Origin of the sequence: Janthinobacterium sp. GMG1, from assembly GCF_034427795.1 — a bacterium.
In the GTDB taxonomy this organism is placed as follows: domain Bacteria; phylum Pseudomonadota; class Gammaproteobacteria; order Burkholderiales; family Burkholderiaceae_D; genus Janthinobacterium.
In genome coordinates this window covers 111,426-223,867 of record NZ_JAXQNT010000006.1, presented here as the reverse complement: position 1 = coordinate 223,867, position 112,442 = coordinate 111,426, and the positions used below count along the sequence as shown (strand labels likewise).

The 112,442-nt window shown below is 63.0% G+C and carries 105 protein-coding genes and 2 tRNA genes (2 of these 107 cut by a window edge); 37 read left to right on the top strand and 70 right to left on the bottom strand.

From position 1 onward, the window contains the following. Nucleotides 1-542: the 5' portion of an RNA ligase family protein gene (locus tag SJI03_RS17665; RefSeq protein ID WP_322428057.1), read on the bottom strand. The gene continues 346 nt to the left of window position 1, outside the view; only the first 542 of its 888 coding nucleotides appear in the window; the start codon lies at nt 540-542; its stop codon lies off the left edge, out of view. 437 nt (nt 543-979) lie between these two features. Between SJI03_RS17665 and SJI03_RS17660 the strand changes: the two genes are divergently transcribed. After that, the gene (locus SJI03_RS17660) at nt 980-2,377 is read left to right on the top strand and encodes an RtcB family protein (RefSeq protein WP_322428056.1); all 1,398 of its coding nucleotides are present in this window, start codon (nt 980-982) and stop codon (nt 2,375-2,377) included. Here the strand turns inward: SJI03_RS17660 and SJI03_RS17655 are convergent. The 10 genes from SJI03_RS17655 to hisC all read right to left on the bottom strand — a co-directional run bounded on the left by SJI03_RS17655 (nt 2,374) and on the right by hisC (nt 13,210). Next, nucleotides 2,374-3,147, bottom strand: coding sequence for a sulfite exporter TauE/SafE family protein (locus SJI03_RS17655; RefSeq protein WP_322428055.1), 774 nt, complete (start codon nt 3,145-3,147; stop codon nt 2,374-2,376). The two genes, SJI03_RS17660 and SJI03_RS17655, sit on opposite strands and share 4 nt — an antisense overlap. Further along, nucleotides 3,137-4,138, bottom strand: coding sequence for a phosphate acetyltransferase (gene pta / locus SJI03_RS17650; protein WP_099380825.1), 1,002 nt, complete (start codon nt 4,136-4,138; stop codon nt 3,137-3,139). Before pta ends, SJI03_RS17655 begins: the two co-directional genes overlap by 11 nt. Nucleotides 4,139-4,255: 117 nt before the next feature. Next, nucleotides 4,256-6,070: a sulfoacetaldehyde acetyltransferase gene (gene xsc / locus SJI03_RS17645; RefSeq protein ID WP_322428054.1), complete on the bottom strand. Its 1,815-nt coding sequence runs from the start codon at nt 6,068-6,070 to the stop codon at nt 4,256-4,258. 225 nt (nt 6,071-6,295) lie between these two features. Beyond that, entirely contained in the window at nt 6,296-7,306 is a 1,011-nt protein-coding gene (locus SJI03_RS17640) for a porin (protein ID WP_322428053.1), read from the bottom strand. A gap of 70 nt (nt 7,307-7,376) precedes the next feature. Beyond that, a complete protein-coding gene (locus SJI03_RS17635) occupies nt 7,377-8,192 on the bottom strand; it encodes a thiazole synthase (protein ID WP_322428052.1) in 816 nt (271 codons plus the stop codon). Then, complete coding sequence (locus tag SJI03_RS17630) at nt 8,189-9,493, bottom strand: D-amino acid dehydrogenase (protein ID WP_322428051.1); 1,305 nt, start codon at nt 9,491-9,493, stop codon at nt 8,189-8,191. Before SJI03_RS17630 ends, SJI03_RS17635 begins: the two co-directional genes overlap by 4 nt. A 16-nt stretch (nt 9,494-9,509) precedes the next feature. Then, nucleotides 9,510-10,574 carry a YeiH family protein gene (locus SJI03_RS17625; protein ID WP_081922749.1) on the bottom strand — a complete coding sequence of 355 codons (1,065 nt, stop codon included), beginning with the start codon at nt 10,572-10,574 and terminating at the stop codon, nt 9,510-9,512. 205 nt (nt 10,575-10,779) lie between these two features. After that, nucleotides 10,780-11,649, bottom strand: a complete 870-nt coding sequence (locus SJI03_RS17620; RefSeq protein WP_099380829.1) for an NAD(P)-dependent oxidoreductase — start codon at nt 11,647-11,649, stop codon at nt 10,780-10,782. Between the two features lie 63 nt (nt 11,650-11,712). Next, nucleotides 11,713-12,150, bottom strand: a complete 438-nt coding sequence (locus SJI03_RS17615; RefSeq protein ID WP_322428050.1) for a GNAT family N-acetyltransferase — start codon at nt 12,148-12,150, stop codon at nt 11,713-11,715. A 4-nt stretch (nt 12,151-12,154) separates the two neighbouring features. Continuing rightward, entirely contained in the window at nt 12,155-13,210 is a 1,056-nt protein-coding gene (gene hisC / locus SJI03_RS17610) for a histidinol-phosphate transaminase (protein WP_322428049.1), read from the bottom strand. A gap of 134 nt (nt 13,211-13,344) precedes the next feature. Between hisC and SJI03_RS17605 the strand changes: the two genes are divergently transcribed. After that, nucleotides 13,345-13,881, top strand: a complete 537-nt coding sequence (locus SJI03_RS17605; protein ID WP_322428048.1) for a hypothetical protein — start codon at nt 13,345-13,347, stop codon at nt 13,879-13,881. Nucleotides 13,882-14,046: 165 nt separating this feature from the next. Here SJI03_RS17605 and SJI03_RS17600 read toward each other — a convergent pair. From SJI03_RS17600 to SJI03_RS17580, 5 genes are all read right to left on the bottom strand, one after another. Then, nucleotides 14,047-14,136, bottom strand: a tRNA-Ser gene (locus SJI03_RS17600). A gap of 335 nt (nt 14,137-14,471) precedes the next feature. Further along, nucleotides 14,472-14,561, bottom strand: a tRNA-Ser gene (locus SJI03_RS17595). A 76-nt stretch (nt 14,562-14,637) separates the two neighbouring features. Further along, nucleotides 14,638-15,927 (bottom strand): serine--tRNA ligase, encoded by a 1,290-nt coding sequence (gene serS / locus SJI03_RS17590; protein WP_322428047.1) that lies wholly within the window; start codon nt 15,925-15,927, stop codon nt 14,638-14,640. Nucleotides 15,928-16,061: 134 nt separating this feature from the next. Continuing rightward, on the bottom strand, nt 16,062-16,265 hold the full coding sequence (locus SJI03_RS17585) for a hypothetical protein (protein WP_099380546.1): 204 nt from the start codon (nt 16,263-16,265) through the stop codon (nt 16,062-16,064). Between the two features lie 149 nt (nt 16,266-16,414). Beyond that, nucleotides 16,415-17,836, bottom strand: coding sequence for a PLP-dependent aminotransferase family protein (locus SJI03_RS17580; RefSeq protein WP_322428046.1), 1,422 nt, complete (start codon nt 17,834-17,836; stop codon nt 16,415-16,417). 180 nt (nt 17,837-18,016) lie between these two features. On the opposite strand from SJI03_RS17580, the gene SJI03_RS17575 reads away from it, so the two are divergent. Next, entirely contained in the window at nt 18,017-18,307 is a 291-nt protein-coding gene (locus SJI03_RS17575; protein WP_322428045.1) for a DUF2917 domain-containing protein, read from the top strand. Beyond that, on the top strand, nt 18,304-19,041 hold the full coding sequence (locus tag SJI03_RS17570) for an NAD(P)-dependent oxidoreductase (RefSeq protein WP_322428044.1): 738 nt from the start codon (nt 18,304-18,306) through the stop codon (nt 19,039-19,041). Before SJI03_RS17575 ends, SJI03_RS17570 begins: the two co-directional genes overlap by 4 nt. A gap of 2 nt (nt 19,042-19,043) precedes the next feature. Here the strand turns inward: SJI03_RS17570 and SJI03_RS17565 are convergent, their stop codons facing one another. The 3 genes from SJI03_RS17565 to SJI03_RS17555 all read right to left on the bottom strand — a co-directional run bounded on the left by SJI03_RS17565 (nt 19,044) and on the right by SJI03_RS17555 (nt 23,445). Continuing rightward, nucleotides 19,044-20,351: a replication-associated recombination protein A gene (locus SJI03_RS17565; RefSeq protein ID WP_322428043.1), complete on the bottom strand. Its 1,308-nt coding sequence runs from the start codon at nt 20,349-20,351 to the stop codon at nt 19,044-19,046. A 73-nt stretch (nt 20,352-20,424) separates the two neighbouring features. Continuing rightward, a complete protein-coding gene (gene lolA, locus SJI03_RS17560) occupies nt 20,425-21,054 on the bottom strand; it encodes an outer membrane lipoprotein chaperone LolA (protein ID WP_233516360.1) in 630 nt (209 codons plus the stop codon). A 30-nt stretch (nt 21,055-21,084) separates the two neighbouring features. Then, the gene (locus SJI03_RS17555; protein ID WP_176389470.1) at nt 21,085-23,445 is read right to left on the bottom strand and encodes a DNA translocase FtsK; all 2,361 of its coding nucleotides are present in this window, start codon (nt 23,443-23,445) and stop codon (nt 21,085-21,087) included. A gap of 215 nt (nt 23,446-23,660) precedes the next feature. On the opposite strand from SJI03_RS17555, the gene trxB reads away from it, so the two are divergent. The 3 genes from trxB (at nt 23,661) to SJI03_RS17540 (ending at nt 26,047) form a co-directional block, all read left to right on the top strand. After that, on the top strand, nt 23,661-24,614 hold the full coding sequence (gene trxB, locus SJI03_RS17550) for a thioredoxin-disulfide reductase (protein WP_034786153.1): 954 nt from the start codon (nt 23,661-23,663) through the stop codon (nt 24,612-24,614). 7 nt (nt 24,615-24,621) lie between these two features. After that, nucleotides 24,622-25,296 carry a Smr/MutS family protein gene (locus SJI03_RS17545; RefSeq protein WP_099380552.1) on the top strand — a complete coding sequence of 225 codons (675 nt, stop codon included), beginning with the start codon at nt 24,622-24,624 and terminating at the stop codon, nt 25,294-25,296. 121 nt (nt 25,297-25,417) lie between these two features. Further along, nucleotides 25,418-26,047 carry a trimeric intracellular cation channel family protein gene (locus SJI03_RS17540; RefSeq protein WP_034786156.1) on the top strand — a complete coding sequence of 210 codons (630 nt, stop codon included), beginning with the start codon at nt 25,418-25,420 and terminating at the stop codon, nt 26,045-26,047. A gap of 25 nt (nt 26,048-26,072) precedes the next feature. Here the strand turns inward: SJI03_RS17540 and SJI03_RS17535 are convergent, their stop codons facing one another. After that, nucleotides 26,073-26,411, bottom strand: a complete 339-nt coding sequence (locus tag SJI03_RS17535; RefSeq protein ID WP_034758685.1) for a P-II family nitrogen regulator — start codon at nt 26,409-26,411, stop codon at nt 26,073-26,075. Between the two features lie 173 nt (nt 26,412-26,584). After that, on the bottom strand, nt 26,585-28,201 hold the full coding sequence (locus SJI03_RS17530) for an NAD+ synthase (RefSeq protein WP_099380553.1): 1,617 nt from the start codon (nt 28,199-28,201) through the stop codon (nt 26,585-26,587). Between the two features lie 91 nt (nt 28,202-28,292). Between SJI03_RS17530 and SJI03_RS17525 the strand changes: the two genes are divergently transcribed. Then, nucleotides 28,293-29,426, top strand: coding sequence for a GNAT family N-acetyltransferase (locus SJI03_RS17525; protein ID WP_322428154.1), 1,134 nt, complete (start codon nt 28,293-28,295; stop codon nt 29,424-29,426). 56 nt (nt 29,427-29,482) lie between these two features. Here SJI03_RS17525 and ppa read toward each other — a convergent pair whose 3' ends face one another. Beyond that, complete coding sequence (gene ppa, locus SJI03_RS17520; protein ID WP_322428042.1) at nt 29,483-30,025, bottom strand: inorganic diphosphatase; 543 nt, start codon at nt 30,023-30,025, stop codon at nt 29,483-29,485. Between the two features lie 623 nt (nt 30,026-30,648). Here ppa and SJI03_RS17515 point away from each other — a divergent pair. Then, entirely contained in the window at nt 30,649-33,084 is a 2,436-nt protein-coding gene (locus tag SJI03_RS17515) for a membrane-bound PQQ-dependent dehydrogenase, glucose/quinate/shikimate family (RefSeq protein WP_322428041.1), read from the top strand. 78 nt (nt 33,085-33,162) lie between these two features. On the opposite strand, the gene SJI03_RS17510 is transcribed toward SJI03_RS17515, so the two are convergent. Genes SJI03_RS17510 through hemC form a run of 4 tightly spaced genes read right to left on the bottom strand, consistent with a single transcriptional unit; the run spans nt 33,163 to nt 37,300 of the window. Beyond that, nucleotides 33,163-34,359 (bottom strand): heme biosynthesis protein HemY, encoded by a 1,197-nt coding sequence (locus SJI03_RS17510; RefSeq protein WP_071653290.1) that lies wholly within the window; start codon nt 34,357-34,359, stop codon nt 33,163-33,165. A gap of 4 nt (nt 34,360-34,363) precedes the next feature. Continuing rightward, entirely contained in the window at nt 34,364-35,524 is a 1,161-nt protein-coding gene (locus tag SJI03_RS17505) for a uroporphyrinogen-III C-methyltransferase (protein WP_322428040.1), read from the bottom strand. Then, nucleotides 35,521-36,303, bottom strand: coding sequence for a uroporphyrinogen-III synthase (locus SJI03_RS17500; protein WP_322428039.1), 783 nt, complete (start codon nt 36,301-36,303; stop codon nt 35,521-35,523). The genes SJI03_RS17505 and SJI03_RS17500 overlap by 4 nt, the downstream gene beginning before the upstream one ends. Beyond that, nucleotides 36,296-37,300, bottom strand: coding sequence for a hydroxymethylbilane synthase (gene hemC / locus SJI03_RS17495; RefSeq protein WP_322428038.1), 1,005 nt, complete (start codon nt 37,298-37,300; stop codon nt 36,296-36,298). The genes SJI03_RS17500 and hemC overlap by 8 nt, the downstream gene beginning before the upstream one ends. A gap of 243 nt (nt 37,301-37,543) precedes the next feature. Between hemC and ppc the strand changes: the two genes are divergently transcribed. Both ppc and SJI03_RS17485 read left to right on the top strand, forming a co-directional pair. Continuing rightward, a complete protein-coding gene (ppc, locus tag SJI03_RS17490; protein ID WP_322428037.1) occupies nt 37,544-40,384 on the top strand; it encodes a phosphoenolpyruvate carboxylase in 2,841 nt (946 codons plus the stop codon). Between the two features lie 176 nt (nt 40,385-40,560). Then, the gene (locus tag SJI03_RS17485) at nt 40,561-42,318 is read left to right on the top strand and encodes a PAS domain S-box protein (protein ID WP_322428036.1); all 1,758 of its coding nucleotides are present in this window, start codon (nt 40,561-40,563) and stop codon (nt 42,316-42,318) included. Nucleotides 42,319-42,508: 190 nt separating this feature from the next. On the opposite strand, the gene rpoD is transcribed toward SJI03_RS17485, so the two are convergent. Next, a complete protein-coding gene (gene rpoD, locus SJI03_RS17480; protein ID WP_099380560.1) occupies nt 42,509-45,067 on the bottom strand; it encodes an RNA polymerase sigma factor RpoD in 2,559 nt (852 codons plus the stop codon). Nucleotides 45,068-45,634: 567 nt separating this feature from the next. On the opposite strand from rpoD, the gene SJI03_RS17475 reads away from it, so the two are divergent. From SJI03_RS17475 to SJI03_RS17465, 3 genes are read left to right on the top strand one after another with little or no spacing between them, the layout of a single operon-like run. Next, entirely contained in the window at nt 45,635-46,144 is a 510-nt protein-coding gene (locus SJI03_RS17475; protein WP_034758713.1) for a ProQ/FINO family protein, read from the top strand. Between the two features lie 9 nt (nt 46,145-46,153). Continuing rightward, entirely contained in the window at nt 46,154-46,813 is a 660-nt protein-coding gene (locus tag SJI03_RS17470) for a 3'-5' exonuclease (protein ID WP_322428035.1), read from the top strand. Between the two features lie 21 nt (nt 46,814-46,834). Continuing rightward, entirely contained in the window at nt 46,835-47,260 is a 426-nt protein-coding gene (locus SJI03_RS17465) for an SMI1/KNR4 family protein (RefSeq protein WP_322428034.1), read from the top strand. Nucleotides 47,261-47,281: 21 nt separating this feature from the next. Here the strand turns inward: SJI03_RS17465 and SJI03_RS17460 are convergent, their stop codons facing one another. Both SJI03_RS17460 and SJI03_RS17455 read right to left on the bottom strand, forming a co-directional pair. Further along, complete coding sequence (locus SJI03_RS17460; RefSeq protein WP_034786172.1) at nt 47,282-47,629, bottom strand: DUF4870 domain-containing protein; 348 nt, start codon at nt 47,627-47,629, stop codon at nt 47,282-47,284. 99 nt (nt 47,630-47,728) lie between these two features. Beyond that, entirely contained in the window at nt 47,729-49,141 is a 1,413-nt protein-coding gene (locus SJI03_RS17455) for a PLP-dependent aminotransferase family protein (protein ID WP_099380564.1), read from the bottom strand. 153 nt (nt 49,142-49,294) lie between these two features. On the opposite strand from SJI03_RS17455, the gene SJI03_RS17450 reads away from it, so the two are divergent. Both SJI03_RS17450 and SJI03_RS17445 read left to right on the top strand, forming a co-directional pair. Beyond that, nucleotides 49,295-50,020: a c-type cytochrome gene (locus SJI03_RS17450; protein ID WP_322428033.1), complete on the top strand. Its 726-nt coding sequence runs from the start codon at nt 49,295-49,297 to the stop codon at nt 50,018-50,020. Continuing rightward, nucleotides 50,017-51,291 (top strand): cytochrome c, encoded by a 1,275-nt coding sequence (locus tag SJI03_RS17445; protein WP_322428032.1) that lies wholly within the window; start codon nt 50,017-50,019, stop codon nt 51,289-51,291. The genes SJI03_RS17450 and SJI03_RS17445 overlap by 4 nt, the downstream gene beginning before the upstream one ends. A gap of 52 nt (nt 51,292-51,343) precedes the next feature. Here SJI03_RS17445 and SJI03_RS17440 read toward each other — a convergent pair whose 3' ends face one another. Beyond that, on the bottom strand, nt 51,344-51,979 hold the full coding sequence (locus SJI03_RS17440) for an SAM-dependent methyltransferase (protein WP_034758744.1): 636 nt from the start codon (nt 51,977-51,979) through the stop codon (nt 51,344-51,346). 188 nt (nt 51,980-52,167) lie between these two features. Between SJI03_RS17440 and SJI03_RS17435 the strand changes: the two genes are divergently transcribed. Beyond that, nucleotides 52,168-52,953: a head GIN domain-containing protein gene (locus SJI03_RS17435; RefSeq protein ID WP_099380567.1), complete on the top strand. Its 786-nt coding sequence runs from the start codon at nt 52,168-52,170 to the stop codon at nt 52,951-52,953. 60 nt (nt 52,954-53,013) lie between these two features. On the opposite strand, the gene SJI03_RS17430 is transcribed toward SJI03_RS17435, so the two are convergent. Continuing rightward, nucleotides 53,014-53,556: a YaeQ family protein gene (locus tag SJI03_RS17430; RefSeq protein WP_034786185.1), complete on the bottom strand. Its 543-nt coding sequence runs from the start codon at nt 53,554-53,556 to the stop codon at nt 53,014-53,016. 39 nt (nt 53,557-53,595) lie between these two features. Then, complete coding sequence (gene purU, locus SJI03_RS17425) at nt 53,596-54,477, bottom strand: formyltetrahydrofolate deformylase (RefSeq protein WP_322428031.1); 882 nt, start codon at nt 54,475-54,477, stop codon at nt 53,596-53,598. Between the two features lie 345 nt (nt 54,478-54,822). Between purU and SJI03_RS17420 the strand changes: the two genes are divergently transcribed. From SJI03_RS17420 to SJI03_RS17410, 3 genes are all read left to right on the top strand, one after another. Beyond that, on the top strand, nt 54,823-55,335 hold the full coding sequence (locus SJI03_RS17420; RefSeq protein WP_099380569.1) for a phasin family protein: 513 nt from the start codon (nt 54,823-54,825) through the stop codon (nt 55,333-55,335). A gap of 48 nt (nt 55,336-55,383) precedes the next feature. Beyond that, nucleotides 55,384-55,767, top strand: coding sequence for a KGG domain-containing protein (locus SJI03_RS17415; protein WP_099380570.1), 384 nt, complete (start codon nt 55,384-55,386; stop codon nt 55,765-55,767). Between the two features lie 158 nt (nt 55,768-55,925). After that, nucleotides 55,926-56,438 carry a YgjP-like metallopeptidase domain-containing protein gene (locus tag SJI03_RS17410; protein ID WP_034758768.1) on the top strand — a complete coding sequence of 171 codons (513 nt, stop codon included), beginning with the start codon at nt 55,926-55,928 and terminating at the stop codon, nt 56,436-56,438. Between the two features lie 109 nt (nt 56,439-56,547). Here SJI03_RS17410 and SJI03_RS17405 read toward each other — a convergent pair whose 3' ends face one another. The 12 genes from SJI03_RS17405 to SJI03_RS17350 all read right to left on the bottom strand — a co-directional run bounded on the left by SJI03_RS17405 (nt 56,548) and on the right by SJI03_RS17350 (nt 70,479). Beyond that, entirely contained in the window at nt 56,548-57,150 is a 603-nt protein-coding gene (locus SJI03_RS17405) for a PEP-CTERM sorting domain-containing protein (RefSeq protein ID WP_416208760.1), read from the bottom strand. A gap of 303 nt (nt 57,151-57,453) precedes the next feature. Next, on the bottom strand, nt 57,454-57,999 hold the full coding sequence (locus tag SJI03_RS17400; protein ID WP_199534519.1) for a TIGR00730 family Rossman fold protein: 546 nt from the start codon (nt 57,997-57,999) through the stop codon (nt 57,454-57,456). An 11-nt stretch (nt 58,000-58,010) separates the two neighbouring features. Next, the gene (locus SJI03_RS17395; protein WP_099380573.1) at nt 58,011-58,784 is read right to left on the bottom strand and encodes a hypothetical protein; all 774 of its coding nucleotides are present in this window, start codon (nt 58,782-58,784) and stop codon (nt 58,011-58,013) included. A gap of 41 nt (nt 58,785-58,825) precedes the next feature. Beyond that, nucleotides 58,826-59,497, bottom strand: a complete 672-nt coding sequence (locus SJI03_RS17390) for a TetR/AcrR family transcriptional regulator (protein ID WP_034758777.1) — start codon at nt 59,495-59,497, stop codon at nt 58,826-58,828. Nucleotides 59,498-59,635: 138 nt separating this feature from the next. Beyond that, nucleotides 59,636-60,241 carry a phasin family protein gene (locus SJI03_RS17385; protein WP_322428030.1) on the bottom strand — a complete coding sequence of 202 codons (606 nt, stop codon included), beginning with the start codon at nt 60,239-60,241 and terminating at the stop codon, nt 59,636-59,638. A gap of 136 nt (nt 60,242-60,377) precedes the next feature. Then, complete coding sequence (locus SJI03_RS17380) at nt 60,378-64,016, bottom strand: EAL domain-containing protein (protein ID WP_322428029.1); 3,639 nt, start codon at nt 64,014-64,016, stop codon at nt 60,378-60,380. Nucleotides 64,017-64,318: 302 nt separating this feature from the next. Then, on the bottom strand, nt 64,319-65,275 hold the full coding sequence (locus SJI03_RS17375) for an esterase/lipase family protein (protein ID WP_099380576.1): 957 nt from the start codon (nt 65,273-65,275) through the stop codon (nt 64,319-64,321). Continuing rightward, nucleotides 65,272-66,912 (bottom strand): GMC family oxidoreductase, encoded by a 1,641-nt coding sequence (locus SJI03_RS17370; RefSeq protein WP_322428028.1) that lies wholly within the window; start codon nt 66,910-66,912, stop codon nt 65,272-65,274. The genes SJI03_RS17375 and SJI03_RS17370 overlap by 4 nt, the downstream gene beginning before the upstream one ends. A gap of 7 nt (nt 66,913-66,919) precedes the next feature. Then, nucleotides 66,920-67,441, bottom strand: coding sequence for a hypothetical protein (locus SJI03_RS17365; protein WP_322428027.1), 522 nt, complete (start codon nt 67,439-67,441; stop codon nt 66,920-66,922). A 77-nt stretch (nt 67,442-67,518) separates the two neighbouring features. Continuing rightward, on the bottom strand, nt 67,519-68,724 hold the full coding sequence (locus SJI03_RS17360) for an MFS transporter (RefSeq protein WP_322428026.1): 1,206 nt from the start codon (nt 68,722-68,724) through the stop codon (nt 67,519-67,521). A 91-nt stretch (nt 68,725-68,815) separates the two neighbouring features. Further along, the gene (locus SJI03_RS17355; RefSeq protein WP_322428025.1) at nt 68,816-69,718 is read right to left on the bottom strand and encodes a LysR substrate-binding domain-containing protein; all 903 of its coding nucleotides are present in this window, start codon (nt 69,716-69,718) and stop codon (nt 68,816-68,818) included. Continuing rightward, nucleotides 69,715-70,479, bottom strand: coding sequence for an RNA methyltransferase (locus SJI03_RS17350; protein WP_322428024.1), 765 nt, complete (start codon nt 70,477-70,479; stop codon nt 69,715-69,717). The genes SJI03_RS17355 and SJI03_RS17350 overlap by 4 nt, the downstream gene beginning before the upstream one ends. A gap of 195 nt (nt 70,480-70,674) precedes the next feature. Between SJI03_RS17350 and SJI03_RS17345 the strand changes: the two genes are divergently transcribed. Beyond that, a complete protein-coding gene (locus SJI03_RS17345) occupies nt 70,675-71,457 on the top strand; it encodes an inositol monophosphatase family protein (RefSeq protein WP_035826389.1) in 783 nt (260 codons plus the stop codon). A 78-nt stretch (nt 71,458-71,535) separates the two neighbouring features. On the opposite strand, the gene SJI03_RS17340 is transcribed toward SJI03_RS17345, so the two are convergent. The 14 genes from SJI03_RS17340 to SJI03_RS17275 form a co-directional block, all read right to left on the bottom strand. After that, entirely contained in the window at nt 71,536-73,764 is a 2,229-nt protein-coding gene (locus SJI03_RS17340; RefSeq protein WP_322428023.1) for an Ig-like domain-containing protein, read from the bottom strand. Between the two features lie 62 nt (nt 73,765-73,826). Next, nucleotides 73,827-74,612 carry a DUF6584 family protein gene (locus tag SJI03_RS17335; RefSeq protein ID WP_322428022.1) on the bottom strand — a complete coding sequence of 262 codons (786 nt, stop codon included), beginning with the start codon at nt 74,610-74,612 and terminating at the stop codon, nt 73,827-73,829. A 23-nt stretch (nt 74,613-74,635) separates the two neighbouring features. Beyond that, the gene (locus SJI03_RS17330; RefSeq protein ID WP_099380406.1) at nt 74,636-75,568 is read right to left on the bottom strand and encodes a type II secretion system F family protein; all 933 of its coding nucleotides are present in this window, start codon (nt 75,566-75,568) and stop codon (nt 74,636-74,638) included. 41 nt (nt 75,569-75,609) lie between these two features. Next, nucleotides 75,610-76,584: a type II secretion system F family protein gene (locus SJI03_RS17325; RefSeq protein ID WP_322428021.1), complete on the bottom strand. Its 975-nt coding sequence runs from the start codon at nt 76,582-76,584 to the stop codon at nt 75,610-75,612. A 6-nt stretch (nt 76,585-76,590) separates the two neighbouring features. After that, complete coding sequence (locus tag SJI03_RS17320; protein ID WP_416208766.1) at nt 76,591-77,937, bottom strand: CpaF family protein; 1,347 nt, start codon at nt 77,935-77,937, stop codon at nt 76,591-76,593. Between the two features lie 46 nt (nt 77,938-77,983). Next, nucleotides 77,984-79,144, bottom strand: coding sequence for an AAA family ATPase (locus SJI03_RS17315; RefSeq protein ID WP_099380408.1), 1,161 nt, complete (start codon nt 79,142-79,144; stop codon nt 77,984-77,986). 37 nt (nt 79,145-79,181) lie between these two features. Then, nucleotides 79,182-79,463 carry a pilus assembly protein gene (locus SJI03_RS17310; protein ID WP_322428019.1) on the bottom strand — a complete coding sequence of 94 codons (282 nt, stop codon included), beginning with the start codon at nt 79,461-79,463 and terminating at the stop codon, nt 79,182-79,184. 10 nt (nt 79,464-79,473) lie between these two features. Then, nucleotides 79,474-80,997, bottom strand: coding sequence for a type II and III secretion system protein family protein (locus SJI03_RS17305; RefSeq protein WP_322428018.1), 1,524 nt, complete (start codon nt 80,995-80,997; stop codon nt 79,474-79,476). A 24-nt stretch (nt 80,998-81,021) separates the two neighbouring features. Then, nucleotides 81,022-81,858 carry a Flp pilus assembly protein CpaB gene (cpaB, locus tag SJI03_RS17300; RefSeq protein ID WP_099380411.1) on the bottom strand — a complete coding sequence of 279 codons (837 nt, stop codon included), beginning with the start codon at nt 81,856-81,858 and terminating at the stop codon, nt 81,022-81,024. Nucleotides 81,859-81,874: 16 nt separating this feature from the next. Then, nucleotides 81,875-83,230 carry an ATP-binding protein gene (locus SJI03_RS17295; protein WP_322428017.1) on the bottom strand — a complete coding sequence of 452 codons (1,356 nt, stop codon included), beginning with the start codon at nt 83,228-83,230 and terminating at the stop codon, nt 81,875-81,877. A gap of 27 nt (nt 83,231-83,257) precedes the next feature. Next, complete coding sequence (locus tag SJI03_RS17290) at nt 83,258-83,851, bottom strand: A24 family peptidase (protein ID WP_322428016.1); 594 nt, start codon at nt 83,849-83,851, stop codon at nt 83,258-83,260. Between the two features lie 127 nt (nt 83,852-83,978). Beyond that, nucleotides 83,979-84,146 (bottom strand): Flp family type IVb pilin, encoded by a 168-nt coding sequence (locus tag SJI03_RS17285; RefSeq protein WP_099380413.1) that lies wholly within the window; start codon nt 84,144-84,146, stop codon nt 83,979-83,981. Nucleotides 84,147-84,537: 391 nt separating this feature from the next. Next, nucleotides 84,538-85,227 (bottom strand): response regulator transcription factor, encoded by a 690-nt coding sequence (locus SJI03_RS17280; protein ID WP_233516342.1) that lies wholly within the window; start codon nt 85,225-85,227, stop codon nt 84,538-84,540. Between the two features lie 43 nt (nt 85,228-85,270). Further along, nucleotides 85,271-86,971 carry a sensor histidine kinase gene (locus SJI03_RS17275; protein ID WP_099380415.1) on the bottom strand — a complete coding sequence of 567 codons (1,701 nt, stop codon included), beginning with the start codon at nt 86,969-86,971 and terminating at the stop codon, nt 85,271-85,273. Between the two features lie 273 nt (nt 86,972-87,244). Here SJI03_RS17275 and SJI03_RS17270 point away from each other — a divergent pair, with 273 nt between their 5' ends. The 3 genes from SJI03_RS17270 to SJI03_RS17260 are packed head-to-tail and all read left to right on the top strand — an operon-like array spanning nt 87,245 to nt 89,711. Next, nucleotides 87,245-87,742, top strand: coding sequence for a TadE/TadG family type IV pilus assembly protein (locus SJI03_RS17270; RefSeq protein ID WP_322428015.1), 498 nt, complete (start codon nt 87,245-87,247; stop codon nt 87,740-87,742). After that, nucleotides 87,739-88,347, top strand: coding sequence for a TadE/TadG family type IV pilus assembly protein (locus SJI03_RS17265; RefSeq protein WP_322428014.1), 609 nt, complete (start codon nt 87,739-87,741; stop codon nt 88,345-88,347). Before SJI03_RS17270 ends, SJI03_RS17265 begins: the two co-directional genes overlap by 4 nt. After that, on the top strand, nt 88,347-89,711 hold the full coding sequence (locus SJI03_RS17260) for a vWA domain-containing protein (RefSeq protein ID WP_322428013.1): 1,365 nt from the start codon (nt 88,347-88,349) through the stop codon (nt 89,709-89,711). The genes SJI03_RS17265 and SJI03_RS17260 overlap by 1 nt, the downstream gene beginning before the upstream one ends. Nucleotides 89,712-89,725: 14 nt before the next feature. Here the strand turns inward: SJI03_RS17260 and SJI03_RS17255 are convergent, their stop codons facing one another. Then, nucleotides 89,726-91,582: an amidohydrolase gene (locus tag SJI03_RS17255; protein WP_322428012.1), complete on the bottom strand. Its 1,857-nt coding sequence runs from the start codon at nt 91,580-91,582 to the stop codon at nt 89,726-89,728. Nucleotides 91,583-91,649: 67 nt separating this feature from the next. Then, complete coding sequence (locus tag SJI03_RS17250) at nt 91,650-92,303, bottom strand: hydrolase (RefSeq protein WP_322428011.1); 654 nt, start codon at nt 92,301-92,303, stop codon at nt 91,650-91,652. Between the two features lie 219 nt (nt 92,304-92,522). Between SJI03_RS17250 and SJI03_RS17245 the strand changes: the two genes are divergently transcribed. The 7 genes from SJI03_RS17245 to SJI03_RS17215 all read left to right on the top strand — a co-directional run bounded on the left by SJI03_RS17245 (nt 92,523) and on the right by SJI03_RS17215 (nt 97,574). After that, entirely contained in the window at nt 92,523-92,765 is a 243-nt protein-coding gene (locus tag SJI03_RS17245; RefSeq protein WP_322428010.1) for a hypothetical protein, read from the top strand. 188 nt (nt 92,766-92,953) lie between these two features. Further along, nucleotides 92,954-94,324: a DEAD/DEAH box helicase gene (locus SJI03_RS17240; protein WP_035826342.1), complete on the top strand. Its 1,371-nt coding sequence runs from the start codon at nt 92,954-92,956 to the stop codon at nt 94,322-94,324. A gap of 131 nt (nt 94,325-94,455) precedes the next feature. Beyond that, the gene (gene otnI, locus SJI03_RS17235) at nt 94,456-95,247 is read left to right on the top strand and encodes a 2-oxo-tetronate isomerase (protein WP_322428009.1); all 792 of its coding nucleotides are present in this window, start codon (nt 94,456-94,458) and stop codon (nt 95,245-95,247) included. An 88-nt stretch (nt 95,248-95,335) separates the two neighbouring features. Next, nucleotides 95,336-96,142: a hypothetical protein gene (locus tag SJI03_RS17230; RefSeq protein WP_322428008.1), complete on the top strand. Its 807-nt coding sequence runs from the start codon at nt 95,336-95,338 to the stop codon at nt 96,140-96,142. Continuing rightward, nucleotides 96,127-96,594, top strand: coding sequence for a hypothetical protein (locus SJI03_RS17225; RefSeq protein WP_322428007.1), 468 nt, complete (start codon nt 96,127-96,129; stop codon nt 96,592-96,594). The genes SJI03_RS17230 and SJI03_RS17225 overlap by 16 nt, the downstream gene beginning before the upstream one ends. A gap of 80 nt (nt 96,595-96,674) precedes the next feature. Beyond that, entirely contained in the window at nt 96,675-97,094 is a 420-nt protein-coding gene (locus SJI03_RS17220; protein ID WP_035826338.1) for a VOC family protein, read from the top strand. 108 nt (nt 97,095-97,202) lie between these two features. Then, complete coding sequence (locus SJI03_RS17215) at nt 97,203-97,574, top strand: TraR/DksA family transcriptional regulator (protein WP_322428006.1); 372 nt, start codon at nt 97,203-97,205, stop codon at nt 97,572-97,574. Nucleotides 97,575-97,748: 174 nt separating this feature from the next. Here SJI03_RS17215 and phbB read toward each other — a convergent pair whose 3' ends face one another. Next, nucleotides 97,749-98,495, bottom strand: a complete 747-nt coding sequence (phbB, locus tag SJI03_RS17210; RefSeq protein ID WP_322428005.1) for an acetoacetyl-CoA reductase — start codon at nt 98,493-98,495, stop codon at nt 97,749-97,751. Nucleotides 98,496-98,671: 176 nt separating this feature from the next. Between phbB and SJI03_RS17205 the strand changes: the two genes are divergently transcribed. After that, nucleotides 98,672-99,538 (top strand): universal stress protein, encoded by an 867-nt coding sequence (locus tag SJI03_RS17205; protein WP_322428004.1) that lies wholly within the window; start codon nt 98,672-98,674, stop codon nt 99,536-99,538. 19 nt (nt 99,539-99,557) lie between these two features. On the opposite strand, the gene SJI03_RS17200 is transcribed toward SJI03_RS17205, so the two are convergent. From SJI03_RS17200 to SJI03_RS17170, 7 genes are all read right to left on the bottom strand, one after another. Continuing rightward, complete coding sequence (locus tag SJI03_RS17200; protein WP_099380428.1) at nt 99,558-99,914, bottom strand: hypothetical protein; 357 nt, start codon at nt 99,912-99,914, stop codon at nt 99,558-99,560. A 174-nt stretch (nt 99,915-100,088) separates the two neighbouring features. Beyond that, a complete protein-coding gene (locus SJI03_RS17195; protein WP_099380429.1) occupies nt 100,089-100,655 on the bottom strand; it encodes a glycine zipper domain-containing protein in 567 nt (188 codons plus the stop codon). A gap of 114 nt (nt 100,656-100,769) precedes the next feature. Next, entirely contained in the window at nt 100,770-101,513 is a 744-nt protein-coding gene (locus tag SJI03_RS17190; protein ID WP_322428003.1) for an amino acid ABC transporter ATP-binding protein, read from the bottom strand. Beyond that, nucleotides 101,510-102,202, bottom strand: coding sequence for an amino acid ABC transporter permease (locus SJI03_RS17185; RefSeq protein ID WP_099380431.1), 693 nt, complete (start codon nt 102,200-102,202; stop codon nt 101,510-101,512). The genes SJI03_RS17190 and SJI03_RS17185 overlap by 4 nt, the downstream gene beginning before the upstream one ends. Next, nucleotides 102,202-102,885 (bottom strand): amino acid ABC transporter permease, encoded by a 684-nt coding sequence (locus tag SJI03_RS17180; protein WP_099380432.1) that lies wholly within the window; start codon nt 102,883-102,885, stop codon nt 102,202-102,204. The genes SJI03_RS17185 and SJI03_RS17180 overlap by 1 nt, the downstream gene beginning before the upstream one ends. 126 nt (nt 102,886-103,011) lie before the next feature. After that, the gene (locus SJI03_RS17175) at nt 103,012-103,842 is read right to left on the bottom strand and encodes a transporter substrate-binding domain-containing protein (RefSeq protein ID WP_322428002.1); all 831 of its coding nucleotides are present in this window, start codon (nt 103,840-103,842) and stop codon (nt 103,012-103,014) included. A gap of 95 nt (nt 103,843-103,937) precedes the next feature. Next, on the bottom strand, nt 103,938-106,052 hold the full coding sequence (locus tag SJI03_RS17170) for a serine hydrolase (RefSeq protein WP_322428001.1): 2,115 nt from the start codon (nt 106,050-106,052) through the stop codon (nt 103,938-103,940). A 164-nt stretch (nt 106,053-106,216) separates the two neighbouring features. Between SJI03_RS17170 and SJI03_RS17165 the strand changes: the two genes are divergently transcribed. Next, complete coding sequence (locus SJI03_RS17165; RefSeq protein ID WP_322428000.1) at nt 106,217-107,866, top strand: histidine kinase; 1,650 nt, start codon at nt 106,217-106,219, stop codon at nt 107,864-107,866. Beyond that, complete coding sequence (locus tag SJI03_RS17160) at nt 107,863-108,564, top strand: LytR/AlgR family response regulator transcription factor (protein WP_099380436.1); 702 nt, start codon at nt 107,863-107,865, stop codon at nt 108,562-108,564. The genes SJI03_RS17165 and SJI03_RS17160 overlap by 4 nt, the downstream gene beginning before the upstream one ends. 9 nt (nt 108,565-108,573) lie before the next feature. Here SJI03_RS17160 and SJI03_RS17155 read toward each other — a convergent pair whose 3' ends face one another. Together SJI03_RS17155 and SJI03_RS17150 are read right to left on the bottom strand one after the other, a co-directional pair. Next, nucleotides 108,574-109,446, bottom strand: a complete 873-nt coding sequence (locus tag SJI03_RS17155) for a M90 family metallopeptidase (protein ID WP_322427999.1) — start codon at nt 109,444-109,446, stop codon at nt 108,574-108,576. A 338-nt stretch (nt 109,447-109,784) separates the two neighbouring features. Beyond that, nucleotides 109,785-110,321 carry a winged helix-turn-helix domain-containing protein gene (locus tag SJI03_RS17150; RefSeq protein WP_077401602.1) on the bottom strand — a complete coding sequence of 179 codons (537 nt, stop codon included), beginning with the start codon at nt 110,319-110,321 and terminating at the stop codon, nt 109,785-109,787. Nucleotides 110,322-110,764: 443 nt separating this feature from the next. Here SJI03_RS17150 and SJI03_RS17145 point away from each other — a divergent pair, with 443 nt between their 5' ends. The 3 genes from SJI03_RS17145 to SJI03_RS17135 form a co-directional block, all read left to right on the top strand. Next, entirely contained in the window at nt 110,765-111,001 is a 237-nt protein-coding gene (locus SJI03_RS17145; RefSeq protein WP_099380438.1) for a hypothetical protein, read from the top strand. Between the two features lie 396 nt (nt 111,002-111,397). Further along, a complete protein-coding gene (locus tag SJI03_RS17140) occupies nt 111,398-112,399 on the top strand; it encodes an ABC transporter substrate-binding protein (protein ID WP_099380439.1) in 1,002 nt (333 codons plus the stop codon). Nucleotides 112,400-112,426: 27 nt separating this feature from the next. Continuing rightward, nucleotides 112,427-112,442, top strand: the 5' end (the start) of a protein-coding gene (locus SJI03_RS17135; RefSeq protein ID WP_369812242.1) for an ABC transporter permease. The gene runs 794 nt beyond the window's last position; the window shows 16 of its 810 coding nt (coding positions 1-16); it begins with the start codon at nt 112,427-112,429; its stop codon lies off the right edge, out of view.

Sequence of the window (112,442 nt, the reverse complement as noted above, 5' to 3'; positions counted from 1 at the left end):
TTGGCCAGCGAATGGCGCAGCAGCAGCCACAGCTGTTTCGGCGAAGTCGGCATCAATCCCGCATACAACACGGGAACCGACAGCACGGGTGAGCCGGCCAGCATGGCGTGGCGGCGCGCCGTCGACAAGAACATCTGGCTGCGGCGGCAGTACACGTCGAACTCGTTGAAGTAATGGGGCAGCCGGTCGTAAAACACGGAATGCTTGCTGTACGACCATTCGCCAAACAGCACAAACTGGTCTTCCAGCAGATGCAGCAAGGCGTGTTCGTGCGCATGCGCCCACGGTTTCAACAGGTTGAACTGGCGTTCGCTGCCGCCGCCCGCCAGGTAATGGCCGCGCGACTGCAGCAGCACCTCGCCCGCATCGCTGAACGACACGGCGGAGTTGGCACCATCGATTTTTTCCTCGATGACGACGTACTGGCCGGCCAGCTTTTTCAAAGGCATCTGGTCGGAACCGTCGTCGCCGTCCTGCAGGCGCGAACCTTCCAGGTGCGGCGTGCGCGGGTATTTGAATAAGGGTAAAGATTGTAAAAACATAGCGTCCCACGCCGCGTTCACCGGGGCGTGTCCATACAGGGTCAGAGGTGCTGACGACGTGTTCGGGCGTGGACGATCAAGAGCAGAGTCTTGGATACGTGTGCGGATGGAACAAAAACAGTGCCGCAGCAATCGGGGGCGTCAACGCGCCGAACGATGCTGCAAAGAGCATTTCGTCAGCGTTAGCAGGTGATGGCGAAGTAGCGAGGCACTTTTGGCTCCAATAAGGAAGAGGTTCGAGAAAGAACCGCGAATATAAAGGCTGTTTGATTATTTTGCAAGTGGCTACGCGTATTGTAGCGCCCCCTTGCGCGCCCCCCCGCTTTGCAATCCGCACGAAGTTTGCTAAGCTGGCGGCACTTCCTGTCGCTGCTGCGTGGAAAACAAACATGGCCCTTGCAAAAGGGCCGTGCATTCGTTATTTCCGGAGCAGAATCGTGTTTCCCATATCCAGATTACAAAAAGCCCTGCGCCGCCAGGGCATCGCCGTCGCCTATGCCGACGGCATTTATACACTCAGCAATCCACACGCGCAGGCGTCCGTGCTGCTGCCCCACAACTTTCCCCTCGAGGAAAAAGCCGTGCGCCAGTTGATGGCGTTTGCCGCCGTCGCCGTACCGGGCCAGGATGGCCATGTGTGCAAGGCCTGTGCCACGCCCGACTTTCACCCTGGCAGCATTGCGCCCGTGGGCAGCATCGTCGCCACCAGTCCCGACATGGTGATCCCCGCCATTCCCGGCACGGACATCGCCTGCGGCATGCGCCTGATCACGACCGGCTTGACCGTGGCGCAGTTCGAAGCGCGCAAGCCGCAGCTATTGAGCAAGCTCAAACATGTGCTGCTGGAAGATGGCCGCAACGTGCCGCTGCGCTCGAGGGCGTTTGCCGCCCTGTTCGACGTGGGGCCGGAAGCGTTCATCGACAGCTTGCACAATGAGGGCTTGTGGCCCCGCGTCAACAAGGAACGCCTGTTGCGCGAGCTCGACGATTGCATCGCCCTGCGCGAACTGGGCGGCGGCTTGCGCCATGCGCCCGAAGCGCTGGTGGGCACGCGCGAAGTGATACGCGACCCCAGCCTGGGCACCACGGGATCGGGCAACCATTTCGTGGAAATCCAGCTGGTCGATGCCGTCATGGACCGTCACGCCGCGTACCGGCACGGGCTGGTGCCGGGCGAAGTGGTCGTCATGATCCACAGCGGCAGCCGCGACGTGGGCTTTTTTGTCGGCAGCCGCTGGATGGATCGCGCCAAAGAGGCGTGGCCGGCAGGCGTGCGCCACCCGCAGTCCGGCCTGTACGGCTTGACGGGCGAACTGGCCGGCGAATACATGGACGCCATGGGCGTGGCGTCGCGCTACGCCTGGGTCAACCGCATGGTATTGGCCGAACTGGTGCGCGACAGCCTGTCGCAGGTGTTTGCGCAGGATCAATCCCGCCTGGTGGTGGACGTGCCGCACAACGTCATCCTGCGCGAGCACGGCATGAACATTCACCGCAAGGGCGCCACGCCCGCGCGCGCAGGCGACTTGGCGCTGATCCCCGGTTCCATGGGCGACTATTCCTACGTGGCAACGGGGATGGGCAATCCCGACTGGCTGTGGTCATGCTCGCATGGCGCCGGGCGCAACATCCGCCGCCAAGCCATGCGCGCCATGCGGCCCACGGTGGGCGGCGACGAGATGGCATTCCAGTGCGTGACCCTGCGCGAAGAGCGTCGCGTCGAGGAAGCGCCGATGGCGTATAAAAAGATCGGTCCCGTCATCGCCGCGCAGGAGGAAGCGGGCTTGCTGCAATCGGTGGCGCGCTTGAAACCTTTATTGACGTTCAAGGCTTAGCGCAGCAATTGCGGCACGGCCGCCGCCATCAGCGAAATGCCGATCACAGTCAGCACGGCAAACGCGATGCGGCGCATGCCGCGCTGGGCGATGGGCGGCGGGTAGCGCTTGCCGGCCATCGTGGCCAGCACGCCCACAGGCAGGGCCAGCATGCATAAAAGTAGCACTTTCGCATCGAGCTGGCCCTGGCTGCCCGCCATCAGCGAGCGCCCGCCCGCGCTGATGGCGAACAGGAAAATCAGGCTGTAACGGATGGTCTTTAAACTCATTTCCTGGCGGTAGAACTGGTACACGAGCGGTGGCCCGGCCAGCGAAAACAGGCCCGAGAACAGGCCGCCGCACACGCCACTGATGAAGAAACTGCGCTTGTCCGCCGCGCCCGGTCCCGGCGGCGCCTGCAGCAGGATGCTGACGCCGCCATACACGATGGCCGCGCCCAATAACAGTTTCAGGACAGGCGCATACGCCTGGTCCAGGTATCCCAACAGCAAGACGCCGGCCGCCATGGCTGGCAGCAAGCCGATGCTGGCCGCGCGGATGGCGCGCCAGTCCAGGTGGTGCAAGGCGCCCGGCAAGGCCACGAGGCAATTGGCCAAGGACAACAAACTGACGAGGGCCGCCAGCGCGGGCACGGGCGCCAGGCCCAGGCCGCTTGCCACTCCCATGACGATCATGCCCAGGCCAAAGCCCGTGACGGTCTGGAAATACGTGCCCGCCGCCACCACGCCCAGCAGCGCCAGCACGGGCAGGCTGAACAATTCAGCGGCCACCCTGGGCCTGCACGGACGTGACCGCAATCACGTTATACACATCAATCGCGCTGCAGCCGCGCGACAAATCGTTGGCGGGCTTGTTCAAGCCTTGCAGCAAGGGGCCGATGGCCACGGCGCCGCCCATGCGCTCGGCCAGTTTATAGCCGATATTGCCCGCGTCCAGGTTCGGGAACACCAGCACATTCGCGCGGCCATTGACGACGGAATCCTTGACTTTTCTCTGCGAAATCTCGGCCACGATGGCCGCGTCGAGCTGCACGTCGCCATCGATGGCCAGCAACGGACGCTGGGCCTTGACCCGGTCTGTTGCCGCATGCACCTTGTCGACGGCCGCGTGGTGGGCGCTGCCGCTGGTGGAAAACGACAGCATGGCCACGCGCGGCTCTTCCATCAGCAAGGCTTGCGCGCTATCGGCGGCGGCCATGGCGATGTCGGCCAGTTCCTCGGCTTTCGGGTCGACCACGAGGGCGCAGTCGGAAAAGATAAAGCCGCCCTTGAGGCTATGAAAAGGCTCGCACAGCATCATCAGGAAAAAGCTGGACACGAGCTTGAAGGCCGGATCGACGCCGATGATCTGGATGGCGCTGCGCACCACGTCGGCCGTCGTGTGCACGGCCCCCGCCACGCAACCGTCCGCATCGCCCAGGCGCACCATCAGGTTGGCATAGCACAGCGGGTCTTGCACGGCGATTCTGGCCTGCTCCACCGTCATGCCCTTGGCTTGACGCAGCACAAACAATTGCTGGGCGTAGTGTTCCGACTCGTCGGAAATTTCCGGGTCAACCAGGCGCACGGCGTCCAGGTCCAGCGCGTGTTCGCGCGCCAGCGCCAGGATGGCGGCCGGCTTGCCGACGATGGTGATGTGCGCCAGGCCTTCGCTTGCCGCCCGCGCGGCCGCCTGCAGCACGCGCACGTCGTCGCCCTCGCACAAGACGATGTTTTTCGGCACGGCGCGGGCTTGCGCGATGATGCGGTGCAGGGCTTTCATGGCGACTCCAATTCGGTAAAAAAATGCCGGAACCACGGAAGCATGAAGATGGTTCCGGCACATAAAACCCGGCGCAATTGCCGGGGTCATACAAGGATCGGGCAGACTGCTGACTGATTACACGTAGTCTTTGTACTTGTCCAGGTGACGGATCGGCTTGCTCAGCGCATCGCGGCGGAACGGGTCGCCCAGTTCGCGCGTGCACATGATTTCGATGATGGTCGTCTTGCCTTCATTCATCTGCATGTCGATGGCCTTTTTCAGGGCCGGACCCACGTCTTCCAGCTTGTCGACCGTGATACCTTCGGCGCCCATGGCCCGCGCAATTTCCGCGAAACTCTGGTTGTCGAGTTCACCGGCGACGAAGCGGCGGTTGTAGAAATCGACCTGGTTTTTCTTTTCCGCCCCCCACTGGCGGTTGTGGAACACCACGGCCGTCACGGGAATGTTGTGGCGCACGCAAGTCATCGTTTCCATCAAGCTCATGCCCCAGGCACCGTCACCCGCATACGACACGGCCGGACGGTGCGGTGCTGCAACCTTGGCGCCGATGATGGTCGGGAAGGCGTAGCCGCAGTTGCCAAAGCTCATCGCCGCAAAGAAGCTGCGCGGCTTTTCAAAGCGCAGGTAACTATTGGCCACCGAATTGATGTTACCGATATCGGTCGACACCATCACGTCTTCCGGCATGGCTTTTTCCAGCTCGCGCAGGACCTGGCGCGGGTGCAGATAGCTGCCCGGCTCTTTCTTTTGCTCTTCGATCATGTCCAGGCTGTACGCATCTTTTTCGTGCGTCCAGTTGGTCAACTCCTCTTCCCATGCGGCTTTTTCGGCTTGCACGGCGGCATAGCGCTCGTCGCGCGTGGCGTCGCAGTCGAGGGGCTTGCCATCCAGGCGGGACAGGATGGCTTTCGCCGCCGCCTTGGCGTCGCCGCAAATGCCCACCGAAATCTTTTTCACCAAACCGAGCATCTTGTTGTCGGCATCGATCTGGATGATCTTGGCATTCTTCGGCCAGTAATCCATGCCATGCTGCGGCAAGGTGCCGAACGGGCCCAGGCGCGAGCCTAAAGCGACGACGACGTCGGCCTTGGCGATCAGTTTCATGGCCGCCTTGGAACCCTGGTAGCCGAGCGGACCGCACCACAGCGGATGGCTGGCGGGAAACGAGTCGTTATGCAGGTAGCTGTTGACGACGGGTGCGCCGAGGCGCTCGGCCAGCGCCTTGCATTCCTCGATCGCTTCACCCATGACGACGCCGCCGCCCGAGATGATCACGGGGAACTTGGCCTTGGCCAGCAATTCGGCCGCATCGTTGAGGCTTTGCTCGCCGCCGGCGCCGCGGTCCAGACGGTTCGGCTTTGGAATCTCGGCCTTGATTTCGCCATAGAAATAGTCGCGCGGGATATTCAGTTGCGTCGGGCCCATTTCGGACATGGCGCGGTCAAAACAGCGGCCCGTGTATTCGGCCATGCGGGCAGGATGGGTGACGTGGCCTTGATATTTCGTAAATTCTTCGAACATCGGCAGCTGGTTCGCTTCCTGGAAGCCGCCCAGGCCCATGCTCATCGTGCCCGTTTCCGGCGTGATGATCACGACGGGCGTGTGCGCCCAGTAGGCGGCGGCAATGGCCGTGACGCAATTGCTGATGCCGGGGCCGTTCTGGCCGATGACGACGCCATGGCGGCCCGAGACGCGGGCATAGCCATCGGCCATGTGGCCGGCGCCCTGCTCGTGCACGACGGGAATCAAACGGATGCCGGCCGGCGCAAAGATATCCATCGGGTCCATGAAGGCCGAGCCCATGATGCCGAACATGTCGGTCACGCCATTGGCGGCCAGGGTTTCCACGAACGCTTCGGAAGGCGTCATCTTTTGCGGGCCCACAGGTATTGCTGCGGCGGCGGCTTTTTGGTCGGACAAATCGGTCATGGCTCAGTCTCCTTACAGTTTTATGAAAAATCGGCATATTTTGTTCCGATATTTGAAATACGTGTTCAATTTAACGGTTGCGAAATGCGCTGTCAATGAAAATTCATGAAAAATCGGACTGTTTCATTCCTGAATCCGGAATCCGTGACTTAGGTCCGCTCCTGAAACAACAATGGCGGCTTATCCGCAACAGACAAGCCGCCATCTCTTTCTGCGCCGCCGTGCTTAGAACTTCAAGCGCATGCCGGCCGTAAAGGCGCTCGAGTTATGCCCAGGCAAGGGCACGCTGCCGCCGCTGGAAGCGTCGCCAACAAAATTGCTGCCCGCGCCATCGTTGTTGATGCGGCCGTACGAGGTGTACAGATTCGTGCGCTTGGACAAGGCATAGGTGTAGCCGATGGCCAGCTGGCGCCCGCCGCGGCGCGCATTCGTGCGGTCATCCTTCTTGATGTAGGACGCCATCACGCTGCCCGCCGCGCCCACGGGGGCCGAGGCGCCCAGCATATAGTTGCGGAAATCCGTGCCCGCATCATCCTTGTCCGTTTCATACGCGGCGTGCAGCTTGGCGGGGCCGAAGTCGTAGGTGCCGCCCAGCAAGGTGACCTTGGCCGTGTTCAGCGGCGTATCCTTGCGGTTGTCATGGGCCAGGGTCAGCACCAGCGGGCCGTTGGCGTAATCGATGGAAAAGTCGATGGTGCGGCCCAGGGTGTTGCTGTCCGGCTTTTCGCCCAAGCCATACATGATGGCAGCCGACAAGCCGTTTACCTTCGGCGTCTCGTACATGATGGAGTTTTTCGTGCGCAGGCTGGCCACGCTCATCAGGTTGATCGAGGCGCCCGTCATGCCCGTCTCGAAGGGGTCGATATTGTCCAGCGCGGTGAACAGCGGGTTGTGCTGCAAACCCAGGTTCACGGCGCCGAAACCGCCCGACAGGCCGACGTAAGCCTTGCGTCCGAACAAGGCGCCCTGGCGGTTGGCGCCCGTATCCACGTCAAGGCCATTTTCCAGCAAGAAATTGGCTTTCAAATTGTTGCCCAGGTCTTCCGTGCCCTTGAAGCCGATGCGGCTGCCCGACTGCACGCCGGTGGCCAGCTTGGTGACGGAACCGTCCGCGCCGCCGTGTTCGGACGTCAGGCCCGCGTCGAGCAAGCCGTACACGGTGACGGACGATTGGGCGCTGGCGTTGCCGGCAAAGAAGGAGGCCAGGACGGCTGCCGCTACGAGTGTGTGTTTCATGTCATCTCCAGGTATTGTGGTTTTTATAAACGCTTGAAACGATAATCAACTGCCTTGCTACAAATCGGACTCAGGCGATCAGCCCGGCCATCGGCGACGACGGCGTAGCGCTCATGACGCCTGCCCTCCGGGGCATGCGTCCGGCCAGATAGGCCTCGCGTCCGCCCTGCACTGCCAGTTTCATGGCGCGCGCCATGCGTATCGGTTCGCGCGCCGCCGCGATGGCGGTATTCATCAGGATGCCGTCGCAACCGAGTTCCATGGCGATGGCCGCGTCCGACGCCGTGCCGACACCGGCGTCGACCAGCACGGGCACACGGGCTTGCTCGATGATCAGCGACAGATTCCACGGATTCAAAATGCCCATGCCCGAGCCGATCAATGACGCCAGCGGCATGACGGCGATGCAGCCGAGGTCTTCCAGCATGCGTGCCTGGATGGGGTCGTCGCTGCAATACACCATCACCTGGAAGCCGTCGCGTACCAGCTCCCCGGCCGCCTTTAACGTTTCCGGCATGTTCGGAAACAAAGTCTTTTCATCGCCCAATACTTCCAGCTTGCACAGCGGGTGGCCGCCCAGCAGCTCGCGCGCCAGTTGCAGGGTGTAGACGGCGTCGCGCGCGTTGTAGCAGCCGCCCGTGTTGGGCAGGATCGTGTATTTCGACGGCGGAATGAAGTCGAGCAAGTTTGGCTCGCCCTTCTCCTGGCCAATGTTGACCCTGCGGATCGTGACGGTGACGATCTCGGCGCCGCTCTCTTCGATGGCCAGGCGCGTTTCCTCGAAATCCTTGTATTTACCGGTGCCCACCAGCAGGCGCGACTGGTAAGTGGTGCCTGCCAGGGTCAGGCCGGTCGGTGGTTGGCTGGGGGTGGCGACGTCTCTCATCGTGGTGCTCTCCTAAGTTGAACCAAAGCGGCCTCATGCCGGGGGGCTTCGCCGCAAAACGCAAAATCGACTTCAGGCCGCCGCCCGGATACGAGCTCGGCGATCGCCTTGCCCGCGCCGCAGCCCATGGTCCAGCCCAGGGTGCCGTGGCCCGTGTTGAGGAAGAGCTGGCGGTAGCGCGTGGCGCCGATGTAGGGCACGTTCGACGGCGTCAGGGGGCGCAGGCCGGCCCAGTAGACGGGATCGCTGTAATCGCAGGCGTAGGGAAACAGCGCTTGCACTCTGCGCGTGATGGCGGCGCAGCGCACGGGGTTCAGCTCCCGCGTATAGCCGTTCAACTCGCACGTGCCCGCCACGCGCAGGCGCTCGCCCAGGCGCGAAAACACCAGCTTGTGGCCGTCGTCCGTCAGTGAGACGGTCGGTGCGGCGGATGGGTCAAGAATCGGATAGGTGGCCGAATAACCCTTGCCCGGATACAGCATCAGGCGGATGCCCAGCGGCTGCAGCAGGGGCGCGGAAAAGCTGCCCATGGCCACCACCACGGCGTCCGCGTATTCACTGCGGTGGCGGCCATGCGCATTGATGCATTCCACGCCCGTGATGCGCGCGCCATCCGCCAGCAAACGCGTCACGGTGCTGCCGTACTGAAAATCCACGCCGGCAGCGGCGGCGCGGGCCGCCAAGGCCGTGGTAAACAAATGCACGTCGCCCGACTCGTCGCTGGCCGTAAAGTCGCCGCCGACGATGTGCGGGCGGGCGTGGGCCAGGGCCGGTTCCAGCCTTATCACTTCGTCGGCGCTGACGGTATTGCGCGGGCAGCCCAGCTCGCGCAAGAGGGCGGCGCCCGACTGCGATTTATCGAACTCCTGCTGGTCCGTATAGAAATGCAGAATGCCACGCTCCAGGTGGTCATATTCGATACCCGTTTCGCGGCGCAGGGCTTGCAAACTCTGCCGGCTGTACTCGGCCAGGGCGACGATCTGCCGCATATTGCGCGACACCCGCGACGGCAAGCACTCGCGCAGGTAATGCAGCGCCCACTGCCATTGCAGCGTATCAAGACGGGGCCGGAACAGCAGCGGCGCGTCGTCCTTGCCCAGCCAGCGCACGACCTTGCGCAGGGTGGCGGGATTGGCCCACGGTTCCGCATGCGAGACGGAAATCTGCCCGCCGTTAGCAAAACTGGTTTCCTGCGCCGCGCCCGCCTGACGTTCAAGCACGCGCACATCGTGGCCCGCCTGGCGCAAATACCAGGCCGATGCCGTGCCGACCACGCCGGCGCCGAGGACAAGGATCTTCATGGCGGGCCCGGCTCGCTTAGCGCGTCAGCAGGACGGCGATGGCGACAAAGGCGGCGATCCACACGGTTTCCATCACCAGCATGATCACGGGACGCCAGCCCAGCGAGGCCAGCGACTGGAACGATGTTTTCACGCCCAGGGCGGCAATGGCGATGACGAGGCAGGCGCGCGAGGCATTGTTGATCCAGCCATTCACTTCCTGCGGAATCAGGCCCAGGCTGTTCGTGATGACGAGCCAGACAAAGCCGATCAGGAAGAACGGCACCAGCGGTGGCGCATCGACTTCGCTCTTGCCATCCTTGCGCTTGAACATGATCGACAGGCCCAGCACGACGGGCACGAGGCAAGCGACGCGCGTCAGTTTCACGAAGGTGGCCACGTCACCCGTATGGTTGCTGACCAGGTAGCCGGCGCCCACCACTTGCGCCACGTCATGGATGGTGCCGCCGATGAACACGCCCGCTTCCGTCGGATCAAAGCCCAGCAGCTTGACCAGCAGCGGATAGACGATCATGGCCAGGGTCGACAGCGACGTCACGCCCACCACCGTCAGCAGGGTGAACTTTTCGTTTTCCTTGGTTTGCGGCAGCACGGCCGAAATGGCCAGCGCGGCCGACGCGCCGCAGATGGCGACGGAACCGCCCGACAAAATGCCTTCCGTAATGGGACGCTTGAGCCACCTGGCCAGCAGGTAGCCGAAGCCCAAGGTCGCCACCAGGCCGCCGACGACGATCAATAACGGCGTCACGCCCACGGAAGCGATCTGGTTGAAAGTGATGCGCGCGCCCAGCAGGGCCACGCCCGTGCGCAACAACACCTTGCTGCAAAACTCGATGCCGGGCTTGCAGGTGGGATCGGACGCGAGGAAGTGGAAAGCCAGGCCGAAGAACAGCGCATACAGCAGTTGCGGGCCGCCGTAATTGCTGGAAATAAAGGTGGCCGACAGGGCGATCACCAGCGCGATGGCCACGCCGGGCCAGCTGCGCAGCACGGCGCGGGGGCGCCAGATGGCAACGGCGGAAGACAGGTAGGGAATGTTCTTGTCGACAACGCGTGTTATCGCTGAGGAGTTGGTTTTCATGCGGGTCCGCTCATAATGTTTTAAAAATTGGGACATTTCATCTCGTTTTTTAATAATACACGATGAACTAGCGAAGTCCATGCTTTTCCATGAAAATCGAAACCGGATGTTCCGGAAACTGACGTTTTTTACTTTTTACTCCCGTAAACGACGAGCGGCGCGGCCCTTCGCAGGGACGCGCCGCTCGCTACTGACGAGTTAAAATTTACTTTTTGTTCAAACGGGTGATCAGGCTGGACGTATCAAAACGGTTGCCGCCCGCTTGCTGCACTTCGCCATAGAACTGGTCCGTCAAGGTCGTCACGGGCAGGTCGCTGCCGTTGCGTTTGGCTTCGGCGAGACAGATACCGAGGTCCTTGCGCATCAGGTCGACGGCGAAACCGAAGTCGAACTTGCGCTCTATCATCGTCTTGCCGCGGTTTTCCAACTGCCACGACTGCGCCGCGCCCTTCGAGATCACGTCGACCACCAGGGCCGCGTCGAGGCCAGCGTTTTCCGCAAAGGCGATGCCTTCGCTCAAGGCTTGCACGAGGCCCGCGATGCAGATCTGGTTGACCATTTTTGTGAGCTGGCCGGAACCGGAGGCGCCCATATAGGTGACAGCGCGCGAGAACAGGGCGATGACGGGCTCGGCGCGCGCATACGCTTCCGCATCGCCACCCACCATCACGGTCAGCTTGCCGTTTTCCGCGCCCGCCTGGCCGCCGGACACGGGCGCGTCGAGGAAGAACACGCCCTTTTCTTTTGCCGCCGCGTGGATGGTGCGCGCCGCTTCGGCCGAAGCCGTCGTATGGTCGATCAGGATGCTGCCTGGCGCCATGGCGGACAGCAAGCCGCCCTCTTCCAGGATGACTTGATACAGATCATTATCGTTGCCGATGCAGGTGAAGACGAACTCGGCGCCGGCTGCTGCTGCGGCCGGCGTGGCGGCGCTGCGGCCCTTGTGCTGCTCCAGCCAGGCGGCCGCGCGGGCCGGGTTGCGGTTGTACACGGTGACGTCGTGCCCGCCCGCCGCCAAGTGACCTGCCATGGGGAAACCCATGACGCCCAAACCGATGAATGCCACTTTTGCCATATTGTCCGTCCTGTCGATGAATGAATCCGATTATTGTTGCACAAAGAGTCGCCGCTGGCAGCATCAAGGTTCGGGGGCGCGCCGATAATACAGGTCGAACTCTTCCTCGCCATCGGGCACGAAGCCGTGACGCACATAGAAGTGGTTCGCCTCGCTGCCGCGCAAGGCGCCCACGCGCACGCTCTTGCGGGCCGCATCGGCCTCGGCAAACACGCGCGCCAGTACGGCCGCACCCAAGCCTTGCCGCTGGCACCCTGGCGCCAGGTAGAGGTGATCGAGCAGCAAATAGTCCGCTTGCGGGCGCAACACATAGAAGCCGGCCAGCGCGTCGCCATGGCGCAACTGCCAGGTGCAATCGGGATCGTACGTGGCCAGGAAACGCTGACGCGCCCGCTGCGGGTCATAGCGGCCGATACGCTCCAGGCTTTCACGCATGGCAGCCACGCGCAGGCTGGCCAGCGCCTCGCCATCGGCCGGGCTGGCAGGAACGAAGGTCAGCATGGCGTCACAGCACTTCGCGCAAGGCTGCCATCAGGGCTGCACACTCGGCCGGGGTGCCGATGCTGATGCGCAAATACTGGCTGATGCGGTGGGCATTGAAATGGCGCACGATCACGGAACGGGCGCGCAAGCGGGCCGCCAGTTGCGCCGCATCATGCTGCGGGTGGCGGGCAAAGACGAAATTGGCCACCGACGGCAGCACCTCGAAGCCCAGCGCCGCCAGGTCCGCCGTCAGCTGTTCGCGGCTGGCGATGACGGCCTGGCGCGTCTGCTGGAAATACGCTTCGTCGTGCAGCGAGGCCACGGCGCCGGCCAGCGCCAGCCGGTCCAGCGGATACGAATTGAAACTGTTCTTCACTCTTTCCAGCGCCTCGATCAGGTCAGGATGCCCGAAGGCACAGCCCACGCGCAAACCGGCCAGCGAGCGCGATTTCGAGAACGTCTGCACCACCAGCAAGTTCGGATAGCGCTCGACCAGGGCCACGGCGCTTTCTCCGCCGAAATCCACATACGCTTCATCGACCACCACCACGGCGTCGGGATGGGCGCGCAGCAGCGCTTCCACGCCGGCCAGCGGCAAGTCGACGCCTGTCGGCGCATTGGGATTGGGGAAGATGATGGCGCCGCACGGGCCCTGGTAGTCTTGCGGGCGGATGCGCATGGATTCGTCGAGCGCTACCGTGCGGTAATCGATGCCGTACAGCTTGCAATACACGGGATAGAAGCTGTAGCTGATGTCCGGAAACAGCAGCGGCGCATCGTGCTTGAGCAAGGCCATGAAAGCCAGCGCCAGCACTTCGTCGGAGCCGTTGCCGACGAACACTTGCCCGCTGTTCAGTCCGTGGTAGTCGGCCAGGGTTTGCTTCAGTTCGCTGGCGGACGGATCCGGATAGAGGCGCAGGCTGTCGTTGGTGGCGTCGCGCAGCGCGGCCAGCACTTGGGGCGATGGACCGTAGGGATTTTCGTTGGTGTTGAGTTTGACCAGGCTGGGCAGCTTGGGTTGCTCGCCAGGGATATAGGGGGTCAGCTCGCTGACGATGTTGCTCCAGAATCGGCTCATTGCTTTGCTTTGGTATGGGGGCAGGATGGGGATACGGTAGATTACCATAGGCTGAGCGGGGTCAAGGTGGGCGGCGATGGCGAGGGGTAGCGTGGACAACATCGGTACCACCCCGAAGTTGAAGAGGACGCGGCATGAACAGCATGCACAAGCTGAACGATACACAGGCGCGGCCTGATGCGCTGGAGCGACAGGCACGCCAGCGCAAAATCGATGCATGGCTGCAGGTTGCAGCCAGCCTCAGTGAACAGATCGCCGTCGAATTGCAGACTGCCACGGACCAGCTTCAGGGCAAAGGAATGGCAGACCTGCAGCGCGCGACGGTACTGGCGCAACGCTTGGCAAGGAATAGCAGGGCCATGCACGATACTCTCGGGACACTGTTTGACAGGGGTGAAAAAAGCGAGGAGCATGGAATGAAACGCACGGAGGATTGCACCATGGACGAGCAGCTCAACGCACTCGCAAAAGACATGGCTGGTGTAAAAGCGGATATTGCCGTTCTCAAGACGGATGTCGGCAACTTGAAACTGGACTTGGCAGTGGTGCGCTCCAATTATGCGACCAAATCCGATGTGGCTGAGGCGAAGTCGGCTGTCATTCTGTCGTGTGTGGGAACGATAATTGCTATGTCGGGCGTGGCGTTTGCTGTGGCTAGGCTGGTGCACTAGCTTGTTGCGTTAGTGGCGGCGCTAGTTATTAGAACTTGAATGGAGGAAAAAACGCCTTGCGCTGCGCGCTTTGGGCGATTTTTTCTACCTGGACTTTGAGCTGGTGGCTTTTTGACCTTGCGGGAATAAAAAAAGCTCCCTTGCGGGAGCTTCTCTTATGTATTCTGGCGGAGAGGGTGGGATTCGAACCCACGGTACGATTTAACGTACGCTTGATTTCGAGTCAAGTACATTCGACCACTCTGCCACCTCTCCGTTTACTGCGGTCTATTCATTCAAACTGGCGCGCCGGTTTGAACGAGGCGCTATTTTAGCATGGGTGTTGTTGGGTTGGGTAGGGGGTTTATTGCTAATCTTGCTTTTGAAAAGCAAAAACCATTTGGGCGATTCGGGGAGGCTCGCGCGCGTGGATTCCCGTCTTTGAATTTGCTGCCTTGGCGCACGCGTAAAAACCAATTTGGCAATTCGGAGAGCCCCGCGCAAATATGCGCGGGGCTTCGAATCCCACGCGCAAGGCGCGCAGGCGCCTTGCTCCTTTCCGCCGCCACAAATAAAAAAAGCTCCCTTGCGGGAGCTTTCTCTATTTGTTCTGGCGGAGAGGGTGGGATTCGAACCCACGGTACGATTTAACGTACGCTTGATTTCGAGTCAAGTACATTCGACCACTCTGCCACCTCTCCATTTGCTGCGGTCTCTCCCGCATTGCTGCGAGAAGGCAAGATTATAGCAGCCCGCAGCGAAAAGAAAAGGACTATTTTAAGCCGTCAGATGCGTCAGGCCACCCATGTAAGGGCGCAGCACTGGCGGGATCTCGACGCTGCCGTCTGCCTGCTGGTAGTTTTCCAGCACGGCGACCAAGGTGCGGCCCACTGCCAGGCCGGAGCCGTTCAGGGTGTGCGCCAGTTCCGGCTTGCCGGCGGCGTTGCGGAAACGCGCCTGCATGCGGCGGGCCTGGAAGGCTTCGCAGTTCGACAGGGACGAGATTTCGCGGTAAGTATTTTGCGCCGGCAACCACACTTCCAGGTCGAAGGTCTTGGTGGCGCCGAAACCCATGTCGCCCGTGCACAGCGACATCACGCGGTATGGCAGGCCCAGGCGTTGCAGGATGGCTTCCGCATGGCCGACCATGTCATCGAGCACCTGGTACGACGTGTCCGGATGCACCACTTGCACCATTTCCACCTTGTCGAACTGGTGCTGGCGGATCATGCCGCGCGTGTCGCGGCCATAGCTGCCCGCTTCCGAACGGAAGCATGGCGTGTGGGCCGTCATCTTCAGGGGCAATTGGTCGAGCGCCAGGATTTCGTCGCGCGCGATATTCGTCAGCGACACTTCCGAGGTCGGGATCAGGTAGAAGGTCTCGCCCTCGCCTTCCGCGCCGCCTTTTTTCACCGAGAACAGATCGGCTTCAAATTTCGGCAGCTGGCCCGTGCCGCGCAACGAATCGGCATTGACCATGTACGGCGTATAGCATTCCGTGTAGCCGTGCTCGTCCACGTGGGTGTTGAGCATGAATTGCGCCAGTGCGCGGTGCAGGCGGGCGATGCCGCCTTTCATGACGGAGAAGCGCGAACCGGTCAGCTTGGTGGCCACTTCGAAATCGAGGCCCAGCGGGGCGCCCACGTCGACGTGATCCTTGACTTCAAAGTCAAACGTGCGTGGCGTGCCGACCTTGCGCACTTCCACGTTGCCCGACTCGTCCGTACCCAGGGGCGACGATTCATGCGGCAAGTTCGGCACGGCCATGATGAAATCGCTCAGCTTGGCTTGCACGACGCTCAGGGCCGCTTCATCGGCTTTCAGCTCATCGCCCAGGCCGGCCACTTGTGTCATCACGGCCGAGGTGTCTTCCCCCTTGCCTTTCAACATGCCGATTTGCTTGGACAGCGCATTGCGCTTGCCCTGCAGCTCTTCGGTGCGCGTCTGGATCGCCTTGCGTTCGGCTTCGAGGGCGGTAAAACCTGCCACGTCGAGCTGGAATTTGCGCGTCGCCAGGCGTTCTGCGACGTTGGCGATGTCTTTACGGAGAAGTTGGATATCTATCATGGGTGGATGGCGGTGCCGATGTATCGAAAGCACTCATTGTACCAAGACCCTGTTCACTTCGATGAGTTTTGCGCAAGGTCAACCATCGTCATGGCAGCCTGGCTGGGCACTCGCGCCCGCTTTACAACCAGTGTTCAGATAAAGGCGGCTTTTTCGGCAGCGGTCAGGCGGCGGGCGCTGACGGTAACGACAGGCATCGTGCTGTCGGCAGCCTGGGCGACGACGGTGCTGCTGGCGCTCACTTCCACGGTATTCGCGCCGGCGGTGGCGAAGCTGGCGCCGATGGCGATGATGGCGGCGGCGACAAAGGTGATTTCCATGTTTTTCAGTGCGTTCATGATGTTACTCCTGGTTAGTTTGTTTCGTTGACTGCTGCTGGTATGGTGGTACTTTAGCCAACGGCCACGAACAACGCCACCGGCTTGCGACCAGCAGCGAAAATCAGGGAGCGAACGGTGAAAAACGGGGACTGAAGCGCAAAGAATAGTTACAAGGCGTCCTTGACGAGACGACCGAGGCGGCCAATCGCCTGCTCGATGCACGGCGTCCACGCATTGCCGCAATTGAGGCGCAGATAATTGCTGAACTTGCCCGAGGCCGAGAACAGCTGTCCCGGCATGTACGCCACGCCGTCCGCGATGGCCTTGCCATGCAGGGCCATCGCATCGACTTGCGGCGGCATCTGCACCCACAGCACGAAACCGCCCTGCGGCTCGGACAGCATGCACTCAAGCGGAAAACTGGCCGCCACGGCATCGGACATGCGCGCGATGCGCTGCACCAGGGTGCGCCGCATCTTGCGCAATTGCTGGTCGTAGCTGCTGCCTTCCAGAAAATCGGCCAGCACGGCCTGGAAGAAATGGCTGGTGGCGCCGCTCGACACGGTTTTCAGCAAGGCCACTTCCTGCGCGAAACGCCCGGCCAGCACGTAGCCGACGCGCGAGGCGGGCGTGATGGCCTTGGAAAACGAGGAGCAAAGCAGCACATTGCCGCTCGTGTCGTAGGCCTTCACGGGCCACGGCCGCTGCGGCGCAAAGCACAGGTCGCCATATACATCGTCTTCCACCAGCGGGATATTGAATTCCGACAGCAATCCCGCCAGCCGCTTCTTGTTTTCTTCCGGCATGACACAACCGAGCGGGTTGTTGGCGTTCGGCACGAACAGACACGCCTGCACGAGACCGGCGCGCAAGGCCAGTTCCAGCGCGTCGAGCGACGGCCCCGTCTTCGGGTCGGTGGGGATTTCCAGCGCCTTCATGCCCAGGCTTTCGATCATCTGCAGCAGCACGAAATATGTGGCCGACTCGATGGCGATGGTGTCGCCCGGCCTGGCGACGGCGCGCAAACACAGGCTGATCGCTTCCGTGCAGGAATTCGTCACGACGATCTCGTGCGGGTCCAGCTTGCCCCAGTCCAGCGCGCGGCGCGTGACCTGGCGCAGGAAATTGCCTTCGCTGACGTCGTAGCAGCTGACCTTGCTCAATAACGCGGGCTCGCGCCGCGCCACGGCGCTGATGGTGCGCTGCATGCGCTTGATCGGCAGGATCTCGTCGGGCGGCCAGGCCGTGCCCAGCTGCACGATATTCTCCGTTTCATTGTCCTTCAGCACGCGCATCAGCAAATTGTTGATGCCGACAAAGGCCGGCTCCTTCAAATGCTGGGCGTCCGCGCTGCACGGGCGGCGCGGCGCGCGGTGGCGCACGAAATAGCCGGACTGGGGCCGCGCATCGACTTGCCCCCGGTCTTCCATCAGGCGCAAGGCTTGCATCACGGTGCTGATGGAGATGCGCTTTTGCTGCGCCAGGTGGCGGATCGACGGCAAGCGGTCGCCGGGCGCAAACACGCGCGAGTCGATCAGGGCACCCAGCTCGTTGGCCAGGTGCTCGTACAGATTCAAATGCGCGCTCATGTTCATCCCTTCAGTATGCGGCTGCCGCGCGCGGCACGCACAGATACAGTTGCCGAGTTTTTTGATAAGCACAGTCTACGACGAAATGTACTGTATTCATCACAATTTCGTTTTCCTGCATCTGTCATGGTTCGTCGCAAGCGCCTAAGCTGTTCCTGTCAGCACAACAGGAGCGATGCCATGCATACCGACCACGAATTACGCAGCGAACGGCCCTTACGCCTGGAAAAAGCGCACGCCAGGGTCATCGAATGCCTGTCCGGCACGGCGTGGATCACGGCCTACGCCCAGTTCGAGGATTGCGTGCTGCGCAGCGGCGAACGCTACACGATACCGAATGACGGCCTGGTCCTGGTCGAAGCCGTGGGCAGCGGACACATCCGCGTACATGGCACAGCCACACCCCGGTCCGCCCTGCTGCGCTGGCTGCACCTGGCACTGCCTCACACACTGAATACAAGGAATACATGATTCAAGAACCACTGCGCGTCCTCATCACGGGCGCCGCCGGCGTTATCGGCACCGCTTTCTGGAAGCGCCGGCACGGGGAATTCTCCCTGCGCCTGGCCGACCTGCACACAGGGAAGCTGGCCGAAGCGCCCTGCCCGTCCATGCAGCTCGATGTCAGCGACTATGCCGCCTGCCTGGCCGCCTGTGCCGATATCGATGTAGTGCTGCACCTGGCCGGCGTGCCGCACGCCAGCGCCGATTTCGATGCGCAGCTGCTGCAGCCGAATATCGTCGGCACGCACAACATCTTCCGCGCGGCGCAGGCGCAAGGCGTGAAAAGAGTCGTGTTTGCCAGCAGCGCGCAAGCCGTCGAGGGCTATCCGCTGGACGTGCAAGTGCAGGAAAACATGCCGGCCCGGCCCGCCAATATGTATGGTGCCAGCAAGGCTTTCGGCGAAGGCGTGGCGTCGGCCTTCGCCCACCAGCATGGCATGACGGCGATTGCCGTGCGCATCGCCAACGTGGCCAACTTTGCGCCAGGTCAACAGCACAGCGCGCGCGACATCGCCGCCTTCAGCAGCGAGCGGGACGTGGTGCAATTGCTGGCCCGCTGCGTGAGCGCGGACGTGCCGGCCGGCTACCACGTCGTGCATGGCGTGTCGGACAACCGCTACAAGCGGCTAGCCATCGAAGCGACGCGCCAGGTGGTGGGCTACGCGCCGCAGGATGACGGTTTTAGCTTGCTGGGACTGTAGCCTCAGCCCTTCCCTGCTTTCCTGTCCAGCTCGCGCAGCCAGGCCAGCTTGTCGGCAATTTTACTTTCCAGGCCGCGCGGCACGGGCTGGTACCAGCCCGGTTCGGCCATGCCGTCCGGGAAGTAGGTTTCACCGGCCGCATACGCATCGGGTTCGTCGTGCGCGTAGCGGTAGGCGTGGCCGTAGCCCAGTTCCTTCATCAGCTTCGTCGGCGCATTGCGCAAGTGCACGGGCACTTCCTTCGACTTGTCCTTCTTGACAAACGCCATGGCCGTATTGAACGCGTTATAGCCGGCATTGCTTTTCGCGGCGATCGCCAGGTAGATGACGGCCTGGCCCAGCGCCAGCTCGCCTTCGGGCGAACCGAGCCGTTCATACGTTTCCGCCGCATCATTGACCATGGTCAAGGCACGGGGGTCGGCCAGGCCGATGTCTTCCCAGGCCATGCGCACGATGCGCCGCGACAAATAACGGGGGTCGGCGCCGCCGTCGATCATGCGGCAAAACCAGTACAGGGCCGCGTCCGGGTTCGAGCCGCGCACGGATTTATGCAGGGCGGAAATCTGGTCATAGAAATTGTCGCCGCCCTTGTCGAAGCGGCGCGAATTCAAGGTGAGCGCATTGTCGACGAAGGCCGCGTCGATTTTGGTCGTGCCCGTCGAGCTGGCGGCCGTCTCGGCCTGTTCCAGCGAATTCAGGAAGCGGCGCGCATCGCCGTCCGCGTAGCCGATCAGGGTATCGGCGGCCGCCTCGTCAAAGGTCAGGTGCGTCAGGGCCGTGGACTGCGCCTTGGCCAGCAACTGCTTCATCTCGTCTTCGTTGAGCGACTTTAATACATACACTTGCGCGCGCGACAGCAGCGCCGAGTTCACTTCGAAACTGGGGTTTTCCGTCGTCGCGCCGATGAAGGTCACCAGGCCCGATTCGACGAAGGGCAGCAAGGCGTCCTGCTGCGATTTATTAAACCTGTGGATCTCGTCGACGAACAATAAAGTGTGCTTGCCGAACTGGTCCAGGCTGTGGCGGGCCTGGTCCATGGCTGCGCGGATATCTTTTACACCCGCAAACACGGCGGACAAGGCGATGAATTCGCTGTCGAACGCGTTCGCCATCAGGCGCGCCAGAGTCGTCTTGCCCACGCCGGGCGGCCCCCACAAGATCATCGAGTGGGCCTTGCCCGCCTCGAACGCGAGGCGCAGCGGCTTGCCCACGCCCAGCAGATGCGTCTGGCCGATGACTTCGTTTAGGGTGGCTGGCCGCAAGGCTTCGGCCAGCGGCTGGCGTGGTGCGGTGGAAAAGAGATCCGCCATAATGAGTTACCTAATAAGAATGCAAAAGCCCCGCATTGCTGCGAGGCCGGCTCATACGCAAGGCGCGACAGTCTTAATTATTAATGACGTCGGCACCCTTGGGCATGACAAATTTAAAGTGATTAGCCGAAAGCGCCGGATTTTTCTGGAAATTCTTGAACGCCAGCACCGAGGTCTGCCCGAACGAATCGCGCAATTCCATCGCTTCCGGCACGCCATTGCGCAGGCCGATGGTGATTTCGTCAAACGTTGTGTCCTTGGCTTTCGGCGTCGCTTTCAGCCATTCCAGGCCATCGCGCGTGCCCGCTTCAGCCAGGGTGAAATTCTTTTCCAGGTCGTTGCTGCCGAACAAGATGGCCGCTGGCGAGGAACCGAGCGCGTCGCCCAGTTTCTTGACCGTTACCTGGCTCAAGTCCTTGTCATAGATATACAGCTTGTCGCCATCGGCTTGCAGCAGCTGCTCGTACGGTTTCAGATACGTCCAGATAAACTTGCCTGGACGGGCAAACTCGAACGTGCCACTGGCCGGTGTCGACACTTTCGACTTGCCGCTGGCGTCCGCCTTCTTGACCTGGCGCTGCACGAACTCGCCCTTGGCCGACTTGGTGCCGGCCGCAAAGCTCTTGAACTGTTCCAACGCGCTGGCCGAGGCACTGGCCGCGAACAGCAGGCCGCAGGCAACGCTGGCCGCGCCGATCATCATTTTTGCTGCGAAAGTATTGCTTTTCATTCTTTACCCTTGTTCGGCACTTGCCGCCGGCACCAGGATTTCCCGGTTGCCATTGGATTGCATGGTTGATACCACCCCGCTCTGCTCCATCTGCTCGAGCAGACGGGCGGCGCGGTTGTAGCCGATGCGCAAATGGCGCTGCACCAGCGAAATCGAGGCGCGGCGGTTTTTCAGCACCACCGCCACCGCCTGGTCATACAGGGCATCGGCCTCGCCGCCGCCCTCGCCCGGCGCGCCGCCTTCGGCGCCGTCGCCTTCCAGGGTGCCGCCTTCGAGGATGCCCTCGATGTAATTCGGTTCGCCCTGCAGCTTCAGATGGCTGACAACGCGGTGGACTTCTTCATCGGACACGAACGCGCCGTGCACGCGCATCGGCAAACCGGTGCCGGGCGGCATGTACAGCATGTCGCCCATGCCCAGCAGGGTTTCCGCGCCCATCTGGTCGAGAATGGTGCGCGAGTCGATCTTCGACGATACCTGGAAAGCGATACGCGTCGGGATGTTCGCCTTGATCAAGCCCGTGATCACGTCTACAGATGGGCGCTGCGTGGCCAGAATCAAGTGCAAGCCGGCGGCGCGCGCCTTTTGCGCGATACGCGCGATCAATTCCTCGACTTTTTTGCCCACTACCATCATCAAATCGGCCAGTTCGTCGATGATGATGACGATGGTCGGCAGTTTTTCCAGCGGCTCCGGCGAGTCCGGTGTCAGGCTGAACGGATTCGGGATGTGTTCTTCGCGCTTTTTCGCGTCGGCAATCTTCGCGTTGTAGCCGGCCAGGTTACGCACGCCCATCTTGCTCATCAGCTTGTAGCGGCGTTCCATCTCGTTCACGGCCCAGTTCAGCGCATGGCCGGCCTGGCGCATGTCGGTGACGACGGGCGCCAGCAAGTGCGGAATGCCTTCGTAGACAGACATTTCCAGCATCTTCGGATCGATCAGGATCAAACGCACATCGAGCGGGTCGGATTTGTACAGCAGCGACAGAATCGTCGCATTGATGCCGACCGATTTACCGGAACCGGTAGTACCGGCCACCAGCAAGTGGGGCATCTTGGCCAGATCCGCCACGACGGGCTTGCCGGCGATATCCTTGCCCAGCGCAATCGTCAGGCTCGATACGCCATCGTTGTAGACCTTGGAGCCAAGGATTTCCGTCAGGCGCACGATCTGGCGCTTGCTATTCGGCAATTCCAGCGCCATGTAATTCTTGCCGGGAATGGTTTCCACTACACGGATGGAAGTAAGCGACAGCGAACGGGCCAGGTCGCGCGCCAGGCCGACGATCTGGCTGCCCTTGACGCCCGTGGCCGGCTCGATTTCATAGCGCGTCACCACAGGGCCGGGGTAAGCGGCCACTACCTTGGCATCCACGCCAAAGTCCGACAATTTCTTTTCGATCAGGCGGCTCGTGAATTCCAGGGTTTCCACGGAAACCGTTTCCACCACGGGTGGCGCTTCATCGAGCAAGGACAGCGGCGGCAGCTTGCCGTCGCCGGGGGTTTCAAACAGATGCGCCTGGCGTTCCTTCTCCACGCGCTCCGATTTCACCACGGTCACCACCTGCGGCTCGATCTTCACGGGCGGCGCGGCCACATGTTTCTCCACGTGCTTGGCCCGTTCGATGACCACCACTTCGTCGCGGCGCACGGCAGCCACTTCGCCCTGGCGGCGGTCTTCGCGGTCCTGGTAGCGCAGCACGAACCAGTTGAAGGCATCTTCGATGGCGCCGCCGATGCGTTCGGCCACTTGCAGCCACGATACGTGGAAGAACAGGGAAAAGCCCAGGCCGAACAGCAGCAACAGTAATAAAGTCGCGCCCGTGAAACCAAAGGCCACGTGGGCCGAGTGCCCCACCAGCTGGCCCAGCACGCCACCGGGATCGCGCGGCAGCTGCACGTGCAGGCTTTTCGCCATGCGCAGGTATTCGAGTCCCATGCTGCCGATCAGCATGATGGAGAAGCCGACGATGCGGATCAGCATCTCGACGTGGTGCTCGCGCTCCACCTCTTCCTCTTCCAGCAGGAAGCGGCGGCTCAGGCGGCGATAGCCATGCCACACCGTGCGCAGCAGCCACACGCACCACCACCAGGCGGAAAAGCCGAAGATATACAGCAACAGATCGGAGAAGGTCGCACCGAGCTTGCCGCCCAGGTTGGCGACCTTGTCGACGTTGGTGGCATGCGACCAGCCCGGGTCGAGCTTGTTGAAGCTGGCCAGTATCAGCACGAAATACAGGGCAAACGCGGCCAGCGCGAACCAGCGCGCCTCGGACAGCAGCCGCACCAGCCGGTTGGGCAGGGGCCGGCGTTCGACCGGTTTTCGGGTGTAGCTATTTTGATTGGCCTGGGCTGGTTTAGTCATTCTGGGAAGCGCTGCAAGGTGAAAAATGTTTCTGAAAGGGAATTTCCCATAATAAGGAAGTATTCTAAGCCATATATGCCCCGGACGGCCCCACGATTCGTCGCTACAGGCGGCTTGGTCTATAATCGTGGATTGCTTGCGCAAGCGCAATACGCCCTTGTTCTTCGCGCGTATGCCCCCAATTCGGATAGACCCCACTCATAGAGAAGCTTCCCATGACCACTACCAAACACGCCCGCGTTTTGATCCTCGGCTCCGGCCCAGCCGGCTACAGCGCCGCCGTCTACGCCGCCCGCGCCAACCTGAACCCGATGCTGGTCACCGGCGTGGAACAAGGCGGCCAGTTGATGACCACCACCGACGTGGAAAACTGGCCTGGCGACCCGATGGGCGTGCAAGGCCCGGACCTGATGCAGCGCTTGCTGCAACACGCCGAGCGTTTCAATACGGAAATCGTGTTTGACCACATCCACACCACCTTCCTGAATGAAAAACCGATCCGCCTGAAGGGCGACAGCCACGAATACACGTGCGACACCTTGATCATCGCCACGGGCGCGTCCGCGCAATACCTGGGTCTGCCATCGGAAGCGGAATTCATGGGCAAGGGCGTGTCCGCCTGCGCCACCTGCGATGGCTTCTTCTACCGCAACCAGGAAGTGGCCGTTGTCGGCGGCGGCAACACGGCCGTCGAAGAAGCGCTGTACCTGTCGAACATCGCCAATAAAGTCACGCTGATCCACCGCCGCGACAAGTTCCGCGCGGAAGCGATCCTGATCGACCGCCTGAACGCCAAGGTTGCCGAAGGCAAGATTGTGTTGAAATATAACCACACTCTGGATGAAGTGACAGGCAACGAAGGCGGCGTGACGGGTCTGAACATCAAGTCCACCATCGACGGCAAGGTTGAAGCGCTCTCCGTGCACGGCGTGTTCATCGCCATCGGCCACAAGCCGAACACGGGCATCTTCGAAGGCCAGCTGGAAATGCACAACGGCTACATCAAGACCAAAACTGGCCTGGAAGGCATGGCCACGGCCACCAGCGCACCGGGCGTGTTTGCCGCCGGCGACGTGCAAGACCATATCTACCGCCAGGCCATCACCAGCGCCGGCACGGGTTGCATGGCAGCACTGGACGCCCAGCGCTACCTGGAAGGCCAGGAGTAAGCGTCGCATGGCGTCGATGAAAGACTTTGCCGACCTGAAAGCGGTCAGCAAGCAGCTCAAGGAGCAGGCGGATGCGCGCGCGCAAGCCGCGGCTGAGCGCGCGCAGCAGGTCAAGGTGCAAGCCGTGGAGAGCAATCTGTTCAAGGCCAGCATCGGCGGCGTCAAGCGCCTGCCCGAGTCGGACCGCTACGTGCCCAGCCTGCCCAAGGCGGGCGCCATGGCGGCCCAGCAGCCGGCGCGCAAGTTGTCTCCGGAAGAGGACGATGCTGCCGTGTTGCGCGAATCGCTGTCGGACTTGTTTGAAGTCGACCATTACCTGGAAAACGATCCGGCCCTGAACTACGCCCGTCCCGGCGTGGGACCGGACGTGGTCAAGAAGATGCGCAAGGGCCACTGGCCTATCCAGGATGAGCTGGACTTGCACGGCTTGCGCCGTGACGAGGCGCGCGACGGTATCGGCGCCTTTTTGAACCAGGCGACGCGGCGCAAGCTGCGCTGCGTGCGCGTGATCCACGGCAAGGGTTTTGGCTCGAAAGGCCAGGAACCGGTCTTGAAATCGATGGTGCACAGCTGGCTCGTGCAAAAGGATGAAGTCATCGCCTTTTGCCAGGCGCGCCGCTCCGAAGGAGGCGATGGCGCCCTCGTCGTTTTACTTTCCGCAGCGCTGCAGCCCATCCGTTAGCCTTGACAGCAAGATCACAATTCAATAACAAGTTCCGCACTGCACACGGCCCCGTTTGTCACCATTCGGGGCCGTGTCATGTTAACCTGTGACAATTATTTCCTGCTCAAGCGCTCCGCCCATGATGCCACCCCAATTGCCGCCTGGCTCGCTGATCAAGATCATTGAGGTCATCGCCATCCTGGTGGGCGCGTTTTCCGGCTTCATCGAAGCGCGCCGCAAGCGCATGGACCTGGTCGGCGTGTTCGTCGTGGCGTTCATCACGGCATTCGGCGGCGGCACCCTGCGCGACATCCTGCTCGACAAGCGCCCCCTGTTCTGGGTTTCGCACCAGGAATACGCGATCCTCATCTTCGTGCTGGCCCTGACGGCCGCGCCCTTGATCCAGCATTTGCGGCAAATCGTCTCGGAACGCCTGATCGTCATCGCGGACGCCATCGGCCTGGGCATGTTCGCCATCGCGGGCGTGGCTGAAGCCATGCGCGCCGGCATGCCGATCTTCATCGCCTCGATGATGGGGGTGATTACGGGGATTTTTGGCGGCGTGATGCGCGACATCGTCTGCAACGAAGTGCCGATGGTGTTTCGCGACGGCAAACCATATGCGATCTGCGCCTTCTTCGGCTGCTGGGCTTATTTATTGCAGATGCACTTCGGCGCCGAGCACGACTTCGCGCTGTGGACCAGCGCCAGCGGCATCACGATTCTGCGCCTGATCTGCTGGAAATTCGACATGCGCCTGGGACGCTGAAGGTCAGCGGCCCAGGCTGAAACACTTACACGGCGTCGGGGCCAGTCTCGCCCGTGCGGATGCGGATGACTTGCTCCACATCGCGCACGAAGATCTTGCCGTCGCCGATCTTGCCCGTGCGGGCCGCCTTGATGATGGCGTCGACCACCAGTTCCGACACGCTGTCGTCCACCACCACTTCGACTTTGACTTTCGGCAAGAAGTCGACCACGTACTCGGCGCCACGGTACAGCTCGGTATGGCCCTTCTGGCGGCCAAAGCCCTTCACTTCCGTCACGGTCAAGCCCGTCACGTTCACGTCGGCCAGGGCTTCGCGTACTTCGTCGAGCTTGAATGGTTTGATGATGGCGGTAATCTGTTTCATGGCTTTCTCCTTATTGGTAATCGTCAGTTCTTCATTGGCTGGCTTAACGGGACCCCGCAAAACCGTAGCGAGCAAGTTCAATACCGGGTTGAGTAGCGGAGCCGTACTTTAGTACGGTGAGCAACGGATGCCCGGTAGTGAGCTGCGCAGTAGGTTTGGCGGGGTTCCCCACGTTATTCGTAGAATTTCGACGTAATCGGGTAGCGCCAGTCGCGGCCGAAGCCACGGTGTGTGACGCGGATGCCCACCGGCGACTGACGCCGCTTGTATTCATTGATCTTGATCAGGCGCGTGACCCGGGCCACATCGGCCGGCGGGTAGCCAGCCTCGATAATCTCGGCGATCGGCCGGTTTTCTTCCATGTACAGCTGCATGATGCCGTCGAGTACGTCATATGGCGGCAAGGAATCCTGATCCAGCTGGTCGGCGCGCAATTCGGCCGACGGTCCGCGCGTCAGGATGCGCTCGGGAATCACGTCCGACACGCTGTTGCGCCATGTGCACAAGCGGTACACGAGGGTCTTGGCGATATCCTTGATCACGGCAAAGCCGCCCGCCATGTCGCCGTACAGGGTGCAATAGCCGACCGCCATCTCGCTCTTGTTGCCCGTCGTCAAGACGATACTGCCATGCTTGTTCGACAGGGCCATCAGCAGGGTGCCGCGGATGCGCGCCTGGATATTCTCTTCCGTCGCGTCTTCCGCCAGTCCGGCGAACTCGTCAGCCAAGGTGGCACGGAAAGCGTCAAAGGTTTGCTTGATCGGAATTTCATCGTAGCGCACATTGAGGCGTTTTACCATGTCGCGTGAATCGATCCATGAGATATCGGCCGTAAATTGCGATGGCATCATCACGGCGCGCACCTTGTCGGCGCCCAGCGCATCGACGGCGATGGCCAGGGTCAGGGCGGAATCGACGCCGCCGGACATGCCGATCAGCACGCCAGGGAAGCCGTTCTTGCCGATATAGTCGCGCACGCCCAGCACCAGCGCCTGGTACACCTGCGCTTCGGTGGTCAATGGCGTGGCCAGCGGCTGCGGCACGGGCGAGGCGCCGTCGAAGTCGACCAGTTGCAAGTCTTCCTCGAAGTGACGCAACTGGGCGCAAATCGTGCCGGCCGCATCCATGACGAACGAGTCGCCATCGAAAATCAGTTCATCCTGGCCACCGACCAGGTTGGCATACACGAGCGCCATGCCTTGCGCGCTGACATTCTTGCGCATAGTTTCATAGCGCAGATGCTGCTTGTTCATGTGGTACGGCGAGCCGTTCGGCACCAGCAGCACTTGCGCGCCGGCCGCGCGGGCGCGCATGGGCGCATGCTCGAACCACGTGTCTTCGCAGATATTGATGCCGAAACGCACGCCCTTCACGCCAAACACGAAAGCCTGGTCGGACGACGTGAAGTAACGCTTTTCATCGAACACGGTCGTGTTCGGCAAGTCGTGCTTGCGGTAGGTACCCAGCACTTCACCGTTGAGCAGCACGGAGGCGGCGTTGTGGCGCACTCCCTTCTCGTCTTGCAGGGGCAAGCCCACCACCACGTGCAAATCCTTGAACTGGGCCAGGTCGGCAGCCAGTCCCGCAAACGCTTCCTGCGTTTTTGCGTAGAATGCATTGCGCAGCAATAAGTCCTCGGGTGGATAGCCGACCAGCGACAGTTCCGGCGTGAGCACGATATCGGCGCCCGCCTCGAACGCGCGGCGGGAAAGGTCGAAGATCTTGGCACGGTTGCCGGCCAGATCGCCGACCGTACTATTCATTTGAGCAATTGCGACTTTGACTGTCATGATGATGATGGATATTTTCGTTCTATTAAACAAGACAGGGGCGCACAGGCCGATGGTGGCGCCCCGAGAGTGATGAATGCACACTACAACAATGAATTATCGCACGGCTATCGTCACTACCCTGGCTGAAATTGGCGAAGCGGCCTGGTCTGAACTGCTGGCAAGCCAGGCGGACGCCACTCCCTTCCTTTCCTACGCCTTTTTGCACGCGCTGCACGAGTCCGGCTGCGCCAGCGCGGACACGGGCTGGCAGCCGAATTACCTGGTGCTGTGGCAAGGCGAGGTGCTGGCCGCCGCCCTGCCCCTGTACCTGAAAATGCACTCGTATGGCGAGTACGTGTTCGACTGGGCCTGGGCCGATGCATATCAGCAACATGGTCTCGAATATTACCCGAAACTGCTGTCTGCGATACCGTTTACGCCTGTGAGCGGCACGCGCTTGCTGGCCCGCGATGGCGAGGCGCGCGCCGCCCTGCTGGCCTTCCTGCAGGCCCAGCAACAAGCCAGCGACGTATCCTCCTGCCACATCCTGTTCCCACCGGAAAGCGAAGCGCACCAGCTGGCGCAAGCCGGCTACCTGATGCGTAGTGGCGTGCAGTTTCACTGGCTCAATCCCGGCTACACGGATTTCGAGCAATTCCTCGCCACCCTGGAACACAAGAAGCGCAAGAATATCCGCGCCGAGCGGCGCAAGGTGCGGGAAGCAGGCATCACCCTGCGCCAGGTACGCGGCATCGACGCCCTGGACGCCGACTGGCAGCTGTTCCACCGCTGCTACAGCAATACCTATGCGGAACACCGCTCCTCGCCCTATCTGTCGCTGGACTTCTTCCGGCGCATCGGCGCCAGCATGCCTGAAAACATTCTCCTGGTGATCGCCGAGCGCGAAGGCCTGGCCATTGCCGCCTCGCTGGTGATCCACACGGCAGACACTTTATATGGCCGCTACTGGGGCGCGCTCGAGCACGTGCCCTGCCTGCATTTCGAGACGGCCTACTACCAGCCGCTGGAATTCTGCATCGCCAACGGCATCGCCACCTTCGAGGGCGGCGCCCAAGGCGAACACAAGATGGCGCGCGGCTTCCTGCCGCAAAAGACGTGGTCGGCCCACTGGCTGGCGCACCCGGCCTTTGCGGACGCCGTGCAGCGCTTCCTCGAGCGCGAACGGGGCGGCATCGATGCCTACCTCGATGAATTGAACGAGCACAGTCCGTTTCGCGCATAAAAAAACGCTCCCGACCATGACTGGCAGGGGAGCGTTTTCTATTTTACTGCGTGTACTTAGGCTTTGGCGGCATCGGCCTTGAACGCGGCGACGCCGCTCAGGATTTCTTCCTTGGCGATTTCCGGACCATACCAGCCGTCGATCTTGACCCATTTGCCTTTTTCCAGATCCTTGTAGTGCTCAAAGAAATGCTGGATTTGGCGCAAACGCAGTTCGTTCAGATCTTCCGGCTTTTGCCAGTGGCTGTAGATCGACAGGACCTTGTCGACTGGCACGGCCAGCACTTTCGCGTCTTCGCCCGACTCGTCGGTCATTTTCAGCACGCCGATAGGACGGCAGCGCACGACCACGCCAGGGATCAGCGGGAACGGGGTGATGACCAGCACGTCAACCGGGTCGCCGTCCGGCGATAGGGTGTTCGGCACGTAGCCGTAGTTGCACGGGTAATGCATGGCGGTACCCATGAAGCGATCAACGAAGATCGCGCCGCTTTCCTTGTCGACTTCGTACTTGATCGGATCGGCATTCATCGGGATTTCGATGACGACGTTGAAATCGTTCGGCAGGTCGCGGCCGGAAGAGACGTTATTCAAACTCATGGGGTTCCTCATTAGCGGATGGTGTTTTAACCGCGCAATTATAGCGAAGTACAGGCAGCTTGTGCGATGCAGCAGCGGCCCGCCGGTGTTTTGCGCGTCCTGCCAGCAACAGTGCCATGCACGGCCTGCGGGCACGCGCAGCCTGCCCGCGAAAGAATAAACAGACCACTCAAAATAATAAGTAAAAACACTTAAGTAATACTACGCTTACGCCTGAATTAATACCTGGAATATCTTCGTATTTTCATTTCAATATCACCATGCGGCAGGCATGGTTATTATAAGCGGCATTGCATTTATTGCAGCCACTTATAACAACAATTCGACCATCATTCATCCGGTGATACCTGCACATAATGACGCTGGCGTTTCAACATGCTGCGCCGAACGCCGGCCAGCCCGGCAATCTCCGCTTCCAGCATAATATTTGCTCTTATTTGAAGAGTTTATTTGATTCAAATGGCGACCTCGCCAAAAAATGGCACGACCAGAAGACAATCATCAATTCTGATAAACTATAACATTCTTGTGATTCCAAACTTTGTATATTCTGCAATCGACGCCTTCCCTGAATTCAATATGGCGCATCCACGCGCCACCGATAAATCCTTGCAAAAAGGAATATGATGATTCCCTCTTTCCGGCCCGGTCCTTTATTAAAGGTCACCGGCGTTATTTTCATTCTGTTTGGCCTCGCCCTGCTTGGCGGCGGCATCTGGCTGGCCAGTCTCGGCGGCTCCTGGTACTACCTGCTGGCCGGCATCGGCATGCTGGTCGCAGGCGTGCTCGTCTTCAAAGGCAAGCGCAGCGCGCAACCGTTCATGGCCTTCCTGCTGCTCGCCACCCTCATCTGGTCCGTCATTGAAGTGAAATTTGACTGGTGGCAATTGCTGCCGCGCCTCGACATCTGGTTTGCCGCCGCCGTCTGGCTGCTGCTGCCCTTCGTCAGCCGCCGCCTGGCCCCGCCCGCCGCTGGCGCAGCGAAACAGCCGCAAGCGGGCAAGACGGCCCTCTCTGCCGCCGTCGCGCTGACCGTCATTGCCGGCGTCATCGCCCTGCTCCAGGACTACCATGACTTGCATGGCGACGTGCCGGCCGAAAACATGGCAGCCACCGCCACCGGCGATTTCGCGCCTGGCGTCGAACACAACGACTGGTCCGCGTATGGCCGCTCCGGCTATGGCGACCGCTATGCGCCGGCCGCGCAGATCACGCCGGCCAATATTTCCGGTCTGAAGGAAGCCTGGACCTACCACACGGGTGACTTCAAGGGTCCGAACGACCCGGGCGAGATCGCCAACGAAGTCACGCCGCTGAAGGTCAATGACATGCTGTATTTGTGCACGCCACACAATATCGTCATCGCCCTGAACCCGGACACGGGCAAGGAAATCTGGCGCCACGATCCGAAGATCAACCGCGATGCGGCCAGCTACCAGCACATGATCTGCCGTGGCGTGGCGTACTGGGACGTGAACGCGGGCCGCGCCAAAAATAATCCTGCCCCTGAAGCTGCCAGTATGGAATGCCCGCGCCGCATCCTGGCGCCAACCATGGACGGCACCATGATCGCCGTCAATGCCGATACAGGCGAGTCGTGCAAGAGTTTTGGCAAAAATGGCGTCGTTAACCTGTACAAGAACATGGCCATGATCAAGCGCGGTTTCCTGATGCCGACCTCGCCGCCAGCCGTGTCGCAGAAAATGGCCGTGATCGCCGCCAGCGTGACGGACAACCATTCGACGGAAGAGCCATCGGGCGTGATCCGCGGCTACGACCCTGTCACGGGCAAGCTGATGTGGAACTGGGACCCGGCCACGCCGGAAGATACGCAGCCTTTCCCTGAAGGCAAGAACTACACCAACAACTCGCCCAATTCCTGGGGCGTGGCCAGCATCGATGAAAAGCTGGGCATGGTCTACATTCCGATGGGCAATGAAACCCCCGACACCTGGGGCGGCAACCGCAACAAGAACGGCGAGAAATTCAACAGCGCCATCGTCGCGCTGGACCTGGCGACGGGTAAAGTGCGCTGGGTCTACCAGACCGTGCACCACGATATCTGGGACATGGATATCGGCGGCCAGCCATCCCTGGTCGACATCGACACGCCGAAAGGCAAAGTGCCATCCGTGGTGGCCACAACAAAACGGGGCGACATCTATGTGATCGACCGCCGCGACGGCAGCCTGGTCGTGCCGGCGCCGGAAAAACCCGTGCCAACGAGCAATCCTGCCGCTGGCGACACCCTGTCGCCCACGCAGCCGTTCTCGGCCCTGACCTTCTTGCCTGAACGCAATATCAGCGAAGCGGACATGTGGGGCACGACGCCATTCGACCAGCTCGCTTGCCGCATCATCTTCAAGGAACGCCGCTATGAAGGCCCGTTCACGCCGCAAACGGCCGGCAAGGGCGCCGTCATCTCGCCTGGCCCGCTGGGCATCTTCGAATGGGGTGGCGCGGCCATCGACCCCGTGCGCCAGTTGTTGATCGTCAACCCTGACTACATGGGCTTCCTGGAAAAACTCGTGCCGCGCGCAGAAACGACGGCCAAGGGCGGCACGGGCGGCGAAATGGGCTTGCAGCCGCAGACGGGCGTCCCGTTCGCCGTGGAAATCAAGGCCTTCCTGTCGCCGCTGGGCTTCCCATGCCAGGCACCGCCGTGGGGCTATGTGGCCGCCGTCGACCTGCGCACCATGAAAAAAGTGTGGATGCACAAGAACGGCACCACGCGCGACAGCGGTCCCGTGCCGATTCCATTGCCACTGGGCGTGCCCAGCCTGGGCGGCATGGTGACCACCGGCGGTGGCGTGACCTTCCTCAGCAGCACGCTCGACTACTACATCCGCGGCTACGACGTCAGCAATGGTAAAGTCATCTGGAAAGCCCGCTTGCCAGCCGGCGGCCAGGCTACGCCGATGAGCTATGTGTCGAACAAGTCGGGACGCCAGTTCGTCGTCGTCATGGCCGGCGGCCACGGTTCGCTGGGCACGAAGATGAGCGACACCCTGGTCGCGTATGCCTTGCCGGAAGGCACTGCAGCAGTACCGAAGAAATAAAGTAGCAAAGTAGCAGCGCAAAAAAAAGCCGTTCAGTCTGCACTGAACGGCTTTTTTACGTCTGAAGAAACAAGTGGCTTACAGGATGGTAGCCAGTGCGCACTGCCGGTAATGCGCGGCAGCCTGTTCCGTCTGCTGCAAGGCGTCGTGCATCTGCGCCAGCTTCAGGTGGGCGTCGCGCACCATCTGCGGCTCGTTCGCGTCCGACAAAGCCTGCTCCAGGTGGCGCTGGGCCTTGCCCCACAGTTTTTGCTTGAGGCACAGGGTACCCAGGGTCAGCGCCAGTTCCGCGTCCAGCGGACGCTGCTTCATCCATTGCTCGCAATGCTCGATCTGCAGCAGCAGGGCCGGCGTGCCGCTCGGGGCCGCCGCTTCGCGGTAGGCGCGCACGACGCGCTCGTCCCAGTCGGCGGCCAGCGACTCTTCGCACACGAGGCGCGCTTCGTCATGCAGGCCGCGCGCATTCAGGGCCGTGGCGGCGCGGCAGGCGATGTACGGCTTGACCCGGTCCGCGCTTGGCACGGTCGACCACACGCGCATCAGGGATTCCGCGTCATGCGACGGGTCGGACAGCAAATGGTCGTAAGCCAGTTCGCGCAGGCGCGACGACAGGGCCGGATGCAGGGCGCGGTGCTTGTCGAGCGAACGCACGAGGCGCAGCACTTCCGGCCAGTTCTTCGCCTGCTGCTCGGCTTTCAGCGACCATTGCAGCGCGTGGATATGGCGCGTGCCGCTGGCATTGAGTTCGCGCACGGCGGCCAGGGCCGCTTCCGGCTGGTGGTCGTCGACCAGCAATTCCGTCACCGTCATCAAACGGGCCGTCTTCAGGCTGGCATCGCCTTCGACACGCGACAACCAGCTGTCGCGGCGTTCGGACTGGCGCATGCGGTGCGCGGCGCGCGCGCCGATCAGCGCGGCCAGGCCGGCGTTTTCTTCCAGCTCGGCGGCGCGCAAGGCGGCCTTCTCGGCATGGCCGAAACGGCCTTCGAACAGGGCTTTCAAGGCTTCGCGCAAGCCCTTGTTGCCGTCGCGCTCACGCTTGCGCTGGCGGTAGGCCGCCACTTGCGCCGGCATGCGCACGGTGGCGCGCACGGCGCGCACCAGCAGGTACAGCAACACGAACAGCACGACCTGCAGCAGCAGGAAGAAGTTCAGCGACAAATCGATGCGGTACGGCGGGTAGAACAGCACCACATTGCCGGGGTTGAAACGGGCCGTCACGGCGATACCGATCGCCGCGGCCATCAGGGCGAGTAACCAGAGAAATAGACGCATGGGCTCAGGACTTCGCTTTGTAGTTGCGCACAGCCGTCAGGCTGTCGGACAATGTTGGCATTTCGATGGCCAGGTTGCTGCCCTGCACCTGACGCAGCAGGGCTTGCGCCGTCTGCGTGCTCTTGGCGCGGGTGTCGAAATACTTGGCCAGCGCATCCTGGGCAGCGATCAAGTCGTTGCGGAACGCCGTTTCATTGCGCGACAACAAGGCCATGCGGGCATTGAGCAGGCGCAACTTGACGTTTTCACGCAAGAAATACGCTTGCGTCGGCGACAGCATCAGCGCTTCCGGCGTATCGACACGGCGGATGCGGATCAATTGACGCACGTCGGCCCACATGTCGCCGCTCCAGGTATTGAAGCCGTCGCGCACTTTTTGCAGCAGCGGTTCCGGCGCGGGCGGTCCCACCAGCTTGCCGCTGGCATCGCGCACGGGCTTGGCCCCAGCCTTGGCCTTGCCCGGCTTTTCCGGCGCGGCCGGCAAGGCAGGCGTTTCATCGGACAGCATCGGCAGCGAGTCGACCTGGGCGATCACGGCATCGAGGCGCAGGGCCACGCCCGTCGAATCGACGCTGGGCAGGGCCTTGAGTTTTTCCATGTCGCGGCCGATGGCGCGGCGGATGGTGATGAATTGCGGCTTGTCGGAGCGCGACAGGCTGCGGTCCGCGTTTTGCAGGGCGATCAGCGCGCCGGGCACGTTGCCGGCCAGTTGCAGCTGCTGGCTGGCCGTCGACAGCACTTGCTCGATTTCCGTCAGCGCCCACTCGTCGCGGTTCTTCGACAAGTCGTTATACAGTTGTTCCAGCGCAAGCTGCTGGCTTTGCGTTTCGCTCTGGCGGTTTTCCAGCGCGCCCACCTTGATTTGCAGCTCTTTCGTGCCTTCTTGCACGTTGCGCGCCAGCACGCCCATTTCGGCATTGCTGACATCGCCTTTTTGCAGGCGCTTGGCCACTTCTTCGCGCAGGTTGCGGATCTGCTTGCTGGTCGACCAGCTTTGCGCAGCCAGCAGCACGGCCAGCACGATGACGGCGATGCTCATGGGCTTTTGCAGCTGTTCGAGCAGGCTCGGCGCGCGGCCAGCGGGTTGGTCGGCCGCCTGCGGCGCCGTCTTCACGGCGCTGCCAGGCGTTGCATTCGGTTCGGAGAGTGTAGGCATTTCGTTCATGGTCGTGATTGTAACGCGGCGAGCACTCCTGCGTCGCCTGATCCTGTCAGGGTGACACGGGCAAAACCCAGGGCCGCCGCCGTTTGTGCAATGCGGGCGTGCGGCACGATCAGATGCTGCTGTTGCATTTTCACAACAGCCGCCTTTTTACCATCCATTTCGTCCAGCAGCGCCAGCAAGCCGCGCAGCGCTTCCGAGCTGGTGATGATCCAGTCATTATTATGCTGCAACAGGTTTTCCAGGGTCGCCCGCAAGGCCGGCGTCAGCGTCGGCACCTTGCGGCGGTAAGCCGTGACGAACTCGACTTCGGCGCCGGCCGCGCGCAAGCCGTCGGCCAGGTAATCGCGTCCGCCATCGCCGCGCACGATCAGCACGCGCTTGCCGTGCAGGGCCGGCAAGTCCAGCGCCAGCAATAAATGTTCGGAATCGCTGCGCGCCGTATCGAGCGGACTGGTAATGCTGGCGTTGGCATCCGTGACGCCATGCGCGGCCAAGGCCGTCTTGCTGCCCTCGCCCACCACGGCCAGCGGCAAGCCGGATGGCCAGGCGGGCAGGTGCGCAAAGACGCAGTCGATGGCGTTGGGCGAGACGAACGCCACCAGGTCGTATTCCATCAGGCGCGCCAGCACGGCTTGCAGCTGCGCGCATTCCTGCTCGCCGTCAAGCGCGTGGATTTCCAGCAGCGGCAGCAGTTGCACGGGCAGCCCCAGCGCCGCGATGTTGGCGGCCAGCGGCCCCGCTTGTTGCGCGGGCCGCGTGATCACCACGGTGTCAGGCATGCGGCGCCAGGCCTTCATGGTTGTCGGGGGTGACGGCACACGAGGCGAGGATGCCGGCGGCATCTTGCCCGCGCAGCAATTCGGCCACCTGCTCACCCAGCTGTTCCGGCGCGCTGGCCGGGCCTTCAAGCTCGGCGCTGGCCATGCGCGCGCCGTCCGGCGTGGCGACCATGGCGCGCAAACGCATCTGTTCGCCCTCGACGGTGGCGAACGCGGCCAGCGGAATCTGGCAGCTGCCGCCGAAAATCTTCGATACCTTGCGCTCGGCCGTGACGGCTTGCGCCGTATCAATATGGTTCAGCGGCGCCAGCAAGCGCACCAGATCGGCGCCGTCCGCGCGTCCGCTGCGGATCTCGATCGCCATGGCGCCCTGGCCGGCGGCCGGCAGGCTGTCTTCCGGCGCCAGCACGGCGCGGATGCGCGACGCCAGGCCCAGGCGTTTCAAGCCGGCGGCGGCCAGGATGATGGCCGCGTAGTCGCCACGGTCCAGCTTGCCCAAACGCGTATCGAGGTTGCCGCGCAGCGGTAAAATCGTCAGGTGCGGATAGCGCGCGGCGATCAGCGACTGGCGACGCAGGCTGCTGGTGCCGACGACGGCGCCATGCGGCAGCTCGGCCAGGCTGGCGTAGTCGTTCGAGACGAACGCATCGCGCGGGTCTTCGCGCTCGAGGATGGCGGCCAGGCTGTAGCCCTCCGGCAACTCCATCGGCACGTCTTTCAGCGAATGCACGGCCAGGTCGGCGCGGCCTTCTTCCATCGCCACTTCCAGCTCCTTGACGAACAGGCCCTTGCCGCCTACCTTGGACAAGGCGCGGTCCAGAATCTGGTCGCCGCGTGTGGTCATGCCGAGAATTTCAACGCTACACTGCGGATACAGGGCGGCCAGGCGTGCGCGCACGTGTTCAGCTTGCCACATGGCAAGACGACTCTCGCGCGTGGCGATCACCAGGCGGGCAGGAATATTCAATTCGTTCGGGGTCAATTCGGATGCTTTCAAAACAAGTTCTTTCGCTGTGGCTGTCGTTGTCATTATCGTTGCCAATTCGCCCGTCCGATATCAATTTGTATCGGAATGGCGCCCGGCGTCGCTATAATCGTTATCCCTTGGCCTAGAAGGCCAAGTCAGGCTAGCGTCCATGTTGAAGACCACAAATTTTATCATGCGCCCCCTCCCCTCTGCGGCCAAACGCCCGGTGCGATCCACATTCCCTTGCTTTTACACTTACTTTGGTTCTTTATTATGCTCAATGACGCAGTAGCACCAGAAATAGTTCCAGCGGCCGGCTCCGACAAGGACGCGCCGCTGAAAGAAGACATCCGCCTGCTGGGCCGCCTGTTGGGCGACGTGCTGCGGGAACAGGAAGGCGACGCCGTCTTCAATGTGGTGGAAACCATACGCCAGACCTCCGTGCGCTTCCGCCGCGAAGCGGACGCGGGCGCCGCGCTGGAGCTCGACGCCATGCTGAAGGAACTGAGCCGCGAACAGACGATTTCCGTCGTGCGCGCCTTTTCCTATTTTTCGCACCTGGCCAACATTGCGGAAGATCAGCACCACATCCGCCGCCGCCGCGCCCACCTGCTGGCCGGCTCGCCAGCGCAAAAGGGCAGCGTCAGCTTCGCGCTGAAAAAACTGCGCGCCGCCGGCGTGCCGCGCAAGACGGTCGACACTTTCTTCCAGGACGCCCTGATCGCCCCCGTGCTGACGGCCCACCCGACGGAAGTGCAGCGCAAGAGCATCCTCGACGCCGAGCACGACATCGCCCGCCTGCTGGCCGAGCGCGACCTGCCGCAGACACCAAAAGAGCGACACGCCAACATGCAGCTGCTGCGCTCGCGCGTCGCCACCCTGTGGCAGACGCGCATGCTGCGCTACTCGAAGCTGACGGTGGCCGACGAGATCGAAAACGCCCTGTCCTACTACCGTATCACCTTCCTGCGCGAACTGCCGGGCCTGTATGACGACATCGAGGACGATATCGCCGCCGAGTACCCGAACGGCGATGGCACGATCGAACCGATCAACGCCGCTTACGTGCAGATGGGCAGCTGGATCGGCGGCGACCGCGACGGCAACCCGAACGTCAACGCGGGCACCATGCAGCACGCGCTGGCGCGCCACGCCACCACCATCCTCGACTTTTACCTCGACGAAGCGCATGCGCTGGGCGCGGAATTATCCGTCTCGACCCTGATGGTGGGCGTGAGCGCCGAACTGCAGGCGCTGGCCGACCAGTCGCCGGACGCCTCGCCGCACCGCAGCGACGAGCCGTACCGCCGCGCCCTGATCGGCATCTATGCGCGCCTGGCCGCCACGGCCCGCGCGCTGGGCGCCACCAACATCCTGCGCAAGGAAGTGGGCGCGGCCGCCGCGTATCCGGGCGCGGCCGCCTTTGTCGCCGACCTGCGCACCATCGTCGCCTCGCTCGAATCGCACCACGGCGCCGCCCTCGTGCGCCCGCGCCTGGCCACCCTGGCGCGCGCGGCCGACATCTTCGGTTTTCATCTTGCCTCGCTCGACATGCGCCAGACTTCCGACGTGCATGAGCGCGTGCTGGCCGACCTGTTCGCGCAAAGCGGCGTGGCCGCCGATTACACGGCCCTGTCCGAGGAAGACAAGCAGGCGCTGCTGCTGAACGAACTGGCGCAGCCGCGCCTGCTGTACTCGCCCTACATCAGCTATGCCACGGAAACGGATTCCGAGCTGGCGATTTTGCGCGCGGCGCGCGACATCCGCCAGCGCTACGGCGCGCGGGCGATTCGCAACTACATCATTTCGCACACGGAAACCGTGTCCGACTTGCTGGAAGTGTTGCTGCTGCAAAAGGAAACGGGCTTGCTGCGCACCGACTGGCAAACTGGCGACAGCAGCTGCGAGCTGATGGTCATCCCCCTGTTCGAAACGATCCCCGACCTGCAGCGCGCGGCCGGCATCATGAGCCAGGTCATGGCCTTGCCTTTGGTCAAGCAATTGATCGCCAAGCAGGGCCAGTTGCAGGAAGTCATGCTCGGCTATTCCGATTCGAACAAGGACGGCGGTTTCCTCACGTCCAACTGGGAACTGTACAAGGCGGAACTGGCGCTCGTCTCCGACTTCCAGAAGGCCGGCGTCAAGCTGCGCCTGTTCCATGGCCGCGGCGGCACGGTGGGCCGTGGCGGCGGACCCAGCTACGAAGCCATCCTGGCCCAGCCGCCGGGCACCGTCAATGGCCAGATCCGCCTGACGGAGCAAGGCGAGATCATCGCCTCGAAATTCTCCAACGCGGAAATCGGCCGGCGCAACCTGGAATTGCTGGTGGCCGCCACCCTGGAAGCGAGCCTGGCGCCGCAGGAAGCCAATCCGGCCCGCAACGGCCAGCTGGCGCAGTTCGAAGCCGTGATGGCGCAACTGTCGGACCTCGCCTATCACGCCTACCGCCACCTCGTGTATGAAACGCCGGGTTTTACGGAGTATTTCTTCTCGGCTACGCCGATTGCGGAAATCGCCGAACTGAACCTCGGTTCGCGCCCCGCCTCGCGCAAGGCCAACCAGCGCATCGAAGACTTGCGCGCCATTCCCTGGGGCTTTTCCTGGGGCCAGTGCCGCTTGCTGCTGCCGGGCTGGTTCGGCTTCGGCAGCGCCATCGAAGCGTGGATCAAGCAGGCCGACGGCGCCGCGCAGGATGACAGGATCGCTACCCTGCGCGCCATGTATGCAGAATGGCCATTCTTTGCCACCCTGCTGTCGAACATGGACATGGTGCTCGCCAAGACGGACCTGGCGATCGCCTCGCGCTATGCGGAACTGGTGGCGGACCAGGGCTTGCGCGAACGCATCTACAAGCGCATCACGGACGAGCATGGCAACACCTTGCGCTGCCTGGAGCTGATCACCGGCAATACCGAACGCCTGGCGGGCAATCCATTGCTGGCCCGTTCGATCCAGAACCGCTTCGCCTACCTCGACCCGCTGAACCACTTGCAGGTGGAATTGATCAAGCGCAACCGCGCCCTGTCCAGCGCCAGCAAAGTCGACGAACGGGTGCACCGCGGCATCCAGCTGTCGATCAATGGCGTGGCGGCCGGCCTGCGCAACACGGGCTGATCGCGTCACCTTGCCATCGGCAAACAGGGCCGGCACCGCAAGGGCCGGCCCTTTTGCTTGCCCAATGGAAAAATATTCTCAAGAAAGCAACAATTGGTATTACACTAGCGTCGGATACTTTTCCCTCTTCGGCGCCAGGCGCACCGCAGCGGCCAACCATGACGCCAGGAACGCGGATGAGCAAATGGTCGATTGAAACGCTGAGTTCGGCATGCGCCGCCCTCATCCTGATCATGATGGGCTGGCTGGCGGGCGCCGCCTGGCAGCAGCTCGACTTCTGGGAACACATCTGGCTGTCGCTGCTGCTGACGGGCGCCGCCGGCACAGCCATGTGGCTGATGCGCAGGCTGCGCGCCCGCCTCGCCAGCACGCGCCAGCAGCTCGACGCCAGCGCCATGCGCTACCGCGACCTGAGCGAGGCGGCACAGGACGGCATGTGGCAAACGGATGCGCAGGGCACGATCTTGCATCTCAACCAGCGCCTGTGCGACATGCTGGGCATCCCGGCGGAAAAGCTGCTGGGCCACAAGATGAGCGAATTCCACGACGAGGCGACCTTGCTGCGCCTGTGTCCTCTGCGCCAGACAGCCACGGATAGCTGCATGGGAGAATTGCAGTACCGTCACAGCGACGGCTCGGAACGCTGGGCCATGATCAGCGGCCGCTGCCTGTACGACCCGCAAGGCAGCCTGACGGGCGCCCTCGTGCTGGCCAGCGACATCACGGAACACAAACGGGCCGAACACGCCTTGACCGTCGCCCATGCGGAGCTGGAAAGCCGCGTGGCCCTGCGCACGGCCCAGCTGCTCGATGTCAATCTGCAGCTATCCGCGGAAATCGCCATGCGCGCGCAAACGGAAGCGGCCCTGGCGCGCAGCGAAGAGCGGCTGCAAGACATCATTTCCATGATGCCCCTGTCGCTGTTCCTGAAGGATGCCGATTCGCGCATGCTGCTGATGAACCAGGCTTGCGAGCAGCAATGGGGCGTGCGATTCCAGGATATCGCCGAAGGACGCGACGTGCAGCACTTTCCCTCGGACCAGACCCAGGGGTTCCACGCGGCGGACCAGGAAGCGTTTGCCAGCCGCCAGGTGGTGATCCGCGAAGAACTGGTGTGGAACGCGCGGCTGCAGGAAAACCGCCTGCTGCAGACGCATAAAAAACCCATCTTCGATGCCCAGGGCCGGCCGCAGATGATCATCGCCATGGGCATCGACATCACGGAAAGCAAGCGCAACGAGGAGAATCTGCAGCGCACCCTGGCCCAGCTGCGCGAACTGACCGACCACCAGCAGACCATCAAGGAAGAAGAAAGGCGCCGCATCGCGCTCGACATCCATGACGACCTGGGCCAGAACCTGATGGTGCTGCGCATCGACGTGTCGCTGCTGCATGCGCGCACGGCCAGGACCCATCCGCGTCTGCACCGCCATGCCCAGCGCGTGCTCGACACCATCGACGCCACCATCCGCTCCGTGCGCACCATCATTAATGACTTGCATCCCAGCACCCTGGAGCTGGGCCTTGGCCCGGCAGCCGAATGGCTGATACGCCAGATGGAAAGCCGCGGCGCCATCCGCTACCAGCTCTCGCTCGACAGCGAGGCGCCCGACCTGGGCCTGGACCAGCGCCAGACGTCGGCCATCTTCCGCGTGCTGCAGGAATCGCTGTCGAACATCGTGCGCCACGCCCAGGCCAGCGAAGTGGAAGTGGCGCTGGCGCAAGATACGGATGCCATCGTGCTGCGCATCAGCGACAACGGCATCGGCATGCAGCCGGACGCTCACGGCAAAAAGGCCGCCTTCGGCCTGAAAAGCATACGCGAACGCGTCCACGCCCTGGGTGGCGAACTGCGCATCGATAGCCAGCAGGGCCAGGGCACGGCGCTGGCCATCCGCTTGCCGATCGCCAAAAGCCAGCCCATCGAAGCCTAGGACAATTCCAAGGCGAAAAAAAAGAGGCTTGCGCCTCTTCTTATTGAATCTAATTACAACTGCAATTACGACGCCTGACAGAACCGTCGCGAGCGGAAGTGAATTGTGGCCGAGACGCGGAACCGTACTTGAGTACAGTGAGCATCGCAGGCCGCAAGTCACGACGCGCAGCAGGTTCTGACAGGTGTCTCTAGTTTTGAGTGAGGAAGGTTTTGAGTTTGTCCGAGCGCGAAGGCTGGCGCAGCTTGCTCATGGCTTTCGCTTCGATCTGGCGGATACGCTCGCGCGTCACGTCGAACTGCTTGCCCACTTCTTCCAGGGTGTGGTCGTTCGACATTTCCACGCCGTAACGCATGCGCAGCACTTTCGCTTCGCGCGGCGTCAGGGAATCGAGCACTTCCTTGATCACGTTGCGCATCGATGCGTGCAGGGCGGCGTCCAGCGGTGCCAGGGTCGTGTTGTCTTCGATGAAGTCGCCCAGTTGCGAATCGCCATCTTCACCCATCGGCGTTTCCATGGAAATCGGCTCTTTCGCGATCTTCATGATCTCGCGCACCTTGTTTTCCGGCATTTCCATCTTGACGGCCAGGGTCGCCAGGTCCGGCTCGCTGCCCGTTTCCTGCATGATCTGGCGCGAGATGCGGTTCATCTTGTTGATCGTTTCGATCATGTGCACCGGCACGCGGATGGTGCGGGCCATGTCGGCGATCGAACGCGTGATCGCCTGGCGGATCCACCAGGTGGCGTAGGTCGAAAACTTGTAGCCGCGGCGGTATTCGAATTTATCGACAGCCTTCAGCAAGCCGATGTTGCCTTCCTGGATCAGGTCGAGGAATTGCAAGCCGCGGTTGATGTATTTCTTGGCGATCGAAATGACCAGGCGCAAGTTGGCGACCGTCATTTCGCGTTTCGCGTGACGGGCACGCTTTTCGCCGGCAGCCATCTGCTTGTTGATCTTGCGCAAGTCCGCCAGCGGCAAGGCCACGCGGGCTTGCAAGTCGATCATCTTCTTTTGCAGTTCCTTGACGGCAGGCACGTTGCGGCTGAGGATGGCGCTGTACGGATACTTGCAATCGACTTCGCGGTCGACCCATTCCAGGTCGCACTCATTGCCCGGGAACACCTTGATGAAGTGGGCGCGCGGCATGCCGCATTTGTTCACGCACAGTTCCAGCACGGCGCGCTCGATGTGGCGCACTTCTTCCATCTGGCCGCGCAAGGTGTCGCACAGCTTTTCCACGACCTTGGCCGTGAAGCGGATGCCCAGCAATTCCTGTGAAATGGCTTCCTGCGCCTTGATGTAGGCTTTCGAGTTGTAACCCTCGGGCGCCTTGCGCATCTTGTCGTACTGCGTCGAAATGACGTTGAATTTCTCCAACGCATTCTTTTTCAGCTGGGCCAATTGCTCGCTGGAGAAACCGGCCGCGCCGCCATTGGCGTCGCCGTCTTCTTCCTCGGCTTCTTCTTCCTCTTCCTCGTCGTCACCGCTGGCGGCGGCAGGCGCGGCGGCAGCGGCTGGCGCCGGGGCATTGCTTTCGTTCAGATCGACAAAACCGTCGACCACTTCATCGACCTTGATTTCGTCGCGCGCGATTTTTTGCGACAGCGCAACGATTTCGCCGATGGTGGTCGGGCAGGCGGAAATCGCCTGGATCATGTCCTTCAGGCCGCCTTCGATGCGCTTGGCGATCTCGATCTCGCCTTCGCGCGTCAGCAGCGCCACGGCGCCCATTTCACGCATGTACATGCGCACGGGGTCGGTGGTGCGGCCGAAGTCGGAATCGACCGTCGACAAGGCGGTCGCGGCAGCCGCTTCCACTTCATCGTCGCTGGTGACGGTGGCGACGTTGTCAGTCAACAACAGGCTTTCCGCGTCAGGAGCGCGCTCGTAGACGGCGATGCCCATGTCATTGAAGGTGGCGATGATGCCTTCGATGGCTTCCGGATCGATGATGTTTTCCGGCAATTGGTCATTGATCTCGGCATAGGTGAGGAAACCGCGTTCCTTGCCCATGTTGATCAAGCCCGTGATCTGCTTGCGGCGGCGTTCCAGGTCCGCTGCCGATGCTTCCGGATCGCCCAGTGCGTCCGCCAGGCCGCCCTTGGCCTTGCGGTCGCGCGCTTTCGAGACGGCCTTCAGTTCGGCGCGCTCGACGGCGTTGAGTGCTGCCACTTCATCGTTTTCCGGCGTGAATTCGCTTGGCTTGCGGCCACGGCGGCCAGGTACCTTGACGGTCGGCAGGAAGTAATTCGAGGTATCGATGGCGGCCAGGGCATCGGCGTCCGTGGTCTTGCTGACCACTTGCGCGCCAGTGATGATGGTCACGGGCGCCGCTTCAGGCTTGGCGCGCACGACTTTCGAACGGGCTGCCGTCACCACTTTGTTCGTGGCGGCGCTTTCGCTGACCTTGCGCGGCGCGGCCGGAGCCTTGGCGCCAGGGGCGATCTTCACGCTCGGCGTCTTGGCAGGTGCCGCTTCAGCGGCCTCGGCCACGTCGGCAACAGCCTCGGCGGCCGGGGCGCTGACGGCCGCTTCCGCAGCCGTTTCGGCCGCTGGCACGGCAGCCAGGCGCGAGCGGCTTTTCTTCACCACGGTGACGACGGTCGGCGCCGTCGTGACGGTGGCTTCCGGATTCGCTTGCGCATTATCGATGAAGTAAGATAAAGTCGTTTTGGGTACGGCAAGTGGCGCCGCGGCTGGGCGTGGCGCCTTGGCGGACAACGTTAAAGTTTTTGGCGTATTCTTCATGAGATATCTCTTAATGCGAGACCAGATGGTGTCGGCGCGAAGTGAATGATTCCACCTAAGCCTGCGAAACCGGACTCGATGGAGCGTATTGTTGCGGCTGCCGTGTTAACGGCAGCGGCGCCTGTCTATCGGGACGTTCAAAGCCCGCGCATCCGTCATGGGGAGCGGCGGGGCCGAAGCCGGGTCAGATAAATAAGCGATGTACATTGCGGAATGAAAAAAAGCCCGTACCAGAACGGGCTTGAATCTATTGTTGTTCAGTGAAGACAGCGGAGAGCAAGATTATGCACGACGGCCAGTTATCTGGATAATTGATAAACAAAATATCTGATATCAAAAATACTAATAATTGGGGGCCTGCACCGCACTGCTCCTATCCCCTGCACACCTGAGCCAGACCGTCAAATACGGGGTCCAGTCATCAGCGCAAGCCGACATTATACACATTTCCCGCATTTCGCGTTTGGTACGGCCAGCCACGCGCAGGCAGATTGCAGCGCAAGTTGCCAAAAAAGACAATGCACTTGCCTGTGGCGCGTGCTATGCTCCCCTTTTATAGCCCAACCAATGATGTCGATGACCAGCTCCACGCCAGACCAGCAAGCCACCACTCCTGACACGCCAGTCGATGCAGCCCCAGCGGCGGCACCGGCCGCAGCGACCACGCCGGCGCCTGCCGGCCTGACCGCGCGCGCCCTGCTGAAGCAGTTCCAGGAGCAATTCCCGCCATTCCGCGATTGCCTGCCCTTGTCGATCGGTATCGACAAGCAGATCCTGGCGCGCCTGCCGGATCTGGACCGCAAGCTGATGCGCACGGCGCTGGGCATCCACACGGGTTCGCTGCGCTACCTGCGCGTGATGGAAAAAGCCAAGGTACGCTACGACCTCGACGGCACAGCCGGCGCGGAAGTGACGCAAACCCACCGCGACCACGCCACGCAAGTATTGCAGCAGCGCTTCAAGAAGGAAGCCGAGCGCAAGAAAGCCGAACGCGACGCGGCCGCCGCCGAAGAAGCGAACCGTTTGCGCCTGGAAAAACTGAATCAGCTGACCGCGAAATTCTCGCGCAAAGGCTGATCCGGTTTCATGGACACAGCTGCCGCACTGCCACTGCCCCCGTATCAAGGCATTGCACTCGACCACGTCAAGCTGGTACGCACCAGCGATGATGCACAGGCGGCCATGGCCGCCCTGCTGGCAGCGGACGCCATCGGCTTCGATACGGAATCGAAGCCGACGTTCGTCAAGGGCGAGTCCTCCACGGGACCGCATCTGATCCAGCTGGCCACCGACGACATCGCCTACCTGTTCCAGGTGGGCAGCACGCCGGCCCCGGCCCTGGCCGAACTCAAAGCCATCCTCGAATCGACCACCACCCTGAAAGTGGGTTTTGGCCTGTCCGACGACGTCAAGCGCCTGCGCAACAAGCTGGGCATCGCGCCGGCCCAGGTGCTCGACCTGTCCGTCGCCCTGCGCGGCGGCCAGCGCAATGACCTGGGCGCGAAGACGGCCGTGGCCAAGTTCTTCGGCCTGCACCTGCAGAAATCGAAAAAGATTTCCACCACCAACTGGGCTACCTCGCGCCTGACGGAAAAGCAGATTCTGTACGCAGCCGACGATGCGCAAGTGGCCCTGCGCGTGTACCGCCGCTGGATCGCCGACGGCGGTAAGGTGGCGCCGCAAAAAGCCCCGCGCGCCAGCACGCCGCCGGCGACGCCGCCCGCCCCGCCGCCTGTCTCCGCCTGAGCCGGCGCGCCTTCCTGCAACATGAGCAAGAGCAAGTCCATCGGCACCACGCCTGACGCGATCGCCGCCGCCGAACAGGCGCTGGGACGCCAGCTGCCGGCGTCCTACGTGCAATGGTTATTGGCGAACAATGGCCGCGCGCTGGGTGCCTTGAGCGTGTTTCCCGTGTACGACGCGGCCAATGCGCGCAAGACGTGGGAATCGATCGAGCGCCATTACCGCACGAGCTGGCAGGAATGGCTGGAGAATGTGGACGGCGGCAACGCGGCCAATGCCCTGCTGCCCTTCGCCCAGTTCGGCACGGGCGATTACTACTGTTTTGACTATGCGCAAACGGGGCCATCGGGCGAGCCCGTGGTCGTGCTGTGGTCGCACGAAACAGGCGCCACCGCCACGGTGGCGCCCGACTTTGCGTCGTTCCTGACACTGCCCGGCCGCCCGGGCTGACACCCGGCGGCCGGCCCAGCCTTATTTGACGAGACGCAAGGTCAGGGGATAGCGGTAAGTGACGCCATTGCTGGCCTTGACCGCCGCGACGATCGAGCACACCAGATTGGCCAATGCGACGATCCAGAACAGGAACAGGCCGATCAGCACGAACGACAGGATGAAGCAGGCGAAATACCAGATGATCAGGGTGATCTGGAAATTCAGCGCTTCGCGGGCGTTCTCTGCCGAGAATTTATCCGCGTCATCTTTCTTGATCAAATAAATGATCAGCGGCGCCACCCAGCTGGTGAACAGGCCGCCAACGTGGGACAGAATGGCGATCGTCGTATCTTGCGTACGACCCACTTCCGGCTGCGTGTTATCCATTATCATTCCCATCATTAGTTATAGATACACCAATATAACAGCAATATTTCCTTTTGGAATGAAACACTTGCTGACGCAAGGGACTTTTTTTGTTCGCCGCTACACCGCCGCCAGCGCCAGCCGCCCCAGGGTGGCGATGGCCTCTTCCAGCTGCGGACTCCACGGGTGGCCGTAATTGAGACGGATGCAGTGGCGAAACGCGCGCGTGGCGGAAAAGATGGGGCCGGGCGCGATGCTGATGCCGGCCGCCAGCGCGCTGCGGTGCAAGGCCAGCGCATCGATACCGGCAGGCATCTCCACCCAGACGAAATAACCGCCCTGCGGCCGCGTGACCCGCGTGCCTGGCGGAAAATGTACGGCAATGGCTTGCAGCATGGTATTTTGCTGCGCCGCCAGGGTCAACCGCAGCTGGCGCAAATGGCGGTCATAGCCGCCTTGCGCCAGGTAATCGGCCAGCGCCATCTGCAGCGGTATCGGCGCCGACAGGCTGGTCGTCAGCTTCAGGCGCTCGACCTGGCGCGCGTAGCGGCCCGCCACGGCCCAGCCCAGGCGAAAGCCGGGCGCCAGGGTCTTGGAAAACGAACTGCAATGCATGACGAGACCCGCGCTGTCGTGGCTTTTCGTCAGGCCGGGGCGCTGCTTGCCAAAATACAACTCGCCATACACGTCATCCTCGATCAGCGGCACGCCATGGCGCGCCAGCAGCTCGACCAGTGCGCGCTTCTTTTCCGGCGACATCAGGCTGCCCAGGGGATTCTGGAAATTCGTCATCAGCCAGCACGCCTTGGGCTGGTGGCGCTGCAACAGCTCTTCCAGCGCGGCCAGGTCGACGCCATCGCGGGGGCTGGTAGCGATCTCGACTGCCTTGAGTTCCAGCCGTTCCAGCGCCTGCAGACACGCATAGAAGCTGGGCGACTCGATCAGCACCGTGTCGCCAGGCCGCGTGACGGCTTGCAGGCACAGGTTCAGCGCTTCCAGCGCGCCATTCGTGATGACGATGTCATCGCTGGAAACGAGCACGCCGTCGAGCTGGTAGCGCAAGGCAATCTGGCGGCGCAGCTCCGCATTGCCCAAGGATAAATCCGTGACGGTGCTCCACGGGTCGAGCCGGCGCATGCTGGCCGACACGGCCCGCGCCAGTTTTTCCATCGGGAACAGGTGCGGACTGGGAAACGCCGAGCCGAAAGGCACGATATCGCGCGCGCCCACGGCGCCCAGCACTTCGAACACGAGGTCGCTGACATCGACCGTGGTGCTGGCGTCGAGCGGGCGCGAACTGTCCGGCTCGGGGGCCAGCGCGGCGCGCTGCGGCGCCACGTAATAGCCGGAGCGGGGCCGCGAGACGATCATGCCGCGCGCTTCGAGCAAATAGTAGGCCTGGAACACCGTCGACGGGCTCACGCCCCTGCGCGCATGCTGCTGGCGCACGGAAGGCAACTTATCACCAGGCAACAACAGCTGCGTGCTGATCATGGCGGCCACTTCTTCCGCCAATTCCTCATATCGTTTCAACCCTGCTCCTCAAACTGATCCGTAGTTTTATTGCACAACTGATCCTGTCACAGTGACAGCACCCGGTATATGCTAGGGTAACAATATCCGGGCAACAACACCGGCACGCCATTCCCACCGACGAGACAGGTGATTTTTCCCATGCGACTTCCCATGCTACTGCATTCCCCCCTCGTGCTGCTGCTGGCCCTGGCCGCCTTGCCCTGCATGGCGCTGGCCGCGCCCGCCACCATCTCCGCCAGCCACGACAGCCTGGAGCAGCGCATCACGGCGTGCACGGCCTGTCATGCGCAGCAGGAAAAGCACGACGCCTTCTTTCCCCGCATCGCCGGCAAACCTTCAGGCTACCTGTACAACCAGCTGCTGAACTTTCGCGAGAGACGGCGCCAGTATCCGATGATGAACTATATGGTGGAACACTTGCCTGACGATTACCTGCGCGAAATTGCAGACTATTTTGCGGCACAGCACCCGGCTCCGCCGCCGGCACAGCCCAGCAGCGCCGGCACGACGGCCCTGGAGCGGGGTAAACAATTGGTGCTGCACGGCGATGCCGGCAAAAAAATCCCCGCCTGTATCGGCTGCCACGGCCAGCAGCTGGCCGGTGTGGCGCCCGCCATCCCCGGCTTGCTGGGCTTGCCGCGCGACTATATCAACGCCCAGCTGGGCGCCTGGAAAAACGGCATCCGTCGCGCCCACGCTCCCGACTGCATGGCGCAAGTGGCGCAGCGCCTGTCGGACGCGGACGTGGGCGCCGTCTCGGCCTGGCTGGGCACGCAGGTGGCCAGCGCCGACGCGCGCCCCGCCAGCAGCATCGCCCTGCCCTTGCCGCTGCATTGCGGTGGCGTGCCGGGCTCCAGTGCGCAGGTGGCGCCATGAAAAAGTGGATGATCGCGGCCGGCCTGGTACTGATCGCCGGCGGCAGCGCCAAATTCCTGCTGTACCCGAGCGACGACCTGGGCCCGCCTGCCGTGGCCAGCACCCTGAGCCAGGAACAGCTGGTCGCGCGCGGCGCCTACCTGGCCAAGGCGGGCGACTGCATGGCGTGCCACACGACGCGCGGCGGCGTGGCGTATGCGGGTGGCCGCGCCTTGCAGACGCCGTTCGGCAAGGTGCTCTCGCCCAACATCACGGCCGACAAGGAAACGGGCATCGGCAGCTGGACGGCCGACGATTTCTGGCGCGCCATCCACAACGGCAAGTCGAAGGATGGCCGGCTGCTGTATCCGGCCTTTCCGTACACCAACTACACCAAGGTACAGCGCGAAGACAGCGACGCCCTGTACGCGTATTTCCAGAGCGTGCCGCCGCACAAACAGGCGAACGCGCCGCACGCGCTGCGCTTCCCCTACAACCAGCAGGTCGCGCTGGCCGCCTGGCGCGCCCTGTACTTCAAGCCGGGCGTGTACCAGCCGCTGACGGGCAAAAGCATGGAATGGAACCGCGGCGCCTACCTGGTGCAGGGCCTGGGCCACTGCAGCGCCTGCCATAGCAGCCGCACCACCCTGGGTGGCAGCGACGACGGCCTGTCGGGCGGCCTGATTCCCGTGCTGGGCTGGTACGCGCCCTCGCTGACGTCGGATGCGGAAGCGGGCCTGGGCGACTGGGACACGGCGCATATCGTGGAATTGCTGCAAACGGGCGTGTCGCCGCGCGCCACCGTCTTCGGTCCCATGGCGGAAGTCGTGCGGCAAAGCTTGCAGCACATGAGCAACGCCGACGTGCAGGCGATGGCCGTCTACCTGAAAAGCCTGCCCGGTCCCGGGCAGCCCGCGCAACGCTCGCCGCGCGACACGTCGGAGCAAGCCAGACAGCAACTGGCGCTGGGCGCGAAACTGTATGAGGCGCAATGCGCGAGCTGCCACCGCGATGATGGCAAGGGCGTGCCGCCCGGCTACCCGCCGCTGGCCGGCAACCGCGCGCTGACAACGGAGTCGGCCGTGAACGCCATCCGACTCGTGCTCAACGGCGGCTTCGCGCCCGGCACCCGCGGCAACCCCCGCCCCTACGGCATGCCGCCGTTCGGCCCCGTCATGGATGACGCGGAAGTGGCGGCCGTGGTCACGTATCTGCGCGCGTCGTGGGGCAATGATGCGCCGGCCGTGTCGGCCCTGGAAGTCAACAAATACCGCAGCGTGCCCTTGGAGTAACAGGCATGAAAAAACCGGCCAGCGCCGGTTTTTTCATCTTCAACAGCAGTCCTCAGCGGAACTTGCTCTTGTGTCCTGTCTTCAAATCCAGCGCATAACGCACGCCGTTGTCCGTCAGCATGACTTCATCGGGTGGTTCCTCGCCGGCCAGGGCGCCATCGATCAGGGGCAAGCCTTCGCCCTTGCGCATCAGGTCGTCGCAGCGCTCGTACACGTTGGCGCAACCCGTGGACGCCATCAGCGATTGCACGATGGCCACTTTCCACGCGTCGACGCCGCCGGCGTTGAATTCGCAGATCAGGTAGCCTTGCACGCCGCCGAACAGCTGCACCACCAGGCCCGGCAAGCCTTCGTCTTCGCCCTTGATCAGGGTCAACAGCTGGTTTTCGCCCGCCTTCTTGATGGCCGGCAGTTTTTTCTCGATGGCGGCCTTGACGCGGCGCTTGATCAGCGCGTGGTCGACCGGTTCGTCTTCCTTGAAGCTCCAGATGCGCGCGCGGATCTGCGACTTCGAATTGTAGGCGGCGCGGGCGATGAATTGCTTGGACGAGCTTTGCACGATGGCCGTCGAGCCAGGCTTCATTTTTTCCTGCGGCTTGCCTTCGACTTTTTCAATCGCGGACGCGTAAATCCACGATTGGCCCAGCAAGCTCTTTTCCTTGCCCTGTTTGATGGTGATGATCAGCATGTAATTCCAGTAGTGTGACCGGCGCGTACCGGTCGTCGTATGTCCAATACCGGCATGATACCTCATGCCATCCTGTCGCATCCTCCTGCATTCCATGCCACCGCTGGCGCAGTCTGTCGCAGCGCGGTACGCAGGCGCGGCCGGCTGGCATACCATGCAAGTATACCAATTCCAAACAGGGAGCAAGAATGACACCGACACTTTTCCACCCACGCCATGCCCGCGCCGCCACCGCCCTGCTGCTGGCCGCCTGCGCGCTGGCCATCCCGGCCGCGCCGGCGCTGGCGTCGCCGCTCGACTGGATTTCCGGCAATAGTATCCAGGGCAGCGGCAAGCTGCAAAAGCAGACGCGCGAAGTGGGAAATTTCCATGCCGTGGCGCTGAACGTGCCGGGCACGGTCGAGCTGCGCATCGGCAACACGGACAGCGTCACCATCGAAGCCGACGACAATATCCTGCCGCTGATCGAGACGGCCGTGGAAAACGGCACCTTGCGCATCCGCCCCGCCAAGCGCAACGCCAACTTCCGCCAGAGCAGCCTGACCATCGTCATCCAGGCGCGCCAGGTCGAGCGCATCAGCGTGGGCGGCTCGGGCAACATCACGGCAACGGGCTTGCGCGCCGAGAATCTGCGCTTTGACGTGGGCGGCTCCGGCTCCATCAACGCGCGCGAGCTCGACAGCCGCCAGGTCTCCATCGCCATCGGCGGCAGCGGCAACTTCAAGGCCAGCGGCAAGACGGAGCAACTGACGGCCTCCATCGGCGGCTCGGGCAATATCCAGGCGGGCCGCCTGGCCGCGCGCGAAGTGCAGGTGAGCATCGGCGGCTCGGGCGAGGCGCAAGTGTGGGCCAAGGACGACTTGACCATCAGCATCGGCGGCTCGGGCGAAGTGAGCTACTACGGCGACCCGCGCATCAGCCGCAGCATGCAGCGCTCCAGCAGCATCCGCCGCCTGGGCGCAACGCCGAATTAATCCTTCGCAATGACAAAAGCCCGGAGCGATCCGGGCTTTTTTGCATTTCAAACTGTCAAATCAGCGGGCCGGCTTCACCGGTTCGCGGTCGATCAGGACCGTGTTGACGCTGTCCGTCAGCCAGATCTGTCCATCCTGGATCGTGCATTGCAGCTGCATGCTGCGCTGCGCCAGCTTGCTCATGTCTTGCGCCGCCTCGGAGGGCAAGTTGATCACGGTCAAGTTCTTCGCCCGTTCCAGTTTGTTCGCGATCTGCTTCCACCAGATGTGGCTGGTTGCGCCATAGCTGTAGACGATGACCTGTTCCGAACGGCCGCACGCTTTCAAGATGCGCTTTTCGTCGGGCTGGCCCACTTCGATCCACAGCTGGATGGCGCCCGTCAAGTCTTTCTGCCACAGGTCCGGCTCTTCCGTATCGAACAGACCCTTGGTAAACGTCAGCGCCTCGTCGGCGTGGATGGCGAACGCCAGCAGGCGCACCATCATGCGCTCGTCCGTTTCAGACGGGTGGCGCGCCAGGGTCAGCGCGTGATCCTGGTAGTAATTACGGTCCATGTCGGCGATCTGCAGATCGGCTTTGAAAATTGTTGCTTTGAGGGCCATCGTGTATCTGTCTCGGTAAAGTGAATAGTGAAGTCGGTATCAGCGGAAAACCACGGTCTTGTCGCCATTTTTCAGGATGCGGTGCTCGACGAACCATTTCACGGCGCGCGCCAGCACCACGCACTCGACGTCGCGGCCGATGGCCGTCAGGGTTTCCGCATCCATCGCATGGTCGACGCGCTCGACGTCCTGCTCGATGATCGGGCCTTCATCGAGGTCGCCCGTGACGAAATGGGCCGTCGCGCCGATCAGCTTGACCCCGCGGTGATGCGCCTGCGCATACGGCTTGGCGCCCTTGAAGCTGGGCAGGAAGGAATGGTGGATATTGATGGCGCGGCCATCGAGCGCCTGGCACAGGCCGGGCGACAGGATCTGCATGTAGCGCGCCAGCACCACCAGGTCGATCTTGTGCGTGTCCATCAAGTCGATGATCTTCGCTTCCTGCGCCAGCTTGGCCGCTTCCGGCGCGCCGGCCGCCAGCGGCAGGTGGTGGAACGGAATATTGTAGCTGGCCGCCAGCTGGTAGAACTCCATGTGGTTCGACACGATGGCGGGAATTTCCACGTTCAGCAAGCCGCTCTTGTAGCGGAACAGCAAATCGTTCAGGCAATGGCCGATCTTCGACACCATCAGCATCACGCTCGGCTTCACGCGCGCATCGTGCAACTGGCCGTGGAAGGGGCCATTCAACTGCATGGCTTGCGACAGGTCGGCGAAGTCGCTGCGCAACTGGGCGTCGCTGACGGCGCCATCTTCCAGCGCGAAATGCACGCGCATGAAGAACAGCTGGGATTCCTGGTCGCCGAACTGGGCGGAATCGAGGATGTTGCAGCCGCGTTCGGCCAGGAAGCCGGACACGCGGTGCACGATGCCGCGCTGGTCCAGGCAGGACAGGGTCAGGATGTATTCGGGATGCGTCATGGTCGCGGAATAAGGCAAAAAAGGTGGGCTATGCTCGGCTCAGCCACGCGCGCCGGCCATCGGCTGCGCTGCCGCGAGCGGGCTATTGTCGCACGGCCGGGCCTGTAAACCTGCATTTTCCACACAAGCAGCATGGCTGCCGGCGGCGGCAAGCCGATTGACGTTCATTTGATCTGGCACAAAGTCATCGCATTTTTCCACCTGCCAGGCCCCATTCTCACGCCAAACGGGTATCTGGCGTGGAACCTGGCACGCCATCCGGCGTCTATCCCTTTGCTTGTTTCAGCATACGTCGCATCCGGTGCACCGGGTGTTTCCTGGATCCGTTTTTCATTGAGGTAGAACATGTTCACAAACAGTATTTCCCCCAGTTTCAGCCCCGCCCTGAAGTCCCATCTGGAGGCCCAGTGCAATTTCGCCACGGAACTATCGCGCAAGATGTTCGATACGGTGCAGCACCTGAGCGAGCTGCATCTGCGGCTGGCGCAAGACTTGCTGCAAGAGTGGAGCAGCGCCAGCCAGCAACTGCTGTGTGCGCGCGACACGGGCGAGTTCATGTCGCTGGCCGCGGCCCAGTTGCAGCCGAGCAGCAACAAGCTGCAGCAATACCAGCAGCAACTCGGCAACCTCGTCGCCAACGCCAATGTCGAGATGAACCGCACGGCAGAGAACCACCTGCCCGAAACGAGCCGCACGGCCGTGGCCTTCGCCGACGAAGTGGTGCGCAAGACGGCCGAGGAAACGGAAAAAGCCACGCAGCGCCAGCGTGAAATGATCGAAAAAATGCACGCCACGGGCCACCGCAATGGCGCCGGCCACAGCCGCGATACCGGCAGGCAATCCGATCAGGCGCATTGAGCACTGGAATGTACCACTTGACCCCCACTCGACAGCAAGGAGAGCGACATGGCTAGCAATCAAGGTAATGAACAGGGCAAAGGCGCTGGCAGCAGCCAGAAAGCCGGCGAAGCGGGCAGCGGCAAAGGCACGGGCAAGCGCGGTTTCGCCGCCATGAATGAAGAACAGCAACGCGAGATCGCCAGCAAGGGCGGCCAGGCAGCCCATCAAAAGGGCACGGCGCATGAATTCGACTCTGAAGAGGCACGCCGGGCCGGGCAGAAAGGGGGCGAAGCCGTCAGCCGCAACCGCGAACACATGGCGGAAATCGGCCGCAAGGGCGGCGAAAGCCGGCAATCGGCCCAGCGCGCCAATGAAAACCGCAGCAGCACGGCGGCGCGCAGCGACAGCACTGGCCGGCAAGGCGGCAAGGACGAAGACGACAAGGGCTGACCAGGCTGCGCGGGTTTCCCCGGCAGCGCGGGGCTTGACGTAGACAGGCACGACCAGCCCTGGCGGCCCCGTGCCAGGGCTGGCGCAGCGCGGGGCGCGGCGGTATGGTACATTCTCGCCTTACCGACACCTCCGCGCCCCGTCCCGCCCTTCCCCGCATGCAGCCATCCCTGAAATATCTGAGCGCCTATTCCGAACAAACGCAAGCGCAAGTACAGCAACTGATCGCGCAAGACAAGCTGGGCGACGTCCTGTTGAAACGCTATCCGAACGCGCACGATGTACGCAACGACAAGGCTTTGTACCAGTATGTGCAGGACTTGAAGAATGAATTCCTGCGCAATGCCGAACCCATCAACAAGGTGGCGTTCGACAGCAAGATCCATGTGATCCAGCATGCGCTGGGCTTGCATACCTCGATCTCGCGCGTGCAGGGTGGCAAGCTCAAGGCCAAGCATGAAATCCGCGTGGCCACCATGTTCAAGGAAGTGCCGCTGGAATTCCTGCGCATGATCGCCGTGCACGAACTGGCGCATGTGAAAGAAAAACAGCATGACAAGGCGTTCTACAAGCTGTGCACGTATATGGAACCGCAATACCACCAGTACGAATTCGACGTGCGCCTGTACCTGACCCAGCTCGACCTGTCCGGCCAGCGCCTGTGGTCATGAAGTCCTGGCCATAACGTCCCGACTGACGTCCACGAAACAATGCCGCCCGGGGTATCCACTGGGCGGCATTGTTTCGTATGCGCCGGCGGGGCCGGCAGCAAGTTCAGATTCAGGCGGCGTTCTTGCGGCGGCGCAGGAAGGCCAGCAGGCCCAGTCCGCCCAGCATCATGCCGTAGGTGGCAGGTTCCGGAACGGCGCTCACGCTGGCGGCGATATTGTCGACCTGGAAGGTGTGCAAGGCGCCTTCCTTCCACGATGCCGACAGCAGGTTGTTGAAGCCCGTGAACGTGTAATCGCTGAAGTTATGGCTGCCATCGAGGCTGAAGGTCTGCGTCACCGTGCCGCCGCCCACCTGGTGGCCGACGAAGGTCACGTCGTAGGGGCCAGGCAGGCTCACGAAGTCAGCCAGACTGATCGAGCTCAGCGAGAAAGCGGCACCATCGGTACGGCTCAAGGTTGTCGTCGTCAGCAAGGTGGCGCCAAGGCCGGCCGAGCCTGCATAGGCAAAGTTGCTTTGATGTGCGGAGCTCAACAGGCCCAGGAAGCTGCTGTCGAAATCGTAGCCGCTTTCGGAGTAGGAGTTGAAGACGGAACCGAGGATGCCGGGATGTTCCAGCGCATCGAAGCCGATGGTGGTGGTTTGTGCGTGGGCGCCGCCAGCGGCGAGAATGGCGGCGACAGCGGTCGCGCGCAAGAGAGTCATTGGTTTCACAATAGCATCCTTTCAAGATGATGAAGTAGCGAGGTTGTGGCAACTTGCAATACCTAGGCGTCGTAGCGGGAAATGGGAGGCGCCTCGCTGGGTGTCCGACATGCCTGTCTTTTGAACAAGTGCAGTAGAACACATTCATGCATAAAAAGCATCTTGATTTTCAAAAAAACATGCTATTAGAGAAATATTCTGGCCATATTTATATTAATTAGTTTGTTGAGCTTGATCAATTTTCCCGTGCAGAAATAAAAAAACCATGCACTTCACAATGCATGGTTCTGGATGAGATTCCACAAAGAAAATTTACGGCACACAATCCTTCAGTCGCTGTACTAGGGTCGCCGGATCGGCGTCGGCATTCAGAAACGCCGCGTGCTGCGGGCGGATGAAGCCCTGCTCCTTGCCGTTTTGCACGAAAGCAATCAAGCCGTCATAAAAACGGTCGACATTGAGCAAGCCGATGGGCTTGGCGTGCAAGCCCAGCTGGGCCCAGGTCAGCATCTCGAACAGCTCTTCCAGGGTGCCATAGCCGCCAGGCATGGCGATGAAGGCGTCGGACAGGCTGGCCATCATCGCCTTGCGCTCATGCATGTCCTTCACGATGAACTGGCGCGTCAAGCCCGTGTGGCCCACTTCGCGCTCGACCAGCTGGGTAGGAATCACGCCCGTCACCTCGCCGCCCAGGCGCAGCACTTCGTCGGCGATCACGCCCATCAGGCCCACCTTGCCGCCGCCATACACGAGCGAGATATTTTCCGCCACCAGCACGCGCGCCAGTTCGCGCGCCGCCACGGCATAGTCCGGCGAGACGCCCGCGTTGGCGCCGCAATACACACATAAAGCCTTGATCACAGTAATCCCTACCCTTTCAATTCATCGATCGCCGCCTCGACCTCGAGGCGCTCCTTGGCGTCCAGTGCCTCGCACTCGGCCGCCTTTTCATACAGGGCCAGCGCTTCCGCCAGCTTTTTCTTTCCATCAAGCATGTTCAAGGCGCGTGCATATTCGCTGTGGGCCAGCGCCGAATACGGCGTCAGGGCCAGCGCCGTCTTGAAATGCTGATAGCCATCTTCCTTGTTGGCGCCATAGGTCAAGCCGCCTATCATGGCGCCGACCTTGTCGATAATTTCCGTATGATAAATCCCAAACGCGATATGCGCTTCCGCATGCATGGGCGCCACCGTCATCGTGCGGTCCAGGCTATTGCGCACGCGCGCGCCCATGCCCTGCGCCAGGGCCTTGACGACGGACGTGCCCAGCGCGTAGCGGCCCAGGCTGTAGGCATGCCAGTAGTAGCCGGCCGGATTGTCCGGCTGCTCGCTCTGCTGGCGCTCGCAGCGCTCGGCCACTTCCTCGTACATGTCGAGTTTCCGGCTGTCGTCCACTTCCAGGTGCGTGGCATAGATGCAAGTCGCCTTGTGCGCCACCGCATAGCCGGGCACGCCGACGGCCAGGCCCAGTTTCACGGCGCGCTCGAAGTCGCCCGCATGGAAGGCCAGCCAGGCTTGCACCAGCGCAGGGTGGGTGGGAAACGGCTCCACGTCGCCCGCATGCAGGCGCGCCCAGGCCGCTTCCAGGGTTTGCGGCGTGTAGACATATGCTTCGTCCGGATAAGGAAATTGTTTCCAAGCCATATATCTCTCCTGTAAATGACGACGTGGCGCCAGCAGCCGCGTCAGTCGTTCTTGAGTTTGGTCACATACTCTTCCGACAGTTTGCGAAACAGCAAATGCGTTTCATTGCGCAAATACGGCCCGATCAGGGACAGCACCTGGTAGCAGCCGCGCGCCAGCGCATCGGACATCGATTGCTGCTCGCTGTACTTGCGCGGGTTGCGCACATACTCGTACGACAGCCAGTAGGTGGCAACGACCACCATATTCGTCGCCATCGCGGCCACTTCCATGTCCGATGCTTCCAGCGATTGTTCGCTGCGCAAGTCTTCGCACAGCTGCGTGGCGACCTTGATCTTGTGCGCCAGGATCAGCTTGAAGTGCAATTCCAGCTTGCGGTTGCGCGACAGCAAATCGTTGAGGTCGCGATAGAAAAAGCGGTAGCGCCAGATCAGTTCGAACATCAGGTGCAAATACAGCCAGACATCCTCGATATTCGAGCGGCGCCCGTCGGGCACGGTCAGGATGCGCTCGATTTCCGCCTCGAACTGGACGAAGATCGAATTGACGATATCGTCCTTGTTACGGAAGTGGTAGTACAGGTTGCCGGGCGAAATGTTCATCTCTTCCGCGATCACGGTCGTCGTGATATTCGGCTCACCAAACTCATTGAACAGGCGCAGCGACAACTCCAGGATGCGTTCGCGGGTACGGCGTGGTGCTTTTTGTAGCATGGCGGGCAATCTCTCTGTGTTCTGCCTCAAGCATACCACCTAAGATAGCTGGAATGAAACACTCCGCCCTTAGCCGCCGGCGAAAAGCACGGGCAAGAAAAAGCCTGCTCGCGCAGGCTGGGGGGATGCGGCGCCAGCTCAGGCGGCCGGCGCTTTTTTCTTCGCCGCCGGTCTCGCCGCCGGCTTGCTCGCCGGCTTGGCTGCGGCGCGCGGCGCGGCCCTGGCCGCCGGCTTGGCCGGAGCCTTGGCGACGGCCGCTTTCGGCGCGGCTTTTGGTGCTGTTTTCGGTACGGTTTTCGACGCCGCCTTCACGGCGGGCCTGGCCGCAGCCTTCGGCTTGGGCGCTGGCGCGGCCTTGGCCGACAACGCCGCCACTTGCCGGCTCAAGGCGTCGATCTGCGCGTGCAGCGCGGCGAGGTCCTGTTGCGTGGGCACGCCGATGGTGGCCAGGGCGCGCGCGACGCGCTCTTCGAACACCTGTTCCAGCTTGTCCCAGGAGCCGCTGGCCTGCTTGCCCACGCCATCGGCCAGTTTGCTGACGCTGTCGCTGACATCGGCCACCTTGTCTTCGGCCCGCTTCTGGAATTCCGTGCCTTCCTTCACCAGCTTGGAAAACACGCGCCCGCCCTCTTCCTGCGCTTTGGCAAAGGCGCCCAGGCCCGCTTGCCAGATCTGCTGCGCGGACGAGCGCACGGCGTTCGCCAATTCCTTGTCTTCCGCCAGTTCCTTCAGTTTCTTCACCATCGCCAGCTCCCGTCAATTGAAAAGGCCATACCACTTCATGGATACTTTTTATTCTAGTGAGCAAAACTAGAGACGGGAGTCTAATTCGATGGAAAGCTGCTACTCAACGTGCGCCAGCGCACGCGGCGGCAAGCGCCTAGGCCGCTGCCTTCACCTGGCCATGCAGCAGCTTGTGCAGGCGGAAGCCTTCGCGGATATTCTCGCGCAGCACGGCGCCTTTCCACGGCTTGGTGTAGAAGCGGTCGACGGCGCCACGGTTGATGGCCGCCATGATGGGCGTCAGGTCGGCAAAGGCGGACAACATGATGCGGAAGGTGTCGGGGCACAGGTGCTTGACCCGCTCCATGAATTCGGTGCCGCTCATGAGCGGCATGCACTGGTCGCACAGGATCACCTGCACCTTGTGGCGCGCCAGGATATCGAAACCCTCGGCGGCCGTCTGCGCCGTCAGGATGCGGTAGCCATCCTGCGCCAGGAAGTCACTGAGCACGTCGAGCATGAAAACATCGTCATCGACGATCAGCAAGGTTTGCTGCTCTTCGCCAGCGGCATCCTGCGGCGCCTGCAGCAGTTTGCCACCCATCAGCATCTGCTCGAATTCCTCGTGCGGCACGGGGCGGCTGAAATAATAACCCTGCATCTCGTCGCAGCCATGGCGTCGCAAATAGGCCAGCTGCGCATCGTTTTCCACGCCTTCGGCGATCACTTCCAGCTTCATGCTGTGCGCCATGCTGATGATGGCCAGCACGATGGCCGCGTCGTCCGGATTGCTGGTGACTTCGCGCACGAAGGCGATGTCGATCTTTAGCTTGTCGATGGGGAAGCGCTTCAGGTAGGCCAGGCTGGAATAGCCGGTGCCGAAATCGTCGATGGAAATCTGGATGCCCAGCGCCTTGAGATTGCGCAATACGGCGATGGTTTCCTCGGCATTCGACATGAGCGAGCTTTCCGTCAGCTCCAGCTCCAGCAGTTCCGGCGCGATATCGTACTTGCGGATCGCCTTGAGCACTTCCTCTTCCAGGCCGCCAACGAAAAACTGGATGCCCGACACGTTCACCGACAGGTGCACGGGCCCGATGCTGCTGGCGCCCCACTCGCTGATCTTCTTGCACGCCTCGTCGAGTACCCAGTTACCCACGCGCACGATCAGACCCGTTTCTTCCAGCAGGGGGATGAACAGGGCCGGCGAAACCATGCCGTGACCGGGGCGGCGCCAGCGTATCAGCGCCTCGGCGCCGCTGATGCGCCCCGAAATGATATTCACCTTGGGCTGGAAGAACAGCACGAATTCTTCGTTGTCGATGGCGCGCCGCAGGGCATTTTCCATGTCCAGCCGCGCCATCGACTGCGCGTTCATTTCCGCCGTGAAGAAGCGGAAGGCATCGCGGCCCGCTTCCTTGGCGCGGTACATGGCCGTGTCGGCATATTGAATCAGGGTGTCCGCATCGACGCCGTCGTCGGGGTACACGGAAATGCCGATGCTGACCGTCACCGTCACTTCATGCCCCTGCAAGTCGAAGGGCTTGCGCATCGCTTCGCGGATCTTGTCGACCACGCCCACGGCATGCTGGGCGCCGTCGGGCAGCACCAGGATGGTGGCAAATTCATCGCCGCCAAAGCGGCCGATGGTATCGCGCACGCGCAGGCAGTCGACGAGGCGGCTGGAAAACTGGCGCAGCAGGTCATCGCCGATGGTGTGGCCCAGGGTATCGTTGATATTCTTGAAGCGGTCGATATCCATGAACAGCACGGCCACGGCCCACTGGTGCTCGGCCGCCTGGGTCAGCGAATGGGTCAGCGAGGCATAGAACTGGCTGCGGTTCGGCAAGCCGGTCAAGGTGTCGAAATGGGCCAGTTTCATCAGGCGCTGCTCCGCATCCTTGCGCTCGGTGATGTCGCGCGCCACGGCTACCAGGATCCAGCTCTGCCCCGAGCGCAGGGTGCGCCGCTGCACTTCCACCGACAGCGGCGAACCGTCCTTGCGCTGCAGCTGCAATTCCGTCATCGGCCCGCCCTGGTCGCCCGCCAGCAGCTTGTTGTACAGCTCTTCCAGCTGCGATTCTCCCTCGTGCGCGTGGCCCGGCCCCACGCGCAGGAAATCCTCGCGCTCGAAACCAAGCATGCGGCACGCCGTCTGGTTGACGTCGACGAAGCACATGCCGGCGCGGTCGACGAGAAAAATCGCGTCGGCCGTGGCGTCCATCGCCAGGCGGAAGCGGCGCAAGTCTTCATCGAGGCGGATGCGCGCCGCCATGTCCAGGGTCAGCTGCTCGTGATGGCGCTTGATTTCGTCGTACAGCAGCAGGTTGTCGTAGGCGACGGCGATCTGCGCCGCCACCGTGGCGGCGACCCGCTCATCGACTTCGGAAAACTCATTCGCCCCCAGCTTGTCGACCAGGTACAGCCAGCCGTGGCTGCGCTCGCGCGAGGCGATGGCCACGCCCAGGAAGGAATGCACGGGCGGATGCGTGTCGGGCAAGCCCAGCGCGCCGGGGTCGCCCTTCAAGCCATTGACCCGGTAGGGCTGGCGCTGTTCCAGCAAGCGGTTCAAAATACCCGTGCGCGGCGCGCTGGCGATGCGCTCGAGGTTTTTCTCGGCGCCGCACGAGGAAAAATAGCTGAGCTTTTCGGCGCCCTCTTCCAGCACGCCAATGCAGGCGTACTTGGAGACGCAGATATTCTGCGCCACCTTGCAGCCCGCCTCGATCAGGGCGCGCGGATCGCGTTCGGCGCCCAGCTCGATGCCCAGCTCGATCAGGGCCGTCAGGCGCAGGCTGACCGCCTGCAGGCTGGACAGCGAACGCGACAGGCGCTCCGTCATGACGCCCAGGTCTTCGGGGATGGCGGCTTGGCCCTCGCGCTGGCTGGCCAGCTGCGAAATCTGCTGGCTGCTCGATTCGAGTTCATCGAGGTAGCCGCTGACCTGGTGCTCGATGCCGGCCAGCTTGCCCGTGGCGGGAGGCGCCGCAGCACCGCCAGCGCCCGGCGCAGCCGGCACCTGTGGCGCCGCCGGCATCAGCCCCAGCGCCTCGTTGACGGTGCGCACGATGACCTCGGGGTCGGATGGCTTGGGCAGCACCCAGCGCACGCCGCACGCCTGCGCCAGCAGGATCGCTTCCTGCTCGCGGTAGGTAGCCGTATAAAAGATGATGGGCACGTCGGTCAGCGCGGGATCGGCATGCACGCGCGTGACGAATTCGTAGCCGTCCATGTTCGGCATGAGGATGTCGGAAATGATCAGGTCCGGCCGCTCGGTGCGCAGCAATTCCAGCGCGTCGGCGCCATTCGCCGCCTCCAGCAGGCGGTGGCCGCCGTAGCCCAGCAGCGCGGTCAGGAACTCGCGGTTCAGCACATGATCATCGACGATCAGGATGGTGGCTATGTCGTTTTTAACTGGCGTCGACGGCGCCCCGGGTAAAAAAGACTCCAGCTCCGCGACGAACAGGTCGGGTTCGATCGGCTTGCCGATGTAGCCATTGAAGCCCGCTTCGAGCAGGCGCTCGCGGTCGCCCACCATGGCCAGCGCCGTCACGGCCAGGGCCGGGATCTTGCGCAGCTGCGGGTCCTTCTTCAGCTCCGCCACCACGCCGTAGCCATCGAGCTTGGGCAAATGCACGTCGCAAATGATCAAGTCCGGCAATTCGCTGCGCGCCATGCGCACGCCCTCTTCGCCGTCATAGGCGGCCAGCGGCGTGTACCCGAAGGCACGCAGCAAATACACCATCAATTCCATATTGGTGGCGTTATCTTCGATAATCAGGATACGTGCGGACAATTAGCGCCCCCAATAAAAACTGCATGGACTCATTTTCTGCCTGCGTTCAACTTTCCGTTTGCGCGATCTACATAACAATCCTACAACATCTTGCCATACATCCAGAAAAATATCTGTCCGCAGGATGCCTGCGGAACGGCACAAGCGGCCCCAGGAGCAAATTTCCGCCGGCTGTCTTCTGACGTTAGCTTAATACAGTACGCCAGTGGAAAACAGCATTTTCTACCCCTGGCGCTGTTAAATACGGGCAACAGCAGAGTCAAAAGAGACAGTCTTGCCATGCAGATAAAACACAACAGGACTCAGGCGAAATGGGGGGCGGAAGGGGGCCGGGCGACTTCGTTCTTGATAGTGATTTCTGCCAGCAGCTGGCGCAGCACGCGCGCGTCGCTGGCCAGCGCCACGTGGCCGATGCCGCCGAAGGCGAGATTGCGCGCACCGGGCAGTTGCGCGGACGACTGCGGCGCGACGATATTATCGTGATGCGAATACATCGACGTGATCAGGGCACGCGTCTCTGGCGTCTCGCTGGCGGCCAGCTGCGCCAGCCAGCCGCTCGGCGCGCCATCGACGCGGCTCATCTGGCGCGCATTGGCGCCCGCCGCCAGGTTGGCCAGCGCCGTGCCGTGGTGCGGCGTGCCGATGGTGACGATGCGGGCGACACGCTGCGCACCATGGCGGCGCAGCCAGGCGCGCGCCACCAGGCCGCCCATGCTGTGGGCGACAAGAATCACGCGGTCGCTGCCCGTGCGGGCGCACAGCGCCGCGATGGCTTGCTCGACCTGCGGCACGAAGTCCTCGATGTCGGCTCCGATCGGTTCCAGGTCGACGCCCTCGTGCGCGATGCCTGCCCGCGCCAGCTGCCGGCTCAGCTTTGTCCAGTAGCCGCGGTTGCACACATAGCCGTGGATCAGCAGCACGGGCAGACCCTGGCCAGTGATGATGTCGGCCGCATGCAGGCGCGGACGCAGCATGCCCCACGACGACGTCCACAGGGTGGCGCGCAACTCGCCCAGGAACAGGCGCGCGGCGCCCATGGCGCCCAACTGATGTTCCGCTGGCACGGGGCTGCCGGCGCGCCGGCTGTCCCAGAAATTGCGCGCCACGACCAGCGCGCGCACGGCCAGCAGCATGGCGCCCGCCAGCAGCATGGCCAGCACCGGCGAGGCGATGCCCCAGGCCTGCATGGCCAGGTACGCCACCCCCAGCACGGCCAGCACTTGCAGCAGCATCAGCCACTTGAGGATGCGCGCGATCATGCCGTCGTCGCAGCAGACATGGGAACGGGTGCCGGCTTGCCCGTCAACTCCCGCGCCAACCCGCTGGCCAGGCGCGCGGCCAGCGCATACAAGGTCAGTTGCGGATTGGCGCCTATCGAGGTGGGAAACAGCGAACCGTCGTGGACGGACAGGTTGCGCACGCCGTGGTAACGGCCATCCGCCCGCGTCACCCCCAGGCGCGCATCGTCGGACATGGGGCAGCCGCCCATCACATGGGCCGACACCACCCGCGCCAGCAAGGCCTTCATCGGCAAGGCGCCGATGGCTTGCTTCGCCTGCGCCCAGCTCGTGTAATGGCTGGCCATTTCATGCACGGGATACACGCTCTTGGCGCCGGCGGCGAACTGGATTTCCGCCATCGACAGCAGCGCGCGCCGCACGCCATCCCAGATGAAGGGCGTGAGCGGATAGTCGAGCACGGGCGCGCCGAAGCTGTCGATCGACACGCTGCCACCCACTGCTTCATGGTGAAAGCCGTCGCGCAGCAGGGCCAGCAAGGCGTGCGCATGGGGGAATTCGCGCATGGTGCGCGCATGTTCATCGCCGAAGCCGCCCATGGTGGTGGCCATCAGCAGCGGGTGCAAAGGCGGCGCTTCGAGCTTGTAGCCGATCGGGCCATCGATGGGCGCCGTGTGCAGGAAATGGTCGGAATAAATCGTCTGCGGCGCGCCCGCATAGGCGTCGACGCGCTGCTGGAAGAGTCCCGCCGAAATCACCGTCGGATGCAAAAAGGTGCGCCGCCCCAGCAAGCCGTGCGGGTCGGGCGCCTGCGAGCGCAGCAGCAGCGCGGGCGAGTTGATCGCGCCGCCGGCCAGCACAAAGTGTTTGGCGCGCAGCGTCAGGCGCACGCCCGTCGGTACCTGCCCGGCGGCGTCCAGCGCCGTCACCTGCAGGCTGTCGACGCGCTCGCCCTTGAAGGTAAAGCGCTCGGCGCGCGCATGCACGAGCAGGCCCGCGCCCAGCGCCAGCGCGGCGGGAATCGTCGTTACCAGCATCGACTGCTTGGCGTTGGTCGGGCAACCCATGCCGCAGTAGCCGAGATTCCAGCAACCGTTCACGTTGCGCCGGATGGCGGCCGTGGGGATGCCCAGCGCCTGCGCGCCACGGCGCAACAAGTCGTTGTTTTCATTCGGCGGCGCGGCCCAGTCGCTCACGTGCAGGCGCTTTTCCATCATAGCGAACCACGGCGCCATGGCATCCACAGAATAGCCGGACAAGCCGAAATGCTTGCGCCAGTATTCCAGCGTGCCGGGCGGCGTGCGGAAGCTCGACGTCCAGTTGACAGTGGTCGAACCGCCGACGGTGCGCCCCTGCAGGATATTGATGGCCTTGTCGCGCGTCTTGCGGGCAGCCGATTCCTGGTACAGCGCAGGATAGGCATCCGCTTCGCGCATCTTGAAATCTTTCGACGACTTCAAGCCGCCCTCCTCGACGATCAGCACCTTGAGGCCGGCCAGCGCGAGGATTTCCGCCGTCACGCCGCCGCCGGCGCCGCTGCCGATGACAACCACGTCGGCCTCCAGGGTGCGGTCGGTGTCCAGGGTGCTGGCGTCGGTGACGTTCCAGCCGGCGGCCACGCCGACGGCGATGGGGTCAGGAATGGGAGATGTGCTCATGAATGCCTTATGCGCTCAGTTCGGGCAGCGGTCCCGGATAGCCGATGGCGGCCCAGTGGGCGGCATCGGCATACCAGGCGCCGAGGATCAGGTCGTGCAGGGCCAGATAGGCCGTCTGCAGTGTGGCCAGGCGGTGCGTGCGCCATGACTGCAGAAAGGCGGCTACCTGGGCGGGCTCCGCTTCGCGCCAGCCATCTTTTACGCCGGCGACGAAGCGCCGCGCGGGCGCCAGCGCCAGCAAGCCAAACAAGTCCTGCACTTCCTGCTGCGCCGCCAGCGGCAAGCCACGGATGGCCATGTCCACGCCGGCGATGGCGCCATCGAGCGCAGTGGCCCGCGCGGGGGTTTCCTGCGGCAGCGCGCTGCCCAGCATGGCCGGCACGATGGCCGCCAGCGCCGCGCGTGCTGCGCCGTCGAGCACGAAGCGGCCCGGCGGCGCCGGCCCCCGCACCAGCCGGTATGCGGCGCCGCCGGCGGCCAGCGCACAGGCGCCGAGCAGGCCCAGTTTCAGAAACGATCTGCGTTGCATATCCCCTATCCCCTTGTTTTGTACGGCCTTTTGCAGGCCAGTGTACGCCAAAGGCAGTGGGCGTTTGAACGCAAAAACTAGAGCGGCGCGTCTAGTTTGCGCGACTGGAACCACAGCAGCAGCATGGCCAGCAACGCCGCCAGCGCGCCGCCGATGGCGATGCTGGACAAGCCAAAGGCGACGATCAGCACCCCACCCAGCGCGCCGCCAAAGGCCGTGCCCGCATTGAAGGCGGCGATATTCAGGCCCGCCGCCACGGCGTCGCTGCCCGGGCAATGCTGCTGCGCCAGGCGTAGCAGCCGCATGGTCGACAGGGTCACGAGGGCGAAGAACAGCAAGCCCAAAGTGCCGCACAGGACCAGCATGGCCAGGGGATGGGCGCGCAGCGCATAAAACCCCAGCAGATTGAGCGCCAGCGCGGCCAGGGCCAGCACGCTGGAGCGCAGCGCGTGGGGACGATCCGCGCACCAGCCGCCCAGCAGGTTGCCGCCGATGGCGCACGCGCCAAAGCACAGCATGGCGGCACTGAGCCAGCCCGCATCGAGTCCGCCCAGCTGCAGCAGGAAGGGCGACACATACGTGAAAAAGCTGAAGGTGGCCACGCTGACCAGCGCCGCCACGCCGGCCGCCAGCAGCAGGGGCGGTTGCAGGATGGCGCGCAGGCTGGCCAGCGCCGATACGGCAGCGGCCTGCTGGCGCGCGGCCGGCATGGCACAGTACAAACCGGCGCCGCCGCACAGGGCCAGCACGCCGATGGCCGCAAATACCCAGCGCCACGACGAGACGGCTCCCAGCCACGTCCCCAGCGGCACGCCGCCCGCCAGCGCCAGGGTCAGGCCCAGCCAGACGATGGACAACGCCCTTCCTGCCCGCGACGGATCGACCAGGCTGGTGGCCGCATGCGAGGCGACGGCCATGAACACGCCATGCGCGAGGCCCACGGCAAAGCGCACACCGAGCAGCGCGCCCAGCGCCGGCGCGGCCGCCGTGGCCACGCTGCCGGCCGCCAGCACGAGCATGGTGGCCACCAGTACCTGGCGCGTGGGCAGGCGCGCCAGCAGGGCCGTCAGGATGGGCGCGCCGATGGCCGCCCCCAGCGCATACGCGGCGATGGCGCCGCCGGCCGCCGACACGCTGGCGTGCAGGTCGCGCGCCATGGGAGACAGCAGGCCGGCGGCGATGAATTCGCACAAGCCGAAGGCAAAGCTGCACAGAGAGAGCAGATAAATGGAGAATGGCAGCGTGGCGGACGGCAGCACTGTGCGCGAGGACATGGTGGACATGGCAGTTCCTGACAATCAAAAACGCCATGCTGGCCCCTGGACCATCATCTGTAAAATATCTTATTTATCTTGAAACGAGACTTTGAAAGTCTCAATGGGCGGAAAAGAGCCGCAATTGCGCCAGCAGCCGCTCGCGCACGGGCGACGTGCGCTGCGGATCCCACGCCATGTACAGGTCGAGCTGGCGCAGCGCCTCGGGCGCATCGCTGTGCAGCGGCAGCATGACCATGCCCGCTGGCGCGCAGGCGGCCAGACTGGCCGGCAGCAGCGCGACGCCGAAGCCGGCCGCCACCAGTCCCAGCACCGTTTGCAAACGGCGCGCCTGCTGCGCCACGTGCGGCACGAAGCCCGCGTGCAGGCACAGGCTGGCCAGCTGGTCGTGGAAACCCTGGCCCAGTTCGCGCGGCGAAGCGACGAAATCGTCACCGGCCAGCTCCGCCAAGTCCACCCGCGTCAGCCCCGCGCAGCGGTGGTTCAAGGGCAGCGCCACGACGATGTCTTCGCCGGACAGGCGCTCGAAGCGCAAGCCCGGCGTGCTGCGGCCTGGCGCGCGCAGCAGGGCGATATCGACCTCGTTCTTTTCCAGCCACTCGACCTGCTGCTGCGTCGACGCTTCGCGCAAGGTGAATTGCACGGCGGGCGAGGCGGCGCGGAAGGCGCGCAAGGCATCGAGCACGTGGGCGTACGGCGTGATATGGATGAAACTCAGGCGCAAGTGCCCCTCGACGCCCTGCGCCACGCGGCGCGCAGCGGCCACGCCCTCTTCCAGGCTGGCCAGCACCTGGCGCGCCGTGGCAAGAAAAGTGCTGCCGGCGGGCGTCAAGGCGACCTTGCGGTTGGTGCGCTCGAATACAGGGTAGCCCAGCGCCTCTTCCAGCCGCAATATCGCCTGCGACAACGGCGGCTGCGCCATGTGCAGCCGTTCGGCCGCGCGGCGGAAATTGAGTTCCTCCGCGACGGCGATGAACTGGCGCAGCAGCCGGGTCTCTATCATGGGCCTTTTTTGGCTACCGCCAGGATATGGCGCGCAATGCCGCGCAGGATATTGACTTCTTCCGTCTCCAGCCCCGTGCGCGAAAACAGGCGTTTCAAACGGGGCATGAGCTTTTTCGGATTGTCGGCGTCGAGAAAATCGATGGCCACCAGCGCCTGTTCCAGGTGCGCATACATGCCGTCCACCTGCGCCAGACTGGCCGCGTCGCCATGGAAACCGACTGGGCTGGCGACTTGTCCATCGCCGAGGGCCGCCACGCGGCACTCATAGGCCACCACTTGCGCCGCCTGCGACAGGTTCAGCGAGGAATACTCGGGATTGGCGGGGATATTGATCAGCACATTGCACTGCTCGACGATCTCGTTGGGCAAGCCGAAGCGCTCGTTGCCGAAGATGACGGCCGCGTGCAGCTCTTCGCCGGCCGCCAGTTGCGCGGCAATGGCGCGCGGAGCCGTGACGGGCGGCGAGAATTCGCGCAATCTGGCCGACACGGCGGCCGCGTAATTGCAGCCTTCGAGCGCCTCGGCAATCGAACCGACGATGCGCGCGCCCGACAAAATATCCTGCGCGCCGCTGGCGAAGGCCACCGCTTCCGCATCCGTCAAGGCGTCGGGAAAGCGCGGGTTGACCAGCACCAGATCGGAAAAACCCATCGTTTTCATGGCGCGCGCGACGCCGCCAATGTTGCCAGGACGACTAGTTTCGACAAGAATAAATCGCAGGCGTTTGAAAAGAGACGTGTTGATTTCGGGCAGATTCATTTAAAATAGCGCTATTGCGCGGTATCGATACAGGAAATTTCGGGAAACGGAGTCACAAAACGCTGACTCCAGGCCGGGATTTTAACCACTTCGGCACCGCTCCGCTCTTTAATTCATTCTTGCACTCTATCGTACCGGCGCCGAAAGGCGACGCTGGGCGGTCGCGTGCTTTTAACGGAAGCTCACATGCACCCAATGCTCAACACGGCGATCAAAGCCGCCCGCCGCGGCGCCGCCGTCATCAATCGCGCCTCTTTTGACCTCGACCGCGTCGTCGTCACGGAAAAACAACATAACGATTTCGTCACCGACGTCGACCAGGCGGCCGAACAAGCCATCATCGAGGTGCTGTCCAAAGCCTACCCGGACCACGCGTTCCTGGCTGAGGAATCGGGAGCTTCCGCCAACTCGCACGACGAGAATGAATATCAGTGGATCATCGACCCGATCGATGGCACCACCAACTTTATCCACGGCTTCCCGCAATACTGCATCTCGATCGCCCTCGCGCATCGCGGCGTCGTCACGCAAGCCGTCATCTACGATCCGGTCCGCAACGACCTGTTCACGGCCACCAAGGGCGCCGGCGCCTACCTGAACGAAAAACGCATCCGCGTCACCAAGCTCGATCGCATCTCGAACGCCCTGCTGGGCACCGGCTACGTGGCCGGCAGCGCCCGCGCGCTGGACGAATACCTGAAGATGTACGCGATCATGGGCGAACGCAGCCAGGGCGTGCGCCGCGCCGGCTCGGCCGCGCTGGACCTGGCCTACGTCGCTTGCGGCCGCCTGGACGGCTTCTACGAAAAAGGCTTGAAGCCTTGGGATATCGCCGCCGGCGCCCTGATGATCACGGAATCGGGCGGCATCGTCGGTGAGTTCAGCGGCGAATCGGACTACCTGTACAAGGGCGACGTCATCGCCGCCAGCCCGAAGATCTTTGGCCAGATGATTACCCTCTTGACGCCATTCGCCTGATTGCCAGGCAAGGGCTGATGTAAAAAAGCTGCCGGAGTTTCCTCCGGCAGCTTTTTTTTTCGCCCGTACCGCCCGCGCTCAGTCCGTGACGCCGTACGACGCCGTCGTCAGGATGCCGTTAGGCGTGCGCACCGTCACCGTCAACAGGCCGTTGCGCACGCTGTTCGTCTGGCAGGTGGTGCCGTTCTGGGTCACGTCGCTGATCATCTGCACGGGATAGATCCAGCTGGCGGAACTGGCGCTGTCGATGCTGGGCACGACAAAGCTGTTGCCGCTGACGATGCTGCCATTGCTGGACGCGAAACTGATCGTCGTGCCGGCCGGCAGCGGATTGCCGGGCAAGTCGAACACCCGCTTGGTGACATCCTTGCCATTGACGACAAACACGGTGTCATTGTTGTCGCGGATGGCCAGCTGGAAAGTATGCACCGTGTTCTCGAACAGCGTGCCATCGACGCATTTGTCCAGGTCGATGCTGGCCGCGCCCAGGGGCGTGAAACGCGCCGTGCTGCCGGACAGCACCTGCACCAGCGCCTGGCGTATGTGCACGGTGTTGGCGACCGTCGTATTGACGCTGGAGGCCGCGCGCAGCACGCCGTTGTACTGCCCATCGCCGGCCTGGTCCCAGAGGCCGTTGCCATTCGAATCAATTTTCATTTCGCCAGTGGCACGCACGGCATTGCCCGTGCTGTAGGCATCGTCCTTCAAATTGGCATTGCTGCCAACGATGGCGCGGTCGTTGCGGAACGGCTCACCCAGGTCGACATACGTCTCGCCGCTCTCGAACAGGTTGTTGCCGTTCGCATCGGCAAAGCTTTCCTCGCCCAGCGCATAGGCGAGGATGGTCACGCGGCCGTCAGCGGGACGGGGATTGCCGGGGCAGAAACGCACGCTGCACGAACCCGGCACGCCTTTCTGCGTAATCACGGTACCGTCCGTCAAGGTCGTGTTGACCAGGCCCGTCAGGCAGGACGCATCGATGGTGCCGCCCTCGACCGAGAAGCTGACGGCCGTGCCATCGGGTACGGGATTGTGGAAATGGTCGCCCAGGCGCGCCGTGATGGTGGCGCCCGTCGGTGCGGTACAGCCGGCAAAGTCCTCCCCTTCCGTATTGAACATGGACGTGCTCAGGGTAAAGCTGTCCTGCTCGGGGATGCCGGTGGATACGACCAGCTGGTCCGACACCGTCGACAGGCCCGTGCCCTGCAGGCTGGCCGTGATGCGGATCGGCGTATTCACGGTGCCCGAAGCCACCGTGGTGCTGACGCTGCCGTCCGCGCCGGTGGTCGATTGCGCCGGGTTCAGGCTCAAGCCGCCCACCGTCGTGTTGAGCGCGAAATTGACCACATGGCCGCTGACGGGATTGCCGTTCCGGTCGAGCACCTTGAAGGTGACGATGGACGATTCTTGCCGCCCCGCCCCGCCCGTGCCCTTCAGGGCGATATTTTGCGGCAGGGCCGAGACAAAGCCGATCTGGCCTGCGCTGGCCGTCTGTACCGTCAGGGTGCCCGTCTGGCTCAGGGTGGTGGCATTGAAGACGGTGCTGGCCGTGATCACGTCGGGCGCGCCGCAGCCCTTGTCGATATAGGAAGTGCTGGCTACGCCATTCACTGTATTGACGGGGCTGCTGATGGCTGCCTTGCCGGCCGTCGCGCAAGGCGAGCTGAAGACGACCGACTGCACCGGCGCATATACGGCCGGGCCATTCATCACCGTCACGCTCAGGCCGGCCGTGCCGCCCGCCGACAGGCTTGCAGGAACGACACCCACGCCACCGAGAGTCAGGGTCGGGAAGACCACCGTGTAATTGATACTCGACGTCAACACGCTGCCATTTACCGTGGCGCTGCCCGTCAGCGCAAAAGCGCCGCTCTGGCTGCCCGCCGCGATCACGATCGTGGCCACGCCATTCGCGTCCGTCAGGGCGCTGGCCGCCCCCGGGGTGAAGATGGCGCTCTTGTCGCTGCTGTTCAAGGTCAGCAGGACGCCCGGCAACACGGCACCACTGCCATCCTTCACGACGGCTTGCACAGTGGCGCTGTTGCCGGGACCGACCGAGGTAGTCGCCTTGCCGGCGCCGTCTTTCAGGCTCAGCGCCAGGGTCGCAGGCACGGGCACGACAGGCGTCACGGGCAGCACCGGCGTGACGGGCGGCACCACGCAACCGGGCAGGTTCGGATTGCGGCCCGGGTCCAGGGTGCTGCAATCGCTGCCGCCGGAACCGCCACCACCACAGCCGGCCAGCAACGTCACTGCCGTGCCGGCAGCCAGACACAGCGCCCAGCGCGCCGGCAAACTGTTACTCATCAATCCTGACATGCACTTCTCCCTGTTATTTTGATGCTGATCATGTGTTGCTGCTATTGTGTTCAAGCCTGGTCGCGCCCCAGGATCAGGCGGATGCCGGCGCCGCGCCCCAGGCTGGCGACGGCCACCAGTGGCACGGCCTCCCCTCGCTGCGCCAGAATTTGCCGCAAGGCATCGGCCTGGCGAGCGTTGCCGGGCGCATACAGGATCTGGCTGCGTGCCTGGCGGAAACCGGGCAGATTCGCCAACCGGCTGACCGCCATGCCATGCTCCCGCACGCGCTGGCGCATGTGCGCCGCCATGCCGCGGATGCCATTGCCGTTGATGATTTCGATCTCGGCCGGCACCTCCGGCGCGGCGGCCACGACTGGGGCGGCTGGTACCAATGCAGCCTGCGCCGCTTGCACCAGCTGCAAGTTGTTGCGCGCCAGCGCCGTGCCGCCGGCGCGCGCCGCGGCCTGCCCGAGCATGGCGGACGCTTGCGCCAGCTCACCTTGCAGGTAATACACATAACCGAGGTTGTTCCTGGGCTGGGCAGCGTCCGGGTAGTCGCGCACCAGCGCCTGCAGCGCCGTGGCAGCCTGTTCCAGCCGGCCCTGGCGCGCGTCGAGCACGGCTTGCGCATTGCGCGCGCCCAGCTGCCGCGGGTCGAGGGCGAGCGAAGCGGCATACGCGCCGGCGGCCAGTTCCAGCTGACCCCGCGCCTGGTAAAACTTGCCCAGTTCCAAATACGTGGCGGCACTCTGGCCGGCGGAATGGCCGATGCGCTGCACGCCCTGTACCTGCCAGTGCGGCGCGGCGGGCGTGGCCGCACAGCCTTGCAGCAGGCATGCCAAGAGCCACCACACAGGTATCCAGTACCAGCGCAGCGTCATAGCCCGCCCATCGCCGGCAGCAGGGCGCGGCGGATCTGCAGCAGGGCCGGCCCCATGAGCACGACCAGCAAAGAGGGAAAAATGAAAAAAATCAGGGGAAACAGCAGCTTGAGCGCAATCTTGGCCGCCGTTTCCTCGGCGCGCTGGCGCCGCTTGGTGCGCAGCTCGTCCGACTGCACGCGCAGGGAAGCGGCGATGCTGGTGCCGAAACGCTCCGCCTGTATCAGCAAGGTGACCAGCGCATCGACATCTTCCACGCCCGTGCGCAGCGCCAGGTTGCGCAAGGCCTTGTCCTTGGCGCTGCCGGCACGCAATTCCAGTGTCACGAGTTGCAATTCCTCGGCCAGGATCAAGCTTTTCATGCCGATTTCCTGCGCCACGCGCGCCAGCGCCGCATCCATCGCCAGGCCCGCCTCGACGCAGACGGTCATCAAGTCCAGTGCGTCGGGAAAGGTTTCGAAGATCTCACGCTGGCGCTCCTTCAGGCAATGCTTGAGCCAGAAATCGGGCAGGTAATAACCGAGGGCCGCCGCCAGCACCAGCCACAGGAACAGGTTGTAGTCGCCGTGCCGCAGCAGCAGATAGGCCAGCAGGGGAAACAGCAATGCCAGCCCCGTCTTGGCCGCATAAAACAGCGCCGGTGCGGCGCTCTTGCGCCAGCCCGCATTGATGAAGCGGATGCGGATGGGCGACACTTCCCAGCCCTCTTCGGGCAAGGACAGCTTGGCCAGCGGACGGGTCAGGCTGACCAGGTGTGCCAGCCAGCGCTGGTTCATGCGGCGCGCCCTGCCCGTATCGATCTTCTGCACCTCGAGGGTATCGAGGCGCAGTTGCACCGCGTTGCCCGCAAACAAGCGCGCCAGCACCAGGACGATGCCGAACACGATCAGGAACAGCACCACCAACAGACCCATCTGCATGCCGCTCATCGTGCCACCCTCTGTCTGGTCAATTGCTTCATTTCATGGCCTCACACGCGAATCCGGACAATCTTGCGGATGACAACGATGCCAATCAGCAGCATGCCGAAGGCCATCGACACCATCTTGCGGCCGCCGCTATCGAGGTACAGCACGGAGAGGAACTCGGGGTTCGTCACCTGCATCATCAGGGCAGCGGCAAAGGGCAGCGAACCGAGCACCCAGGCCGACATGCGCCCTTCGGCCGACAGCACGCGCACCTGGCCCATCAATTTAAGACGGTCGCGGATGATGGCGCTGATGCTGCCAAGCAATTCCGTCAGATTGCCGCCCGTCTCGCGCTGGATCAGCACGGCGATGACGAAATAGCGCAAGTCCGTGCTCGGCACCCGCGCCGCCAGGCCCGACAGGGCGTCAGCCATCGACACGCCGAAATTGACTTCGTCAAACACGGCGCGGAATTCATCGGCCAGGGGACCCGTCATCTCGTCGCCGACCATTTTCAGGGCCGTGGGGAAAGCATGGCCGGCACGCATGGCGCGGCTCATCATGTCGAGCGCATCGGGCAATTGCAGTTCGATGCGCGCCTGCCGCCTGGCCTTGGTGCGCAGCACCAGCAGGAACGGCAGCGCCGCGCAGGCAAGGCTGAGCAGCAGGCGCAGATACCAGGGCAAGGGGCTGAGACTGCCCAACAGCAAACCCAGCAGCCAGGCCAGCAAGCTGTAGCCGAGCAGCTTGCCCACATCCCAGTCTTTGCCCGACTGCAACAGCAAACGGTCCAGCGCGGCCACGCCGGGCAGCCATTCCAGCACGCCCTGGATGCCCGCATGCGAGCTGAGCAGCCGATCCTTGGTGATCGACACGGTTTTCTGCGCGTCGTCGCTGGCCGTATTCATCGCGCGCAAGCGGCGCGCCACGCGCCCGGCGCCGGCGCCGCGCGACTGCCAGTTGAAATACACGGCGCCCACCAGCAGCATGACCGCCAGGAAGATCAGCAAATACACCAGATACGAGAGATAGCCCATGCCGCGTCAGCGCCCGCTGCGGGTCGGCTCGAAGACGGCGCTGGAAATGCCGATGCCAAAACTCTTCAGGCGTTCCAGGAAATGCGGACGGATGCCGCTGGCCGAGAAATACCCGACGACGGCCCCGCTCTCCCCCACCCCCGTCTGCTTGAAGCTGAAGATTTCCTGCATCGTGATGACATCGCCCTCCATGCCCGTGATTTCCTGGATCGACGTGACCTTGCGCTTGCCGTCGATCAGGCGCGACACTTGCACCACCACCGATATGGCCGAGCTGATCTGCTGGCGGATGGCCTTGCTGGGCAAGTTGGCGGCCGCCATGCTGATCATGTTTTCCAGCCGCGTGATGGCGTCGCGCGGGGTGTTGGCGTGGATGGTAGCCATCGAGCCTTCATGGCCCGTGTTCATGGCGCCCAGCATGTCGAGCGCCTCGGCGCCGCGCACCTCGCCCAGGATGATGCGGTCGGGACGCATGCGCAAGGCATTGCGCACCAGCGCGCGCTGGCTCACTTCGCCCTTGCCTTCGATATTCGCGGGCCGCGTTTCCAGCCGTACCACGTGCGGCTGCTGCAATTGCAGCTCGGCCGCGTCTTCCACCGTGACGATGCGTTCCGTATGCCCGATAAAGCCGGAAATGACGTTCAGCATGGTGGTCTTGCCGCTGCCCGTGCCGCCGGAAATGAGGATATTCATCTTCGCCTTGCCCAGGCCCTGCAGCACTTCGGCCATCTCGGCCGTCATGCTGGTGTAGGCGACCAGGTCGGCCAGGCGCAGCGGATCGACGGCAAAACGCCGGATCGACATCACGGGCCCGTCGATGGCCAGCGGCGGGATGATGGCGTTGACGCGCGAACCGTCGGGCAGGCGCGCATCGACCATGGGGCTCGATTCATCGATGCGGCGGCCCACGCGCGAGACGATCTTGTCGATGATCTTCATCAAATGGGCATCGTCATTGAACACGACATCGGTCAATTCCAGCTTGCCGCGCCGCTCGACATATACTTGCTGGTGGCCATTGACGAGGATATCCGACACGGTCGGGTCCGACAGCAAGGTTTCCAGCGGGCCAAAGCCCAGCATCTCGTTGCGGATGTCGCGCGTCAGGTTCTTGCGCTCGAGATCGTTGATCACGACGGCTTCCTCGTCGAGCAGGCGCTCGACCAGGCTGCGCAACTCGTCGCGGATCTGCTCCTGCGTCAGCCGCTGCATGCTTTCCAGGTCGACGCGCTCGAGCAGCAGCGCATGGATGCGCTGTTTCAGCTCGCGGTAGCTGCGGTTGTCGATCGACGGCGCGCGCTGCGGCGTCAGGGTGGCGATCTTGCCATTGCCGAGGCGCTCGCGGATCGACAGGCTGGAGACGGGAGAAGTGGCCATGAGGGTTCCTGTTCGAATGAAGTTAGGCGCGCTGCAGCACGCGGCTCAGCCAGCCTTGCCGCACGGGTTCGGCGCTGACGCCCGTCAGGCTGGCGGCAAACTCCTGCAGCGAGCGCGTGATGGGGCTGTTCTTGTCCAGCTGCAAGATCGGCATGCCCTGGTTGACCGAAGCGGCGGCCGATGCATAGTGATTCGGCACCGTGCGGTCGATCGTGGTGCCATACGCCGCCTCCAGGTCCTGCAGGCGGATTTCGCCGCCCTTGTCGTGCCGGTTGACGATCAGGCGCACCTTGTCCTTGTCGTATTCCAGCGAGCGGAACATGCCCAGCAGGCGCTTGCCATCGCGGATATACGGCAAGGTCGTTTGCAGGATGGGGAAGATCAGGTCCGCGTGGTCGAGCGCGCGCACGCTGACCGCATCGAGGTTGCGCCCCACGTCGAGCACCACGAAGTCGTACTGGCGCCGCGCCAGCTTGATGATGGCGTCGATATGCTCGGGCTGCACTTCGCTGGCATGGGCCGGGTCTTCCGGCGCCGCCAGGACGCTGAAATTGGGCAACACATTAAGCATGCTCGAGGCGAGGAAGGACGGATCGAGGCGGTGGATGTCGCGCGTCACGTCGGCCAGGGTGGCCAGCGGCTTGTTCTCGGAGACAAACAGCGAGGCATCGCCGAAGTGCAGGTTCAGGTCCAGCAGGGCAACACGCTTGTGTCCGCTTTCCGCCAGGGCATAGCCGAGGTTGGTGGCGATGAAGGTGGCGCCGCTGCCGCCCTTGCAGGAAATGAAGGCCAGCACCTTGCCATTGCCATTGTCGCGCCGCTCGAGTTTTTCCTCGATGCGCTCGAGCGCCGGGTAGACGCTGGCGGCCGCCGCCGGCGACGGCAGCACTTCGCGCACGCCTGCACGCATGGCTTGCAGCAGGAAATCAGGCGAATGCTGCGGGCACAGCAGGATGACGGCCAGGCGCGGAAACTGATTGCTCAGGCGCTCGATGGCGGCCAGGTCGGCGCCATCGTTGCCGGGCCGGTCGAACATCAGCACATCGGGCAGCTCTTGCGCCGAGTACAGCTGCTCCAGCGGTCCGCTGCGGGTATCGACGTCGTCGGCCGGATTGCGGTTGCCGACCAGGCGGCCCAGCTCGGCCAATGCTTTTTCATCGCGGGATATGATGGCGATTTTCACGATATGCCTTGCCTGTTCTGTGATAACGGTGACATCTTCATTGGCGACCACCCACGCCGATGGTCAGGGTGCTCGATTGCGGCACGGGCGCGCTGAAGGTTTTCTCGTACGCGGTGTAGCCTGCCACCGCGGACTTGCCGTCGAGGCCGGCGACGGGGTCGCGGTTCAGTCCCGCCTGCGGGTTGATCACCTGCTGTGCCCGCAGAAAATCGACGCTGCGGCCAAACTGGCGGTCCAGGTGCGGCGTGGTGGTGCAGCCGCTGGCGGCGAACGACGCCAGCAGCACGCACAGCACGGAAAGGAATGGCGGACGCTGCATGCTCACTCTCCTATTGAAGGTCGAAGCCGGTCGCCGCGGCGGCGCCCGGTTGTTTGTCGGCGGCGGGCGGCGGCGTGGCATCGCCTTCCATCTTCCCTTGCAGGAAGAATTGCGCGCGGCTGGGCGCCACGTAGGCATCCGTCGGCAACACGTAGTCGCCGGCCAGCGGCTTGACCAGGTGCGGCGTGATGATGAACACGAGTTCGGTGCGGTCCGTCTGGAAATCGCTGCTGCGGAACAAGGCGCCCAGCACGGGTATCTCGCCCAGCATCGGCAGCGCCTTGATATTCGTCGTCACGTTGTTCTTGATCAAGCCGCCGATGGCAAAGCTCTGGCCGTCGAACAATTGCACGGTGGTGGTGGCGCGCCGCGTGGTAAACGCGGGCAGGATGGCGCTGCCGGCCGTGCCGCCCGTGGTGATGCCGATGCCGTCCTTGTTGAGCTCCGACACTTCCGGCGCCACCTTCAAATTGATGCGTCCGCCATCGAGCACGGTGGGCGTGAACTTGACGGCAATGCCGAATTCCTTTTCTTCCAGCGTGATCTTGTTGGTGGCGCTGTCTTGCGAGACGGGAATGTATATCTTGCCGCCGGCCAGGAAGCTGGCCTCCTGGCCGCTGATGGCCATGATGTTCGGTTCGGCCAGCACTTTCACGAGGCCGTCGCGCTTTTGCGCATCGAGCGTGAGGAAATTGCCGTTTTTGCCATTAAAACCGTCGATCATGCTGGGATTACCGCTCAACAAGTTCGACAGGAAGCTGTAGGTCCAGTTGCCGCTGCTGGCGCGCGCGCCGATGCTGGCGCCCAGCTGGTCGACGAGGGTTTTCGACACTTCGGCGATCTTGACTTCCAGCATCACCTGCTGCGGCGCGGCGATGGTCAGCATATTGATCACGCTCACGCCCGGCGTGGCGGCACCGGGGGCACCAGCCACTGGCGCAACGCCGGTCGCGGCAGCCGGCGCCGCCGCCTCGCCGGCACCGCGCTGCGCGAACGCCGTGGCCATGGCCATGATCTGGCTGGCCTTGACGGCGTCCGACACCATGCCCGTCAGCACGATGGCGCCGCCGGCCGAGCTGGCCTTGAGATCGGTTTCGCGCGGAAACACGTGTGACAGCTGGGCCTGCAAGCCGTCGGCATCGACGCCGACTTCGATATCGACAATCACGGGCCGGTGATCCTTGTCCCACAGGATCAGATTGGTGCTGCCCGGTGCCAGGCCCCAGATATACAGCTCGCTGGAACTGCCCAGCAGCCTGGCGCCCGCCACCTTCGGATCATTGACGGCGATCTGCGAAACGGCGCGCGTCAGGCTGCGCAAGGTCGACTTGCCAACGGACAGGCGAATCGGCGGCCCCAGCCGGGCGATATCGGCGCCCAGCGACAGGGGCGCCGCCTGGCTGGCGGCATCCACCTTGCGCACGGCGGGCGCGGCACTGGCGCCAGCCGGCCACAGCAAGCTCGCCGTCAAGCCGCTCAGGGCCAGGGCCAGGCGCACGTGCGGCCTGGCGATACGGGTACGAAATGAGGTCATCGACTATCCCTGCTACTGGTATGGTTAAAATTGCTGGACGCGGGTATCCATGCCCGTGATCACTTTGACGCTCTCGGCCGGTGGCGCGGCGGCACGCGGCGCCTGGCGCGCCGGGGCGGCCGCGCGCGGTGCCGCGACGGGCGCCAGCGGCTTGAGTCCCAGCAGCGACTCCTTGGTGGCGCCGCCCGTGTTGACGGGCGCCGGATCGACCTGGTTGCGCAGCACCAGCGACAAGGCGCCCACGCTGCGCGCCAGGTCGAGCTTTTCCACCTGGTCCGGCGTCAATTCCAGGGTCACGGCATTGACCACCTTGGGCTTGTTGTCGTCGCGGTTCGATTCCTGCGCCACGGCCAGCACCAGGATGCGCTCGAGCACGATCTTGGAAATGGCCAGCTCGGCGCCGCCGCTGGCCTTGGCGCGGTCGTCCTGGGTATTGACGAGGATGTCGACAAAGTTGCCCGGCAAGGCAAAGCCCGCCACCCCGACCACATCGTTGACGCGCACGGTCATGGCGCGCTTGCCGTCGGCCACGATGGAGGACAGGCCGCCGCTCGTGCCCGGCGGCGCAAGCTTGCTTTCCAGTACCGGTTCGCCGAGGCTGACGGCCGAGCGCGTGATGCGTCCGTCCAGCGCCTTGCCGTCGGTAAAGGCGCCGGGCGGCTGCGCCCCTGCGGGCCAGTCCATGCTGCGCAGCATCAACGGACTGATCTTCGTGCCCACGCCGATATCGACCAGGGCCACGACGATCTTCTGGCTGGCGGGCGTGCTCTGGCCGCCCATCCAGATCGCCGCCGTCAGCACGGCGGCACCGGCCAGCACCAGGGCCAGCAGCAACATCAGTAAAGCACGGGTATTTCGCATCGTTTTTCCTCTGACTTCAACTTGATTTCGGTTCGCGGCGTTCCTGCACGGCCAGGTCGTCCGCGCCCTGGCGCTGATTCGCGCCGGCAAAATAATTGTTCCAGGCCCAGTCCAGCACCGTTTCACTCAACTGCACCGCCGTGCCTTCGTAGCGGGCCAGGTCGCGCACCTGGCGCAGCAGGTCGCGCGGGTAGCAGGCCAGCAAGGGCGTCGCGCCGCGCGCATGGCGCTGCAGCAAAAAGGCAAAGGCGGCCGCGTCGAATGCCACGCCGTAGGTGGCGCACATCTGGCGGAACACGGTTTCGTAATGGGCGGCGCTGAGCGCCGGCACTTCGATCTTGTAGCCGAGACGGCGCAGGAAGGCCGCGTCCGACAGGCGCTCGGGCAGGAAATTCGAGGAAAACACCACCACCACGTCGAACGGCACCTGGAAGGTATGGCCGTTGTGCAGCGACAGGTAATCGATGGCGCGGTCCATCGGCACGATCCAGCGGTTCATCAGTTCCAGCGGCGAGCAGCGCTGGCGCCCCAGGTCGTCGATGATGAAAATACCATTGTTGGCTTTCAGGTGCGGCGGCGCGCGGTACAGGCGCGTCACGCTGTCGAAGCGCAGGTCCAGCATTTCCAGGGTCAGCTCGCCGCCCGTCAGCACGGCCGGGCGACGCACGCCGCGCACCCAGCGCGCGTCCAGCTGCACGGCCCGCTCGATGCCGGCCGGCGCTTCCTGCTGCTGCGCCGCCGGCAGATGCAGCACCGGATCATAAAAGGGCACGACTTCGCCATCGACCATGATGGCGTAAGGCAAGGCAATGGCGCCTTGCAGCAAGTCTTGCAAGCGTTCGGCCAGGTAAGTCTTGCCGCTGCCGGCGGCGCCGTAAATGAAAATGGCACGCCCGGAATTCATGGCCGCGCCCAGCTGGTCGAGCACGGCCTGGTTGACCACCACGCCATCGAAGCTGGCTTGCACCTGCGGACGCGTGACGTGCATGTTGGCCACGCTCTGTGCCGCCACCTGCGCGTTATAGGCAGCCAGCGGCACGGGGCACGGGCCCGCGTAGGCATTGCGCGCCAGGCATTCGAGGGCGCGCTGGCGGCCGCTGTCCGTCAACTGGTAATGGATGTCGGCATCCGTGCCGCTGGCGCCGCGGCGCATGACCTCGCACATTTTTTCCTGCCGCATGAAGACGATGACGGGGTCGATCACGCCCAGGCCCAGCTTGACGTAGCTGGCCAGCTCGGGCAGGTGCAGCTGGCCCCGCTGGAACAGCACCTTGACCAGCAGTTCGACGAGGAAAAAAAAGGGCAAGCCCGTCTCTTCGACGGTGCGCGGGGCACGCTGGGACGCCGGTGCGGCAAGCAGGTCAGCAGGCATGGGAACAGCGACAGAAGATGCCAGCGATCATGCGAACATGTCCAGCTGGCCGGCGGCGGCCAGCAGCAGATACAGCGCGGTGCCGCTGGCGATGGCTATGGCATACGGCAACTTTCCGCTGGGCACGACGGGCGCGTCAATATCGGGCCGCTGCGCCGCGATGGCCCGCATGAAGCTGTTCAAGGCCATGTGATAGCTATTGCTGCCGACCTGGCGCAAGGTGCCGTGACAGGCGGCCACGGCCAGTGACAGCACGCCGCCGGCAAGCAGGCTGGCCAGCAGGCAACAGAAGACGGCGAGCGGGCCGACAAAGGCGCCCACCATCGCCATCAGTTTCACATCGCCGGCGCCCAGCGCCTTGAGCGCATACATCGGCAGCAGCAACACCAGGCCCAGGGCCAGGCCGCCCAAGGCCTGCCAGAAGCCGAGCGCGCCCGGCGTGGCCGTCAACAGGCCTGCACCAGCCGGCAACACGGCATTGAGCAACAGCCCGGCCAGCGCGCCAGTCAACACCAGGCGGTTCGGAATGCGGCGGCTGCGCACGTCGTGGTACACGGCCAGCAGCAGCAAACCGGCCAGCAGGACCGCCGGCGACCAGGTCAGGAAAAGATCGGTGTACATGGATTATCTGGCACGCGAAGGACGATGGCTGGGCCACAAACGACGATGGCCCGGCGCCATGCGGCTGATCCGGGCCACCATCGGCGCGTGCCCGGAAAGGGGCGCGCCGCCATTGCACGTGTGCTGATTACTTGCCGGTCAACGTGGTCGAGACGCCTGTAAATACGGTCGACAGATTAGTGCCCAGCAATTTGACCGCGCCAACAATTGCAACAGCGATCAGTGCGGCGATCAGGCCGTATTCGATTGCGGTAACGCCATCTTCTTCAGCGATAAAGTTTTTGATGAAATTCATGATTAATCCATTCAGAGTGAGTTTTACAACGTCATGTGCAACTGCGGATGCGGCCAGCCAATAAATCGATATCACGCATCCTTGCATATAGACAGAAGTGCAATCAGACACACCAAGGCCATCGGCGACAATAACTGTACGTCCCCGGAAAATGAATTTCCGGGCCTGGCGCGCAATACATGCGCGCTGCCTGGAAAATCATCTTTATTCCGGATTTTTTCCGCTTTTGTCCCTATTCGCAATATCAGCCTGGCTAATTCAGCGGTATTTACCGATTGCTGATGCATATATTATAATTAAATAAATATTGATATTAAACAGACAAAAGTAATTTTATTGCCGGTACAAAAGAGCTTTTTTTCTGCGTGACATCAGTACATTTGTACCGGCTTCAATATTCATGCGCCGCCGCAAGGCCATTCTTCAAGGCGTACACATACAGCTCGAGGCGGTTGGCCACATCGAGTTTGCTGTAAATCGACGTCAAATGGTTGCGCAGGGTTTGCTCGGAAATGAAGGCGCGCTGCGCGATGGTTTTGTTGAGTGCGCCATTGCCTTCCACCATCATGGCGACAATCTTGCGCTCCTTGAGGGTCAGCAAGGCGATGCGCGCCGCCTCGGGATCGGGCGCCGCCGGCGTCGGTGCCGGCTTGATCAGCGCTCCCAGCAGACTGCCCAGCAAGGCCTGGTCCAGGCACAGTTCGCCGCGATGCACGCGCGCGATGGCGTCGATGACCTGTGCCGCCGCCACCTCCTTGCCGATCACGCCGCGCGCCCCGTTACGCACGGCGCTGGCCAGTACTTCCTGGTCGCGCGTGCCGCTGAACATCAGCGCCCGCGTGACGCCATTGGCCACCAGCGCCGGCACGAAATCGACGGAACATACGCCATCGAGATCGACATCGAGCACGACGATATCGGGCTGCAAGCTGCAGCTCAGGGCCACGGCATCGCCAATATTGCTGACGCTGGCGACCACTTCCATCGACGGGCACGCTTCCTCCAGCATTTTTTCCAGACCCCACAACATGGTCTTATGGTCGTCGACCAGCATGACGCGAATCGGATGCGGATTTAACATGGATGTATACCTTTTATGTGCCACGGCGCGCAGGGCCAGGCCCTTACACGGGAATTTCAATGCGCACCGCCGTCGCGCCGCCAGCCGCCTGGCCCACCTGCACGGTGCCGCCCAGCGCCAGCGCCCGTTCGGCGATGGAAGCGGGCATGAACGGGGCGCGCCGGGACGCTTCGGACTCGGCGGTATTCTCGATCGAGATCGACACGGCATGCGTGCCGCAGGCCAGGCGCACGCACCCCTCGCGGGCCGTCGTATGCCTGCGGATATTGCTCATGCCTTCGTTAACGATCTGAAACACTTCCGCCGCCAGCCTGTCGCTGAGGACGAACGCCCGCTCCGAGACGATCTCGATGTCGATGCCAAAGAATTTCTTCAACTGTTGCGCCTGCCGCCGCAACGCCGCCAGCAGCTCGGGCTCGTCATGCCGCTCCTGGCCGCCGCGCACCGTCTGCGCCATCTGGCGCAAGTCGCCAATGACCTGGCCGCTCATCTCGATCAGCTTGTCGAGGTCGCCCAGCAAGGGATTGCCGGCGGCCACCTTGGCCCGCAAGGCGCTCAAGCCATGGCGCAAGCCGATGTAGGGCTGGATGGTCGAATCATGCAAATCGCGGGCAATCTTCTGCCGTTCGCGGTAAGCGGCGCCGGAGGCGAGCTTGTCGAGAATGGCGATGTTCTCTATCTGGGGAAATACCTGCTCGACGATCTGCGCCAGGAACGTGGCGTCGGCCTTCGACAGCCGGTCCGTGGCCGCCAGCACATACAGGCGGCCCTGCCCCTTATGCAAAGGCAAGGGAACGCTGATGAAGGATTGCGCATCGAAGAGTTCCGTCAGGGCCGTGCCCTGCGTGGCGTCGAGGTCGAGCCGCTGCCAGGTGGCGCTGGCGCGCGCCTTGCCCTGCCACGCAGGGCCGAGCCCGAGTCGCGAACGCAGCGATGATGCGTACAGCACGCTCTGGCTGGCCTCGAACACCATCAGCGGCGCCACGGCTGCCTCGCTCATCTGGCTGACGCGCCCGCCATTGCCCCGGCTGTCATCGAGCGCCGTGCGCAACTGCCAATGCGCCGCGCCGCCCTCGCGCATGACCAGGATGCAGCTGCTGGCGCCAAAGAAGACGCGCGCCTTCTCCAGCATCGACGCCACCGTATGATCGACGCCGAAACGGGGATTCGATTGCTGGCTCACTTCGCGCAGCAAGGCCAGGCGGCGCTTGTGCTGCACGCTCAAGCCGCCCCAGCAAGCGATCATGGTGCCCAGCGCCATGACAAACGCCGTGCGCAACAGCAGCAGCGGCAAGTTCGGTTCCTGCTCCGACAGCACCGACGCCAGCACCAGCAAGGCGCAGGACGCGAGCGTTATCCGGGTGCCTTCATCGCGCCCCCGCTGGAACGACGAGGCCAGGATCGCAAAGAAAAAATAGGGAAAAAAATAACTCTCGCCACCGCCGGTGCACCACACGATCAGGCCGCACCAGCCTGCATCAAGCCAATACACCCGTTTGCCATTGCCGCGATGAAAATGCAGCAACACCAGCAATGCCGCGCCATACAGCAGATACAGGGACAACATCACCGGGGCGAATTGCCCAGCCATACCTTGATGGCCGGAATCGATCATCAGCGTCAGCAATGCCATCACGGCCAACAATAAACGCATGCCAAAGATCATTTGCAAGTCAGCATGATCCTCCGGCGGCAAGGCCGCCACGGTATTCTTTCCCCATTGCAATTGTTTCTGTTGCAGCATACTGATTTCATCTTTACAAAAATTACCATTTTCCCGGCATGCCGGAGAATGGTTAATTATTTTTTAATTTTCGTACGCCCCGCATATTACTCCCAGGATTAGAAATTAGGAATGAAAAGCCTGTCATTTACTATGTAAATTATAATAAACTTGATTTCCGTGCATTTTAATGCGACCCTCACTCGCGCAAAGCGCGCTAAAATGAGCCGAGGCAAATTGATTTGAATACATAGCCTAAATACGCAGGCGCGAGCCTTTACCTGGATACCTGAAATGATGCTCAGCAAGGCTACGCCCCGCTTTCCCCGCCCCCCGCCCGCCGGCATCGGGCAAGCTGGCGCCTCCCTTGTCGAGTTTGCCATCATCGCTCCCGTCTTCCTGCTGCTGATGATCGGCGTGATCGAATTGAGCATGGCGTATTTCGCCAATCTCACCATGCAGCATGCGGTGCGCGAAGGCGCGCGCTATGCGGTGACGGGCAACAGCGATCTCGACCCGGCCAGCAGCAACCAGCAACGCTACCAGGCCGTCATTCAAAAAATGAAAGCCAGTTCCATGGGTATCTACGACAAGGTCAATCCCGTCATCACGGTGAACGGCAGCAGCGGCACCAGCGCCGGCATGTTTGGCAACAGCGGCGATATCGTCGTCATCTCCGTCGCATATAACTGGACATTCGCCACGCCGATGATGGCCGCCTTCTACAAGGACGGCAAATCGGCCAACGTAGTGGCCGCCACCATGCGCAATGAAAGCTTTGGCGGCCTATGATGCGTTCACGCCCTGCGGCAAGACGCGCCGCGCGCGGCATCGCCGCCGTGGAATTTGCCATCGTGCTGCCGCTGCTGGCACTGCTGCTATTCATGGTGGTCGACCTGTCGCGCGCCATCCAGGCCAAGATCATCCTGCTCAATATCAGCCGTGAAGGCGCCAACCTGGCTTCGCGCTCGACGTCCGACCTGAGCGGCTCGAGCCAGACCATCATGAATGCGCTGGCCGCCAGCACGCCGCCGCTGGACATGAACAAGCGCGGCATGATCTACGTCACCAAGATCATGGGCTACACGGCGAAGAGCGGCTTGCGCAATATCGTGCTGGAACAATACCGCTGGGATGCCGGCGCGAAGTCCAGCGGCTACCTGCCAGCCAGCCAGGTGTGGCGGTGCGGCAGCTGGAGCAATGGCACGTGCACCAATATCGCCAAGGACAACGATGCCCCCACGGTGTCCTTGATGCAGAACCAGCTGGCCGACGGCGAACTGATCTACGCCGTGGAAACTTTCTACAATTTCGACATGCTGTTCGGCACCTTGAAATTTGGCAACAGCACGACGCCCACCCTGGGCCCCGACCTGACTTCGATGACGATATTCTGATGCGCATTTCCTACAAACGGCAAGGCGGACAAGTGCTGATCATGGTGGCGCTGTCGGCCGTCGTCCTGATCGCCTCGGTGGGCCTGGCCGTCGATTCGGCCCTCGGCTACCTCGTCAAGGCCAAGCTCAATGCGGCCGTCGACTCGGCCAGCCTGGCGGCGGCGCGTGGCGTTACCACGGGCAACTCGGAAACGGAGCAGCGGGCCAGTGCGCGCCAGTCGGCCAAGGAGTTTTTTGACATCAATTATCCGGATCAGTTCCTGCTGTCGACGCCGACCCTGAATCCGGTCGACGTCACGTTCAACAAGGGCACCGTCACCATCGACGTCTCGGCCACCGCCACCCTGCCCGTCTCGCTGATGGGCATACTCGGTTTCAAGACACTGAACGTGGCTGCCAGCGCGCAAACCATCCGCAAGGACCTGGACATGGTGCTGGTGATGGATACGTCGGGGTCGCTGGAATCCAATGCCGACGCCGTGCGGGCGGCGGGCAAGTCCTTCCTGAACAAATTCAACTCCACCGTGGACCGCGTCGGCCTCCTGCATTTCGCCAGCGGCGCGCAAGTCGACCTGCAGATCAAGAAATCCGACCGTGGCTTCGATCGCACGAGCGCGAACGCCGCGATCAACAACTTCAACTTTGTTGGCGGCACGAATTACTCGGAAGGCATGTGGAATGCCCTCGATCAACTCAAGGGCATCAGCCAGAGCAATCGCTCCAGCCTGCGCGTCATCGTGTTCTTTTCCGATGGATCTCCGTCCGCCTTTTCCTCTTACTTTTTCCCCAGCATGAGTGGCAAGTGCCCGTTCGCTGGAGCGCTGGCCGTGTACGACGACTTACCATCGAGCGGTTTTGCGACAGATGGACTGTACCGTATCAATTCAACCAGCACCAAGCTCGCGCCCGAGACCGATTGCTCTAGAAACCTGATCAGTAAACTACCGGCCTGGTATAACGCACACAATTCCCCCGCCCAGGCCGACGATGTGACGCTGCGCGAATTCCCCATCGTGACCACTACGCCGCGTGCGGTGAACAACGATATGTCCACCAGAAAACTCCAGTGGACCAATATGCACCGTGCATCGCGCAACCTGGCAGAAGCGATGGCCAGCAAGGCGCGCCTGGAAAAAACCTACATCTTTACCCTGGGCATGGGAGCCGCGCTGAAGGGCAAGGCAGGGCCAGACAATGAAATCGGCGAAGACTTGCTACGCTGCATGGCCAATACGAGCGATGCGCCTACGCGTTGCCGCAAACCGGCCGAACCCGTGGGCCTGTACTGCTATGCAGCCACCGACAGCGACCTGAGCCCCTGTTTTACGCGGCTCGCCTCGGCCATTTTGCGCATTTCCAAATAAGGCCTGATCACCGGTTAGAAGGCAAAGCAGCTGCAGCCCAAGGTGCCCCAGAAGCCGGAAAAATCGCTGATCGGCACGGCCGACTTGCGCGCCCGGTCGTGGGCGTGGGCATGCACGCCGCAGGCGCCCGCGCACTGGTGCGGCAGCATGGCTTGCGCTTGCGCCGGCCTGGCCACGGGCCGGTAATGGCCGGGCACCGCGCGCACGGGCGACCACTCGGGCAGCACGGGAATCAAAGGCGGCGCCAGTGTCGAAAATTGTCCCTGGCCGTAGACGACCTTGCCGCCCACCATGGTCAGCACGGACTCGATGGACTTGATCGCATCTTCCGGCACCGTAAAATAATCGGCCGACAGCACGGACAGGTCGGCCAGCATGCCCTCGCGGATGCGCCCCTTCTTGCCTTGCTCGCTGGAGAACCAGGCACTGCCCGCCGTCCACAGTTCCAGCGCCGTGTCGCGCGACAATCTGCCCGCCGCATCCGTCAAGGCCAGGCCGCCCACGGTGCGCCCCGAAACAAGCCAGTACAGCGCCGTCCACGGGTTGTAGCTGGCGACCCTGGTCGCATCCGTGCCGCCGCCCACGGGCACGCCCGCGTCCAGCATGCGCTGCACGGGCGGCGTGGCCTTGGCGGCATCCGCGCCATAGCGCTCGACGAAATACTCGCCCTGGAAGGCCATGCGGTGCTGGATGGCCAGGCCGCCACCGAGCGCCTTGACCCGGTCGATATTCTTCGGGCTGATGGTTTCCGCGTGGTCGAACAGCCAGTGCAAGCCGCCGAACGGCGTGTCGCGGTTGACCTTTTCAAACACGTCGAGCATGCGGCTGATCGATTCGTCATAGGTGGCGTGCAGGCGGAACGGCCAGCGCTGCTCGACCAGGTGGCGCACGACCTTTTCCAGCTCGTCTTCCATGCCGGCCGCCAGCTCGGGGCGCGGCTCGAGGAAATCCTCGAAGTCGGCGGCGGAAAACACGAGCATTTCGCCGGCGCCATTGTGGCGGTAAAAGTCGGTGCCGTCGCCGGGCTTGACCATGCCGGTCCACTTCTGGAAGTCCTGCAGTTCCGCGCCCTTGTTTTGTGTGAACAGGTTGTAGGCGATGCGGATGGTCAGCTGCTCCTTTTGCGCCAGTTCGTCGACGACGGCGTAATCCTCGGGATAATTCTGGAAGCCGCCGCCCGCGTCGATGGCGCTGGTGACGCCAAGGCGGTTCAATTCGCGCATGAACTGGCGCGTGGAATTGATTTGCAGTTCGCGCGGCAGGCTCGGGCCTTTCGCCAGCGTGGCATACAGGATCATGGCGTTCGGCCGGGCGATCAGCAAGCCGGTCGGATTGCCGGCCCCGTCGCGCACGATTTCGCCGCCGGGCGGGTTCGGCGTGTTCTTGTCATAGCCGACGGCGCGCAGGGCGGCGCGGTTCAGCAGGGCGCGGTCGTACAGGTGCAGAATGAAAACGGGCGTATCGGGCGCGGCCGCGTTGATTTCATCGAGGGTCGGCATGCGTTTTTCCGCGAACTGGAATTCCGTCCAGCCGCCCACCACGCGCACCCATTGCGGATTCGGCGTGCGCAAGGCTTGTTCCTTGAGCATGCGCAGGGCGTCGGCCAGCGACGGCACGCCTTCCCAGCGCAATTCCAGGTTGTAGTTCAAGCCGCCGCGGATCAGGTGCAGGTGCGAATCGTTCAGGCCGGGAATCACCGTGCGGCCAGCCAGGTCGATCAGCTGCGTGGCGGGGCCGCGATGGCGCATCACGTCTTCCACGTCGCCGACGGCGAGGAATTTGCCATCGGCGATGGCGACGGCGGACGCCAGCGGCTGCGTCCTGTCGACCGTGTGGAAACGGCCGTTGAGCATGATCGTGTGTGCGTGCATGGAAACTCCCCAATCAAATGAAAACACGGCCCCGCCGGCGGGCGGCGGAGCCAAAATCAGCAAAAAATCAAAGGCCTTCGCTGGCGTTGAACATCGATTTGGCGTAGATCAGGCCCAGGCCATAGCCGCCGCCGTGCGCCACGGCCGTCGCCACCGTTTCATTGTAGGTCTCGCCGCGGGCCCAGTCGCGCTGCAGTTCCAGCAAGTATTGCACGGACGTCATCGGCTGCGCGCCCGCCTGTATCATGCGCTGCATCGCCATCGCATGGGCTTCGTCGGAGACGTCGCCGCTGGCGTCGGCGATCACGTAGACGTCAAAACCCTGCTCCAGCGCCGACAGCGCGGGACCGACGATGCACACCGACGTCCACAAGCCGGCCAGCACGATCTTGCCCTTGCCGTAGCCATTCACCTTGTCGGCGATGCGCGCATCTTCCCAGGTGTTCATGCTGGTGCGGTCGATCGGCGCCTGATCCGGGAAGACGGACTGGATCTCGTCGAAGATCGGGCCGGAGAATGATTTCGCCGCCACCGTCGTCAAAATCGTCGGCACCTTGAATTCCGCTGCCGCCTTGGCCACCAGGGCCGCATTGTTGCGCAGCAGGGCCAGGTCGATGGAACGGGTAGCGAACGCCATCTGCGACTGGTGGTCGATCATGATCAGGGTATGATCGTTCGGGGTCAGCAGTTTTTGGGCGGCTTGGGCGGTAGCGATAGGCATGATGTTTTCCTTAGTGAAAATAATTGAATATGAAATTACGGATGTCGTTATACGGTGCTTCTGCTCCTGCCCTTGCGTCACGCTGTGTGTGCCGGGCCAGTGCTATGCAGTATGGACGAGATGATTTGAAAACAAAAACGGAAAGAATGCCAAGCTATGTGCAATTTTTTCGATAATAGAAAATAGCCGCAACAGCGGCCTGTTCATCAAGGAGTAACCATGGGATTTGAATTCAGGATCACGGCCAGCCTGACGCAGGAACAGCGCCAGCACATCGAGCAGCAGCTGGCGGCGCTGCCGCAAGCGTCAGGCGCCATGCCGGACACGGACGCCAGGCTGACGGACGCCGGCCTGTATATATGCCAGCACCTGCGCCCGGATCCCTGGCACGGCCTTGAAGCCCTGCGCGCCTGGCTCGATGCACAGGGCGTGGACTATGCCGTCGCCGAGATCGACGACTAGGCGCTGCTTTTCTTTACTTGCGGCATTGCAAAGCTGAAACAAAACAGGCGCGTTTTTGCCATGCTGTTATACTTCGCGTGTGCGGCACATATGACCAGTCCCCTTGCCGCTGTCTTTCGACCCCTAATCTGATTGCCTGCGACTGGCGCCTCACGATGGCGACAGGCCGATCTCACAATAAAGTTACCATGTCCTTTTCCTCCCTCGGATTGTCCGACGCTATCGTACGTGCCGTTACCGAACACGGCTACACCGTGCCGACCCCGATTCAGTCGCAGGCGATTCCCGCCGTGCTGGCTGGCGGCGACTTGCTGGCCGGTGCACAAACCGGTACCGGCAAGACGGCCGGCTTCACCCTGCCCGTGCTGCACCGCCTGTCGACGGACGCCAATGGTGCGTCCATCACCAGCAACACCTCGACGCGCCCGATCCGCGCCCTGATCCTGGCCCCGACGCGCGAACTCGCCGCGCAGGTCGAGGAAAGCGTGCGCGCCTACAGCAAGTACACCAAATTGAACTCGACCGTGATCTTCGGCGGCGTCGGCATCAACCCGCAAATCAAGCAGCTCAAGCATGGCGTCGACATCCTCGTCGCCACGCCAGGCCGCTTGCTGGACCACATGGGCCAGGGCACGGTTGACCTGTCGAAAGTGGAAATCCTGATTCTCGACGAAGCCGACCGCATGCTCGACATGGGTTTCATCCGCGACATCAAGAAAGTGCTGGCCGTACTGCCGCCAAAACGCCAGAACCTGCTGTTCTCGGCCACCTTCTCGGAAGAGATCAAGGCCCTGGCCGATGGCTTGCTGAACAAGCCAGCCATGATCGAAGTGGCGCGCCGCAATTCGACCGTGGAAGTGATCAAGCAAAAGATCCATCCGGTCGACCGCGACAAGAAGCACCCGATGCTGTCCTACCTGATCAAGTCGAACAACTGGACGCAAGTGCTGGTCTTTACGCGCACCAAGCATGGCGCCAATAAACTGGTCGAGCAGCTGGGCGCGGACGGCATTGGCGCCCTGGCCATCCACGGCAACAAGAGCCAGTCGGCACGCACGCGCGCGCTGTCCGAGTTCAAGGATGGCACCTTGCAAGTGCTGGTCGCCACCGACATCGCCGCGCGCGGTATCGATATCGACCAGTTGCCGCACGTCGTCAACTACGACTTGCCGAACATTCCGGAAGACTATGTGCACCGTATCGGCCGCACGGGCCGTGCCGGCGCCAAGGGCGAAGCCGTGTCGCTGGTCTGCGTGGATGAGCACGAAATGTTGAAAGACATCGAAAAGCTGATCAAGCAAACCCTGCCGCGCGAAGTCATCGAAGGCTTCGAGCCCGACCTGAACGCCCGCGCCCAGCCTGTGCAATTGCGCAGCGGCACCGGCGGCCACCGCAACAACAGCCGCGCGCCAGCCGGCGCCGTGGTGCGCGTGAAAACCGGCGGCAGCGGCGCCAAGCCACGCAGCGCCGGCCCAGCGGGCGGCGGTGGCGGCGGCAACCGTTCGGGCAATGCGCCGCGTTCGGCGGCAAACCACAGATCTGGTGGCCGCGGCCGTTAATACCTGCGGGTAAGCGTATCGCAGCAATAAAAACCGTTCCAGGACTTGCTTCTGGAACGGTTTTTTTATGCACGCCACCGATTGCCGATTTGGGCTAGGATAGTGTCCATCCTATTGACCTGCGTGCCGCCATGCCGAACTTCGCTGCCAACCTCAGCATGATGTTTACCGAACTGCCGTTCCTCGACCGCTTTGCCGCCGCCAGGGAAGCGGGTTTCGATGCCGTCGAATTTCTGTTTCCTTATGCCGTCGAGGCGCGGCAGATCGCCATGCGGCTGGAACGCCACCATCTGCAGCTGGCCGTCTTCAACTTCCCGCCCGGCGACTGGGAGCACGGCGAGCGGGGCATTTCCTGCGATCCGCGCCGGGGCGAGGAATTTCGCGGCAACGTGCAACTGGCGCTCAATTACGCGCTGGCACTCGGGGCGAAACAGTTGCACTGCATGTCCGGCATCGTGCCTCCCGGCATGAGCCTGGAGCGGGCACGGCAAAGCCTGATCGGCAACCTGCAATTTGCGGCCGACGCCTGCCGTCCGCATGGCATCAACGTGCTGATCGAGCCGATCAACCGCTACGACATGCCCGGTTACTTTCTGAACCATAGCCAGCAGGCGGCCGACATCATCGCCGACTGCCAGCGCAACAACATCTTCCTGCAATACGACATTTATCACATGCAGCGCATGGAGGGCGAGCTGAGCAACACCATCCGCGCCCTGCTGCCCCTGATCCGCCACATCCAGATCGCCGACACGCCGGGCCGCCATGAACCGGGCACGGGCGAGATCAACTACCGCCATCTGTTCAAGCTGCTCGACCAGGTCGGCTACGCTGGCTGGGTCGGCTGCGAATACCGTCCCGCCAGCGACACCGTTGCCGGACTGGGCTGGCGCGAGCAATTGACGGCCAGCGCGGGCAGCTGATCGCAGCGCGCTTGCGCCCGCACAAGGCGGGCGGCGCAGGCCGGCACGACAATACCTTTCCATGCAGTATTTCCTGTCGAGAGGTGACGTGTCTGCCCTGCCCGCCCGCCATTGCCGCGTCCATTGCATCAACCTTTGCCTGGCGATTCTGCTGTGCGGCTGCGCCACTGCGCGCCCCGAGCTGGCGCAGGTGCGCGCCCTGGCCGCCGGCAGCAATGCCCTGACCACCTTCGGCGAACTGTCGCAGCGCCACGTCGACAGCTACCAGCGCGCCCGCCCCTATCTGTCACCGGCCGAAGACGCGCGCGAACGCCTGCTCGACGCGCAGCGCCGCGCCGCGCAGGCGGACGTGGCGCGCCTGGCGCAGGCCGTGCGCCTGTACCTGCAGGCGCTGGGCCGGCTGGCCGATGCCGATGCCTATGACGTGCAGCCGGAACTGGCCAGCGCCGGCGCCGCCATCCGCGCCTGGCCGGGCAGCGGCATCGACGACCGCCATGTCAGCGCCTACACCTTGCTGCTGCAGCAATTGTCGCGCCTGGGCAGCGCAGCCAGCCAGCGGGCGCAGCTGGCGCAAGTGCTGCACGACGGCGATGCGCCGCTGCAAGCCCTGCTGGCCGCGCTCGACAGCTTGCTGGCGCTGTACGACAAGAGCGGCGATAACGAGCGCGACATGGTGCTCGGCTTGCTCGACGTGGAAATCGCGTATGCGGACACGCCGCAGCAGCGCCTGCTGGCCGTGCTGGCGAAAAACATGCAACAAAGCAAAACCGAGGAATACCGCCTTTATGGCCTGCGTCATACCCTGGCGCGCCGGCAACTGGCGGCACTGGGGCGCGAACACGCCCAGCTCGCCGCCGCCCTCACCACCACGGAGGCAAGATGGATGGATCGGTAGGCAGCGGCAACGAACGCCGCGAAGCAGCTCTCAGCAGCGCCATGCGCGTGGAGCAACTGGCCGACAGCCTGTCGCAGGCAGCCGTCACCCTGCACGGCGCCGTCATGCGCGCCATCCGCAGGCGCGCCAGCCAGGGAGACAGTGGCATCAGCCACAGCCAGGCGCAAGCCGTCTTCGCCCTGGAAGTGGCCTTGCGCCAGCAAGCCAACCAGCTGTATGCCGATGCGGCCGGGCACACGGTGGCGGGGCTGGACACGGCACAACGCCAGCTCAGCGGCCTGCTCGACACGGTGCGCCTGCGCATCGCTCGCAACGACGAGGTGCGGCACTGGATCAGCCTGGCGACGAGTTTGTTGCACCTGGGCAGCGCCGTCCTCGCCGGCAATCCCGAGCGCATCCTCGGTACCCTGGGCAAGGTGCGTGAGCGGCTGCAAGAGATGGCGCCAGACTGATTGAAATCGGCCAGCAAGCGCCTATACTGGGACGTCCCCGCCTGGCAATCGTGCCTGCGGGGCGACCAGAGGAGACCAACATGCGTATCGAACCGTATTTGCAATTCGATGGAAACTGCGCGCAAGCGCTGGAATACTACCGCCAGCACCTGCATGGCACCGACCTGTGCCTGATGCCGTATCGCGGCACGCCGATGCAGGAGCAAGTCAAGGAAGACTGGTATGACAAGATCATGCACGGCTCCGTGCAGCTGGGGCCGACCATGCTGATGGGCTCGGACGGCGGCTGCAGCGAAGATGGCGCCAAGGGCATGCACGGCAGCTCGATCTGCCTGACCGTCGATACGCCGGAAGAGGCGGAACGGGTGTTCGACGCGCTGGCGCGTGACGGCAACATCCAGATGCCCCTGGAGGAAACGTTCTGGGCCAAGCGTTTCGGCATGCTGAAAGACCAGTTCGGCGTCGCCTGGATGGTCAACTGCCTGAAAGAACCAGCATAGAACGGCCCCTGCCCGCCTGCGCCGCGTCAAACGCGGCGCGGGTAGTAGCGCAAGCAGAGTCGCCCATCCTGGACTACCATATAGGACAGACGCCTATCGGGGACAGCCATGAATGGATTGCCGCAAGACCAGCTGCAGCGCCTGCAGGGCGTGCTGGAGCAACGCAAGCTGGCGTTGCTGGAACAGATCGAGAACGAAGCGGCCGAAGCAGACGCGCGCGCCTCCCTGCTCAATGAAATCGAAGCCTCGCCGGCCGACAACGCCAGCGTGCGCACCTTGAACGCCCTCGTCAGCGAAGCGGCCGAGCACAACCAGGCGCAGCTGGCCATCATCAAGCATGCGCTGGCCAAGTTTGCCGATGGCAGCTACGGCCTGTGCGACAACTGCGGCGAGGCCATCGGCCTGTCGCGCCTGAACGCGCGCCCGGAAGCGCGCCTGTGCATCGATTGCCAGACGCGGCTGGAAAAAACCCAGCGCTGAGTCACTGACCGTAGCATGACGGCGGCGTAACAACAAAGGGCAAGGCATCGCTGCCCTGCCCCGTGTTTTCCAGCGTGACTGCCATTGCCTTCCGTCCTGCGCCAGCGTCTGTGCGCCGGCTGGGTGGACGGGTCTCCTCTACTGCCATTGCCTCTGTGCAAGCTACACGCTTGCTTAACTCATGTGCTGTCCGCCATTGATGGCGATGTTCGCGCCCGTGACGAATGCCGCCTCGTCGGACGCCAGGTAAGCGACCAGGGCAGCCACCTCGTCCGGCTCGCCCAGGCGGCCCAGGGGAATCTGCGGCAGGATCTTCGTTTCCAGGATATCGGCCGGCACGGCCGTCACCATCTGCGTGCGCAGGTAACCGGGCGAGACCGTGTTGACGGTGATGCCATGGCGCGCCACTTCCAGCGCCAGCGCCTTGCTGAAGCCATGCACGCCCGCCTTCGCGGCCGCATAGTTGCACTGGCCAAACGCACCCTTCTGCCCGTTGACGGACGAGATATTGATGATGCGGCCCCATTTTTTTTCCAGCATGGGTTCCAGCACCTGCTTGCTCATGTTGAACAGGCTGTCGAGATTGGTGCGCATGACCTCGGCCCAGTGCGGCAACTCCATCTTGCGCATGCTCTGGTCGCGCGTGATGCCGGCGTTGTTGACCAGCACGTCGATGCGGCCAAACTGCGCCAGCACGCTTGCCACGGCCTCGCTGCAGGCATCGAAATCGCCCACGTCGATGGCCAGGGGATGAAAATAATACTGCTGTGACTGCTGCGTGTCGAGCCAGCTTGCCACCCGTGCATTGCCCGGCGTATGCGCCGCCACGACGGCAAAGCCCGCCGCATGCAGGCGGCGGCACAGGGCCGTGCCCAGTCCGCCCATGCCACCCGTGACCAGCGCTACCTTTTGTTCTTTCATGATTGTCTCTCTCCGCTTGTTATGGTTGTTCTGCGTGGCATCAAGTGTAGGAGCAGTTTTTATCGTCAGCTTTGCGCCAGATCAAGTGCCCAGCCTGTCAAGCATGGCGCATGCGTGCGCGGCCGCCTCCCCGTCTGTGCCAGAATGGCCACTACTGCACAGCGAGAGGCCAGGCCATGACATATAAAACCGTATTGCTCCACATCGACGACGGCGCCGGGCGCAATGCCCGCATCGAAGCGGCGGCCAGCATCGCCCAGGCGTGCGGCGGCCACCTGACGGGTGTGGCGCTGACGGGCGTGTCGCGGCTGCTGTACCAGAACCAGCCCGACCTCGATGCGGATCCGAACCTGAGCTTGCATCTGAATTTCCTGCGGGAACGGGCGACGCGCGCCCTCGACGGTTTCGAGGCGCAGGTGCGCGCGGCCGGCGTCGCCTCGTTCGAACAGCGCGTGCTCGACGACGAGGCGGCGGGCGGCATCAGCCTGCTGGCCCGCTATGCGGACCTGGTCGTCATCAGTCAATACAATGCCAAGGATAAGTCGCCGTCCGTGATGCGCGACTTTCCCGCCTATGTGCTGCTGCATTCGGGCCGTCCCGTGCTGATCGTGCCGTATGCGCCGCCGCTGCCCCTGCTGGCGCCGCCGGCGGCCGCGCGCAATGTGCTCATTTCCTGGAACGCCAGCAAGGAAGCGAGCCGCGCCGTGAGCGCTGCCCTGCCCCTGCTGCAGCGGGCCGGGCAAGTCCACGTGGCCATCTTCGACGCCCAGGTGCATGCCGCCGAGCACGGCGAACATCCAGGTGCCGAGCTGACGCACTACTTGGCGCGCCACGGCGTGGAAGCGCGGCTGCATTTGCTCGATGGTGGTGGCGTGCGGCGCGGCGATATCGGCGAAGTGCTGCTGTCGCATGCGGCCGACCTGTCGGTCGACTTGCTGGTGATGGGAGCGTATGGCCATTCGCGCCTGCGCGAAACCATCCTGGGCGGCGTCACGCGCACGATTCTGCAAAGCATGACGATCCCCGTGCTGATGGCGCACTGAGCCAGTTGAAAGCGACGGGCTAGCCGCCCTGCCAGGGCTGGCTGCGGATCTTCGCCACCTGGCGCTGCGCCAGCCATTGCCACAGCTGCAGCGCGTCGCCCTGCGGCAGGGCCGACATGTGGCGCGGCGTGGCCAGGGCGATTTCACAATCGCGGTCCGACCATTCCTCGAAAGTGACTTCGCCTCCGCTAGCGACTTCGACCTGATACATCAAGCCATCGTCGTAGCCGAAGCGCAACAGGACGGCGGCCGGGCTGCCGTCCTGTGTGACGCCGCCGCGGTAAACCTCGGCCAGCGCATCGGCCAGCTGTGCCGGAGAGGGCGCGCAGATGTCGCGCCCATCGGCCCGTGTCAGAATGAACCATGCCTGTGTCATGACGCGCCCTCCTATTCATACTCGTTAGCATGCGAGGCAAGTACTACGGGCAGTCACCTTGGTCCAGTGTCACTTCGGGCGCGCGGAAACTATCCCTGTCGGCATTGTTTACCAATAATTAGCAATACTAACAAGGATCATACCTAAATTTCATGCGGTGCGGAATTTATGGATTCACGCCACCAGCACGGGAATGCTGAGCGGGTCGAAATCATGCCAGTCGCCATTCGCAATCGTGCCTTCCGCTTCCTCGATATGCTCGGCGCCCAGCCGGTGCAGCGCTTCGAGCGCCCGTTCGCGCTCGTCGAGGCCGCCCAGCGCCACGGCGATCAGCATGCCCGGATGGCGTGGCTGACGGCGGTTTTCACCATTCTTTTCGCCATTTTTCTCGGGTTCGCCCGCCTCCTTCATCTTGTTGAAACTGTAGAGCGAGCCTACGTGGGCGCCCACCAGCGCACCCACCACGGGACCCAGCGGCCCCGTCGCCAGGGTAGTGGCCGCGCCGATGCCCGCGCCCAGGGCGGCCCCGACGGCCACGCCTTCCACCACGCCCTCCGGCGTCTCTTTCGCGCCCGGCGACATGTCGCGGTCGCCGCCGAGCGCGTGCAAGTCGTGCTGGCCCGGCTGGTTGACAAAGAAGGCGCTGATGCGGCTGTCGGGAAAGCCCGCCTGGTTCAGCGCGGCGCGCGCGGCGTCGATCTGTTCCTGCAACTGAAAATGACCTGCGATGATGCGTGACATGATACGGTCCTCCTCGTCGGCTGCTGGCGCACCATGCGCCACTCCTCTAGCGTGCGCTCACCGACCGCGAAATACCGTTCGCTTACGCACACAGCCGCTCACTCATGTATTTACTCATGTGCTCACGCCAAACGGGCTGCGGATATCGGAAAGGAATTGTTGTGCGCGCGCATGTTGCGGCCGCGCAAAGAAATCCTCGGGCGTGGCCCGTTCCAGCACTTGCCCGTGATCCATGAACCAGACGCGGTCCGCCACCTCGCGCGCAAAGCCCATCTCGTGCGTCACGCACACCATCGTCATGCCGCCCTGCGCCAGGTCGCGCATCACCTGCAGCACTTCGCCCACCATTTCCGGGTCCAGCGCGCTGGTCGGTTCGTCGAACAGCATCAGCGGCGGCTGCATGGCCAGCGCGCGGGCAATGGCCACGCGCTGCTGCTGCCCGCCCGACAGGGCCGCCGGCATGGCATGCGCCTTGTGCGCCAGGCCCACCCGCTCCAGCAGGGCCAGCGCCCGCTCCTCCGCCTCGCGCCGGGACAGGCCGCGCAAGCGCTGCGGCGCCAGCGCGCAATTATCGAGTACCGATAAATGGGGAAACAGGTTGAATTGCTGGAAGACAAAACCGATGTGCGAGCGGAAGGCATTCACATCCAGCCCCGGCGCGTAAATGTCCTGGCCGGCCACCGTGATGCGGCCTGAAGCGATCGCCTCCAGGCGGTTGATGGTGCGGATCAGGGTTGACTTGCCGGAACCGGACGGCCCGCACACGACCAGCACCTCGCCCTTGGCCACGTGTTCATTGATGCCGCTCAAGGCGTGATAGTCGCCATAGTATTTGTTGACGTTGTCAAAGGTAATCATGCAGCCGCTTTCAAGAGTCGCGCCTGGCGCCGCTCGAGCCAGAAGGCAGCGCGCGACAGGCTGAAACATAAAACAAAGTACGTCATGCCCAGCAAAAAATACACTTGCACGGGTTTCGTCAGCACCAGGCCGTTGACTTGTGTAGCGATGAACGACACTTCGGCCAGGCCGATGATGGTTCCCAGCGAGGTTTCCTTGATGGTCGAGACGAACTGGTTGACCAGCGAGGGCAGCATGTGGCGCAGCGCCTGCGGCAGCACGACCTGGCGCATGCTGTCCAGGTAGTTCAAGCCCAGGGAACGGGCCGCCTCCACCTGTCCCTTGGGCACGGCTTGCACGCCGGCACGCACGATTTCAGCCAGATAAATGCCGTCGAAGATGACGAGAGCCGCCAGCATGGTGCCGAATTGCCCGCTTTCATGGCCCGTGATGCTGGGCAGGAAGAAATACGCCCAGAAAATGACGAGCAGCAAGGGGATGCCCCGCACCACGTGGATCAGCGCGGCGACGGGCCAGCGCAGCAGCCGCCACGGACTGATGCGCGCCAGCCCCAGCAGCAAGCCAACGGGCAGGCTCAGCACCAGCGCCAGGCTGGCCAGCAGCACCGTCAGCGCCAGGCCGCCCAGCGGCCCCTCGGGATAGCGGCCCACAAGAAAATACAGCCAGTAGTCATGGATCAGTTCCAGCATCAGGACACCTTCCTTTGCAGCAAGGCCGCCAGGCCCGCGATCACCAGCGAAACGGCCAGATACGCAATGCTGGCGAAGACAAAGGCCTCCACGCTGCGGAACGAGGCCGCTTCCACGCGCTGCGTCTGGTACATCAGCTCGGCCACACCGATGACGGTGGCGATGCTGGTGTTTTGCCACAAATTCAGGGTTTGCGACAGCAGCGGCGGCGCGGCCAGCCGCAGCGCCTGCGGCACGATGCACAGGCGCATGGTGGCGAGAAAGCTGAAACCCAGCGCTCTGCCCGCCTCGAATTGCTGGGCAGGAATGGCGCGGATGCCGCTGCGGATGTCTTCCGCCATGTAGGCGGCTGTATATAAGGTCAGGGCCGTGATGGCGCTGACGGCTTCAATATTGCCGGCATACAAGCGCTCCTTCCACGTGTCGGGCAGCAATTCGGGCGCACCGAAATACCAGAACAGGAAGTGGGCCAGCAAGGGCACGTTGCGGATCAGCTCGACATACGCGGCGCCCAGGGCATTGAGCAGACGCGACGGCGCCATGCGCAGCATGGCCACGCCGCACGCCAGCGGCAAGGACAAGAGCAAGGTGATGCCCATCAGTTGCAATGACAGCAGCAGGCCGGACAGCAACCAGTCGCGATAGTCGCCGGCCAGCAGAAAGTTCAGATCAAATTGGAACATGATAGTGAAATATCATTGATGCCTAAGAAAACCGTAGCGAGCGGCAGTGATTTGTGGCCGAGAAGCGCAACCGTGCTTGAGCACGGTGAGCATCGCAGGCCGCAAAGCGCCGCGCAGTCGGTTTGCTTAGGCAGCAATCTTGTCCGATTCAATTTTGAATGTACGTTTCTGGAACTTCACATTGCTCGTGGGGCCATACCATTTGAAAAACAGTTTTTCCGCTTCGCCCGACTTTTCCAGTTCCCGCAGCACCTGGTCGACGGCTGTTTTCACGCCCGTCTCACCCTTGCGGATGCCGAAGGCAAACACTTCCTGGCTGATGTTTTGCGGCAGCACAATATAGTCTTTTTGCGCAGCGCCCAGCTTGGCGTAATTGTTGAGCAGCGAGACTTCATCGTCGACATAGCCGACGCCCTTGCCTTGCTGCAAGCCCAGATAGGCTTGACCCGCCGTCTCGAACGTCACCACGTCCACGCCAGGCACGGCCTTGCGGATATTCGGTTCCTGCGTGCCGCCCTTGACGGTCAGCACTTTCTTGCCGGCCAGGCCAGCGACCGTCGTGATATTGCTGCTTTTTTTCACCAGCACGCGCTGGCCCGTGTAAAACGTGGACAGGGAAAAATCGATCAGCGCTTCGCGTTCCTTGTTATGCGTCAAGGACGCCGTCAGGATATCGATGCGGCCCTGCTGCAATTCGGGAATGCGGGCGGCCACGGCCAGCTGCTTGATCACCGGCTTGACGCCCAGGCCCTGGGCAATGGCGCGGCACAGGTCCACTTCATAGCCGACCAGCTGGCGCGACTTGGCGTCGATGAAGCTGTTCGGCTCGTCCGTGCCCAGGGTCCCACAGACCAGCTCGCCCTTTGCCTTGATGGCGGCCAGCTGGTCCGCTTGCGCCACCTGCGTGAAGGCGATGGAAGTGAAAAGAAGCGCGGCGAAGTGAAGGCGGGTCTGCATGGAATTCCTCTGGTGGACAATGAATGCCGCCATTAGACCGCAACGCTCTTATTTCCAAAAAGGAATCTTTTCACCCATGTTTATGCAGATTTCATCTAAGGCGCCAGCGCCTTCGTCTCGCCACCGAGGCGGATGATCGCTGCCTTGGCCCCCACGGCGCCCGGATAGCGGGGGTCGAGCTGCAGTGCCTGGCGATAGGCCTCGACGGCCTGCGGGCGCAAGCCTTGCTCCACATAAAACTCGGCCAGGCTGTCCTGCAGGTTCGCGTCCTGCGGATGCAGGCTGACGGCCGCCTGCAGCACGGCCATGCCTTGCGCCACGGCGCCGCTGCCTTTCAAACGATACGCTTCCAGGTTCAGCGCCGCGGGGCTGGCCGCACCCAGCGGGTCGCGGGCCAGCGCCAGGCGCAGGGCGGCGACGGCCGGTTCCGTCTTGCCTGCGCGCAGCAAGGTCAGGCCTTGCAGCGCATGCGCGCGGTCGCTGAGCGGATACAGTTCCACGGCCAGGCGGCTGGCCGCCAGCGCCGCGTCTGTCTCGCCGCGCGCGGCCGATGCTTGCGCCAGATCAAGCAACTCGGGCACGAAATCGGGATAGGCGCGCTGGCCGCGGAAGGCCGCGCGCAGCTGGCTATCGCGTGCGGCGATGGGGACGGACGCTGCCGGCCAGGCGATGGCGGCCGTGCGGTCCCAGCTGGCGGCCAGGGTCACGATGGCTTGCTCGAAGGAGGGGTCGAAGCGGGGCAAGTCGCCGGCCTTTATGCCTTGCGACAACTGGATATAGTCGCGCGCAAATGCCAGCGCGCCGCCGCGCGCATATTGATTCAGGTCGACGCCCGCGTCGCGCAACTGTCTGGCCATGCTGGCGCCGGCCGTGAGAAACACGCGCCCCCCTGCGGGATGGCGGGCCGCTTCGATGTAGGCGCGCGCCGCCCTGGCGTCGGGCGCCAGCGCTTGCTGGTTGATTTGCGTAAATGCCTCGCGCGTGGCGGCCGCATCGGCGTACGCTTCATTCGTGCGCTCGGCATACGCCCGGCCTTCCTCGAACAGGCCTTGCGCCACCTGGTACGCGCGCTGCGCGCCCGCATCGGCGATATACGTGTTCAGCTGCCACGGTTCGCCCGTGACCACTTCGAACAGGCGCTGCACGAAGGCTTCCGGATTGACGCGCTCGAGATTGGACGCAACGGCAAGGGTGAGTTTGCGCGAGGGAAAGCTGTACAGATAGGTGACGGTTTCCGGCTGCTGGCCGCTGTGGGCAATGGCGTAGCGCCCGCCCGTAGGGAAGATTTCCCAGCCCATGCCATAGTTCGTCAAGCGGCCGGCGCGCGTGGCCATCGGCTGCACCATGGCGGCCACGCTGGCCGCCGACAGTATCTTGCCGGCATGGACACCCCTGCCGAACGCCAGCATGTCGGGCACGCTGGCGCGCGTGCCGCCGGCCGAAAAGCGGCTGCTGATGTCGACGAATTCGGAATTCTTCCACTCCTTGCCGGCCAGCCGGTAGCCGCGCACGCGGTGGGCAATCACGGCGTCCGGGTCATCCAGCACGGTGGCGTCCATGCCCAGCGGCCCCCACACGTGGCGCCGCATGTAGCCGCCATAGCTTTCGCCCGAGGCGCCCTCGATGACGGCGCCCAGCAAGTTGTAGCCATAGCTGGTGTAGCGGAAGCGCGTGCCCGGTTCGGCGATCAGGTCGAACTGCTCGAAGACGGCGATGGACTGGCGCGTATCCTTGTGCTCCTTGAAATGCTGTTCCACCTGGCTGTTGCGGTAGGCGTCGATGCCACCCAGGTGGCCCAGCAACTGGCGCACCGTCACGGGGAACGGCTTGACGGGGAAGTACGGCACATAGGTTTGCACGGGCGCATCCAGGTCGATCTTGCCCTGTTCGACCAATTGCAAAATGGCCACTGCCGTCATGGGCTTGGTGACGGACGCCAGCCGGTAGCTGGAGCGGGCCGTGGCCGGCACGCGGTTTTCCAGGTCCGCATAGCCATAGCCTTTTACCCATTCCACGTCGCCCTGGCTGAAACCGACGGTCACGCCCGGAATGCGTTCCGCCCCCATGCGCTGGGCGACCCAGCCGTCGAAATCCGCCAGGCGCGCGGCCAGCGCAGGAGCGGGAACAGCAGCGGGCGCGGAGGCGGCCTGCGCCACGCCGCAGAACAGCGCCAGCGCGCCGGCGAAACCGTAGTATTTGCTGCTTTGCATAGTCATGATTCCATGGTGAGGGCCGTGTCCACAGCACGGCGCTGATGCATGGTAAGTGTCTTTCACACACTATTGGCGGGCCGTGCACGAAATGCACGCAGCCCGCACGAACGGCACCGAAATGGATGAAAATGTTGCAAAGGGGTAGCACATGAGCAGCTACAATGCCCGCCATGCCCTCCTTCTTCCGCTTCCTTCTGCTGTGCTGCCTGGCCTTGCCCTCTTTCGCCTGCGCCATGACTCCGCTCTGGCTGGACGAAGGCTGGCGCGCCTGCGGCAACCCGCCGTCTGTGCCCGCCGCCACGCTGCAGCAACTGGTGCGGCCGGGCCAGCTGCTGTGCGTGGAACGCGATGTCACCCTGGCCGCCTCGCCCTCGTCGACGCAGCTGCTGGTGCTGTCGGCGCTGGCCGCCAGCGAGCTGTGGCTCGATGGTGTCTTGATCGGCAGCAATGGCCAGCCGGCCCACCAGGCCAGCGGGGAACGCGCGGGCGACATCGATTTCGCCATCCACCTGACGCCACAGCAGTTGACCAAGGGCACGCACCACCTGCGCCTGCTGCTGTCGACGCAGCAGGTGCCGGCGCACCTGGCGTCGCCCTTTTATGCGCTGTACCTGGTCGACCGGCACGACTACCGCACGGGGCTGGCCTGGTACCGGCTGCCGCCGCTGCTGCTGGCCGGGGCGCTGGGCGCCGTGTCCCTGCTGTTCCTCGGCTTGACGGCGCTGTATCAGCGGCAACGGCACTGGGCCATGTTTGCCGCGCTGTGCCTGCTGGCGGCGCTGTTGCTGGTGGCGGAACTCTGGCGCAGCGTTACCGGCTATGCCTACCCCATGCACATGCCGCGCCTGTACGCCGTCAGCGCCCTGACCTGGCTGTTTTCCGCCTTGCTGCCCCTGTATTTTTATACGGCCTACCGCCTGCCGCGCTGGCCACTGGCGGCGGCGGTGCTGCTGGCGTGCATCGCGCTGGCCGGCGCGCTGCCCACGCATTTCGACGCGCGCTGCTGGTGGATGTTTCTGACGGGCCTGGCAGCGAGCCTGGCGCTCAGCCTGATCGCCGTGTGGCGCCGCCTGCCGGGCAGCCGCGGCGGCACCTTGATCGCGCTGGCCTCGTGCGCCCTGTTCCTGCTGACGGGCAGCCAGTTTGCCGAAGGCGGCTTCGCCCTCGTCGTGTGCTTCCTGCTGCTGCCTTTATGCGCGCAATTGCTGGCGCAGTTGCTGCGCGAACGCAGCAAGGCAGCGCGCGCCCAGCAGCTGGAAAACCAGCTCTTGCGCAAAAGCATGCAGCCGCACTTCCTGATGAATTCTCTCAGCCTGATCAGCGAACTCAACGCGCAATCGCCGCAGGCGGCCGAAACCTTCATCGAGGCGCTGGGCGCCGAGTTGCGCATGCTCAACGAATTTGCCCAGCAGCCCAGCATCGCCCTGACGCAGGAACTGGCCCTGTGCGAGAATTACCTGAGCATCATGGGCACGCGGCTGCAGCAGCCGTGCAGCCTGCAACTCGATGGCGAGGCAGCGGGCATCACCGTGCCGCCCGCCCTGTTGCTAACGGCGCTGGAAAACGCGTTCAGCCATAACCGCTACCGCCACGGCGCGGCCTTTGTCCTGCGCATCGCACAACATGCGCAAACGCAATTACTTACCCTGCTCCTGCCCGAAGGCGAGGCGCGCCCGCATGCGGGCGGCGGCGTGGGCGAACAGTACATCCGCGCCAGCCTGCACGCCGTGTTCGGCGATGCGGCCCACTATGCCTGCGAACAGCAGCAGGCAGGCTGGCACCTCACCTTTACCTTGCCGGCGACGCCATGAATGTATTGATACTCGAAGATGAACCGCTGATCGCGCAAGGCCTCGAACGCGAGGTACGCGCGCATTTCGGCGCGCGACTTCGCAATCTCGTGCTGCATGACAATGTGCCGCAGGCACTGGCCACCCTGGCACAGGAGCAGGGGCAAGAGCGGGTCGACTTGCTGCTGCTGGATTTGAACCTCCATGGCGGGGACGGCTATGACCTGCTGCGCCTGGCCGCCGATGCACGCTTCCAGACCATCATCGTCTCGGCCCACGCGGAACGCTCGATCACGGCGTTCGAGTTTGGCGTGCTCGACTTCGTTGCCAAGCCTTTCAGCCGCGAACGCCTGCACAAGGCGCTGCAGCGCTATACGGGACGGCACACGGACGCCGCTTCGCTGGCCGTCAAGAAACGGGGCGCGCTGGAATGGATCGTCATGGCCGACATCGACCACGTGCAAGCCGATGGCCACTACAGCAATATCGTGCTGCGCAGCGGCGAGCAGTGCTTTCACGACTTGCCTATCGACAAGCTCATGGCCCTGCTGCCGCCCCACTTCCTGCGCGTACACCGCTCCTACATCGTCAACAGCCTCGGTTTCAAGCGGCTGCAGATCGCGGCAGGCGGAAAGTATGCGCTCGACACGCAGACGAGCACGGGCATTCCCGTCTCGCGCAGCAGCTATCCCGCGCTGAAACAGCGGCTGCTGGGTTAAAGTCCCCGCTTACCAGTGCTGGGCAAAGTTGGGGAATGGCGAAGCCATGTGCTCGGGTTCCACGGGCGGCGCCATCCAGTCGCGCGGGTCGACCTTGTAGTACTGCAAGAATTGCGCGTACAGCTCCTCGTGGTGCTCGGCCATCTGGTACGGCTTTTCAAAGAAGGTTTCCGTGGCCACGGCAAAGAATTCGGCGGGATTCGTAGCGCCGTAATGGTCCATCACGCTTTGCTGCTGGTACATGGCGTCGTGGCGCAAGTTGTCGAAGTCGCGCGACAGCACCGTGGCCCAGCTGCGGTAGCTCGACACGCTGGGCAGGTACGGCGCGCCATTCGCGGCGCCCGATTCGCTGTCAAGCTGATGCGCAAATTCATGCAGCACGACATTGTGGCCATCGCTCCAGTCGGCCGCTCCCCGCTGCACGTGGTCCCAGGCCAGCACCACTCTGCCATCGCCCCAGGATTCGCCCAGCAGACCATTCGCCGATGGCGTGACCACGCCGCCCGGCCCCACTTCATCGCGCGTGACGATGAATTCGTTGGGATACACGAGGATGGTGTCGAGTTCCGGATACACCTGGGTCTGGCGGTTCAGCAATAGCAAACAGGCCTGGCCGGCGATGGTGTAGCGCATCTCGTCCGTGATCACCAGGCCGCCGCAACCGACGAATTTCTTTTGATACAGGAATTGCACGACGAGACGGCGCAACTGCTCCTGCAGCGGCGCCGGCATATGCTTGTAGACAGGAATATTCTTTTCCAGCACGGCCAGGCCTTCAGCCGGCAGGGGCCTGGACAGCGCCCGCTTCAAGCGCCAGCGGGGAAACCACAGCGACAAGACGATGGCGGCCGTGACGAGGGCGATCCACAACAGCGGATTCATGCGGAATCCCGTTTCAGGCAAGGCAGTGGCGGACACGATAACAAGGCGGCGTAGGCAGACAAGGACAAGCTCCTTCGAATGAACCCGCATCGGAACGGGCGGGCAGTCCAGCCCACATGGGGGTGATTAATATCTTTTCAATCCGCCAAGATCAAAGGGCTGGCTCCAACGCCAAAAGCCGGGGCGTAACCCGGCTTTCATTCTTTCATTACAACGTTCCAACGCCTGGCAAAACCGTAGCGAGCGGCGATGATTTGTGGCTAAGAAGCGCAACCGTACTCTAGTACGGTGAGCATCGCAGGCCGCAAAGCGCGCCGCGCAGTAGGTTTGGTCAGGCGTTATTCTGCAGCTTTCTGCTGTGGCGCACCAAACAAGGCAGCTACCAGCGGGTCGCGCGTCACGGGACCGCGGTTGACGCGGATGGCGTAATGCGTGTCATCGGCCAGGATGTGGAAGTGACGGCCGCTGCCTGCCATGCTTTGCTCGCGCAAGCCTGGACGGTCCTTGCGCGGTGGCGCGCCTTCGCGTTTTGGCTGGACGATGGCGGCCAGGAAGGCACGCACGCGCTCAGGGTCTGGCGTCAACTGGTACACTGCCTTGCCCAGATAGGTGGCGGTGCCTTCGATGTAGCGGGCCAGTTCGATCACGCCCGCTTCGCGCAGGTCGCGGATGTATTTGCGGGCGCCCGATGGCGAAAACTTGAGGAACCAGGCAATTTCGTCGGCCAGCATCTCGTGCAGCGACAATTCACCGATCAGCTTTTGCATGTTTTCGATGCGGCGCAAGGTAGCCGACGTCGAACGCACGCGCTCGATCGGGGCCATGGAAATGGGATTCATGCGTTCCGGGGGAATGGGTGCTGCGCGTTCTACCATTTGCGAGCCTTTTTCGGGGCTACGAAGTTCCTGGTGCGCTGCCTTTAATTCGCTCTTCACGTGAGACTGAGTCATTGCATGCATTTGAATACTCCTTTTAAACGATTGCCGGTAGCCCGGATTGTTAAGTTCTTGGCAATTTTTATACCAGAACACCACGAATCCTGAGCGTCTGGACACAGAATGCCCGTGTCGGCGGCTACGGTCTGTGCGTTAACGAACATTAGAAGCAAGAAAGTGAAAAATATTGCCCTACCGAATCATTTCTCGCATGGCATCTAAAAATGACATCTAAAATCCCTGTATGACTAACGTGTGCTTCGATTCGTGGCGCAAAGTGAAATAGCGAACAGAAGCGGAAGCGCCATTGCAATAAATTCAAGCTTCGCGCGCGGCGCCTGCCGCCCGCATCGCGATCCTTCGACTCTTGCAAAGGAAACATCATGAAAATACCTGCCCTGTTGGCCGCCGCCTTGCTCGTCACCCTGTCCGCCTGTAAAAAACCGGCCGAGGCGCCCCTGCCCGAAACGGCGCCCAACCCCGCCTCCACCCCACAAGTGATGCCTGCCCCCGTCACACCAGCCATGCCGGAAGCGGGTCCCGGCAGCACGACGCCGCCTGCGCCGCTGACCGATCCCGCCACCGCGCCCGCCCTGCCGCCCGCCACGGCGCCAAAGTAAGGCCGGCGCACGGCATCAATACCGGCGCCCGCGCGGCGCCATCCCTACTCCACGGGGGAGTTACGCGTTGCCAGCCTGTTTGCAACGCGTTTTTTTACGATTGGAGTCGGCCACGCCCTGAAGGTTCACCGGCATGCTGCCCCGCCAACCCACCTCGAAGCGGCCACCCGGAAATGCGGCTATCCGCACAGCCTTTCCCCTCGCCGTGCGGAAAGACGGAATCTCGCCATTTCCCATTTTCAATAGATTCAAATTAAACCTTTATAAACAATCACTTGCAATAAACGCCAAAATGCGCTCCACTGGCACGGAAGATGCTTTTATATTTTCATAACCGCCATCAGAGCGGCAGCCTGACCCACTATATAAAACCATCTACCTTTTGGAGACAACAGCATGGCACGCACCTTCCGCATCTCGTCCTTCCTGAACACCAAGGCACTGACCGTGGCCGTCGCACTGGCCGCGCAATTCCCGCTGGCCGTCCATGCGGCCGACCTGGTTCGCCTGGGCAACCTGAAATTCGCCCATTACGGCGCCGTCGCCTACATGAAGGAAATCGCACCGAAATACGACTTGAAAATTGAAGAGCGCATCTTCGCCAAGGGCCTCGACATCGTACCAGCCATGATCGCCGGCGAAATCGACGTGTCCGCCAGCGCGCTGGAAGCGGCCATCACGGGCCGCGCCACGGGTTTGCCCGTGTACCTGGTGGGCGGCTTCGCCAAGGGCGGCGTGCAGATCGTCGGCCGCCCTGACCTGAACATCAAGGGGATTGCCGACCTGAAAGGCAAGAAAGTCGGCGTCACGCGCGGCGGCCCGCAGGAAATCCTGCTGTTTGCCGAACTGACCAAGGCCAAGCTGACCTGGTCCGACAAGCCGGGCAAGGACGTGCAGATCCTGTACATGGGCTACCCGGACTTGAACCAGGCCCTGCTGACCAAGGACATCGACGTCATGAGCCAGTCCGAGCCATACTCGACCCAGGCGATCCACAAGAAATACGGCGCGGCTATCATCAAGCCTTACGACACGCCGCTGGGCGAGCCCGTGCGCGCCCTCGTGATGACGGAAAAAATGTACAAGGAAAAGCCGGCCGTGGCCCAGCGCTTCATGGATTGCTTCGTCGCTGCCACGCGCGCCTTCCTGGCCGACCCGAAACTGGCGGAAAAATACGTGCGTGAATCGATGTTCAAGAACCAGATCACGACCGACGATTACCGCGACGCCATCGACAACGCCATCTTCACGGAAGACATCACGCAAAGCCACGTGCAGCTGACCACCGACTACATGGTGAAATTCGGCGTGGGCCGCATGGCCAAACCGCCTGCCGCCAAGGATTGGGTCAAGCTGGATCTGCTGGAAAAAGCCAAAAAGTCCTACGCACCTCGCTAATCTGAAAGTATCACAATGAATATTCAAATGATGAAACGCTTCG

What these genes read in the sequence shown, in the direction of transcription:
- SJI03_RS17260 (WP_322428013.1), top strand. Translation starts at nt 88,347, where the DNA reads ATGCGCATTTCCTACAAACGGCAAGGCGGACAAGTGCTGATCATGGTG.
- SJI03_RS17160 (WP_099380436.1), top strand. Translation starts at nt 107,863, where the DNA reads ATGAATGTATTGATACTCGAAGATGAACCGCTGATCGCGCAAGGCCTC.
- trxB (WP_034786153.1), top strand. Translation starts at nt 23,661, where the DNA reads ATGACCACTACCAAACACGCCCGCGTTTTGATCCTCGGCTCCGGCCCA.
- SJI03_RS17485 (WP_322428036.1), top strand. Translation starts at nt 40,561, where the DNA reads ATGAGCAAATGGTCGATTGAAACGCTGAGTTCGGCATGCGCCGCCCTC.
- SJI03_RS17440 (WP_034758744.1), bottom strand. Translation starts at nt 51,979, where the DNA reads ATGCTGATCATCACCATCAAACAGGGCAAGGAAAAGAGCTTGCTGGGC.
- SJI03_RS17205 (WP_322428004.1), top strand. Translation starts at nt 98,672, where the DNA reads ATGACATATAAAACCGTATTGCTCCACATCGACGACGGCGCCGGGCGC.
- serS (WP_322428047.1), bottom strand. Translation starts at nt 15,927, where the DNA reads ATGATAGATATCCAACTTCTCCGTAAAGACATCGCCAACGTCGCAGAA.
- SJI03_RS17575 (WP_322428045.1), top strand. Translation starts at nt 18,017, where the DNA reads ATGCATACCGACCACGAATTACGCAGCGAACGGCCCTTACGCCTGGAA.
- SJI03_RS17435 (WP_099380567.1), top strand. Translation starts at nt 52,168, where the DNA reads ATGACACCGACACTTTTCCACCCACGCCATGCCCGCGCCGCCACCGCC.
- hisC (WP_322428049.1), bottom strand. Translation starts at nt 13,210, where the DNA reads ATGAGCCGATTCTGGAGCAACATCGTCAGCGAGCTGACCCCCTATATC.
- rpoD (WP_099380560.1), bottom strand. Translation starts at nt 45,067, where the DNA reads ATGAAGAATACGCCAAAAACTTTAACGTTGTCCGCCAAGGCGCCACGC.
- SJI03_RS17625 (WP_081922749.1), bottom strand. Translation starts at nt 10,574, where the DNA reads ATGAAAACCAACTCCTCAGCGATAACACGCGTTGTCGACAAGAACATT.
- ppc (WP_322428037.1), top strand. Translation starts at nt 37,544, where the DNA reads ATGCTCAATGACGCAGTAGCACCAGAAATAGTTCCAGCGGCCGGCTCC.
- SJI03_RS17365 (WP_322428027.1), bottom strand. Translation starts at nt 67,441, where the DNA reads ATGCAACGCAGATCGTTTCTGAAACTGGGCCTGCTCGGCGCCTGTGCG.
- SJI03_RS17570 (WP_322428044.1), top strand. Translation starts at nt 18,304, where the DNA reads ATGATTCAAGAACCACTGCGCGTCCTCATCACGGGCGCCGCCGGCGTT.
- SJI03_RS17200 (WP_099380428.1), bottom strand. Translation starts at nt 99,914, where the DNA reads ATGACACAGGCATGGTTCATTCTGACACGGGCCGATGGGCGCGACATC.
- SJI03_RS17190 (WP_322428003.1), bottom strand. Translation starts at nt 101,513, where the DNA reads ATGATTACCTTTGACAACGTCAACAAATACTATGGCGACTATCACGCC.
- SJI03_RS17245 (WP_322428010.1), top strand. Translation starts at nt 92,523, where the DNA reads ATGGGATTTGAATTCAGGATCACGGCCAGCCTGACGCAGGAACAGCGC.
- SJI03_RS17325 (WP_322428021.1), bottom strand. Translation starts at nt 76,584, where the DNA reads ATGGGCTATCTCTCGTATCTGGTGTATTTGCTGATCTTCCTGGCGGTC.
- SJI03_RS17555 (WP_176389470.1), bottom strand. Translation starts at nt 23,445, where the DNA reads ATGACTAAACCAGCCCAGGCCAATCAAAATAGCTACACCCGAAAACCG.
- phbB (WP_322428005.1), bottom strand. Translation starts at nt 98,495, where the DNA reads ATGAAAGAACAAAAGGTAGCGCTGGTCACGGGTGGCATGGGCGGACTG.
- SJI03_RS17525 (WP_322428154.1), top strand. Translation starts at nt 28,293, where the DNA reads ATGAATTATCGCACGGCTATCGTCACTACCCTGGCTGAAATTGGCGAA.
- SJI03_RS17165 (WP_322428000.1), top strand. Translation starts at nt 106,217, where the DNA reads ATGCCCGCCATGCCCTCCTTCTTCCGCTTCCTTCTGCTGTGCTGCCTG.
- SJI03_RS17465 (WP_322428034.1), top strand. Translation starts at nt 46,835, where the DNA reads ATGAGCAAGAGCAAGTCCATCGGCACCACGCCTGACGCGATCGCCGCC.
- SJI03_RS17385 (WP_322428030.1), bottom strand. Translation starts at nt 60,241, where the DNA reads ATGGTGAAGAAACTGAAGGAACTGGCGGAAGACAAGGAATTGGCGAAC.
- pta (WP_099380825.1), bottom strand. Translation starts at nt 4,138, where the DNA reads ATGAAAGCCCTGCACCGCATCATCGCGCAAGCCCGCGCCGTGCCGAAA.
- xsc (WP_322428054.1), bottom strand. Translation starts at nt 6,070, where the DNA reads ATGACCGATTTGTCCGACCAAAAAGCCGCCGCCGCAGCAATACCTGTG.
- SJI03_RS17265 (WP_322428014.1), top strand. Translation starts at nt 87,739, where the DNA reads ATGATGCGTTCACGCCCTGCGGCAAGACGCGCCGCGCGCGGCATCGCC.
- SJI03_RS17330 (WP_099380406.1), bottom strand. Translation starts at nt 75,568, where the DNA reads ATGAGCGGCATGCAGATGGGTCTGTTGGTGGTGCTGTTCCTGATCGTG.
- SJI03_RS17310 (WP_322428019.1), bottom strand. Translation starts at nt 79,463, where the DNA reads ATGCAGCGTCCGCCATTCCTTTCCGTGCTGTGCGTGCTGCTGGCGTCG.
- SJI03_RS17565 (WP_322428043.1), bottom strand. Translation starts at nt 20,351, where the DNA reads ATGGCGGATCTCTTTTCCACCGCACCACGCCAGCCGCTGGCCGAAGCC.
- ppa (WP_322428042.1), bottom strand. Translation starts at nt 30,025, where the DNA reads ATGAGTTTGAATAACGTCTCTTCCGGCCGCGACCTGCCGAACGATTTC.
- SJI03_RS17410 (WP_034758768.1), top strand. Translation starts at nt 55,926, where the DNA reads ATGCAGCCATCCCTGAAATATCTGAGCGCCTATTCCGAACAAACGCAA.
- SJI03_RS17145 (WP_099380438.1), top strand. Translation starts at nt 110,765, where the DNA reads ATGAAAATACCTGCCCTGTTGGCCGCCGCCTTGCTCGTCACCCTGTCC.
- SJI03_RS17195 (WP_099380429.1), bottom strand. Translation starts at nt 100,655, where the DNA reads ATGTCACGCATCATCGCAGGTCATTTTCAGTTGCAGGAACAGATCGAC.
- SJI03_RS17280 (WP_233516342.1), bottom strand. Translation starts at nt 85,227, where the DNA reads ATGTTAAATCCGCATCCGATTCGCGTCATGCTGGTCGACGACCATAAG.
- purU (WP_322428031.1), bottom strand. Translation starts at nt 54,477, where the DNA reads ATGACGCATCCCGAATACATCCTGACCCTGTCCTGCCTGGACCAGCGC.
- SJI03_RS17475 (WP_034758713.1), top strand. Translation starts at nt 45,635, where the DNA reads ATGATGTCGATGACCAGCTCCACGCCAGACCAGCAAGCCACCACTCCT.
- SJI03_RS17215 (WP_322428006.1), top strand. Translation starts at nt 97,203, where the DNA reads ATGAATGGATTGCCGCAAGACCAGCTGCAGCGCCTGCAGGGCGTGCTG.
- SJI03_RS17545 (WP_099380552.1), top strand. Translation starts at nt 24,622, where the DNA reads ATGGCGTCGATGAAAGACTTTGCCGACCTGAAAGCGGTCAGCAAGCAG.
- SJI03_RS17390 (WP_034758777.1), bottom strand. Translation starts at nt 59,497, where the DNA reads ATGCTACAAAAAGCACCACGCCGTACCCGCGAACGCATCCTGGAGTTG.
- SJI03_RS17395 (WP_099380573.1), bottom strand. Translation starts at nt 58,784, where the DNA reads ATGGCTTGGAAACAATTTCCTTATCCGGACGAAGCATATGTCTACACG.
- SJI03_RS17470 (WP_322428035.1), top strand. Translation starts at nt 46,154, where the DNA reads ATGGACACAGCTGCCGCACTGCCACTGCCCCCGTATCAAGGCATTGCA.
- SJI03_RS17290 (WP_322428016.1), bottom strand. Translation starts at nt 83,851, where the DNA reads ATGTACACCGATCTTTTCCTGACCTGGTCGCCGGCGGTCCTGCTGGCC.
- otnI (WP_322428009.1), top strand. Translation starts at nt 94,456, where the DNA reads ATGCCGAACTTCGCTGCCAACCTCAGCATGATGTTTACCGAACTGCCG.
- SJI03_RS17270 (WP_322428015.1), top strand. Translation starts at nt 87,245, where the DNA reads ATGATGCTCAGCAAGGCTACGCCCCGCTTTCCCCGCCCCCCGCCCGCC.
- SJI03_RS17220 (WP_035826338.1), top strand. Translation starts at nt 96,675, where the DNA reads ATGCGTATCGAACCGTATTTGCAATTCGATGGAAACTGCGCGCAAGCG.
- SJI03_RS17225 (WP_322428007.1), top strand. Translation starts at nt 96,127, where the DNA reads ATGGATGGATCGGTAGGCAGCGGCAACGAACGCCGCGAAGCAGCTCTC.
- SJI03_RS17140 (WP_099380439.1), top strand. Translation starts at nt 111,398, where the DNA reads ATGGCACGCACCTTCCGCATCTCGTCCTTCCTGAACACCAAGGCACTG.
- SJI03_RS17515 (WP_322428041.1), top strand. Translation starts at nt 30,649, where the DNA reads ATGATGATTCCCTCTTTCCGGCCCGGTCCTTTATTAAAGGTCACCGGC.
- SJI03_RS17295 (WP_322428017.1), bottom strand. Translation starts at nt 83,230, where the DNA reads ATGCCTGCTGACCTGCTTGCCGCACCGGCGTCCCAGCGTGCCCCGCGC.
- SJI03_RS17635 (WP_322428052.1), bottom strand. Translation starts at nt 8,192, where the DNA reads ATGAGAGACGTCGCCACCCCCAGCCAACCACCGACCGGCCTGACCCTG.
- SJI03_RS17430 (WP_034786185.1), bottom strand. Translation starts at nt 53,556, where the DNA reads ATGGCCCTCAAAGCAACAATTTTCAAAGCCGATCTGCAGATCGCCGAC.
- SJI03_RS17640 (WP_322428053.1), bottom strand. Translation starts at nt 7,306, where the DNA reads ATGAAACACACACTCGTAGCGGCAGCCGTCCTGGCCTCCTTCTTTGCC.
- SJI03_RS17370 (WP_322428028.1), bottom strand. Translation starts at nt 66,912, where the DNA reads ATGAGCACATCTCCCATTCCTGACCCCATCGCCGTCGGCGTGGCCGCC.
- cpaB (WP_099380411.1), bottom strand. Translation starts at nt 81,858, where the DNA reads ATGCGAAATACCCGTGCTTTACTGATGTTGCTGCTGGCCCTGGTGCTG.
- SJI03_RS17285 (WP_099380413.1), bottom strand. Translation starts at nt 84,146, where the DNA reads ATGAATTTCATCAAAAACTTTATCGCTGAAGAAGATGGCGTTACCGCA.
- SJI03_RS17170 (WP_322428001.1), bottom strand. Translation starts at nt 106,052, where the DNA reads ATGCAAAGCAGCAAATACTACGGTTTCGCCGGCGCGCTGGCGCTGTTC.
- SJI03_RS17420 (WP_099380569.1), top strand. Translation starts at nt 54,823, where the DNA reads ATGTTCACAAACAGTATTTCCCCCAGTTTCAGCCCCGCCCTGAAGTCC.
- SJI03_RS17415 (WP_099380570.1), top strand. Translation starts at nt 55,384, where the DNA reads ATGGCTAGCAATCAAGGTAATGAACAGGGCAAAGGCGCTGGCAGCAGC.
- SJI03_RS17360 (WP_322428026.1), bottom strand. Translation starts at nt 68,724, where the DNA reads ATGTCCACCATGTCCTCGCGCACAGTGCTGCCGTCCGCCACGCTGCCA.
- SJI03_RS17255 (WP_322428012.1), bottom strand. Translation starts at nt 91,582, where the DNA reads ATGCACGCACACACGATCATGCTCAACGGCCGTTTCCACACGGTCGAC.
- SJI03_RS17585 (WP_099380546.1), bottom strand. Translation starts at nt 16,265, where the DNA reads ATGAACGCACTGAAAAACATGGAAATCACCTTTGTCGCCGCCGCCATC.
- SJI03_RS17580 (WP_322428046.1), bottom strand. Translation starts at nt 17,836, where the DNA reads ATGAGCGCGCATTTGAATCTGTACGAGCACCTGGCCAACGAGCTGGGT.
- SJI03_RS17620 (WP_099380829.1), bottom strand. Translation starts at nt 11,649, where the DNA reads ATGGCAAAAGTGGCATTCATCGGTTTGGGCGTCATGGGTTTCCCCATG.
- SJI03_RS17605 (WP_322428048.1), top strand. Translation starts at nt 13,345, where the DNA reads ATGAACAGCATGCACAAGCTGAACGATACACAGGCGCGGCCTGATGCG.
- SJI03_RS17460 (WP_034786172.1), bottom strand. Translation starts at nt 47,629, where the DNA reads ATGGATAACACGCAGCCGGAAGTGGGTCGTACGCAAGATACGACGATC.
- SJI03_RS17175 (WP_322428002.1), bottom strand. Translation starts at nt 103,842, where the DNA reads ATGCAGACCCGCCTTCACTTCGCCGCGCTTCTTTTCACTTCCATCGCC.
- lolA (WP_233516360.1), bottom strand. Translation starts at nt 21,054, where the DNA reads ATGATGATCGGCGCGGCCAGCGTTGCCTGCGGCCTGCTGTTCGCGGCC.
- SJI03_RS17305 (WP_322428018.1), bottom strand. Translation starts at nt 80,997, where the DNA reads ATGACCTCATTTCGTACCCGTATCGCCAGGCCGCACGTGCGCCTGGCC.
- SJI03_RS17500 (WP_322428039.1), bottom strand. Translation starts at nt 36,303, where the DNA reads ATGCCTGACACCGTGGTGATCACGCGGCCCGCGCAACAAGCGGGGCCG.
- SJI03_RS17450 (WP_322428033.1), top strand. Translation starts at nt 49,295, where the DNA reads ATGCTACTGCATTCCCCCCTCGTGCTGCTGCTGGCCCTGGCCGCCTTG.
- SJI03_RS17535 (WP_034758685.1), bottom strand. Translation starts at nt 26,411, where the DNA reads ATGAAACAGATTACCGCCATCATCAAACCATTCAAGCTCGACGAAGTA.
- SJI03_RS17510 (WP_071653290.1), bottom strand. Translation starts at nt 34,359, where the DNA reads ATGCGTCTATTTCTCTGGTTACTCGCCCTGATGGCCGCGGCGATCGGT.
- SJI03_RS17345 (WP_035826389.1), top strand. Translation starts at nt 70,675, where the DNA reads ATGCTCAACACGGCGATCAAAGCCGCCCGCCGCGGCGCCGCCGTCATC.
- SJI03_RS17530 (WP_099380553.1), bottom strand. Translation starts at nt 28,201, where the DNA reads ATGACAGTCAAAGTCGCAATTGCTCAAATGAATAGTACGGTCGGCGAT.
- SJI03_RS17340 (WP_322428023.1), bottom strand. Translation starts at nt 73,764, where the DNA reads ATGAGTAACAGTTTGCCGGCGCGCTGGGCGCTGTGTCTGGCTGCCGGC.
- SJI03_RS17250 (WP_322428011.1), bottom strand. Translation starts at nt 92,303, where the DNA reads ATGCCTATCGCTACCGCCCAAGCCGCCCAAAAACTGCTGACCCCGAAC.
- SJI03_RS17375 (WP_099380576.1), bottom strand. Translation starts at nt 65,275, where the DNA reads ATGATCGCGCGCATCCTCAAGTGGCTGATGCTGCTGCAAGTGCTGGCC.
- SJI03_RS17240 (WP_035826342.1), top strand. Translation starts at nt 92,954, where the DNA reads ATGTCCTTTTCCTCCCTCGGATTGTCCGACGCTATCGTACGTGCCGTT.
- SJI03_RS17540 (WP_034786156.1), top strand. Translation starts at nt 25,418, where the DNA reads ATGATGCCACCCCAATTGCCGCCTGGCTCGCTGATCAAGATCATTGAG.
- SJI03_RS17275 (WP_099380415.1), bottom strand. Translation starts at nt 86,971, where the DNA reads ATGCTGCAACAGAAACAATTGCAATGGGGAAAGAATACCGTGGCGGCC.
- SJI03_RS17615 (WP_322428050.1), bottom strand. Translation starts at nt 12,150, where the DNA reads ATGCTGACCTTCGTTCCTGCCAGCCCGGCCGATGGCGAGGCGCTGGCC.
- SJI03_RS17630 (WP_322428051.1), bottom strand. Translation starts at nt 9,493, where the DNA reads ATGAAGATCCTTGTCCTCGGCGCCGGCGTGGTCGGCACGGCATCGGCC.
- SJI03_RS17155 (WP_322427999.1), bottom strand. Translation starts at nt 109,446, where the DNA reads ATGAATCCGCTGTTGTGGATCGCCCTCGTCACGGCCGCCATCGTCTTG.
- SJI03_RS17185 (WP_099380431.1), bottom strand. Translation starts at nt 102,202, where the DNA reads ATGCTGGAACTGATCCATGACTACTGGCTGTATTTTCTTGTGGGCCGC.
- SJI03_RS17355 (WP_322428025.1), bottom strand. Translation starts at nt 69,718, where the DNA reads ATGATAGAGACCCGGCTGCTGCGCCAGTTCATCGCCGTCGCGGAGGAA.
- SJI03_RS17350 (WP_322428024.1), bottom strand. Translation starts at nt 70,479, where the DNA reads ATGAATCTGCCCGAAATCAACACGTCTCTTTTCAAACGCCTGCGATTT.
- SJI03_RS17150 (WP_077401602.1), bottom strand. Translation starts at nt 110,321, where the DNA reads ATGGTAGAACGCGCAGCACCCATTCCCCCGGAACGCATGAATCCCATT.
- SJI03_RS17445 (WP_322428032.1), top strand. Translation starts at nt 50,017, where the DNA reads ATGAAAAAGTGGATGATCGCGGCCGGCCTGGTACTGATCGCCGGCGGC.
- SJI03_RS17505 (WP_322428040.1), bottom strand. Translation starts at nt 35,524, where the DNA reads ATGAACGAAATGCCTACACTCTCCGAACCGAATGCAACGCCTGGCAGC.
- SJI03_RS17180 (WP_099380432.1), bottom strand. Translation starts at nt 102,885, where the DNA reads ATGTTCCAATTTGATCTGAACTTTCTGCTGGCCGGCGACTATCGCGAC.